Source organism: Caulobacter sp. FWC26, assembly GCF_002742645.2.
Classification (GTDB): domain Bacteria; phylum Pseudomonadota; class Alphaproteobacteria; order Caulobacterales; family Caulobacteraceae; genus Caulobacter.
The window spans coordinates 1-115,343 of sequence record NZ_CP033875.1; the positions used below are offsets into that span (position 1 = coordinate 1).

A 115,343-nucleotide genomic window follows, 5' to 3' on the forward strand; every position below is an offset into this window, starting at 1 on the left:
TTTTTGTGCAAGGCGGTGGACGAATGACCATGAAGGGCGGGGTGGCCAGCCAGGACTTCTCGGCGGCGATCGCGACGGCTTGCGAGCCGGCGGCGAACGTCTGGTCGAAGGTTTGCGTGGCTTTGAAGCGCGAGCTGGGTGATGCGGCCTTCGGGTCGTGGATCGCGCCAGCCATGCTGCGCGAGGCCGCGACCGGCGACGTGGTCCTGGTGACGCCGACGGGCATCGCCCGCGACTGGATCCGCCGCAGCGCGTGGCGTCGTATCGGCGAACTCTGGGCGACTCTTGATGCGACCGGTCGTCGCATCGATCTGAAGTCGCGCCTGGAATTCGAGGCGTCCGCTGGCGCCTATGTCGAAGCCGCCCCCAAAGCCGTCACCGCCGAGCCGATCGAAATCGTTCTGCCTGTCTCCACGGATGCGCCCGCCGTCGTCACGCCCAGCGCCAAGTCGCCGCGCACCCAGGGTCTGCAGGAACGCTTCACCTTCGAGACCTTCGTCCCCGGTCCCGCCAACGAATTCGCCCACGCGGTGGCGCGACGGATCGCCAATTGGGCGGATGGCCACTTCAATCCCGTGCTGTTCCACGGCCCCTACGGCTTCGGCAAGACCCACCTGCTGAACGCCCTGGCCTGGGAAGCCATGCGCAATGCGCCGGAAAAGCGCGTGGTCTACCTGACCGCCGAGCGCTTCCTGTCGACCTTCGTTCGCGCCGTGATGGATCGCCAGACGGCGGCTTTCAAGGAAGAGCTGCGCGCCGCTGACCTTCTGATCATCGACGACGTCCATTTCATCGCGGGTAAGCAGTCGACGCAGGAAGAGCTGTTTCACACCCTGACCGCGCTGGTTGGAGAGGGTGGCCGCGTCGTGTTCTCCGCCGATCGCCCGCCGTCGGCCATGACCGAGATGGACGCCCATCTGCGTTCCCATCTGTCGGCGGGCCTGGTGTGCGGCCTCGAGCCCGCCGATCGCAACCTTCGCCTGGGCATCCTGGAGCGCAAGATCCAGACCCTGTCGACTGCGCACGGCTTCGAGCCGACCATGCGCGCCGAGGTCATGCAGTTCCTCGCCGACCGTTTCACCGACAGCGTCCGCGAGCTGGAAGGCGCGCTGAACACCTTGTCGGCCCGCGCCGGCGAAGGGCTGTCGCGCATGACCCTTGACGAGGTTCAGGCCATTCTGCGCCCGCACCTGCGGTCGGGTGAGAAGCGCATCACCATCGACGACATTCAGAAAGCCACCGCCGAGCATTACGGCATGAAGCAGGCCGACCTGCTCAGCGAGCGCCGCAACCGCGCCGTGGCTCGTCCGCGTCAGGCCGCCATGTGGCTGGCCAAGCAGCTGACCACGCGGTCGCTGCCCGACATCGGCCGCCGCTTCGGCGGTCGTGATCACACCACCGTCCTGCATGCCGTGCGCCGTATCGAGGCCCTGCGCGCCGAGGACAGCGCCCTGAGCCATGATCTTGAGACCCTGACGCGCAAGCTGCGGGGCTGAGGCCCATCGGATGTGAAGCTCTTGAAGAGGGCCGCTCTAAAGGCAGGGCGGCCCTTTTCAATTTCAAGCTGGCAGCGCCCTGCGCAGGGTCAGATTGATCCGGCCGCCGCCAGGAACCAGGCCCGACGAGCCGGGCACGATCCTGTCGACACCGTGGAACGCTAGACGCGCTGGCCCGGATAGGCGGCAGACATCGCCGGAGGCCAAGCGCAGACTACGCGTCGGATCCTTCCGATTGACGCCGCCGATCCGAAACAGGGCCGTATCGCCCAGTGAGATCGACAGCACTGGAAACCGGGGATCTGTCTCGTCGCGATCCTGGTGCATGCCCATGCGCGCGCCATCGCGGTAGAGATTGATCAGGCAAGAGTCCGGCGAGGTCTCCGCATCGCCCAACTGGCTCCAGAGGTCGCGCAGCATCGGGGGCATTTCGGGCCATGGCGCGGCCGAGCCGGGTTGACGGTCGACATAACGATACCCGCGCCTGTCACTGATCCAGCCCAGCGGCCCGAACGCGGTCATGCTCACGCTCATCGGCTTTCCGTAGGCGGTCTCGTAGTTCGAAAAAGGGGCGGCTCTCGCGGCGGCGAAAACCGCCTCGGTGAGGGCGGCCTGCGCCGAAACATCGAGAAGGCCCGGCCAGATGTCGAAGCCAGGCAAGACGGCGAGGGCCTTTAACGTCATGGACAACTCGGGCGCCGTGGCGAACTGGCGGATCCTGCAATTGTTTCACAAGGGAGGCGATCATGCATCACCGCCTTTCCCGCAAGGAGAGGTCGGCCCCGCCGATGCCGATCGTGACCGATTTCTGGACCTGAATCCCAGATTCCCCCTTCCTACGAGGGGTTATGGTCTTGCGTGACGGCGCCCATCCCCCATATCCGGCTGCGAAGCGGGGTTGACGGGCTCGTCAACTTCGCACAACGCATTCCGCCCGTTCGATTTTCGTCGGCGGCGCGGAGGGCGGAACTTGAACCGTAGAGAGTGCGAAGCCACTGGGGACGGAGCGAGAAAAACCGGGGCGCTTCTGAGAAGGCCCTTGTCACCGCCGTCCGCCTAAAGGAGCGACAGGTACGAAGATGAGCAAGATTATCGGTATCGACCTTGGCACCACGAACTCGTGCGTCGCCATCATGGACGGCAAGAACCCGAAGGTGATCGAGAACGCCGAGGGCGCTCGCACGACTCCGTCGGTTGTCGCCTTCCTCGAGGACGGCGAGCGCCTGATCGGCCAGCCCGCCAAGCGCCAGGCCGTCACCAACCCGACCAACACGCTGTTCGCGATCAAGCGCCTGATTGGCCGCACCGCCAGCGATCCGGTGGTCGAGAAGGACAAGGGCATGGTGCCCTACGAGATCGTCAAGGGCCCGACCGGCGACGCCTGGGTCAAGGCTCACGGCAAGGACTACAGCCCGCAGGAAGTCTCGGCGTTCATCCTTCAGAAGATGAAGGAAGCCGCCGAGGCCCACCTCGGCGAGCCGGTGACCAAGGCGGTCATCACGGTTCCGGCCTACTTTAACGACGCCCAGCGTCAGGCCACCAAGGACGCCGGCAAGATCGCGGGCCTGGAAGTCCTGCGGATCATCAACGAGCCGACCGCTGCGGCCCTGGCCTATGGCCTGGACAAGGACAACAACAAGAAGATCGCCGTCTACGACCTGGGCGGCGGCACCTTCGACGTGTCGATCCTGGAAATCGGCGACGGTGTCTTCGAGGTGAAGTCGACCAACGGCGACACCTTCCTGGGCGGTGAGGACTTCGACCTTCGGATCGTCGACTACCTGGCCGACGAGTTCAAGAAGGAGCAGGGCGTCGACCTGCGCAAGGATAAGCTGGCCCTGCAGCGCCTGCGCGAAGAAGCGGAAAAGGCCAAGAAGGAGCTGTCGAGCACGGCTCAGTACGAAGTGAACCTGCCGTTCATCAGCATGAACGCGTCTGGCCCGCTGCACCTGAACATCAAACTGTCGCGCGCCAAGCTGGAAGCCCTGGTCGACGACCTGATCGCCCGCACCATCGGTCCGTGCGAACAGGCCCTCAAGGACGCTGGCCTGAAGAAGAGCGACATCGACGAAGTGATCCTGGTCGGCGGCATGAGCCGCATGCCCAAGGTCCAGCAGGCGGTGCAGGACTTCTTCGGTCGCGAGCCGCACAAGGGCGTGAACCCCGATGAAGTCGTGGCGCTGGGCGCGGCCGTCCAGGCCGGCGTGCTGCAAGGCGACGTCAAGGACGTGCTGCTGCTGGACGTCACCCCGCTGACCCTGGGCATCGAAACCCTGGGCGGCGTGTTCACCCCGCTGATCGAGCGCAACACCACCATCCCGACCAAGCGCTCGCAGACCTTCTCGACCGCTGACGACAACCAGTCGGCCGTGACGATCCGCGTGTTCCAGGGCGAACGCCCGATGGCTCAGGACAATAAGATGCTGGGCCAGTTCGATCTGGTCGGCATTCCGCCGGCGCCGCGCGGCGTGCCGCAGATCGAGGTCACTTTCGACATCGACGCCAACGGCATCGTCCAGGTGCACGCCAAGGACAAGGCGACCAACAAGGAGCACTCGATCCGCATCCAGGCCAACGGCGGCCTCTCGGACAGCGACATCGAGCGCATGGTCAAGGAAGCCGAGGCCAACAAGGCTGCGGACGAGAAGAAGAAGCAGCTGGTCGAGGCCAAGAACCAGGGCGAGGCGATCCTGCACTCGACCGAAAAGGCTCTGGCCGAGCACGGTGACAAGGTCGGCGCGGCTGAAAAGACCGCAATCGAAACCGGCATCGCCGAGCTGAAGACCGCCCTGGAAGGCGAGGACGTCGAGGCCATCCAGGCCAAGACCCAGGCCCTGATCCAGGCCTCGATGAAGCTGGGCGAGGCCATGTACCAGGCCCAGCAGGGCTCGGCCGAGGGCGGTGACGCCAAGGCCGACGACGGCGTCGTCGACGCCGAGTTCGAGGAAGTCGACGACAACAAGCCGGCGGCTTAAGTACGCCATGTGCGCGCCGTGGAACATTCGCTCTAGGATCGTTCCGCGGCCGCGACCTTCTGTCTCCCGGGCCATGTGCGCCTTGCGCCGGCCCGGGGGCTATCCCACTTCTCCTCCTGTAAACGCCACTTTCGTGGGCCTTTTGGGCGCCAGACGCTGACCATGCGCGACTATTACGAAATTCTCGGCGTGACCCGGACCATCGACGAAGCTGGTCTGAAGTCCGCGTTCCGCAAGCTGGCGATGGAACACCACCCGGACCGTAACGGTGGCTGCGAGAACGCGGCCGGGCGGTTCAAGGAAATCAACGAGGCCTATTCGGTCCTCTCCGACCCGCAGAAGCGCGCGGCCTATGACCGCTTCGGTCATGCCGGCGTCAACGGACCGCAGGGCGGTCCCGGCGGGTTTGGCGGCCAGGGTTTCGACGCCAGCGACATTTTCAACGACGTCTTTGGCGACGTTTTCGGCGAGATGTTCGGCGGCGGCCGTCGCCAGTCGAACGGTCCTCAGCGGGGCCAGGATCTGCGCTACGACCTGGAGATCACCCTCGAGCAGGCCTATGCGGGCGCCGAGGTTGAGATCAAGGTGCCGGCCGCCATGACCTGCGAGGTCTGCGAGGGTTCCGGCGCCAAGCCCGGCACCAGCCCGACCGTTTGCGGCACCTGTGGCGGCGCTGGCCGTGTTCGGGCGACGCAAGGCTTCTTCGCGGTCGAGCGCGGTTGCCCGCGCTGCGGCGGCTCGGGCCGTCTGGTGCTGGATCCCTGCTCAAACTGCCATGGCCACGGCCAGGTGCGTCGCGAGCGCATCCTGTCAGTCCGTATCCCGGCCGGCGTCGACGACGGCGCCCGGATCCGTCTGGCCGGCGAAGGCGATGCGGGCGCGCGTGGCGGCCCGCGTGGCGACCTTTACATTTTCCTGTCGGTCGCCCCGCACGAACTGTTCGAGCGTGACGGTCTGGATCTGCTCTGCACCGTGCCGGTGCCGATGACCACGGCGGCCCTCGGCGGGGAGATCGAGGCGCCCTGCCTTCTGGGCGGCGAGTCCTGCGACGGCCAGTGCAAGGTCATGGTCCAGGTGCCGGAAGGCGCCCAGACCGGCAAGACCGTCCGCCTCAAGGGCAAGGGCATGCCGTCGCTGCGCAGCCGTCAGCGCGGCGATCTGGTCGTCGAGCTGTTCGTCGAAACCCCGACCCACCTCTCCGCGCGCCAGAAGGAACTGATGCGCGAGCTGGCCGGTCTGTGCGGCGAGAAGCAGAACCCCAAGTCCGCCAACTTCGTCGGCAAGGCCAAGCGCTTCTGGGAAGAGGTCACGGGGAGCTAGGGCGTCGTCTTTCCGCTTGTTGGGCCGCGCTTTTGTGGAAGCGGCCCAAGCCCCAGATCATCACGACGAGCAACCACGCTGACACGGCCGCCACGCCGCCGCCGCCGAAGATGAGCAGCTTGGCGTCACCGGGCGCGAGTTTCGTCGACGACCGTCCTTCGGGGACTTGGAAGACGAGAGGGATCGTCACTTCACCGGCGCTCGAGCGAAGATCGTCCGGAGGAATCATCCGAAATTTTGGCGCCAAGCGTAGAGCAGCCTGCCCGAACCCTTCTCCCTTGGGGGCTTCAGCGGCGATGCGGCAGTCAGAAAGGCGCCCGTCGGCCTTCACCGTGCACACCATGGTCACCTTGCCCGAGATTTCACGACGAGCAGCGCGAGCGGGATAGAACGCCGCCATATCGTCGCCCGAAGGGATCTCCAACCAATCCGGCTTGTAAGCGCCCATGACGGCCGGTCGGGGCGGAAGCGATTGATGTGTGGCGCTCATGATGTCAACTCAACCTCTGGGCGACGGGTCGTCAAGCGCTCTTCCGCGATGACCGCCCACCGTTCCCTGAATTCCTTAACGCCGCCCCTTAACGGCGCCCGCGACGCTCTGTAGTTTCCTGGGCGATGAACGCTCACGCCACGCCGACCCCTGCCCACGAGATCGACCCCACCGGCGCGACGCCGGTGATGGCGCAGTTCTTCGAGATGAAGGCGCGTCAGCCCGACGCGCTGATCTTCTTCCGAATGGGCGACTTCTACGAGCTGTTCTTCGACGACGCCTACAAGGCCGCCGCCGCGCTGGGGATCAGCCAGACCTTTCGCGGGACGCACAACGGCCAGCCGATCCCGATGGCGGGCGTGCCGCAGCATGCGGCCGAGGCCTATCTTTCCAAGCTGATCCGCCTGGGCTTCAAGGTCGCCGTCTGCGAGCAGATGGAAGACCCGGCCGAGGCCAAGAAGCGCGGCTCCAAGGCGGTGGTTCGCCGCGACATCGTCCGGGTCGTGACGCCGGGCACGCTCACCGAGGACGGTCTTCTCGACGCCCGGGGCGCCAACCGCCTGGCCGCCGTGGCCCTGCGCGCCGGCCAAGCCGCCGTGGCGTCGGTGGAGCTCTCCACCGGCGAGGTCGAGGTCTTCGCTGTGGCCAAGGAAGGCGTTGCGCCGATCCTCGCCGCCCTGGCCCCGTCAGAGACCCTGGTCGCCGACCGCCTGCTGTCTGATGACAGCCTCTCCCAGACCCTGAAGATCTGCGGCGGGCTGGTGCAGCCGATGCCGTCGGCCCTCTCCGAGCCCCAGGCCTCCGAGACCCGGGTGAAACGCCTCTATGGCGTCGAGACTCTGGACGGCTTTGGCGGCCTGTCGCCGGCCGAGATCGGCGCCTTGGGCCTGATCGCCGCGCACCTGGAAATGACTCAGGCAGGTCGCTTGCCGGCGCTGCGTGCGCCGCGCCGCGCGGCCGACGCCGATGTCATGGCTATCGATCCAGCCACACGCTCCAGCCTCGAAATCGACCGCACCCAGAGCGGCGACCGTAACGGCTCGTTGCTGGCGGCCATCGACCGTACGGTGACGGCCGGTGGCGCGCGCCTCCTGGCTTCGCGGTTGGCCCGTCCGCTCCTGGATGTCGCCGCCATCGACCAGCGCCTGGACGCGATCGAGTGGTTCGTCGAGCATCGTCAGCTCCGTCAGCGCTTGCGCGAGGTGCTCAAGGGCGCCGGCGACATGGCGCGCGCGCTCTCGCGTCTGGCCCTGGGTCGCGGGGGGCCGCGGGATCTCGGCTGTATCCGCGATACGTTGAAGGTGGGCGAACGTCTGGCCGGCATGGCGGGCGGCACGCCTGACCCCCTGTCGCCGCCGCCGTTCGAACTGGCGCACGCCTTCGAGGCTTTGACGCCGTCGCTGCATGAGGGCTTGTCGCAGTTCCTCACCACGCTGGAACAGGGTCTCGGGCCCGACCTGCCGGCCTTGGCTCGGGATGGCGGCTTCGTCGCGCCAGGCGTTCGGCCAGAACTGGATCAGGCGCGCGGCCTTCGCGACGACAGTCGCAAGGTCATCGCCGCCCTGGAATCCCAGCTCGCTCTTGAAAGCGGCGTGCCGCTGAAGATCCGTCACAACGGGGTTCTCGGCTATTTCGTCGAGGCCACGGCTGGCAAGGCCGATCCGCTGTTCCAGCCGCCGCTGAACGCCACCTTCATCCACCGCCAGACGCTGGCCAATCAGGTCCGCTTCACCACCGTGGAGCTGGCCGATCTCGACGCGCGCATCGCGCAGGCGGCCGAGCGGGCCCTGGCCATGGAGGTCGCCGCCTTCGAGGATTGGCGTGAACAGGCCCGCTTGCTGGCCGACGCCATCCAGATCGCCTCCGAAGCCTTGGCTCGCCTGGACGTCGCCTCCAGCCTGGCCGAGTGGGCCGAGGATGCCGGCGCCGTGCGCCCCAGCGTCGACAAGTCCCTGGCCTTTGACGCCAGGGCCGCGCGCCATCCCGTCGTAGAGGCCGCCGTCAAACGCGCGGGCGAGCCCTACACACCCAACGATTGCCGCCTCGACGCCTCTGGCGAGACCGGCGCGCGTCTTTCGATCGTCACCGGCCCGAACATGGCCGGTAAGTCGACCTTCCTGCGCCAGAACGCCCTGCTGGCCATCCTGGCCCAGTCCGGTTGTTACGTTCCGGCCGCCAGCTTCCGGCTTGGCGTGGTGGATCGTCTGTTCAGCCGCGTCGGCGCGGGGGACGATCTGGCGCGGGGTCGTTCGACCTTCATGATGGAAATGGTCGAGACTGCGGCGATCCTCACCCAGGCGGGACCGCGCAGCCTGGTGATCCTCGACGAGATCGGCCGCGGCACGGCCACCTATGATGGCCTGGCCATCGCCTGGGCCTGCGCCGAGGCTCTGCATGATGTGAACCGTTGCCGCGCCTTGTTCGCCACCCACTATCATGAGCTGGCGACGCTGGAGGAGCGGATGAGCTTCGTCTCCAATCTCTCCCTGCGCGCCAAGGAGTGGAACGGCGATCTGGTCTTCCTGCACGAGGCTGCGCCCGGGCCCGCCGATCGGTCCTATGGTGTTCAGGTGGCCAAGCTCGCCGGCGTTCCGGCGCCGGTCGTGGTTCGGGCCCGTGAAGTCCTGGACCGTCTCGAAAGCAAGGACCAGTCGCCGGCCAAGCTGGATGACCTGCCCCTGTTCGCCATGAGTCAGGCGGTGGCGCAGGCGCCCGCCAAAGCGGCGCCGAGCCCGGTAGAGACCTCGTTGGCCGACCTCGACATTGACGGCATGAGTCCGCGCGAGGCCCTGGAGACGCTTTATCGTCTTAAGGGTCTGCTCAGGGCCTAGGGTATAACCATATTAACCGCATGCCCCGTCGCCTTCGCCCCACCCGCCTGGAACACGTCGTCGACGGTCACGCCCTTAGGGCGAGGCTTTCGGCCGCTGCTTTGGATTCGATCGGCAACGAGTCCGAACAGCGCGCCCGGGCCATCGAGATTCTCAAGCAGGCGCTGTTTCGCGGCCGGATGATCGCCAAGGAGCGGCTGGAGAACGGCGCCAGCGGCGTCGAGACCAGCCGCCTGCTCAGCGGCGTCACCGACGAGGTGATCACCGCCCTCTACGACTTTACGACGGTGCATGTCTTCCGAGCCCGCAACCCGACCGAGGGCGAGCGCCTGTGCCTGCTGGCCGTTGGCGGCTATGGCCGGGGAACCCTGGCGCCGTTCAGCGACATCGATCTTCTGTTCCTGCGCCCCTACAAGCAGACGCCGCACGCCGAGAGTGTGATCGAATACATGCTCTATGCGCTATGGGACCTGGGCTTCAAGGTCGGCCATGCCTCGCGGACCATCGAGGAGTGCGTGAGGCTTTCGAAGGAAGACTTCACGATCCGCACCTCGATCCTGGAAGCTCGCCGCCTGACAGGCGACGAGCGCCTGGCTGAGGATCTCAAGCGGCGCTTCCGCGACGAGGTCATGAAAAACACCGGCGCCCAGTTCGTGGCCGCCAAGCTCAAGGAGCGCGACGACCGGCAAGCGCGCGCCGGCGCCAGCCGCTACATGGTCGAGCCCAACGTCAAGGAAGGGAAGGGGGGGCTGCGCGACCTCCACACCCTGATGTGGATCGCCGAGTATCTGCACCCGGTCGATCGGCCCGAGGACGTCTTCAAGATGGAGGTGTTTTCGACCCGCGAGACCAAGGCCTTCATCCGCGCCTTCGACTTTCTGCACGCGGTGCGCGCTCACCTGCACTTCACTACCGGGCGGCCCGAGGAGCGGCTGACCTTTGATCTGCAGCCGGAGATCGCGCGGCGCATGGGCTACGGCGACCGCGGCGACGCGCCTGCGGTCGAGCGGTTCATGCGCCGCTACTTCCTGATCGCCAAGGAAGTCGGGACCCTGACCCGCGCCTTCTCGGCCAAGCTGGAGGCCGAGCACTTCAAGAACGAGCCCAAGGGCATCTCACGCTTCCTTCCGGGGGCGCGACCCAAGCGCAAGGCTTTGGATGTCGCGGGCTTCTATGAGGACGGCGGCCGTCTCAATATCGCGGGCCCCGAGATCTTCGAGGCCGATCCCGTCAATCTCATCCGGCTGTTCAAGATCGCCGACGAACGCGATCTTGATCTGCATCCCGACGCCTTCACCGCCGTCACCCGTAGCCTGCCGCTGATCACCTCGAAGGTCCGTCGCGACCCCGAGGCCTGCCGGGCCTTTCTGCATCTGTTGGCGCATGGCAAGCGCAGCTACCGCACCCTCACCCTGATGAACGACGCCGGCGTCCTGGGCCGGTTCATCCCCGAGTTTGGCCGGGTCGTCGCCCAGATGCAGTTCAACATGTACCACTCGTACACGGTGGACGAGCACACCCTGCGCGCGGTGGGCGTGATCGGCGACATCGCGGCGGGGCAACTTGTCGAGGACCACCCCTTGTCAGTCTCGATCATGCCGCTGATCGAGGACCGCGAGTCGCTGTTCCTGGCCATGCTGCTGCACGATACCGGCAAGGGCGGGGTCGGCGGCCAGGAGAAGGCCGGGGCCCGCAGCGCCCGCAGTGCGTGCGAACGGCTGGGCCTGGAACGTAGCAAGGTCGAACTGGTGGCCTGGCTGGTCGAGAACCACCTCGTCATGAGCGACTTCGCTCAGAAGCGGGATGTGTCCGATCCCGGCACTGTCGCCGCCTTCGCCCGGATCGTCGAAAATCCGGAGCGTTTGCGCCTGCTGCTGGTCATCACCGTCGCCGACATTCGGGCCGTTGGGCCGGGCGTCTGGAACGGGTGGAAGGGCCAGCTGCTGCGGGAGCTCTACAACGCGACGGAGGCGGTGTTCCGCGGGGGGCGCGGCAGCGACGCCGCCGCCAATGTCCAGCGGCATCAGGAGAACGCCGCCGAGGCCGCGCGGGCCGCTCTGCTGGAAACCGATCCCGCCGCCAAGGGCTGGGTGGCGGCGATGGAAAACGCCTATTTCAGCGCTTTCTCGCAGGACGACCTGTTCCATCATGCGGAGCTGGCTCGCCGCGCCGCCATTCAGGCAGGGGCTGCGGCCGAAGGCCAGGTGCGAGCCGGCAGCAACGCGGCCGAGGTGGTCGTCGCGGCCAAGGACCGCCGAGGCCTGTTCTCCGACCTGGCCTTGGCCATTTCCTCGCTGGGCGGCAACGTCGTCGGCGCGCGCGTGTTCACCTCTCGCCAGGGTCAGGCCCTCGACGTCTTCTACGTCCAGGACGTCACGGGGGCGCCGTTCGGCTGCGAGAATCCTCGGGCCCTGCGACGCCTGGCCGATGCTCTGGAGGCGGCGGGCAAGGGCGACGCGCTTGCCGTTGAGCCTCGCCGGGGTTCGGAACAGACCCGCGCGGCGGCTTTCGCGATCGCCCCGTCCGTCACCATCGATAACGAGGCGTCGAACGACGCCACCGTCGTCGAAGCCTCGGGGCGCGACCGTCCCGGCCTGCTCCACGCCTTGGCCAAGACCCTGGCCGACAGCGCCCTTTCCATTCAGTCGGCCCATATCGACGGCTATGGCGAGCGGGCGGTCGACGCCTTCTACGTTCAGACGGTCGAGGGCGGCAAAGTCACCGACACGCGAAAGCTGAACGCGCTGAAGGCCGATCTTCTGGCGGCGCTGGAACAGAACGAAGCCGGCGCTCCAGCCGCGCGCCCAGGCCTCAGGCGCGCCCGAGCAAGCGTGGCGCGATAGGGCCCTAAGCGGCTTTCCAGTCGCCCGATTTTCCGCCGGTCTTTTCCAGAAGACGCACGGCTTCGATGATCATGCCCTTCTCGGCGGCCTTGAGCATGTCGTAGATCGTCAGGCAGGCGACCGAGGCCGCCGTCAGGGCCTCCATCTCCACGCCTGTTGGCCCGGTGGTCTTGACCCGGGCGGTGACGTGAAGTCCGCCGTCCGAGGGTTCGACCGCCACCTCGACTTTGGAGAGGGCCAGGGGGTGGCAGAGCGGGATCAGATCGGACGTTTTCTTGGCGGCCATGACGCCGGCCAGTTCCGCCACAGCGCGGACGTCGCCCTTGCGGCCCGAGCCAGATATCGCCAGCGCCAGGGTTTCGGCGCTCATCCGCACGAAGCCCGACGCGACGGCCTCGCGGACGGTCGCGTGTTTCTCGGAAACGTCGACCATGCGGGCGCGCCCCTGGTCGTCCATGTGCGTGAGCTTGCTCAACGTTCCAACAACCTCGGCATCAGCTCGACCATGTTGCAGGGCTTGTGACGGCTGTCCAACTGGGCGGAAATGACCTTGTCCCAGCCGTCCTTCACAGCGCCGTTGCTTCCGGGAAGGCAGAAGACGAAGACGCCGTCGATCAAGCCCGCCGTCGCCCGCGACTGCAGGGTCGAAAGGCCGACCGAGGCGTAGCTGACCAGGTGGAAGACCACCGAAAAGCCGTCGATCTTCTTGTCGAAAAGGGGCTCCAACGCCTCGACGGTGACATCGCGGCCTGTCAGACCGGTCCCGCCGGTGGTCACGATCGCGTCGACTCCCTGGCTGTCGATCCATGATCGAACCTGGGCGCGGATCTGATCGATGTCGTCGCGAACGACCGCGCGACCGCCCAGCTCGTGGCCGGCGGCCTTGACGCGTTCTATGAGAATCTGGCCCGACGTGTCGCTGGCCTCGTCGCGCGTATCGGAAATGGTCAGCACGGCCACGCGCACCGGAGTGAAGGGAAGGTCGGGCTTAATCCCGCCGCCGGGCTTCAGCGCTTCGGACATTCAGGTCTCCTGATCCCACCGTTGCGCATCGGTCCTATCGCGCGCGGTCGGCTCGATCCAGCGGGGACCGTCGGGCCCGTGCTCCTTCTTCCAGAAGGGCGCGCGGCTTTTCAGATAGTCCATCAGGTGGTCACACGCCTCGAAGGCCTCGCGGCGATGGGCGGCGGCGGTAGCCACGAAGACGATCGCCTCGCCCGGGGAAATACGGCCCACGCGGTGCACGATGTGGACGTCCTGCAGGGTGAAGCGCGTGACCGCAGCTTGCGCGATCGCCGAGATCGCGCTGTCGGTGAAGCCCGGATAGGCCTCAAGCTCGAGCGCGGTGGTCGCGCCCTTCTCGGCGCGGGCGAGACCGACGAAGGTCGCCACCGCTCCTGTCTCCTCGCGGTGCGCGCAAAACGCGGTGACCAGCGCGCCCGGCTCGAAGGGCTGATCGGTCAGGGTGATGATCATCCGCCGCTCATCGGGGGCAGAAACGCCACCTCGGCGGCGGCGGCCAGAGCAACGTCGCCCCGGACGATCGTCTTGTCGACGGCGACCTGGACCCCGGCGGCGACAAGCGCTTCTCCCAGGGCGGGATCGGCGCCGGCGAGGCTGGCGCGCAGAGTCGCGAGATCTGGCGCGTCGATTTCACGCTGACGCCAGCCGGCCTGGTCGGCCAGGCGCCCGAACAGGAGAACGCGCGCCACCTCAGCCCCCCGTCGTCGACATGTGCCGCGCCACGGACGGACGCGCGGCGGCGATCTGGAAGTCGTGCCCCTTGGGCTTGCTCGCGAGCGCCGCAAAGATCGCTTCCTTCAGCTCCGCGTCGCTGGCTCCGCTGCGGATCACTGCGCGCAGGTCGCTGGCGTCGTCGCGGCCCAGACAGGTGTGCAGTGTGCCCGTGCAGGTCAGGCGCACCCGGTTGCAGGTGTCGCAGAAGTGGTTGCTGAGGGGGGTGATCAGCCCGAGGCGCCCCCCTGTCTCGGCGATCCGCACGTAGCGCGCCGGGCCGCCCGTGGCGTCGCTGATGTCATTCAAGGTCCAGAAGGATGCGAGGTCGCGGCGAACATCGGCCAGGGACAAAAACTGGTCGGTGCGATCCTGGTCGACCTCGCCCAGCGGCATCGTCTCGATCAGGGTCAGGTCGCAGCCCCGCGCGTGGGCCCAGCGGATCAGGTCGGGGATCTCGCCGGCGTTGTCATGCTTCAGCGCTACGGTATTGATCTTCACTTGGAGCCCAGCCGCCTGGGCGGAATCGATCCCCGCCAGCACTCGGGCCACGTCGCCCCCGCGCGTTAGCGTCCGGAACAGATCCGGCTTCAAGGTGTCGAGCGAGACATTGATGCGTCGCACACCGTGTCGGGCAAGTTCGGCGGCATGGGGCGCGAGTTGGGTTCCGTTCGTCGTCAGGGTCAGTTCGTCCAGGGCGCCCGATCGCAGATGGCGAGACAGGTTTTCCACCAGACCCATGAAGCCTTTGCGCACCAGAGGCTCGCCGCCGGTCAGGCGCAGCTTGCGCACGCCCAGATCGATAAAAGCCGAGGCCAGCCTGTCCAGCTCTTCCAGCGTCAGGACCTCCGCCTTCGGCAGAAAGGTCATGTGCTCGGCCATGCAGTAGACGCAGCGCAGGTCGCACCGGTCGGTCACCGAGACGCGCAGATAGGTGACCGCGCGCCCGAAACCATCGATCAACGACGACGCGGGCGTCCGGGGCGCGGTCGAGACCGCTTGCGCGGGGCTGTCGTCATAGGGCGTCATGTCTGGACGTAAGAATAGGCGCTGTGATCGATGACGCAAAGGGATACGGGCCCATGGGATGCGATCGTCCTGGCCGCCGGACGAGGCCAGCGGTTTGGCGGTGGAAAGCTGACCGCCCCGCTGGACGATAAGCCGCTGGTCGCCGGCGCGTTGTCCACGGCGTTTCGGGCCCCCGTTCGCCGGGTTTTCGTGGCGGTAGGGCCCGACCCTACGCTCCGGGAGACGGTAAGGGCGATCGCGGCGCGTCTGGACGAGACCGAGCGTCTCGTCATGGTTTCGGTTGAAGATTCGACCGCAGGCATGGGGGTGTCGCTCGCGGATGCGGCGCGCGCGGCGTCGGACGACGCCCGTGGGATTTTCGTCTTCCTCGGCGACATGCCCCGGATCGATCCCCGCACGCCCGAGCGCCTAGCCGTCGCTCTCCGTGGCCCGGACGATATCGTCGCGCCGACCTATCTGGGACGTCGGGGTCATCCGGTTCTGTTCGGCGCAGACTGGCTGCCGGCGCTTCGCGCCCTGTCGGGTGACGAAGGGGCGCGGACCCTGATCGCGCGCGCGGGCGCTCGCCTTATCCAGGTCGCCGTCGACGATCCTGGCATCCACCTTGATGTCGATCGGCCTGAAGACCTGCGCGCTCTACAGCGCCCTTGAGATCGAAGCCGTCGTCGTCGTCACTCACTGCGCCGACGGCTCACGGGAGACCACGATCGCCTCGATCTCGGCGATCAAACGCAGAGCTTCGGCGGCGTCGCCGCGCTCCTCTAGCGCCGCCAGCCTTGGGATTAACACTCGAAGCACGCGCCGATACTCATCGCCGACCGCCGCCAGGGCGCGATTGAACGCGGCGATATCCTCCTCGTCCGCCAAGGCGTCACAATCACATTCGGACCTCGACGTCATCGCGTCGGGCTCGCCGCGCGCGTGGGGGCCTCGCTGGAACGCCCAGGACTCCGCCGGAAGCGCCGTGGCTCAGGTCGGACCAAGGATTGGAAACCGATACAGTTACGCTTACCCATTTCATCAAGATGAATGGGCTTTTGATTCCCGTCTAGCGTGTATTTGGCGAACGCTGGTTGCTAAGCCTGCGAACGGACGAAGGGCAGACGCGATGTCGCGGTCTTGTTGAGGGCGAACAAGGCGTTAGCCACCGCCGGAGCGATCACCGGCGTGCCGGGCTCGCCGACCCCGCTGGGCGGATTTCCAGAGGGAACGATATTGGTTTCCACCAACGGCGCCTCATTGATCCGCAGGACACGGTAGCCGTCAAAGTTGGTCTGATCGACCTGTCCGTCGGTCAGGGTCACCTCGCCGAACAGCGCCGCCGACAGGCCGTAGCACGTACCGCCTTCCATCTGGGCCGCGATCTGGTCGGGGGAGATCGCCACGCCGCAGTCGATCGCCGTCACCACGCGGCCGACGCGCGGCGCGCCATTCTCGAGCTTGACCTCGGCGACCTGCGCCACGACAGAGCCGAAGCTCTCGTGAACGGCGACGCCGCGTGTCCATCCCGCCGCCGCCTTGGGGCCGGCCTTCTCCAGCGCCAGGTTCAGGGCGGCGAGGTGACGATCGGCTCCGGCCTTGGTGTAGAGCGCTCGGCGATACTCGACGGGATCTTTGCCGGCCTTGGCGGCCAGTTGGTCGATGGTGTGCTCCATGACGAAGGCGGTGTGGGTCGCTCCCACAGACCGCCACCACAGCACCGGCACGCCGATGTCGGGGAAGGCCACCTGGGCGTCGACCACGGGCGTCGCCTTCAGATAGGGCGAGTCATTGATGCCCTCGAACGCCGTGGAGTCAGGGCCCTTGCCCATCGGCATCGGCGCGCCCTTCATGATCGACTGGGTGACAATGCGATGGCGCCAGGCCGCCGGCAGGCCATCCTTGTCGAGCTTCACTTTGAGCGCGTGCACCACGATGGGCCGGAAATAACCCGACCGCATGTCGTCTTCGCGCGTCCAGACCAGCTTCACCGGACGGCCTTTGCCGATCTTCTTGGCGATATGAACGCACTCGACGGCGTAGTCCGACTGGAAGGTGGCGCGTCGGCCGAACGAGCCACCGGCGAACAGGGTTTCGATCTCCACCGAACCCGGCAGGCAGCCGACCACCTTGGCGACGTTCAACTGATCGAGAGTCTGGCCCTGAGAACCGAAGGTCAGCTTGACCTTGTTGCCGTCGACGGCGGCCACGCAGTTCATCGGCTCCATGGTCGCATGAGCCAGATAGGGGAACTCGTAGTTCAACTCGACGACGTCGGCGCCCTTGGCTGATTCCAGGCCGGCGGCGTCGCCGCGCTGGTCGAAGGGCTCCCACTTCACAGAGGCGTCCTTGCCCGCCAGTACGTCGCGATAACCCTGAAGGATCGCCGCACTGCCGCGCTTCTCAGCCTTTTCCTCGTCCCACTCGACCTTCAGCGCTTCACGGCCCATGCGGGCGGCGTAGGTGTTCTGGGCGACGACGGCGATACCGGTCGGGATCTCGAAGACGTCGACGACGCCTGCGACCTTCTTGGCCTCGGCCGCGTCGAAGCTCTTCACCTTGCCGCCGAACCGGGGCGCGTGAGCGACCACGGCTGTCAGCATGTCCGGCAGGCGGACGTCCTGGGTGTAACGCGCCGTGCCGTCGCTCTTGGCCTGCGAGTCCTTGCGGCGCACGCGATCGGAGCCGATCAGGGTGAACGCCTTGGGGTCCTTGAGCTTGGGATCGGCCGGCGGATTGACCTTGGCGGCGTCGTTGAGCAACTCGCCAAAGGTGGCGGTCTTGCCCGACGTATGGGTCAGGACGCTGTCCTTCACCGTGATTTCGCCGACCGGAACGTTCCAGCGGTTGGCGGCGGCCTGCACAAACATCGCCCGCGCGCCGGCGCCCGCCTTGCGAAGCTGGTCCCAGGAGTTCGAGATCGCCGACGAGCCGCCCGTCAGCTGCGCGCCCATCGTGCCATTCGCATAGAGCTTGGCGTTGGCCGGAGCTTGCTCGACCTTGACCTTGCTCCAGTCCGCGTCCAGCTCCTCGGCGACGATGGCGGCCAGACCGGCGTGATTACCCTGGCCAAATTCGATGTGCTTGGAGATCACCGTGACCGCGCCGTCGGGCGCGATCTTGATGAAGGGACCAAAGGCGCCGACTTCGACCTTCGAGCCGGCGCTCATCAGATCAGCGGGAGAGCAGCCGACCAGCAGCGCGCCGCCCACCAGGGTGGAGGCGACAACCACGTCGCGACGGCTGGGGAGGGCGGCTTTCAGGTTCTTGGGATCGACAGGGGCGTTCATCGGCCGGCTCCCCGGTGCGTCGCGCCCGAGGCGGCGACGATGGCTTCATCGATATCGGCATGCGCCTCGCCCGTCGGCGGGCCGAAGTCGGCGGCGTCCTTGATGGCGGCGCGGATCCGCTGGTAGGCGCCACAGCGACAGATGTTGCCCGCCATGGCCTCGTCGATGTCCTGATCGGTGGGTTTGGGCTTCTGGGCCAGCAGGGCGCAGGCCGACATGATCTGGCCGGACTGGCAGTATCCGCACTGCGGGACGTCGTGACGCACCCAGGCTTGTTGAACCGGATGCTGACCGCCCAAGCCCTCGATGGTGGTGATCTTCGCCGCCCCGACGGCCTCGATCGGCGTCACGCAGGATCGGATCGGTTGTCCGTCCATATGCACCGTGCAGGCGCCGCACTGGGCCACGCCGCAGCCGAATTTGGTTCCGGTCATTCCCAGTTCGTCGCGCAGCACCCACAGCAGCGGCGTTTCGGGTCCTGCTTGCACGGATACCGGCTTGCCGTTGATATCGAGCGTCAAGGCCATGCGTCTTCGCCTCCCAACGAAAGACAGGCGCAAAGCGCCCCAAATAAACCTAACACTGTTCACACATGGCTTGGCCAGAGAGATTTTCAACCGAGGCCCGGACCCATTCGACGACGTTGAAAATCGTCGACGCCGGCGCGGGATGGCGGGGCGCCCGCCGCGAAACCCGCTATGCTTCAGCATCTCAAGGAGTTCGCGTCATGCGCCGTGTCGCCATTGTTCTGGCTCTTGCGTCCGCCACGCTCGCGGGGTGCGCCACTGTCGCGCCGATGGATTCGACCGACGCGCCCATCCGCTACAGCTGCAAGTCAGGCAAGCGTTTCACCGCCGCCTACGCCCTGCACGGCAAACGCGTGGTGGTCTCCGCCGGCGGCGCCACCAAGACCCTCAAGCTGGCGCGATCCGGCTCCGGGGCGCGCTACACCGCCGGCCAGGCCGAGATCTGGAGCAAGGGCGCGGACGCCATGCTCAAGGGTTTTCCGGGCGGTCCTTACGAAGACTGCCGGTCGCAATAAGCTTTCGAGGTTTCGTGTTGGACTCGTTTCCCGCCTTCTTCCCCCTGGCCGGCCGCAAGGTGGTCATCGCCGGCTCTGGCGACGCCGCCGAGGCCAAGGCGCGTCTGTTCGACGGCTCGCCGGCGACCCTGATCCGTCTCGATGGTCACGCCGCCTATCTGCCGGGTTCCTACAGCGGCGCCGCGCTCGCCTTCATCGCCAGCCCCGACGAAGTGTTCGTCCAGGCCGCCGCCAGCGCGGCTCGGGCCGCTCGGGTGCTGGTCAATGTGGTCGACCGGCCCGAGCTCTGCGATTTCAATACACCGGCCGTGATCGATCGCGGCGAGGTGGTGGCGGCCGTGGGGACGGGCGGCGGCGCGCCGGTTCTGGCCACCATGCTGCGCAACGACATCGAGGCCCAGGTGCCCGAGGGCACCGGGCGTGTGGCGGCGCTGCTCGCCAAGTTCCAGAGCGAAGTCCGCAAGACCTTACCGACCTTGCACGAGCGCCGGGCCTTCCTGCGCGATGCGGTGATGGGCGAGGCCGCCGCCGCCGCTCGCGCGGGCGACATGGACCGGGCCGGGCAACTGTTTCGAGAGGCCCTGGCCAAGGGCGGCGCGCGCAAGGGCGTCGTACGGTTCATAGCGGGCAAGGGTCCCGCCGACCTTTTGACCCTCCGCGCGGTGAGGGCTCTGGGAACGGCCGATGTGCTGGTGCTGGACGCCGACGCCGAGCCGGAAATCGTCAAGATGGCGCGGCGCGATGTCGAGCGTCTGGATCCCGAGCGGGCGGATGCGGACCATTTGATCCAGCTGGCCCGCGAAGGACGCCAGATCGTCCGGTTGATCACGCACGCGGTCGATCCGGCGCTGATCCATGCGCTGGCCCAGGCCGAGGTCGCGGTGGAGGTTCTCCCCATCGCGACCTGACCCTCGAATCAGTTGAGCGGCCGACCCTTGGTTTCGGGCAGCAGGAACAGGGTGGTCAGCACGCTGAGCAGGGTGAAGGCCACCGGGTACCAGAGGCCGGCATAGATGTTGCCGACCGCCGCCACGATGGCGAAGGCGAAAAACGGAACGAAGCCGCCGACCCAGCCCGTGCCGATATGGTAGGGCAGGGACAGAGCCGTGTACCGAACGCGGGTGGGGAACAGTTCCACCAGGCATGCGGCCAGCGGCCCGAACAGCGCGGTGGCCGCGATGACGAACACGAACAGCACGGCCAGGATCATCGGCTTGTTCATGCGGCTCGGGTCGGCCTTGGCGGGATAGCCGGCCTCGACCAGAGCGGCCTTGATCCGCGTTTCCACCTCGGTCTTCACCGCCTTGACCTCGGCCTTGCCAAGGCCCGTTGCGCTCTTTGAGGTGATTTCAGCGCTGCCGATCCGCACGGCGGCGACAGCACCCGCCGGCGCGGCTTCGTTGGCGTAGGAGACGCCCGCATTGGCCAGGGTGCTCTTGACGATGTCGCATGAGGTCACGAACGCGGTCTTGCCGACGGGGTCGAACTGCAGGGAACAGTCCTTGGGATCGGCAACGACCACGACGGGCGCCTTGGCGCTGGCTTCGGCCAGGGCCGGGTTCGCCGCCTTCTCCAGAAGGTGGAAACCGGGGAAGTAGAACAGCAGCGCCAGGGTCATGCCGCCCAACATCACCGGCTTGCGACCGATCTTGTCCGACAGCCAGCCGAAGACGACATAGAAGACGGCGCTGATCGCGGTGGCGGTCATCATCAACTCGTTGATGGTCACCGCGTCGACCTTCAGGAACTTCTCCATGAAGGTCTGGACGTAGAAGAAGCTCGTGTACCAGACCGCGCCCTGAGCGCACATCATCGACAGGAACGCCAGGATCACCAGCTTGAGGTTGCCCCACTGGCCGAAGGCTTCGGCGTACGGCGCCTTGGAGGCCTGGCCTTCTTCCTTCATCGCGGCGAAGGCGGGGCTTTCGGTCAGCTTCAAGCGCATCCAGACCGAGATGCCCAGGAGGCCGATCGAGACCGCGAAGGGAATCCGCCAACCCCAGGCGTCGAAGGCGTCGGGGCCGACATACTTGCCCAGGACCCAGCGGGTGGCGAGGATGACCAGAAGCGCGCCGAACAGACCGAAGGCGGCCGAGGTCTGCACCCACGAGGTCGACCAGCCGCGCTTGTCGGCGGGCGAGTGTTCGGCGACATAGATCGCCGCGCCGCCATATTCGCCACCCAGGGCGAAGCCTTGCAGGCAGCGCATGATGATCAGCAGGATCGGGGCGATAATACCGGCCTGCTCATAGGTTGGCAGGAAAGCGATCGCGAAGGTGGCGCCACCCATCATCAGCACGGTCGCCAGGAACGCGCCTTTACGGCCAGCCTGGTCGCCGATCTTGCCGAACACCAGCGCGCCCAAGGGTCGGAAGGCGAAGCCGACGCCAAAGAGCGCGAGGGCGGCGATATAGCCCGCCGTCTCGTTCAGCCCCGCAAAGAAGGTCTTCGAAATGACCTGGGTCAGACTGCCAAAGATGAAGAAGTCGTACCACTCGAAGGCCGTGCCAGCCGACGAGGCCGCGACCACCGTGCGCATCGACGCGCGTTCCTGACTTTCGCCAGCCATCTGTATCCCCCTGTTTTAGCCCTGCTTAGCGTGGTTCAGGGTTTGGGGGAACGGGGTTAGGCGACGGCGTCGTGTCGTGTCGAGACGGCTTGGGACAGCCGCTGGATCTCGTTGACCAGCGCGGTGGGCGAGATCGGTTTGGCCACAACCCCGTTCATGCCCGCAGCGAGATAGGCCGCGCGCTGGTGCGCCATGACGTTGGCGGTCAGCGCGATGATCGGCGCGTGGGCGGCTCCGCCGGGAAGGGCGCGAATAAGCCGGGCGGCTTCAAGGCCGTCCATGCCCGGCATCTGCACGTCCATCAGGATGAGGTCGAAGTCGCCGGTGGACGCGGCCGCGACGCCAGAGGCGCCGTCGTCCGCCACGCTGACGCAGGCGCCCAATTGCTCTAGCAGCCGACGCGCGACGATCTGATTGGTGGGATTGTCCTCCACCACCAGCACCCGGACGCCTTCGAGAAGATCCGAGGGCTCCGACTCCCGGACCAAAGGCGCCGCCACCCCAGGGGCGGCGATGCTCAGCGAGAAGGTCGATCCGACGCCGGGAACCGACTGGAATGACACCTCGCCGCCCAACATGCGCGCCAGCTCGCGGGTGATCGCAAGACCCAGGCCCGAGCCTCCGAAGCGCCGCGTCGTGCTAGCGTCGGCCTGTTTGAAACGCTCGAACAGCCGGTCCTGAGCGTCCAGTGGTACGCCCACGCCGGTGTCGATGACGTCGAAAACCAGGCGCGGCCCATCATCTGTCGCCTTACGACGCCCACGGATCGTGACCGAGCCCTTCAGGGTGAATTTCACCGCATTGCCGACGAGGTTGAAGAGGGCCTGCCGGACGCGCGTGGGATCGGTCTCGATCCAACCCAGATCCTCTGGCAGGTCCAGGATCAACTCCAGGCCCTTGTGCGCGGCCTGGCCGCTGAGCAAGCGGACAACCCCGCAAGCCAGCTCGCGAGGATCAACCGGCTCGCGGCTCAGGTCGAGGCGGCCGGCCTCGATGCGCGAAATGTCGATGACGTCGTCGAGCAGGGTCGACAACATCTGGCCCGCGCCCAAGGCCTCAGCCAGCAGGTCGGCGTTGTCGCCCGGCGGAAGCTCGCGCTTGAGCACATGCATCACGCCCAGGACCCCGTTCATGGGCGTGCGGATCTCGTGGCTCATATTGGCCAGGAACTGCGCCTTGGCCTCGTTGGCGGCCTGAGCGGCGCGCTTGGCCGCGATCAGGGCCAACTCAGCCTTCTTCTTCTCGTCGATGTCGAGGATCAGTCCCACCGCCTTACGCGCGCGACCTTGCGCGTCGCGCCGGACATCATGGAACACCCGCACCCAGTGCGCCTCTCCGTCAGGAGGCAGCAGCCGGACGTCGTGCTGCTGTGGCTCCCGGCGGCCCGCGCTCGGCCGCGTGACGACAGGCTTGTAGAGCTGCTCACGATCGTCTGGATGGATCATCGGCCAGACGGCGGCCTTGACGTCTTCGTACTCGATCTTTCGCCCCATCATGCGATGGAACTCCGGCGAACCCCAGAAGGTGCGGCCTTCGTGGTCGATCTCGTAGACGCCGGCGCGGGCCGCGCCCAGCGCCACCTTCAGGCGCCGTGCGTTGCTTCGCGCTTCGCGTCGCGCCGTGGTCAGCGCCGTGATGTCGTCCATATAGGTGATGACGCCGACGATCTCGCCGGCCACGTCGCGCCAGGGCCGGGCCTCCCAGCGGAAGACCCGCTCCACGCCGTCGGCGTCGTACAGGCGGTCCTCGCGCCGGGTGACGATCTCGCCGGAAAGGGCCCGGGTGACTCGCGCCACGAACCGGTGGCGCGCGCCCTCGGTCAGTTCGGTCAGGGTCTTGCCGATGACCTGGTCCTCGGTGGAGCGGAAGATCTCCAGAAAGCGGGGACTGACCATCCGCAACCGCATGTCGAGGTCATAGACCGCCACGGCGAACGGCGCGTCTTCCACCAGGCGGCGGGCGCGTCGTTCGCTCCAGATCGCCTTGTCCCGGCTTCGCGCGACCTCGGTGATGTTTTGAGAGATCCCTTTCAGGGCGAACAGTTTTCCCGGTCGGGGCTCGGCGCGATAGGTCGCGCGCAAAGTGAACCAGCCGCCGTTGTCGCCGCGCAGACGATACTCCAGCGATCCGCCCTCCCCGGTCGTCACAGCCCTCGCGAAGGCCGCCCGAACCTCTTTGCGCTGACTCTCGGGCAGCCGCGCCAGGAACAGTTCAGCTGTCGAGATGCTCTCGGGCGCGATGCCCAGGAGGGCCAGGGCGTCCGGCGCCCAGTCGATGCGGCCGGTCTCGGGTTCGTAGCTCCAGACCCCGATGCCAGCCTCCTCGGCAAGCAAGGCCTGCGTGCGCCGCGCCGCTTCGAGTTCCGCCCGGGCCTCCACCTCGGCGGTGATGTCGTGCATCACCCCGACCATTTCTCCGTTGGGACCCCGGCGAGAGCGTCCCTGCAGCCATATCCAGCGGCCGTCCTTGCAACGGACCTTGAGTTCATTGACCGCCGAGCCCGTCTCCCGAAGACGCCGGCCGGTGTCGATCAGTTCGGATTGACTGTCGGGGTGGACGAACTTGAGGGTCGGGGCGCCGAGGAGCTCATCCAGCGACCATCCCGTGACGACGGTCCAGGCGTCGTTGACGTTGATGAATCGACCCTCTGGGGACACGACGGTCAACAGCCCGCCGGCGTTGTCGAAGAACCAGCGCGCAGCCTCTGCCTCGCCAAAAGACGAGGCGGCGACGGGGGCGGGCGCGGGAGTTTTCGACGCCTGGGACATCCGATCTCCAGAAAGTTGGGCGGATGTTGGGGCGCAACCGTAAACTTATGGTTTTCGAGAAGTATCGTTGTTCCGTGAACGTGATACCTGGGCGGGTCTTAGGCCTCGGCCCACTGGCGCAGCAGGTTGTGATAGACGCCCGTAAGCGAGAGAATCGCCTCGTCTTCCGGCGCGGCCTGGCGCGAAAGACGCTGGATGGCGACGTCCATGTCCAACAATAGAGTGCGCTTGGCGTCGTCGCGGATCAGGCTCTGGATCCAGAAAAAGCTCGCGATCCTGGCTCCGCGCGTGACCGGCGTGACGTGGTGCAGACTGGTGCTGGGATAGAGGATCGCGTCGCCGGCGCCGAGCTTGACGACGTGATCGCCGTACAGGTCGTTCACCACCAGTTCGCCGCCGTCATAGTCCTCGGGCTCGGCCAGGAAGAGGGTACACGACAGGTCGGTCCGCAGGCGCTGACCCGTAACCGGATCGCGGCGGATGGCGTTGTCGACATGGTCGCGGAAGCCCATGCCCACGCCATACCGGTTGAACATCGGCGACAGGATCACATGCGGCAGGGCGGCCGAGACAAAGAGCGGATTCGCCTCCAGCGCCTGCAGGATGATGGCTCCGACTTGGCGGGCCTCGGCGCTCTCCTGCGGCAACTGCTCGTTGTTCTTGGCCATGGCGGCCTGGAAGCCGGAGGTGACATTGCCGTCAACCCAAGGTCCGGCGTCGAGAATCGCGCGGCACTCGGCGACCTGCGCTTTGGTGAGAACCTCTGGGATCTGCAGCATCATCAGCGACATCCTATTTGCGAACCGTTCCTATCTGGATGGCCGTGTCGATCCTTTGATCCGGATCAGATCATCGCCGTGCCGGAAAGAAAAAGCGCCCCGACCGGACATTGGCCGGACGGGGCGCTGGCGTGAAGTCCTTCGAGGGGAGGTCAGTACTTCACGTTGACGGTGAGGATCGCCTGGCGACCGGGCGCGGGGTCCGCATGGTGCACGCCGTTGGTTCGGGCGATGTAGCGCTCGTCCGTCAGGTTCTGGACATTGAACTGCAGGTCGACCCGGTCGTTGACCGCCCACGAGGCGAAGGCGTCGTAGCGCCAGTAGGACGGGGCGTAGATGCGGTTGGTCCCGCCGCCGGCGCCGCCCTGGTTGCCACCGAAGCTCTTGGAAACATAATAGGCGCCGCCGCCCAGAGCGATCTTGCGGGTCACCTTGTACGTCGTGAAGCTGGAGAAGCTGTGCTTGGGCGTGTTGGCCAGAGGGTCGCCCTGGTTGACGCTGGTATAGGCGCCGCGAACCAGCTCGCTATCCATGTAGGTATAGCCGCCGAACACCTGCCACTTCGGAGTAATGTTGCCCGAGAAGCCGAGCTCGAAGCCCTGCACCTCGACCTCGCCCACCTGGGCGTAGGTGTTGGCGTCGATCTGGATCTGAGCGTTCTTGCGGGTGGTCTTGAACATCGCCGCCGACAGGGCGAGCGTGTCATTGAGAACGTTGGCCTTGGCGCCGGCTTCGAAGCTCTCGCTGTCCTCCGGCTCCAGCTGCACAGTGGCCAGATTGCCCGTGCCCGTGACGGTGTTGCTGTTCTGGTCGCCGGCCGAGATGCCCGGCGGGGTCGAGGCGGTGCCGTAGGACACGTACAGGCTGGACGCGGCCGTCGGCTTGTAGACGAGGCCCAGCTGGTAGTTGGTGAACTCCCAGGACCCGCGGCGCGGCGTGTAGGTCGTCGCGGTAAAGACGCCGTTGGCCTGGGTGGTCGCCACGTCAACGCCGTGGCTCTCGTAGCGGTCGTGGCGCAGGCCCAGGTTCAACAGCACCTTGTCGCTGAACTTGATGGTGTCGAAGCCGTAGACGGCGGTCGTCTTGGCGACGTTGCGGGCGGCCGGCGCACGATTGATGACACCGGTCCAGGCGTCCTTGTCATTGGGCTTGTAGACGAGGGTGCAGTCGCCGGCCCCAAGGCTCGCCAGGGTGTTGGCCGCGATCGTGAAGCCGGTCGGGCAAGCCGCGCCTGAGGTCGTGAAGGTCGAATAAGTGGCGTTGAGGTTTTCCTCGCGGCTCAGCTCAAGGCCGATGTCAAAGCTGTGCTCAAGGCCGAACACCGTCTTCTTGCCGTGCAGGTCGGTGACGGCGGCGACGGTCTCGGTGGGGTTCCAGCGGGTCTTGGTCCCGCGCTTCATCCACCACTGGCCCTGAACGAACTGCGCCGCGCCGCCGTCGCCGGGGTTGGTGACGATGTAGTCGTTCAGCGACTTGGAGTAGCGGACGACCTGGCGCAGGTTGAGCGTTTCGTCGATCCGGTGGTCGATGGCGAAGGTGGCGATGTCCGACTTGGTCTTCTGGTAGTCGCGCGCCGCGACGCCGTAGAAGCTGCGAGGATCCACGTTCAGCACGCCCGAGGCGGTGCGCGGCTGCGTGGTCTTGGTCACCAGCGGAATGCCGTAGTCAGGCGTCTGGTCGCCCTCTAGGTGGTAGTAGCTGGCGGTCAACTGGGTGTCGCCGTTCAGGCCGATCGCCAGCGAGGGGGCGACCCCCCAGCGATCGAAGTCCACCGACTTGCGGCCCGGCGTATCGCCTTGCGTGGCTAGGACGTTGAGTCGAACCGCGACGCTGTCGTTCAGAGCGTGGTTGAGGTCAGCGGTCGCGCGGAGATAGGCGTCCGTGCCGACGCCCACCGAACCGCGTGCAAAGCTGTCGGCTTTCGGGGTCTTCGACGACAGGTTGATGCTGCCGCCGCCCGAACCGCGACCGCTATAGGCGCTGTCCGGACCCTTCACGACCTCGACCTGTTCCAGGTTGAAGATTTCCCGGACCTGGCCGCCGGTGTCGCGGACGCCGTCGACGAAAACGTTGTTGGCCGAGCTTTGGCCCCGGATGAAGGGACGATCGGCCAGCGGCTGTCCGCCTTCGCCAGCGCCGAAGGTGATGCCGGGTGAGGTGCGCAGGATGTCCGCGAGCGAGGTGGCGGCGGTCTGCTCGATGATCTTGGCGGGGATCACGGTCACCGACTTGGGCGTGTCGACCAGCGGCGCGGTGAACTTGCTGGACGAAGGATCGGCGACCCGCTTGGCGTCGATGGTCACGGCCGACACTGAGCGGTCGTCGGCGTTGGCGGTGGTGACGGCGCTGTCCGGGCCCTCGGGGCCGGCGACGGCGGCTTGGGCCAGGCCGAGACCGGCGACACCGGCGACGGCGGCGATGCTCAAGGCGCGACGGGGCCGGCTGACAACGCCGGTGAAGTTCGGGTTACGCATGGTGGTCCTATCCCCAGGGAGCGCCATCCACCGCGCCCCTCCTGAAATTGCGAGGCGTTCTTATCTTTGTTGCAAGAGCGCTGCAATGATAATTATTCGCAATAACAATGATCGCAGACCCGTGACGCGCTCGACGTGGCTTGACGCCAGGGTTCCGGGTGCACCCTATCGCGGCTTGCCGTGAGGAGCCTCGGATGAGAACCGCCACCACTATAGCCTTGCTCGCGCTCGCCATGGCGGGTGGCGCGCAAGCCTCCAGCCTGAAGGCGTGCGCCGTGCCCAAGGACGTCGCGCCCGCGCCGACCGAGATCCCGCCGCCGGACGAGATCTATCCCGACGTGCCGATCGCGGCTTATCTGCTGGCGCTCTACTGGTCGCCCGAGGCCTGCCGCGCTGGGATCCCGGAGTCTGACAAGGCGATCCAGTGCGAGGCCAATCGTTTCGGTTTCACGGTCCACGGGCTTTGGCCCAACGGACCGGACAAGGTGCACCCCCGCTACTGCCGCTCGAGCCCGCCGATGCGGGTGAAGACGGTGAAGGCCAATCTGTGCATGACCCCTTCGCCCTGGCTGCTGCAGCACGAATGGCAGGCGCATGGGACCTGCAACTGGAAGACCCCTGAGGCCTACTTCAAGAAGGCGCGTCAGATCCGTGAGCGGCTGGGCGTCCCGGATCTCGATCCGGGTGCCGACGAGGCCATGACGGCCGGGGAAATCCGGGAGGCCTTCATCCAGCGTAATCGCGGCATGACCCGGGAGGGCCTGAATGTTCGCGTCAAGCAGGGTCGCCTGACCGAGGTCTGGGTCTGCATGGACCTGAAGTACAGGCTGGCGGCCTGCCGGGGCGGCAATGGCGCGCCGGACGCCGCAGTGGTGCGCGTCACGCCCAGGAACTGATCAAAGCGCCTCTGGCGGGCGGATACGGCGGTAGATCGCTTCAGCGAAACCGAAGAGGCCGAACGCCACCAATCCGACGGCGACCATTCCCAGAATCCACGCGCCCGCCGGCTGTTGCTCGACCACCTGGAGCGCGTCGCCCCAGCTCCGGGCCTGGCTCGCGCGCACCTCAAGGCCCGCCACAAGCAAGAACGCGCCAAGCGGCAAGGTGGCCAGGCCTCTCGCCGCATAGCCGACCTTGGCCAGGGGGACGATCCGCGCACAGGTCTCCGCGTCGCAGGACAGGCGCTTGGCGAAGTCCTGCATCAGGCCCTGGGCCACATTGCCGATTCCAAAACCCAAAACGATCAGGCCGGCCGCGATCAGCAGGCGATCGCCCCCCGGCCAGGCCAGGATCGCCTCGGCGTACTGGTGAGCGCTCTGGGTCTCGTCCGCCTCGCCGACATCCTCGAAGACATCCAGCAGCTCCAGCGCCGACCAGGCCAGACCGCCGTAGACCGCGCCGCTCAAGGCCTGACCCGCGCGCACCGCCCAGCCCTTTAGCGTGGTCCCATGGCGATCGGCGTCGAACAGCGCCTGTACGAGGCGCCAGACGGCGAAGCCGATCAGGCCGCTGGCGATGAGCGCGATCAGCACACCCCCCAAGGGCCAAGTCGCCCAGGTCTCCAGAACGCCGCGAGCGCCCTTGGCCTTGGGGGTCAGGTCCAGGGCGGCCAACAAGGCGATCGCACCCAACCCCACATAGACCGCGCCCCGCGCCGCGTAGCCGATGCGCGCCGCCCATTGCAGGCTCGTGGCGAGGTTGAGGCGCACGGCCATAAGTCTCCGGATCGGGGACGAGGCCAAGAGCGTCAAGGCGCGTGAGTTCCCATGACCTCGGCTTCCAATGGCTCGCGGCGGATCATGGCCCTGCTTCTCCCTGCTGCGGGGCGTAACGCCGGGGCGCGCAAGGCGGCTCCAAACGCAAAGCGGGCGGCCCCTTTTCGGAGCCGCCCGCCTGATAGCGTCCGGAATGGGAAGCTGAAGAGGCTTACGCTTCTTCGGCCGCCGCTTCCTTCTTGCTCAGGTCTTCGCCGGTTTCTTGGTCGACGACCTTCATGGACAGCTTGGTCTTGCCGCGGTCGTCGAAGCCCAGGAGCTTCACCTTGACCATTTGGCCTTCCTTCAGCACGTCCGACGGCTTGGCGACGCGTTCGTTGCTGATCTGGCTGACGTGGACGAGACCGTCCTTGGCGCCGAAGAAGTTCACGAAGGCGCCGAAGTCGACGACCTTCACGACCTTGCCGTCGTAGATCTTGCCGACTTCCGCTTCGTCGGTGATCGACTTGATCCAGTCGATCGCGGCCTTGATCTTGGCGCCGTCCGAGGCCGAGACCTTGACCACGCCGTCGTCGTTGATGTCGACCTTGGCGCCGGTGGTGGCGACGATCTCGCGGATCACCTTGCCGCCCGAGCCGATCACTTCACGGATCTTGTCGGTCGGGATGTTGATGGTCTCGATCTTCGGCGCGAAGTCGCCCACGTCGGCGCGCGGCGCGTCCATGGCCTTGTTCATTTCACCGAGGATGTGCGCGCGGCCTTCCTTGGCCTGAGCCAGGGCCTGCTCCATGATCTGCGGCGTGATGCCGGCGATCTTGATGTCCATCTGCAGCGAGGTCAGGCCTTCGCTGGTGCCGGCGACCTTGAAGTCCATGTCGCCCAGGTGATCTTCGTCACCCAGGATGTCCGACAGAACCGCGAAGCCGTCCTTTTCCAGGATCAGGCCCATGGCGATGCCCGAGACCGGACGGACCAGCGGCACGCCGGCGTCCATCATGGCCAGCGACGAACCACAGACCGTGGCCATCGAGGACGAACCGTTCGACTCGGTGATCTCCGAGACCAGGCGGATCGTGTAGGGGAAGTCTTCCTTGCTCGGCAGCATCGGGCGCAGGGCGCGCCACGCCAGCTTGCCGTGACCGATCTCGCGACGGCCCGGCGAACCCATACGGCCGGTCTCACCGACCGAATAGGGCGGGAAGTTGTAGTGCAGCAGGAAGGATTCCTTGTAGGTGCCTTCCAGGGCGTCGATGAACTGCTCGTCGTCGCCGGTGCCCAGGGTGGCGACCACGATCGCCTGGGTCTCGCCGCGGGTGAACAGGGCCGAACCGTGGGTGCGCGGCAGGATGCCGACTTCGCCCAGGATCGGACGCACGGTCTTCACGTCACGGCCGTCGATGCGCAGGCCGGTGTCCAGGATGCCGCGACGCACGACGTCGGCTTCCAGTTCCTTGAAGATCGCGCCCAGCTTCAGCGGGTCGTAGCCGGTCGGGTTCTCGTCCGAGAGGCCGAGGGCCGCGACGGCCTTTTTCTTGGCGGCGCCGACCGCTTCGTAGCGGTCTTGCTTCTTCTGGATCTTGTAGGCGGCGGCGATGTCGGCGCCCACCAGGTCCTTCATCTTCGCCTTGATCGCGTCGGTGTCTTCCGGCTCGAACGCGAAGGGCTCCTTGGCGGCGTGCTCGGCCAGTTCGATGATCGCGTCGATCACGGCCTGCATCTGCTGGTGGGCGAAGTTGACGCCGCCCAGCACGATCTCTTCCGAGAGCTCCTGGATTTCCGATTCAACCATCATCACGGCGTCGGCGGTGCCGGCCACGACGAGGTCCATCTTGCTTTCCTTCATCTCGTCGAGAGTCGGGTTCAGCACGTACTGGTCATTGATCCAGCCGACGCGGGCGGCGCCGATCGGGCCCATGAACGGGGCGCCCGACAGGGTCAGGGCGGCCGAGGCGGCGACCATGCCCAGGATGTCGGGATCGTTCTCGAGGTCGTGCTGCAGCACGGTGACGACGACCTGGACTTCGTTCTTGAAGCCCTTGACGAACAGCGGACGGATCGGACGGTCGATCAGGCGGGAGACCAGGGTCTCCTTTTCCGACGGACGGCCTTCGCGCTTGAAGAAGCCGCCGGGGATCTTGCCGGCCGCGAAGGTCTTTTCCTGATAGTTGACCGTCAGCGGGAAGAAGTCTTGGCCCGGCTTCTGGCTCTTGGCGAACACGGCGGTGGCCAGGACGACGGTTTCGCCCATGGTGGCCAGAACGGCGCCGTCGGCCTGACGGGCGATGCGACCGGTTTCGAGGACAAGCGTCTTGCCGCCCCACTCGATCGTCTTGCGTTTGATATCGAACATTTTTCTTCTTTCGGTTCCCGCGGGCGGATTCCCGTCGGGGCGGACAGGGGCGGACGGCTAACGGAAGCCGGCCCGATGATCCTCATCCAGTGTGACAGGCGGGTTTGAGGACGTGAACCCTCGGACAGAGGAACGACCCGGTTGGAGCGGGCGTCCCACGGAACCTGGCGTACGGCCTGTCTCGGCCGCCGGGTCCCAAATACGCGATCCGCCGCCCTGCCTAGGCGGGGCGGCGGATCTTGATGCCTTAGCGACGCAGACCCAGCTTTTCGATCAGGGACTGATAGCGACCGGCGTCGGACTTCTTCAGGTGGTCGAGAAGCCGGCGACGCTGGGAAACCAGCTTCAGCAGGCCACGACGGCTGTGGTTGTCCTTCTTGTGCGTCTTGAAGTGCTCGGTCAGGTTCGAGATGCGTTCCGAGAGGATCGCGACCTGGACTTCAGCGCTGCCGGTGTCACCCGCGCCGCGGGCGTGTTCGGCGATGAGAGCGGCCTTGCGCTCGAGAGTAATCGACATCGGTAAGTCTCCGCTCAGGTGAGTTGGAAGACCCGCACGGGATTGAGCTTCCCAGCGCGCATCTCGCACAGGGCCACCAACCTGTCGCCGGACATGGCGGAAACGGTGCGATCGCCGGGCGGAAGCTCGGCTTTCAACGTTTCCACCTGACGCGGAAGCAGGACGATGGCGCGTCCCTGTGCAAGCCGGAAGGCGTCTTCATCGGTCACGGCCAACGCCGGGATGTCGTCCAGCGCGGTCTCGACCGGAAGCAATACCTCCGACAGCCGGGCCTCATAGCTCAAATTCTCCAGAGTTTCCAGCGCTATCGCCGAGGCCTCGGAGAAGCCGCCCACCCGCGTGCGCCGCAGGTCGGCCACGTGACCGCAGGTTCCCAGCGCCTTGGCCAGATCCCGGACCACGGCGCGGACATAGGTGCCCTTGCCGCATTCCATCGTGAGCGTCACGTGATCGGCGTCCGGCTGGTCCACGACCTTGAGGTCGAAAATGCTGACCTTGCGGGTCGGCAGCTCGAACTCGACGCCGTCGCGCGCCAGATCATAGGCCCGCTCGCCATCGACCTTGATGGCCGAGAAGTTCGGCGGAACCTGGTCGACCTCGCCGATGAAGGCGGGCAGCGCGGCCTCGACCGCTTCGCGGGTCGGGCGCACGTCGGAGGTCGCGGTGGTCTCGCCTTCGCGATCCAGCGTCGTTGTGTCGCGGCCCCAGGCGATGGTGAAGCGATAGGCCTTGTCGGCGTCCATCAGGAACGGCACGGTCTTGGTCGCTTCGCCCAGCGCTATCGGAAGGATGCCGGTCGCCAGCGGGTCAAGGGTGCCGGCGTGACCGCCCTTCTGGGCGTTGAACGCCCGCCGCACGCGGGAAACGGCGGTGGTCGAGGTCAGGTCGTAGGGCTTGTCCAGGCACAGCCAGCCCGATACGGCGTCGCCCTTCTTGCGGCGAGCCATGCTCAGGCCTCGTCTTCGTCGTCGACCACGTCGGACAGGCGGCGGGTGTCCTGCTGGACGCGCGGATCCAGGAACAGCTTGTCCATATAGGCGGCCGTGCCGAAGCTTTCGTCGTGGATGAACTTCAGGTCCGGCGTGAACTTCATGTCGATGCTGCGGCCCAGACGTCCGCGCAGGAACTTCGAAACCCGGTTCAGGCCCTTGATCACCTCGGTGGTGTCTTCGCCGGTCAGGCCGGCGCCCAGCGGCTCGACGAAGCAAATGGCGTGCTTCAGGTCGGGGCTCATCCGCACTTCCGAAACCGTGACCGAGACGCCGGTCAGGGCTTCGTCGGCCAGTTCCTCTTCGCGGAGGATCTCGACCAGGGCGTGGCGGATCAGTTCGCCGGCGCGAAGCTGGCGTTGCGAAGGGCCGGTCAGGGCGCCCTTCTTGGTATCGGAATGGCGCTTCATGGCGCGGACGTCCTTGCGGCCCGGCCGGCGGATCGAACGCCGGTGCGCGGGGAAAATCGGAAGGCGCGGTGTCTAGGCGCGTAAACGTAAGATGTCCAGTCTAGTCGCCTTCTCCCTCAGCAGCTCCTGGCTTCCCGTATGGCCTCTAGGGCGCTCGCAGCGAGCTTCGCCCCGTCTCGCCAGTCCAAAGACTGCCCTCCCCATTCGAAGAGGATGAAGCGCGGCGGACGCGGATCTGGCACGGACCGCTCGTAGATTTCCCGGTTTTGTTGAAGGAAAATATCTACCGCCGCGCCGATGTCAGACCAGAACTGATCGCCCTGCTTTTCGTCGGGCTCACGCCCGAAGAGATTGGCATACTGTCGCCTGAAAAGCCGATCTGCGACATCTCGAGGCACGCAGTAGATATTCAGGTACTGACCCGAGCCCAGGACGCCCTTGTGTTCGAACTCGAACGCCTCCCACGATACGAAGCACGGGATCCAGATCCGCTTCGTCGCGCTTCGCTCGAATTCATAATAAAGACTTCGAACGAACCGCCGCCCAAGGTCGTCCTTCAAGCCTTCATTGAAGCCCTCGTCGAGCTTGATCTGGACGTCTCGGCGCTCGTGCCAGACTGCGAACCCGCCGACTGACCAGCCGCCCTCGACGACCTCTCCAAAGGATTCGCTCACGACGTCCTTTCCTTGAAGAACGCGATCACCTTGTCGCGCGCCTTCATGCTGCCGCTCGTCGGGACCGAGCGATGCAGGTGCAGGGTCAGCACTGAGTGCGGGGCCATCGGCTGACCCGGGGCGGCGTCCGCGTCCGCGAGCTCCACCACCTCGACCTTTTCGCCGAACTCGGCCTTCAGGCGGGCGATGCGGGCGTCGGGCACCAGCTTGTCGGATGTGAAGCGCATGGCGATCAGCGACAGGTTCTCGTCCTGGAACCGCTTCTTGGCGCAGGCGATCTCGGACGCCGAGCAGTCGAGGCCGCCCCGATCCTTGAACGGCAGCGAGGGCTGGGACAGCACCGGCGCCACCACGGAGGGTTCGGTCATCATCGCGAGGGCGAAGCCGCCGGTGAAACACATGCCGACCGCGCCGACGCCCTTGCCGCCGCAGTCGGCGTGGACCTGGCGGGCCAGGGCGCGCAGCCAGTCGACGATCGGGCTGGAGCGGCCGTCCTTCCAGACCCTGAACTCGCGGCGGACGCAGATGTTCTTAAGGATCTCGCCGATCGCATAGCCGCGCGAGACTTTTTTGCCGGGCTGGCCGAACAGGCTGGGGCAATAGGCGGTCAGGCCAGCATCGGCGAGATCGCGGGCGAAGGCCAGAACCCCCGGATGCAGGCCTGGAACCTCGTGGATCACGATCACGGCCGGACCGGCGCCGATCTTGTAGACCTCGCGCGACCAGCGCCCGTCATCGAAATCGAAACACTCGAAACCCGCCAGCGCCGTGTCGTTCGCCATATCGTCCCCTCCGCTTTGGAGCGAGGCTAGACCGTGGTCGCCCGGCTGGCGAGAGACCTAGTTGGAGACGTCCGGCCTCTGGGGGTTGTCGGTCCAGTCCGACATCGGATCAGGGGTGCGGTTGTCCGGCAGCCGCCATTCGCCGCGATAGGAGAAGTCGAGCGTCCCACACAGGCGCGCCTGGCCTGACGCCTTGGGATCGTCGCCAAGCGCCTGGATGCGCAGGTCGCGCCGCACCGCGATGGGGCTGAAGGACAGCCAAAGCCGCGTGGAGCCTGGGCAGAAGGCGCGCAGATAGATCTTGCCCTGCGCCGCCGAGGCGTCGACCTCGTACAGGGCGGCGTTGGCGTCGACGCTGCTCATCGCCGACAGGCCGCCGGGGCCGAGGTCCTTCGACCGCGCGGCCTTCAACATCGCCTGAGCCGGGACGCCGGTGGCCAGCACCTTCAGCGGCCGGCTGGCGCCCAGCAGGCCGTCCTTGAACAGGATCGTCACGCCCGCGCCCGTCAGCCGCTTGGCGTCCGGCGAAACGGGATCGTACGAGAACATCCGCGTCTCGGCCTTGGCGGCGGAGGACATGGCGCCGATCATCGCCACTGCGACAACCGCGCTCCGGACGATCGATCGACGCATTATTTGGCGCGAAGATTAGCCGCTGAGGCGTCAAAGCCCGACAGCCGCCAGCGATCGCCCTCGCGGCTGAAGGTCAGCAGGCAGGGGCCGTCCTTGCGGGCGGCGCAGACGCGCCCGTCGCCGGTGGGGCGCAGGGCGCCGGCGATCGCCACACGACCCGGGATTGGACGATCCGGCGTGTAGCCGTAGTAGTTGGCGGCCGCGCGGAAGGTCGCCGGCCGGATCAGCGCCTCTCCGGCGGCGTCAGCCAGGGGACCAGCGGCGATGGCCGCCAGGGCCATGGCGCTGTTGCTCTGACCAGCGCGTTGCCGGGCCTCTTCCATCAGTCGGGCCTCGATCTGACCCTTGAGCGCGCGGCGGTCGACATGGGCGTCAAAGGTCGCGCGATCGTTGTCGCGGATGGCGACCAGCAGGTCGTGCACGTCGCCGCCGGCGTCGAGCCGATCGACGGTCGCGCAGGCGCTCAGCGAGGCGGCGATGGCGGTCAGGGCGAGGAGGGTTTTCAGGCGCATGACAAGAGGCGTAGCGCCGGATTGGGGCGATTTCCAGTCTGCGCGTGGCCCAAGAAAAAGGGCGCGAGCCTTTCGACCCGCGCCCTGATTTCCGATCTCGCGACTTCGCCTAGTCGAGCTGGCGCTTGATCTCTTCGACGGTGAAGCACTCGATCACATCGCCGACCTTGATGTCCTGGAAGCCGGCGAACATCATGCCGCACTCCTGACCGACGGGGACTTCGTTGACCTCGTCCTTGAAGCGCTTGAGCGTCTGCAGGGTGCCGAGCTCGAGAACCACGATGTCCTGACGGATGATCCGGACCTTGGCGCCCTTGCGGACCACGCCTTCGGTGACCTTACAGCCGGCGACCTTGCCGACCTTGGAGATGTCGAAGGCCTGCAGGACCTCGGCGTTGCCGAGGAAGGTTTCGCGCTGGATCGGCGCCAGCATGCCCGAGAGCACGCCTTTGATGTCGTCCAGCAGGTCGTAGATGATCGCGTAGTAGCGGATCTCGACCCCTTCGCGTTCGGCCAGGGCTCGCGCCTGCGCCGAGGCGCGGACGTTGAAGCCGATGACCGGCGCGCCGGCGCCCTTGGCCAGCATGACGTCGCTTTCGCTGATTGCGCCGGCGCCCGACAGGATGATCCGCGCGCGGACCTCGTCGGTGGCCATCTTGTCCAGCGAACCGATGATCGCTTCGGCCGAGCCCTGCACGTCGGCCTTGATGACCAGCGGCAGCTCTTTCAGCTTCTTGTCCTGCAGCTTGGCCATCATGTCGGCCATCGAAGCGCCGGCGCCCACCGGGGCCATCGACTTCTCACGCTTCAGGCGGATGCGGTACTCGGTCAGCTCGCGAGCGCGGGCTTCGTTCTCGACCACGGCGAAGGCGTCGCCCGGCGAGGGCACGCCGTCCAGGCCGAGGATCTCGACCGGGGTGGCGGGACCCGCTTCCTGGAGCTGCTCGTTGCGCTCGTTTAGAAGCGCGCGGACCTTGCCCCACTGGCTGCCGGCCACGACGATGTCGCCGCGCTTCAGCGTGCCGCGGTTGACCAGAACCGTCGAGACGGCGCCGCGACCCTTGTCCAGCTTGGCCTCGATCACCACGCCATCGGCGCTGCGGTCAGGGTTGGCCTTCAGGTCCAGCACTTCGGCCTGCAGCAGGATCGCTTCCAGCAGATCGCTGAGGCCGGTGCGGGCCTTGGCCGAGACCTCGATCAGCTGGGTGTCGCCACCCAGGCTTTCGACGACGATCTCGTGCTGCAGCAGCTCGTTGACCACGCGGGTCGGATCCGAGCCCGGCTTGTCCATCTTGTTGACGGCGACGATGATCGGCACCTCGGCGGCCTTGGCGTGTTTGATCGCCTCGATCGTCTGAGGCATCACGCCGTCGTCGCCAGCCACGACCAGCACCACGATGTCGGTGATGTTGGCGCCGCGGGCGCGCATCGACGAGAACGCGGCGTGGCCGGGCGTGTCGAGGAACGTCACGCGCTGGCCGTCCTTCAGGCGAACCTGATAGGCGCCGATGTGCTGGGTGATGCCGCCGGCTTCGCCCGCCGCCACGTCGGTGGAGCGCAGGGCGTCGAGCAGGCTGGTCTTGCCGTGGTCGACGTGACCCATGATCGTCACGACCGGCGGCCGCAGCTCCATGTGATCGTCGTGGTCGTCGGCGCCGATGAAGCCTTCTTCGACGTCGGCTTCCGACACGCGCTTGACGGTGTGGCCGAATTCGGTGGCCACCAGCTCGGCGGTGTCGTTGTCGATGACGTCGTTGATCTTCAGCATCACGCCCTGACGCATCAGGAACTTGATGATGTCGACGCCGCGCACGGCCATCCGGTTGGACAGCTCCTGAACGGTGATGACGTCCGGAATGACGACTTCACGCGCGACGCGGGCCTGTTCGGTCACGCCGCCGCGACGCTTTTCCTTTTCGCGCTCACGGGCCCGGCGGACCGAGGCGAGCGAACGCATCCGGTCGGCGGAATCCCCGTCACCGGCGACAGCCTGGATGGTCAGGCGGCCTTCGCGGCGCTGGGGCGCGCCCTTGACGCGCGACACGGCCTTGTTCGGCGCGGCGCTCTTGCGACGATCGTCATCCTCGTCCGGACGGCGATCCATGGCGCCGCCGCCGGGGCGGGGCGCCGAGCGGGTGGCGCGCTGGATTTCGGGCGTGGCCGGAGCCGCGGCGGGGACGCCGGGGCGCGGACCGCGCGGCGGGCCGCCAGGACCACGCGCGCCGCCGGGCGCCGGGCGCGGCGCCAGGGCCGAGTAGCGGACGGTCTGCTGCGGACGGTCGCCTTGCGGACGATCCCCCTGCGGACGGTCGCCCCGATAGCCGCCGCGATCGCCCTGCGGACGATCACCGTCCGGACGCGGACCGCGCGGACGATCGCCTTCAGGACGGGGAGCCCGTTGGCCGAAATTGGCGTTGGCGTCCGGGCGCGGCGCGCGCTGATTGAACGGGCGGTCGCCTTGCGGGGCCGGGCGATAGGTCGTCGTGCTGGGACGATCGTCGCGACGGTCGCGGCTGGGCTCGTAGGTCCGGGTCTGGCCGGGCGCCGAAGGACGCGAGTCCTGACGCGGGGCGTCCTGGCGCGGCGCCGGCGGGGCGGCCGGAGCCTGCGCCACGGGACGCGGCGCCTGCGGAGCCGCCGGGGGCGGGGTCACCGGCGCGGCGGGCGCGGCCGGAGCCGGAGCGACAGGCGGCGGCGCAGCGGCGGCGCGCTCCGCGGCGGCCTTGGCGGCGGCTTCGCGTTGAGCGGCTTCGGCAGCCGCGCGAGCGCGGGCTTCGGCGGCGGCCTGTTCAGCGGCCTGACGGGCCTGAGCTTCGCGGGCGGCGTCGACGACGCGCTGGCGGGCGCGCAGTTCTTCCTGCGACAGGCCACCAGCCGAACCACCACCGCCGCCTTGCGGCTGCGACGGACGGGGCGCGGGCGTTTCGCCGTGGCGACGCTCAGCCGAGGACGGCGCGGCCAGATTGCCGGCTGCGGGCGCATGAGGGCGCGTCCGCTTGGTTTCCACCACCACCGTCTTGGTCCGGCCGTGGCTGAAGCTCTGCTTCACGACTCCGGCGCTCACCGAGCCCTGGCGGGGCTTCAGGGTCATCGGGGTTCGTCCGCCGGGTCGGCCGTTTTCGTTCTCGTCGCTCATGCGCTCGCTTGTACTTCCGCCGGGCGGTACCCGGCTAAAAAACCGTTCGTTCCATGTGAGAAAGGGGCCCGGACGTACCTCCAAAAGGAAGCCGTTTCCCCGACCCTTCACTCACGAGCCTGGCCGAACACCTGGGCTCACTCAAAGATTCTAGAGCTTTTCCATCACACCGGTGGCCCGGTGGGATGCAAAAGCTCTAGCGCCTGCCAGGGCCGGCGAACCGACCGGGCGGACAGGCCCGCCGTCTTGTCCAGGGTCTCGCCAAAAGACGAAAAACCCTAGTCGCCCTCGCGTTCGTTCGCCGACCATTCGGGAGGCAGAAGCGGGCGGAAGCCAGATAAACGCTCGACATCTAATGTCCAGCGATCGATCCCACGCCCAGCGAGAAGCGCTGTATGTATCACATTCTCCCCGCCCAAGGCCAAACCCAATTCATCTGAATTGAAGGCGCCCAGCACGCGGGGGGTTGCGGAAGCTCTGCGCGCGGCGGCGAAAACCTTGCGGCGACCGTCTTCGGCCCCATCCGAGGCCTCGATCAGCCAGGCGACCTTGCCTGTCGCCACGGCGGCGATCACCTTCTCGAATCCGGAGATAATGCTCCCGGACTTGCGCGCAAGACCCAGGCCGTCGAGGACGCGCCGCGCCAACAGGGCCTCGACCTGGTCCGCAAGATCCGCCGGTGCGGCCAGCTTGGTCTTGGCGGCCCGGGAAAACAGGCCCTTTTTTGCGGCCGTCACGACCGAGGCGCGATCCGCGCCGACCCAAATCCCGCGCCCAGGCAGCTTGCGCGCCAGATCCGGCACCACGGTCCCGTCCGGCCCCGCGACGAAGCGGATCAGACGCGCCTCGTCGGTCGCCTCGCCCAGGACGATGTCCTTGCGCAGGCGATGGGCTTCGGCGTGGGTCTTGGGCGAGGTCGCTTCGGTCATGGTCCCTGTCGAAGGTCTTGGAGCGCGAACGGCCCCGCGGAGGCTTCCGCGAGGCCGTCGAACGTCGCTCCGAACGACTTAGGCTTCTTCTTCGGCGACAGCTTCGCCTTCGACGGTGGCCTCTTCTTCGTACTCCGGCTCCGGCTCGGGCGGGGCCTCGACCCAGCCCATGGCGATGCGGGCGCGCATGATCAGCGCTTCGGCGTCTTCCGGCGACAGGTTGAAGCTTTCCAGGATGCCCGGCTCGCGCACGCGCTCGCCGCCCTTGTTCTCGAACCAGCCGCGCATGTCGTCGGGAACCAGACCGGCGAGGTCTTCCACCGACTTCACATCGCCCTCGCCCAGGGCCACGGCCATGGCCAGGGTCACGCCGTCGATGTTCAGCAGGTCGTCCTCGACGCCCAGAGCCTTGCGTTTGGCGTCCAGCTCGGCGGCTTCCTTCTCAAGGAACTCGCGGGCGCGGGCCTGCAGCTCTTCGGCGGTCTCCTCGTCGAAGCCCTCGATCGAGGCGATCTCGTGCGGCTCGACATAGGCGACGTCTTCCACAGCGGCGAAGCCTTCGGTGACCAGCAGCTGGGCGATGACCTCGTCGACGTCCAGAGCTTCCTGGAACAGGGCGGTGCGCTCGGCGAACTCGCGCTGACGGCGCTCGCTCTCCTGGCTTTCGGTCATGATGTCGATCTGCCAGCCGGTCAGCTGAGAGGCCAGGCGGACGTTCTGGCCGCGACGGCCGATGGCCAGCGACAGCTGTTCGTCCGGCACCACCACTTCGACGCGCTCATCTTCCTCGTCCATGACGACCTTGGAGACTTCGGCCGGGGCCAGGGCGTTGACGATGAAGGTGGCTTCGTCTTCCGACCACTGGATGATGTCGATCTTCTCGCCCTGCAGCTCGGCCACGACCGCCTGCACGCGCGAACCGCGCATGCCGACGCAGGCGCCGACGGGGTCGATCGAGCCGTCGTTCGAGATGACGGCCATCTTGGCGCGCGAGCCCGGGTCGCGAGCGACCGCGCGGATCTCGATGACGCCGTCATAGACTTCCGGCACTTCCTGCGCGAACAGCTTGGCCATGAAGCCGCCGTGGGCGCGGCTCAGCATGATCTGCGGGCCCTTGGTCTCGCGACGAACGTCGTAGATATAGGCGCGGATGCGGTCGCCGACGTTGAAGTTTTCGCGCGGAATCGACTGGTCGCGGCGCATGATGCCTTCGCCACGGCCCAGGTCGACGATGACATTGCCGTACTCGACGCGCTTGACGCTGCCGTTGACGATCTCGCCGACGCGGTCCTTGTACTCGTCATACTGACGCTCGCGCTCGGCCTCGCGGACCTTATGCATGACTACCTGGCGGGCCATCTGGGTCTGCACGCGGCCGATCTCGAACGGCGGCAGGGTCTCTTCGTAGACCTTGCCGATCTCGGCGTCGCGCCAGGTGCGCTTGGCGATCGAGAACGGCATCTTGCCGATCTCGCCTTCCAGGTCGGCGTCGTCGGCCACGACCTCGATCACGCGCTTCTGCGTCGTCTCGCCCGTCTTGGGGTCGATCTTGACGCGGATGTCGTGCTCGGCGCCGTAGCGGGCGCGGGCGGCTTTCTGCAGGGCGTCCTCGATGGCCTCGATGACGACTTCCTTCTCGATGCCCTTTTCCCGGGCGACCGCGTCAGCGATCTGCAGGAGTTCAAGCCGGTTGGCGGCGATGCCGATGGCCATGGTCAGTCCTCTTCACTTTCGGACAGGTCTTCGTTTTCGGATTCGAGGCGGGCGGCCCGTTGCTTGGCCCCCCGCTCCATCAGGGCGTCGGTCATGACGAGCTTGGCGTCGATGACCCACGCGAAGGGGAAGTAGACGGTGACGTCGTCCTCGCCCTCGATGTTCAGGCCAACCTGGTCGTCTTCGACGCCGGCCAGTTCGCCCTTAAAACGCTTGCGGCCTTCGGCCACGCGATCAAGCTCGATACGCGCTTCGAGACCCGCATAGTCGTCGAAATCCTTCAGGCGGGTCAGCGGACGGTCGATGCCGGGGCTGGAGACTTCCAGGGTGTACTCGCCGGCGATGGGATCGGCCGCGTCGAGCACTTCGGAGACGGCGCGCGACAACTTGGCGCAGTCTTCGACGTTCATGTCGCCGCCCGTGCCGTCTTCCAGCAGCGGATGCTCCGCCATGATCTGCAGGCGGCGCTGCTCGGTCCCGCCCATCAGGCGCAGGCGGACAATCTCGTAGCCCAGGCTTTCGGCCACGGGATCGAGCATCTCGATCAGATCACGGTCTTCCTGCGTCTTGCCGCGCACGGTCTCTCAACTCAAGTTCTGGGCCGGCGGCGCTGAGACCGTTTGGCCAAACAAAAAGCGGCAGCCTTTTGGGCCGCCGCTCGAAAGCGCCATCTAGCGCTAACGGACGATGTAGGACGCTTTGTAGGCGAATTGGCCGCCGTTGTCGACTCGTGGCGGGGAAATCTCCGGAGTCGTCTTCCGCGTCGCAGCATTTTGGGCCTATAAGCGCCGCGCGCAGGCCGCTCCCCAAGGGCCGCATCTGATAAAGAGTCAAAATGGACCTGTCCAAGATCGCCGTCGGCGTGAACCCGCCGTACGACCTGAACGCCATCATCGAAATCCCGCAGGGCGGCGAGCCGGTGAAGTACGAGATCGACAAGGAAAGCGGCGCGCTGATGGTCGACCGCTTCCTGCACACGGCGATGTTCTATCCGGCCAACTACGGCTTCATCCCGCACACCCTGGCCGACGACGGCGACCCGGCCGACATCATGGTGGTCGGTCCGACCCCGGTGGTGCCGGGCGCGATCATCCGCTGCCGTCCGATCGGCACCCTGATGATGGTCGACGAGGCCGGTTCGGACGAAAAGATCCTGGCCGTGCCGGTCGACAAGCTGCACCCGTTCTACACGGGCGTGACCAGCTGGCGCGACCTGCCCACCATCCTGACCGAGCAGATCGCCCACTTCTTCCAGCACTACAAGGACCTGGAAAAGGGCAAGTCGACCAAGATCACCGGCTGGGCCGATCCGGACGAGACCGCCGAGATCATCCGCACGGCGATCAAGCGCTACAACGAAAGCTACTGAGTTCAGAAGGGCCGGCCGCAAGCCGGCCCTTTTTCGTGGCGCCTGGCGCCTTTTCCCTTCGAATGGAATCATTCGAAGGGAGAAAAAGGCTCTATTTCAAACATTTAGAGCGTGATTGCCGCCGAAACCGCTCACGCTTTCGGCTATCACGCTCTAAGCGCGGACGAAATCCAGGAACACCGGCGCGCAGTCGCCGAGCTTCTTTTCCTCGTAGCGCGTGGTGACGTGATCGGCCGGGATCGCGTTGCGGTCCGTCGCTGCATCGGCGAAGCGGAAGTTCGGATCGGCCAGCACCCGCTCGGTCGTCCACTCGGCGTAATCGGCCCAGTCGGTGGCGAAGCGCAGCGCCGCGCCAGGCTTCATCACCCGGGCCAGCTTGGCCACGAACTCGGGCTGGATCAGGCGGCGCTTGTTGTGGCGGGCCTTGTGCCAGGGGTCGGGGAACATGATGAACACCCGGTCCAGGCAGGTGTCGGGCAGCCAGTCGACCACGTCGCGAGCGTCGCCCTCGTGGATGCGGACGTTCTTGAGCGCCTGCTCCTCGACGTGCCGGACGGCGCTGGCCACGCCGTTCACGAACGGCTCTGCGCCAATCACCAGCGTCTCGGGGTTCCGCCCCGCCTGGGTGGCCATGTGCTCGCCGCCGCCAAAGCCGATCTCCAGCCAAACGGCTTGGGCGCCCGGCATCAGGTCGAGCGGCTGGAACGGCCCCTGCGGAACGGCGATCTCGGGGAGCAGGGTGTCGAGCAAGGCCTGCTGGCGCGGCTTCACCGGGCGCGACTTCAGTCGGCCGAACGAGCGCAGCGGTCCGTGGGGTTGTTGCGGAGTGGTCATGTCGCGCGTCTTAGAGCTTTGAAGGCGAAAAGAAAACGGGCTCCGACCCGTCAGGATCGGAGCCCGTCTCGAAGACTGAGGCGGATAGCCTAGGCCAGGCCCTTCAGGTCGCCCACGAGATCGGTCTTCTCCCACGAGAAGCCGCCCTCGTTGTCCGGCGTGCGGCCGAAGTGGCCGTAGGCGGCTGTGCGGGCGTAGATCGGGCGGTTGAGCTGCAGGTGCTCGCGGATGGCGCGCGGGGTCGCGCCGCCGATCAGCTGCGGCAGGAGCTTCTCCAGCACGGCCGGGTCCACCTTGCCCGTGCCGTGCAGGTCGACGTGGAACGAGACCGGCTGGGCCACGCCGATGGCGTAGGCGATCTGGATCGTGCAGCGATCGGCGAGACCCGCGGCCACGACGTTCTTGGCGAGATACCGGCAGGCATAGGCCGCCGAGCGGTCGACCTTGGTCGGGTCCTTGCCCGAGAAGGCGCCGCCGCCGTGCGGGGCCGCGCCGCCATAGGTGTCGACGATGATCTTGCGACCGGTCAGGCCGGCGTCGCCGTCCGGACCGCCGATCTCGAAGCGGCCGGTCGGGTTGATCAGCCACTGGGTCTTCTTGGTGATCAGGCCGTCCGGGAAGATCGGCAGGATGTGCGGCTTGATCAGCTCCAGCACGCGCTTGGAGGTCGCGGCCTTGCCGCCGATTTTCTTCTTGTGCTGGTGGGAGACGACGATCGAGACCACGCGCTGTGGGCGGCCGTTTCCGTCATATTCCAGGGTCACCTGGCTCTTAGCGTCCGGCTCCAGCTCCGAGAGCTCGCCGCTGTGGCGCAGTTCGGCCAGACGCTTCAGGATGTTGTGGCTGTACTGCAGCGTGGCCGGCATCAGCTCCGGCGTCTCGGTGCTGGCGTAGCCGAACATGATGCCCTGGTCGCCGGCGCCCTCGTCCTTCTTGTCGGTGGCGTCAACGCCCTGGGCGATATGCGCCGACTGGCCGTGCAGGAAGTTCGAGTATTTCGCCTTCTGCCAGTGGAATCCCTTCTGCTCGTAGCCGATGTCCTTGATCGCGGCGCGAACCTTCGGCTCCAGCGACGCGATGATGTCCTTGGTCAGCTGCTTGTTGGCCTTCTTGTCGCCATCCGGCTTGCCCGCGCGGACCTCGCCCGCCAGCACGACGCGGTTGGTCGTCACCAGCGTTTCGCACGCCACACGCGCCTCGGGGTCAGCCGAGAGGAAGGCGTCGACGACAGTGTCGCTGATCCGGTCGGCGACCTTGTCGGGATGGCCTTCGGAGACGCTCTCGCTGGTGAAGATGTAGGACGAACGGTTCAAGAGACAGCTCCGGCCTTGAAGGGCGCGCAAGGCGAGGCTTGCGCAGTTTGGCGTCAGTTAGACCGGAATCATATAAAGATATGTTTATGCGGACAAGGAGAGCTTGTCTGAAGGCCTCTTCAGTCTTCCACGCCCGCTTCGGCCTCATCGCGGGCCATGGATCGCACCAGCTCCAGAATGCGCCGACGCACCTTCGCGCGGCTGATCTTGGGAAAAAGGGTCGCCAGTTCCAGGCCCTCGGGAGTCTTCAGGAAGTCGTGTGCGAACGGTTGGCCTGTCTCGGCCATGCCGCCGTCGGCCATATCGGCGAGACCCTCGAAAAAGTAGTCGACCGTGGAGTGCAGGCTCTTGGCGATCTCGTAGAGCTTGCTGGCGCTGACACGATTGGCCCCGCGCTCATACTTCTGGATCTGTTGAAAGGTGATGCCCAGGTCCTCGGCCAGTCGTTCCTGGCTCACGCCCAGAATGCGGCGGCGCATGCGGATACGGGCGCCAACATGAAGGTCGACGGGATTGGGGTGGCGCTCGGTGTTCGACGGCTCGCTCATGCCCACGCAGCCCATGAAATCAAGTCGTCAATTCAGCTCAAGTTTCCTCGACGCGCAATAGAGGAAAAGGTTTTACCGGCCAGAGGGCGAGCTGATGCAACCCCCGATATGAGTATAAACACCAGAAGCGCCAGGTCTCCGAAGTCGTCGAAGGGTGTAACGCCGCCTCGTCCGGGTATTTGTGTGTCGATGACACCAGTTTGTCCTAGCCCCAGCACGGCGCCCGGGGTTATTCGACCGTAGGCGTCAATGACAGCGCTGACGCCGGTGGGTGTGGCGCGCAGCATTGGCCGGGCGCTCTCGATCGCGCGGTAGCTGGCCAGGTTCAGGTGCTGCAGGGGGCCCGAGGTGACGCCGAACCAGGCGTCGTTCGACACGTTGATCAGAACCCGAACATTCGGATCGCGCCGCGCGAGCCCTGGAAACAGGCTCTCGTAGCAGATCAGCGGCTGCACCAGCAGATCCGGCGACAGGCTCAGCGGAGCCGGGCGAGGGCCGGTGGTGAAGCTGTCGCTCAGATGCGCCAGGCTCTTGAAGCCGATCGCAGTCAAAAGACGCTCGGCCGGAAGGTACTCGCCGAAGGGAACCAGCCGATGCTTGTCGTAGAGCCCGACCAGCTCCAGGTCGCTGTCGGTGCGTCGCAGCGCGATGAGGCTATTGTAGTAGACCGGACTCTCGAACGCCCCTTCGTAGCGATAGCCGCCGATCAGCAGCAGTTGGCCAGGACGCAGGCTGTCGACGATCGCCTGTCGCACCCAGGTTCCGGGCGCGAGGTAGTCGTTGATAGCCGCCGGCAGCGCGCCTTCCGGCCAGATCACGATGTCGGCGGGCTTGCCGGCATAGGGCTTGGCCGTCAGCGCGACATAGGACTGAACGATCCGCGCGAAGTGGGCCGCGTCCCATTTGGCGTCCTGTTTGATGTCAGCCTGGACGATCCGCACGCCGACGGGAGCACCTTGAACGAGGGGGCGGGACAGGGCGACGGCGCCGTAGCCATAGAGGCCCACCAAGCCGGCGGCGGCCGCGCCCAGCGCGATCCTGCCGGTCCGTCCCTCGCGCCACACCGCCGGGGCGCAGGCCATGGCGACCGTGATCCAGGTGAGGCCATAGGCCCCGACCAGGGCGGCGGCCTGCGAGGGGGCCGAGCCCGCGCGCCAGGTCTCACCGGGCAGGTTCCAGGGAAAGCCGGTGAGGATGTGTCCGCGCGTCCATTCCAGAACGGCGAAGGCGCCGGCGAAGGTCAGGACTCGCCAGACGCTGTCGGGCCGAAGGCGGCGATAGAGCAGGGCCGCCAGACCCCAAAACAGCGCCAGGCCCGCCGCCATCGCCGACACTGCGAACGGCGCCATCCAGCCGTGGCTCGCAGCGTCGACCATGAAGGCTTCGCCGACCCACCAGGTGCCGAGACTAAAGTAGCCTAAACCCGCCAGCCATCCGCGCCAGAACGCCGAGCGCAGCGGCCGTTCGGGGTTGGCGTCGTCCACCAGATGCAGCAGGGCCGCGTAGCCCAGAAGGCCCGGAAGCAGGCCGAACGGCGGATGGGCCAGGGCCGCCGCCAGCCCGGCCGCCAGCGCCAGGAGCGGGCCGCTCCAGGCGCGTTCGCGAAACCGCGTCCAGCCGATCACGAAAGCCCGGCCTCCCCCCGCGCACCGTCGGGCGCCGGCTCGGAGGGCCGAGAGGGGCCGCCGCGTACGCGGACTCGCCGAACGCGACGGGGGTCGGCCTCGACCACCTCGAACTCATAGCCATCAGCGTGGGCAATGACCTCGCCCCGCTGCGGCACCCGGCCGGCCAGGGCGACGACTAGTCCTGCGACCGTGTCGATGTCCTCATCCATGTCGGGCGGCGCCAGGTCGTAGCCCAGCGCCGCTTCCAGTTCCTCAAGCGGCGCGCGGGCGTCGGCTTCGAAGACGCCGCCCGGCCGGGCGACCACCGCCGCCGCCGCCGCGTCGTCGTGCTCGTCGTCGATCTCGCCGACCACCGCCTCGATCAGGTCTTCCATCGAGACCAGGCCATCGGTGCCGCCGAACTCGTCGATGACGAGGGCCATGTGGATACGGCTGGTGCGCATGCGGAGCAGGAGGTCGGCGGCCTTCATCGAAGCAGGCACGTACAACGCGTCACGGCGCAGCTTGTTCAGCACAAGCTCGCCGGGAGGCGGGCGCTTGGCTTCGTCCGCCAGCAGCCGGAACACGTCCTTGACGTGGACCACGCCGACGGGGTCGTCGAGGGTTTCGCGATAGATCGGCATCCGCGAGTGCTCGGCTTCGGCGAACTGGGCCGCCACGGCCTCGAACGGGGTCGACAGCTCGACGGCGACGATGTCGGCGCGCGGGGTCATCACATCGGCGACCCGCAGGCTCTGGAAGGCCTCGGCCTGATCCACCAGGTCGACTGCGGCGGCGGACGCGGCGGTTTCGGGCGGGCGAGGCGGCTCGCCGCCGCCCGTCAGTTGCTTGCGCATACGTCGGAAGAACGCCCGCACGCCCCGGCTTCGGCGGGCGGCGGGCTGTTGACTAGGCTCGTCGCTGGGCATGGCCCTGGTCAGCGTCCCTCTTCTTCCCCAGAAAGAGAATCTGGGCTGGCGTAGGGGTCTGGAACATCCAGACCCGCCAGGATTTCGCGTTCGAGCGCTTCCATGGCTTCCGCCTCGTCGTCGCGCTCGTGATCGTATCCTAGGAGATGAAGCACGCCGTGCGCCACCAGATGTTGCAGATGGTGGGCCAGCGGCTTGCCCTGCTCAACGGCTTCGCGCGCGCAAACGCCATAGGCCAGCGCGATATCGCCGATCTGGCGTTCCGGATTGCCAATGGGGTCTTGAGCTGAGGGGAAGGACAGGACGTTGGTCGGATAGTCCTTCTGGCGGAAGTCGCGGTTCAGGGCCTGGACGCTGTCGTCGTCGGTCAGCAGGATCACGATCCCCTGGCCCTCGATGTCTTCGTGCGCGTCCAGCACCGCCTGGGCGGCGCGCCAGACCAGGGCCTCGGTGCCGGGCTCCGCCGTCGTCCAGGCCTCGTCCTCGATCTCGATATCAACGGTAATGGCCATGCTACCGGGGAGTACTCTGCGCCGCGTCCGCGTCATAGGCCTTGACGATCCGCTCGACGAGCGGGTGGCGCACGACGTCTGAGGCGGTGAAGCGCGACACCGCCACGCCCTCGACGCCTTCGAGGATCGACACCGCATGGGCCAGGCCAGAGTCGCGCGGATTGAGCAGATCCACTTGGGTCGGGTCGCCGGTGACGACCATGCGGGCGCCCTCGCCGATGCGGGTCAGCACCATCTTCATCTGCAGGCGCGAGCAGTTCTGGGCCTCGTCGACGATGACGAACGCATGGGCAAGCGTGCGGCCGCGCATGAACGCGATCGGCGCGACCTCGATCTCCAGCTTCTCGCGACGGCGACGCAGCTGGTCGGCGCCCATGATGTCGGTCAGGGCCTCCCAGACCGGCGCCATATAGGGGTCGACCTTCTCGTTCAGATCGCCGGGCAGGAAGCCCAGCTTCTCGCCGGCCTCGACGGCGGGGCGGGTGACGATCAGGCGGTCGACCTCGCCGCGCATCAGCATGCCCGCGCCATGGGCCACGGCCAGGAAGGTCTTGCCCGTGCCGGCGGGGCCCAGGCCAAAGACCAGCGGATGGCTGGCCATTCGTTCCAGATACTGCGCCTGGCTCTTGGTCTTGGGCGAGACATTGCCCTTACGCACGGCCCGGGGCGAGGCTTGACCACTGGTCTCGTGGGCGCCGCCGATGGCGATCCGTACATCGGCCTCGACCACCTCGTCGCCGGCGTCGGCGCGGGCCGCCAGGGTCTGCAGGGCGCGCTTGGCGCTGGAGCGGCCGCGCGCGTCGCCGGTGATGGTGACCCCGCCGCCCGGCGTCTCGATCAGCACCTTGAAGGCGTCCTCGATCAGGGCGGCGTGGCGGCCGGACGGACCGGAGACGGCGTGGACGGCGTCGTCGGACAGCGGCAGGAACTCAGGCGTACGGCTCAAGCGGTCTCCAGAACGGGTTCGAGCCGGCCCGCCAGGCTCATCTTGGCGGCGCTCTCGATATGGACGGGAACGATCTTCCCGATCAGATGCTCCCCGCCTTCGGCGTGGACGGCCTGCAGATATGGGCTGCGACCGACGATCTGGCCAGGGTGGCGCCCGGCCTTCTCGAACAGCACCGGCAACACCTTGCCAACCTGGCTGGCGTTGAAGGCGCGTTGCTGCTCGTCGAGCAGCTGGTTCAGGCGCTCGAGGCGCTCGGCCTTGACCGCTTCGTCGACCTGGCCGGGCATGGCCGAGGCCGGGGTGCCGGGACGGCGCGAATATTTGAACGAGAAGGCCGAGGCGAACCCGACCTCGCGGACCAGCTCCAGGGTTTTTTCGAAGTCGCCGTCGCGCTCGCCGGGGAAGCCGACGATGAAATCGCCGCTCATGGCGATGTCGGGCCGCGCGGCGCGGATCTTCTCGATCAGCTTCACATAGCTCTCGGCGGTGTGGTCGCGGTTCATGGCCTTGAGGATCTTGTCGCTGCCCGCCTGCACCGGCAGGTGCAGATACGGCATCAGCTCGGGCAGCTCGCCGTGCGCCTCGATCAGGTCATCACCCATGTCGCGCGGGTGGCTGGTCGTGTAGCGGATGCGGTCCAGGCCATCGATCTTGGCCAGTTGGCGGACCAGCTTGGCCAGGGTCTGGCCGTCGCCGTCATAGGCGTTGACGTTCTGGCCCAGCAGAGTGACCTCGCGAACGCCTTGGCCCGCCAGGCGCTTGGCCTCCTCGACGATGTCGTTGACCGGCCGCGACCACTCGCCGCCGCGGGTATAGGGCACCACGCAGAAGGTGCAGAACTTGTCGCAGCCTTCTTGCACGGTCAGGAACGCGGTGACGCCGGTCACGTGGCGCTCGGCCGGCAGGGCGTCGAACTTTTCGTCGGCGGCGAAGTCGGCGGCCAGACGCTCGCCGGTCGCGCGGTGGGCGCGGGCGATCAGCTCGGGCAGTTGGTGATAGGCCTGCGGACCCACGACCAGATCGACCGCCTTCTGACGGTTCATGATCTCCTTGCCCTCGGCCTGGGCGACGCACCCGGCCACGGCGATGGTCATGCGACCGCCGGCCTCGGCCTTCCGGTCCTTCATCTGCTTGATGTAGCCGAGCTCGGAATAGACCTTCTCGGTGGCCTTCTCGCGGATGTGGCAGGTGTTCAGCACCACCAGGTCCGCGCCCTCGGGCTCATCGACCACGCCATAGCCCAGCGGGCGCAGGACATCGGCCATGCGCTCGCTGTCATAGACGTTCATCTGACAGCCGTAGGTCTTGATGAAGAGGCGCTTTTGCGGGGTCTCGCTCATGCGGCGAGGTTATGGGGGCGAGGACGGCGCTGTGCAAGGGCGGCAAGGTCACACTTGCCCCCTCCGCGCTGCGCGCTCCTCCCCCACAGGGGGAAGAAGGCTCACCTTCCGCCCCCTCCAGGGGGCGGACGACCGCGTAGCGGTCAGGGGGGGTAAGTCGCCCGGCTTACTCCTCCAGCGGCATCCCGTAGAGCTCGAGGCGGTGGTCGATCAGCTTGTAGCCGAGCTTCTTGGCGATCGCGTGCTGCAGGGCCTCGATCTCCTCATCGACGAACTCGACGACCTTGCCGGTCTTCATGTCGATCAGGTGGTCGTGGTGATGGTCCGGGCTCTGTTCGTAGCGCGAGCGGCCGTCGCGGAAGTCGTGGCGCTCGATGATGCCGCTTTCCTCGAACAGGCGCACGGTGCGGTAGACCGTGGCGATCGAGATGTGCGGGTCGATGGCGTGAGCGCGGCGGTGCAGCTCCTCGACGTCCGGGTGATCCTCGGCCGACGACAGCACGCGCGCGATGACCCGACGCTGGTCGGTCATGCGCATGCCTTTTTCGATACAGGCCTTTTCGAGTCGATCCACGGCGGAGCCTCCGTCTGAGTCGCCGGCAAGATAGGCGGTAGACCCTTAAGTGTTAAGCGCCCGTCGCATGACCAGCGCGTCCTTGGCCCCATCGGGATGGGGATAATAGCCCTTGCGCAAACCCACCTTGAGGAAGCCGGTGGCCTGGTAAAGCGCGATGGCGGCCAGATTGTCGGCGGCGACTTCCAGGAACATCGCCTCGGCCTCGGCTTCCGCCGCGATCCCGGCGGCCACCTCGACCAGGGCCGCGCCCCAGCCGCGTCGCCGGGCCGAGGGATCGACCGCCACCGTCAGGATCTCGGCCTCGCCGGCGATCGCGCGGCACAGGATGAAGCCCTTGGCCTGCGCCGGCTCGCCCGCCTCGCCGAGGATTGCGAAGGCGCCTGGCGACTTCAGGAGTTCGTCGAACTCCACCGCGGTCCAGGGGCGGTCGAAAGCCTTGTCGTGCAGATCGGCGAGATCGAAGGCGGCTTCGGAGCCGACGGGGCGCAGGTTCATGATCAGCCTAGGCCGCAGGCAGGGTTGCGTAGGGCGCGCGCAGATAAAGCGGCCGAGGCGTGTGGCTGGGCGTGGGCCGCGTGGCCGCCAGACGCGCGATCGCGACGGGATCGGGCGCAGCCGGGGTCAGGACCGTGGCCCCCTTCAGTGTATCCGCCAGCAGCGGCGCCCCCGAGCCGATCAAGGTGGCCGGGCCGCCGGGATGCAGCTCGACAAGACGTGCGGCGGCCTCGCCCAGGCCCAAAGCGTCCGGCGCCATCACCGCCGCGCCGTCCACGAAGGCCTGGATATAGACTTGGTCCATGCGCGCATCGAGCAGGGCGACCGCGAAACCCCTGGTCCCGAAGGCCAGGGTCTCCAGCGTGTTGACCCCGACGCACGGGATCGACAGCGCGGTGGCCAGGCCTTTGGCGAAGGCGAGACCCACGCGTAGCCCGGTGAAAGAGCCGGGGCCGACCGTGACCGCGATCCGCGCCAGGTCGGCGAAGGCGACGCCGGCCTCGGCGGCCGTCTCTCGCGCTATCATCCCGATGCGCTCCTGGTGACCTCGGGTCATCGGTTCCGAGCGCGTCGCCAGCACGCGCTCGCCGTCGACAATGGCGACCGAACTGGCGCCGAGACAGGTGTCGATCGACAGGATCATAGTCAGGCCGCGCCGACCACAGCGCCCTCGGCGGGGCGCCAGATCAGGACGTTGAGCTGGCCCTTGGCCTTCAGGGCGGCCTCCGACGGCAGGCCGGCCTTGGTCCAGCCCGGGACGCCGAAGACGTAAGACACCTGCGGCGCGTCAGGGCGCACGCAGATTGTCATGTTGATCTCCCGGCCTGCGCCAGCCCGGCATTGGTCGAGCGTGAAGCCCAACTCGCCCCACTTGGCCAGGAGCTGTTCGTCCCTGGGACCACGCGCATCGCCCGCCTCGACGCGGACATAGGCGATGTCGCCATCGTCGCTCTTGCCGATCTCGGCCAGCGGCGTGTTGTTCTGTTCGACATTGATAATCGGCAGAGCCGGGCCTTCGCCGGAATGCAGGAAAGCCTGCTCGGCCTTGGCCTTGGGGAAGAGAACCTTCAGCGTCGCCAGGTCGAACGCCACCGAGCTGTTGATCGGGCCGACTCCTTCATTGCTGACCTTGAGCGGACCGCCCGCGTAAGGCGCGATGGCGACGGTGACGGGTCCCTTGGGGGCCTCGTCAGTCTTGGAGGCCTGATCGGTCTTGGCCGGACCGCACGCAGCCAGAAGCGCGATCGGCAGGGCGAGGTAGCTGTGGCGGAAGCTCATGGGGATCCTTCTAGAGCGTGACGCCGAAAGTGGGAACCGGTTTCGGTGCGAGTCACGCTCTAAGTGTTTGATTTAGAGCCTTGTTATCGCGTCAAAACGATTCCGTTTTGACGCGCAAGGCTCTAGCGAAAGTGCGTCCTGCGCACAAAACGCTTGTCGCCCGGACGCGGCTTCACGCCCGGGCGATGGCGATCCCGATCAGAGGATCTTGGCGGCTTCGTCGAAGTCCAGACGCGGGTTACGCGGGAAAAGCCCTTCCGCCGTGCCGTGACCGACCGAGACGATGAAATTGCTCTTGATATTCGTGCCCGCGAAGAACTCGGCGTCCACGCCGGCGTTGTCGAAGCCCGACATCGGGCCAACGTCCAGGCCCAGCGCCCGCGCGGCGATCATGAAGTAGCCGCCCTGCAGCGAGCTGTTGCGCAGAGCGCCCCATTCGCGGGCTTGCATGTCGTTGAACCAGTCCTTGGCTCCGGGCGCGTGCGGGAAGAGCTTGGGCAGGGTTTCGGGGAAGTCGAGGTCGTAGCCGATGATCACCGTGCAGGGCGCCTGCAGGATCTTCGGACCGTTCGAGCCGGACGACAGCTTGGCCAGGCGTGTCTTGGCGTCGGCCGAGGTCACGAAATAGAAGCGAGCCGGGCTCGAGTTGGCGGCCGTCGGACCGAACTTGGTCAGGTCGTAGAGCGCGCGCAGGGTCGCTTCCGGCAGCGGCTCGGGGTTCCAGCCGTTATGGCTACGCGCCTCGGTGAACAGTTGGGCGAGCGTGGCGTCTTCGAGCTTGGCCATGAAAAGTCCTTCCGTAACTGCAGGCGTTACGATGTAGCGCCCCGGAGGAGCGGATCAATCTGGAAAGATCAGAGCGTCTGCTCGACCCGCGTCACTTCGGGGACGTAGTGTTTGAGCATGTTCTCGACGCCGGACTTCAGGGTCGCCGACGAGGATGGGCAGCCTGAGCAGGCGCCGCGCATGTGCAGCCAGACGACGCCCGTCTGCGGCTCGAAGCGCGAGAAGACGATGTCGCCGCCGTCCTGGGCCACCGCCGGGCGGATGCGGGTGTCGAGCAGTTCCTTGATCTCGGCGACGATCTGCGAGGTTTCCTCGTCGTAGTCGCCCTCGTCGTGGCCGCCGCCTTCGGCGTTCTGGTTCAGCAGCAGCGGACGGCCGCTGGTGAAGTGGTCCATGATCGCCGCCAGGATCGGCGCCTTCAGGTGCGGCCACTGGGCGTCCTCGCCCTTGGTCACGGTCAGGAAATCGGGGCCGAAAAACACCCGGGTCACATCGCCGAGGTCGAACAGCGCCTTGGCCAGCGGCGAGGCGTCGCCCTCCTCGGGCGTGCGGAACTCGCGCGCGCCTTCGCCCAGCACTTCGCGGCCGGGCAGGAACTTCAGGACCTCGGGATTGGGCGTGGTTTCGGTCTGAATGAACATGCGTTTCAGATGGACCGCGCGACGTCGTGACGCAAGGGCGCCGACACGGTGCATTTTAAAAGTGACACAGGCGTCATTTTCTGGCGTGATGTCGCAAAACACCGATCCGCGGGAGGATCTCATGAGCGACGGTTCGATCGACCTTAAGGCTGACGCGCGGGCGCGGGCCTATTCCATTCCCCTCGAAGACTACCATGTCGCCGACCCGGCCCTGTTCCAGGCCGACGCGATGTGGCCGTACTTCGAGCGCCTTCGGAAGGAGGCGCCGGTCCACTATTCGAAGGGCGACGAGGAGGTCGGGCCTTACTGGTCGGTGACTCGCTACAACGACATCATGACCGTCGACACGACCCACCAGGTCTTTTCGTCGGACGCGCATCTGGGCGGCATCACGATCCGGAACTTCGACGAGGACTTCGTCCTGCCGATGTTCATCGCCATGGACCAGCCCAAGCACGACATCCAGCGCAAGACGGTCAGCCCGATCGTCTCGCCGCAGAACCTGGGTCGTCTGGAAGGGATCATCCGCGAGCGGGTCTGTCAGATCCTCGACGCCCTGCCGATCAACGAGCCTTTCGACTGGGTCGACAAGGTCTCGATCGAGCTGACCACCCAGATGCTGGCCACCCTGTTCGACTTCCCCTGGGAAGAACGCCGCAAGCTGACGCGCTGGTCTGACATCGCCACCGCCTCGCCCGAGAGCGGCCTGATCGAGAGCGAGGAGGCCCGCCGCGCCGAGTTGCTGGAGTGCCTGGCCTATTTCACCAACCTCTGGAACGAGCGGGTGAACCTGACCGAGCCGGGCAACGACCTGATCTCGATGCTGGCCCACGGCGAAGCCACCCGCGACATGCCGCCGATGGAGTATCTGGGCAATGTCATCCTGCTGATCGTCGGCGGCAATGACACCACCCGCAACTCGCTGACCGGCGGCCTCTACGCGCTCTCGAAGAACCCGCAGGAGGAGGCCAAGCTGCGCGCCGACCCCAGCCTGATCCCGAACATGGTCTCGGAGATCATCCGCTGGCAGACCCCGTTGGCCCACATGCGCCGCACCGCGCTGGAAGACTTCGAGCTGGCCGGCCAGACCATCAAGAAGGGCGACAAGGTCGTGATGTGGTACGTCTCGGGCAACCGTGACGACACGGTCATCGAGGACGCCGACAAGTTCATCATCGATCGCCCGAACGCGCGCCGCCACCTGTCGTTCGGCTTTGGCATCCACCGCTGCGTGGGCAACCGTCTGGCGGAGATGCAGCTGCGGATCGTCTGGGAAGAAATCCTCAAGCGCTTCCCGAAGATCGAGGTGCTGGAAGAGCCCAAGCGGGTCTACTCGACCTTCGTGAAGGGCTACGAGCGCATGATGGTGCGGATCCCCGAGCGCATTTAAAGCTGTGATCCCGGCCAAGCGCGAAGCGCGCCGAGCCGGGACCCAGGGGGAACCGCAGTGCGCTGGCCCCTGGGTCCCGGATAGTCTCTGCGAGGCTTCCGGGATGGCACGAGGTTTATCGATAAGGCCGCCTCTAGGCCCCCCAGAAACCGACCAGCTTCTTGACCTCGGCCAGCGTCGGGGCGGCCGCCTCGCGCGCCTTTTCAGCGCCCTTGGCCAGGATGGCGTCCAGCACCGCCGGATCGCCCAGCAAGCCGCGCATCCGCTCGCCCACTGGCGCCAGGCTCTCGACCGCCAGCTCGGCCAGGGCCGGCTTGAAGGTCCCAAAGCCCTTGCCGGCGTACTCGGCCAGAACCTCAGCCTTGGTCTTGCCGGCCAGGGCCGCGAAGATACCCACCAGGTTGTCGGCCTCGGCGCGGGTCGCCAACTCCTCCACCGTCTCCGGCAGCGGTTCCGGATCGGTGCGGGCCTTCTTGACCTTGGCGGCGATGTCGTCGGCCGTGTCGGTCAGGTTGATGCGCGAATAGTCCGACGGATCCGACTTGCTCATCTTGGCCGAGCCGTCCCGCAGGCTCATGACCCGCGCGCCGGGGCCTTGGATCAGTGGATCGGGCAGCGGGAAGAAGCCTGGCGCATTGAAGTCGTGGTTGAACTTCTGGGCGATGTCGCGGGTCAGCTCCAGGTGCTGCTTCTGGTCCTCGCCGACCGGCACATGGGTAGCCTTGTAGATCAGGATGTCGGCCGCCTGCAGCACCGGATAGGTGTAGAGGCCCACCGAGCTGCGCTCCTTGTGCTTGCCGCTCTTCTCCTTGAACTGGGTCATGCGGTCCAGCCAGCCGAGACGCGCGACGCAGTTGAAGATCCACGAGAGCTCGGCGTGCTCGCGCACCGCCGATTGCGGGAAGATCGTCGCCTTGTCCGGGTCCAGGCCCGAGGCGATGTAGGCCGCGGCGATCTCGCGGGTCTGCTGGGCCAGGGCCGCTGGGTCCTGCCAGACGGTGATGGCGTGCAGGTCGGCCACGAAGATGAATGTGTCGATCTCGTGCTGCAGGCGGGTGAACTTCACCAGTGCGCCCAGATAGTTGCCCAGGTGCAGCGCGCCCGAGGGCTGGACGCCGGAAAGCACGCGGGGCGGGCCCGCATAGGTGACGGGAGCTTGGTCGGTCATGGCTCTAAGCCTTGCTGTCGAATGCGATTGAAATGGCCAGGCGCAGGGGCGCGACGCGTCAAGACGCGCGGATCGAAATCAGCAGGAGCCGCGCCATCGCGGCGTTTGGAGACCGATCGGAGCCATGCTCCGCTGGTTAGCCTCCCCGCCGGCATGGATCAAGCCTTGGCCCGGCGCAGGGCGGCCTTGACCTCGGAGGGCTTGACCCCCCGAACAGGAACAGCAGCGGGGGATAGACCGCCAGGGCGGCCAAGCAGGTCAGGGCCAGGGCGGCCTCCTTGGCCCCGAGGGCGTGGCCGGTCAGGCCCATGGCCCGCAGCGGAGCTTCGATCGCCTCGCGCCAGTGCGCGGCGGCGGCCAGCAGAAGGCCCATGCCCAGGCTCGCCAAAAGGATCCGCGCCAGGCGCGACCACGTCGCGAGGGTCGGATTGTAGTGCCCCTGCCGCCAGAGGCCGAACGCCATCTGGGCGACGTTGATCCAGGAGGCCACGGCGGTGGCGGCGGCGATGCCTTGCACGCCGAACAGGTGGAAGAACAGGAAGCCCAGCGCGATGTTCACCGCCACCGAGATCAGGGCGAAGCGCATCGGGCTCTTGGTGTCGCCGCGGGCGAAGAAGGCGCGCGAATAGAGCTGCTGCAACACGAAGGCGGGTGTGCCCAGGCCGTAGAAGAACAGCGCCGCCGCCGTCTGGCTGGCGTCATAGGCGGTGAACTGGCCGCGCGTGTACAGGCCGTCCGACAGGAACCCGGGCATGGCCACGAGGGCGGCGGCGGCGGGCAGGGTGAAGGCCATGGCCAGGGTCATGGCCTGGTCCATGGCGGTCTGGGCGTCGTCGCCATCGCCGGACTGCACCGCGCGCGAGAGGCGCGGCAGCAGGGCCACGCCAATGGCCACGCCCACCAGGCCCAGCGGCAGCTGATACAGGCGGTCGGCGGTCGCCAGCCAGGTGCGGCCGCCCGGCACGTGGCTGGCCAGGTTGCTGGAGATGAAGATATTGACCTGGGTGGCGCTGGCCGCGAGGGCGCCGGGGATGGCCTTGCCGATCAGCTCGCGCACCTCGGGCGTCAGGCGCGGCAGCCGCCAGTGGACCTTGGCGCCGGACTTGTTGACCCCCCACACCAGCAGCGCCGCCTGAGCCACGCCCGCGACGATCACGCCAACCGATCCCCACTGGGCGGCGCCGACGGCGGTGGTCTGCGGCAGGATGAAGATCAGGGTGGCGATGTTCAGCAGGATCGGCGCGCCCGCCGACAGGATGAAGTGGTCCCGAGCGTTCAGCACGCCCGACAGGTGCGCGACGATCGCCATGCAGGGCAGGTAGGGCATGGTGATCTGAGTCAGAAGCACCGCCAACTTGTACTTCTCGGTGCCCCAGCCGAAGCCGGGGCTGATCAGCATCATCAGCCAGGGCATGGCCAGCTGGCAGATGACGGTGATGAGGATGGTCGAGGCCGCCAGGGTAGCCATGGCGTCGGCGGCCAGGATGTCGGCCTTGTCCTCGCCATCACGCTGCAGAGACTTGGCGTAGGCCGGGACGAAAGCGGCGGCGAAGGCGCCTTCGGCGAAGAAGCGGCGGAAGAGGTTAGGGAAGGCGAGCGCGGTGTTGTAGGCGTCGGCCGCCGGCGTGGCGCTGGCGCCCATCCGGTAAGACACCGCCAGGTCCCGGAAAAAGCCCATGAACCGGCTGACCAGCGTCAGTCCCGAATAGATCACCGAGGACCTGAAAAGACCGCCCTTCTTGGGCGGGGTCTCGGAGGCGGGAGCGGGCGGCGCGGTGTCGGTCACGCCCGGCTTCTGGGCGCTCGACGGAAAGGCGTCAAGGGCTGCTCTGAGCCCATGCCGCCTTCATCGCGTGAGCCCGCTCGCCTGCGTCTAGGCGGCCACGCGCGCGTCCTCGCGCGTGATCCGCAGTTCGCCCATCCGCTGGGCCAGTCGCGTGGCTTCCTGGGCCAGGGAATGGCTGGCGGCGGTGGTTTCCTCGACCATGGCGGCGTTCTGCTGCGTCACCTGGTCCATCTGGTTCATGGTGGCGTTGATCTCGGTGAGACCGCGCGCCTGCTCGGTGGTCGAGGCGGCCATGGCGCCCACCAGATCGTCGATCTCGTCGACCTCTTGAGCGATCGCGCGCAGGGCCTCGCCCGTGCGGCCGACGAACTCGACGCCCTGGCCGACCTCGGTGGTGCTGGCGCTGATCAAGGTCTTGATCTCCTTGGCGGCGTCGGCGGAGCGCTGGGCCAGGGCCCGCACTTCCTGCGCCACCACGGCGAAGCCACGGCCCGCCTCGCCCGCCCGCGCGGCTTCGACCCCGGCGTTTAGCGCGAGGAGGTTCGTCTGGAAGGCGATCTCGTCGATGACGCCAATGATCTGGCCGATCTGGCTGGAGGATTTCTCGATGGCCCCCATCGCCTCGACGGCCTGGCCGACCACGGAGCCCGAAGCGTCGGCGGCGCGACGGGCGCGTTCCACCACTTGGCGGGCGCGGGCCGCGCCCTCGGCGGTCTGGCGCACCGTGCTGGTGATCTGATCCAGCGCCGCCACGGCCTCCTCAAGGCTGGCGGCCTGACGCTCGGTGCGCAGGGCCAGGTCGTCCGCCGCTTCGGAAATCTCCGCCGCGCCCCCGTGAATAGCCCTGGTCGCGTCGATCGAAGCGGCGATCACGCCCGACAGCTTCTCGACGGCGGCGTTGAAGTCGACCCGCAGCGCCTCGTAGCCGGCTGGGAACGGGCGCTCGATCCGGTGGCTGAGGTCGCCATTGGACATGTGGCCAAGCGCTTGCGCCAGGCTCTCGACAACAGCTTTTTGCGTGGCCTCGGCTTCCGCCCGGCGGCGTTCGCTTTCGCGGCGCTCGATCTCGAGCGCGTCGCGCACATCGGCGGCCTCCAACTCCTTTCGGCGGGCCTCCACCGTGTCGTGGAAGCTGCGCAGCGCGTCGCTCATCTGGCCGATCTCGTCCTGGCTTCGTTTCTTCGGCAGGACCACGTCGAGGTCTCCGGCGGCCAGCCGGCGCAGGCAATGTGTAATCTCAGTGAGCGGCGCCACCAGGCCCCGGCGGGCGACGAGCATCAAGAGCGCCGCCAAGGCGGCCGCCAACACGAGAAGCCCCGCCATGACCGCCTGGCCCAGCAGCCCCAGCGACTTGGCGGCGTCCGCGTCGTACGAGGCCGCAGCCTCGATCTCGGTCGAGGCGGCCTCCATCTTGTCCTCGAGCGCCGAGAACTGCTGACCAAAGCCGGCGAGCTTGGCGTTTGCGCCGGCGGGGTCGACATCAGCGGCGGCGACGATTTCCTCGGCGGCGGCGATATAGGCGCTGAGCGGCGCCTCGACGGCCTGCAGGGCGCTCTTGGTCCGGGGGTTCTCGGCCAGTTTGCCGCTCTCGGCGATATCATCCCGGAAGGCCTGGGTATGTTCGGCCAGGTCCGCTCGCACGGCCTTGAGGTCGACGCCAAGCGCAGGGTCGCTGGACATGATCGCGCCCATGACGTCCGCGCGCAGCGCGTCGTGCATCATGTCTGCGTGCATGTGCAGGCGAAGGATCCTGGCGGAGGCTTCCGCACGGGTCAGGGCGGAGTCCAGGCTCAAGGCCACCCACAAGCCCGCGCCGGCCGTGGCGGCGCAAAGCAGCGCCGCGCCGCCGGCCGCGCCCATGACCTTCTGACCTAAGGACGCCATGCCGTCATCTCCCGGAAGTCCAAATCGGGGCAATGATGACGGGCGACCCTTCTAACGAGCCTTAACCGGAGTGTTCTCGCCTCAGTGGCATAACGTCGCAGACAGGTATCACTGTTATGCTGGCGTCCTGCGCTCGGCGCGCCACCGCTAGCGCGGGATCTCGGCGGTCTTCACCAGCGCCACCTGACGGTAAACGGCGGCGATCTCGAAGTAGCGCCCGAAGGTGGCGTGAAACTGGTCGACGGCCTGCTTCACGCCCGGTCCGCCGATCTCGCTGACGTCGTGCCAGTAGTCGTCCAGCACCATCATGCCGCCGACGCTGAGCAGGCTGGCGCAGAAGCACAGGTCGATCAGCACGGCCAGGGCCGTATGGCTGCCGTCGACATAGATCAGGTCGAACTGCTCGCCCCGCTCCAGCATTTGCGGCAGGACATAGGTCGAGAAGCCCTTATGCGTCGTCAGGCTCCTGAAACCGCACTTGTCCATGTTGCGGCGAAAGCGCGGCTCGACCGCGTGATACTTTTCTTCTGGGTTCAGCGCCTCGTCGAACCAGGGATCGATCACCGTGACGGCCAGGCGATCGGGGAGCAGCCAGTCCATGAAGGCCAGGTTGCGGCCCTCATAGGCGCCGATCTCCATGTAGCGGATGGCCTCGCCCGCCGGGCGCTTGGCCGCGAAGTCGCGCAGCAGCGGCGTCACGAACGGAATGTTGTTGCTGGCCCAGGTCGAGGTGAACTCGAAGCCCTTGTCGGCGGCGTGGGCGTTGAAGGCCCCGACCACGGCGTGATCACGCGGACCGCCCAGCATGGTCTTGGCCAGGTTCGGCGCCAGGCGCGGATTGACCTTGGTCAGCGAGCGCAGCTTCGAGAGGCCGCCGCGATGGGTGACCGTCTCGGCGTCGAAGTGCATGTCGGCGGTCATGGTCCCGGCTCCTCCATCGGTTGCGGGGAGACTAGGACCAAGGTCTTAAGGAAGGGTCAGGCCGTGACGATCTGTCCGTCGCGCACCATGACGGGCCAGGGCGTCAGGCGGGCGCTGGTCGGACAGGGCCCGGCTACGCAGCCGCCGTCCTCGATACGGAACAGGGCCGCGTGGCCGGCGCACAGGATCAGGTCGTTGTCGCGGGTCAGGTAGCGCCCCGCAAAACCGGCCAGGGGCCAGCCGGCATGCGGACAGCTGTCGACGTAGCCGACGAGGGTCTCGCCCTTGCGCACCACGAAGCCGGCGAACATCGCGTCGCCCTCGCGCCAGCGAAAGCCCTTCGACCCGGGCGAGGGGACCTCGTCCAGGTCGCAGAGCAAGGTTCCCGCTGGCGGGCGGGCGGGATTGTCGTCAGCGTCCCGCAAGGGCTCAGAGCGCGCCGACGGCCACGCGCCAGGGGCGGACTTCGACGCTTTCGAACACCCCGGCGGCGGTGAAGGGGTCGTTGTCAGCCTGGGCCTGGGCGGCGGCCAGATCTTCGGCTTCGACGATCAGCAGCGAGCCGATCGGATTGCCATCGTCGCCCAGCAGCGCGCCGGCTAGCTTCAGGCCCGTCGACTGGTTCAGATAGTCGAGGTGGGTGGGACGTGTGGCCAGCCGGGTTTCCAGCGCGCCGGGCTTGTCCTTGCAGATGATGGCGAAGAGGGCCATGCGGGCGGTCCTTTTGATCAGGTTTCGGGTTTGAGAGGGCGCGACAGCAGGCCGGCTATGGCCGCGTCGACCGCGACCTCGCCCGCCAGGATGGCCGCGACGGCCTCGCAGATCGGCGCCTCGACGCCGACCTTGCGGGCCAGGGCGCGCACGGCGGGGGCCGAGGCCACGCCTTCGGCGACCGAGACCTTGCCCGCCAGCGCCTGTTCCAGGGTCAGGCCCTGGCCGAGCGCAAGGCCGACGCTCATGTTGCGCGACTGCGGGCTGGAGCAGGTGAGGACCAGGTCGCCCAGGCCGCAAAGGCCGGCCAGGGTCTCCGGGCGCGCGCCCAGCGCCACGGCCAGGCGCGTCAGCTCCGCGAAGCCGCGGGTGATCACCGTGGCGTGGGCGTTGCGGCCCAAGCCCTTGCCCTCGACGATGCCGCAGGCGATGGCCAGCACGTTCTTCACCGCCCCGCCGGCCTCAGCCCCGATCAGGTCGCTCGCCGTATAGGGACGGAAGGTCGGGATGGCGATCGCCTCGGCGATGGCGCGGCCCAGGGTCTCGTCTTCGCACGCCAGGGTGACGGCGGCGGGCAGGTTGCGGGCCACCTCGCCGGCGAAGCTGGGACCCGACAGCACGGCGATCGGCGCGCCCGGCAGGGCTTCGGCCGCCACGTCGGTCATCAGCTTCAGCGAGCCCTGCTCGACGCCCTTGGAGCACAGGACGACCGGCGCGGTAGCCTTGCGATGCGGAGCGAAGGCGGTCAGGGCCGCGCGCAGGTGTTGGGCGGGGGCGACCGCCAGGATCAGGTCGCAGTCGGCCAGGTCCGCAAGGTCGGCGACCGCCTTGATCCCCGGCTCCAGCGCTATGCCAGGCAGGAAGACGGCGTTCTCGTGAGCCGTGTTGACGGAGGCGACGACTTCCGGCTCGCGCGCCTGCAGCGTCACCGCAAGGCCGGCCCGGGCCGCCACCTGAGCCAGGGCCGTGCCCCAGGCGCCGGCGCCGATCACGCCGACCGTCTCAAAGGTCGTGGGCTTGAACGTCATGCCTTGGCTCCCTTGCGTCCGTAGGCGTTGGCGGGATTGGCCAGGGCCGCGGCTTCGTCCAGCGGCCAGCGCGGACGGGCGACGGCGTCCAGATCGTCGGACATGCCGAGCGCCAGTCGCTCGGCCCCCGCCAGGGCGATCATCGCGGCGTTGTCGGTGCAGTAGGCCAGCGGCGGGGCGGCGAACGAGAAGCCGTTCTTCTCGCAGTCGGCCAGCAGCGCCGCCCGCACCGCGCCGTTAGCCGCCACGCCGCCGGCGACGACGAAGCGCAGATCGTCCTGGCCGTGACTGTCCTTATAGAGCTTCATCGCCCGATCGACCCGCTCCGACAGCTGGCGGGCGATGGCGGCCTGGACGCCGGCGGCCAGATCGCGGCGCTCGTCGTCGGTGGTCAGGGTCTCGGCGATCCGCGCCGCCGCCGTCTTCAATCCCGAGAAGGAAAAGTCGCAGTCCTTGCGGCCGAGCAGGGCGCGCGGCAGGACGTAGCGCGCCGGATCGCCGCCCAAGGCCAGTTTCTCCAGCGCCGGTCCGCCCGGATAGGGCAGGCCCAGGCTCTTGGCGATCTTGTCGAAGGCCTCGCCCGCCGCGTCGTCGATGGTGGTGCCGAGGCGGCGACACGCGCCGACGCCCGATACTTCCAAAAGCTGACAATGGCCGCCGGAGACCAGCAATAGCAGGAACGGATAGGCGATATCGGCGCCGAGGCGGGCTGAGACGGCGTGGCCTTCCAGGTGATTCACCGCCACCAGCGGCACGCCGCGCGCCAAAGCCACGGCCTTGCCGAAGGCGAGGCCCACCATGACGCCGCCCACCAGACCCGGCCCCGCCGTCGCGGCGACGCCATCAAGAGCCTCGAACCCGACGCCCGCCGCGCGGACGGCCTCGGCGGCGATGGCGTCGATAGACTCCACGTGCGCCCGGGCGGCGATCTCCGGAACCACGCCGCCGAACGGGGCGTGCTTCTCGAACTGGGTGCCGATCACTGACGACAGCACCGTCACCGTGCCATCCGCCGCGCGGCGCACGACCGAGGCCGCGGTTTCGTCGCAGCTGGTCTCGAGGCCGAGGATGAGAAGGTCGGATTGCTTAGGGGATGTCATCAGGTTGCGGGCTTTCCGCCGCTCCTGTAGCAGCGAAGAACAGAATTCGTCTCCGCAGGTAACGTTCAGACCGTGTCCCGGCAACCTCCCATCCGCATCGGCGCCCGCGGCTCTAAGCTGTCCCTGGCCCAATCGGGCCTCATGCAGGCGCGGATCGCCCAGGCGCTCGGCGTCCCGGCCGGGGCGAGCCGGGAAGAGATCGAGGCGGCCGCCCCGCTGATCCCGATCGTCACCAGCGGCGACCGCATCCAGGACCGCCGCCTGATGGAGATCGGCGGCAAGGGCCTCTTCACCAAGGAGATCGAGGAGGCCCTGCTGGACGGCCGCATCGACTGCGCGGTCCATTCGCTGAAGGACATGCCGGCCGAACTGCCGCCGGGTCTGGTCCTGGCCGCGACGCCGGAGCGCGAAGATCCGCGCGACGCCTTCATCAGCCATATCTGCGAGCGCCTGGAAGACCTGCCCAAGGGCGCGCGCCTGGGGACCGCCAGCTTGCGCCGCCAGGCCCAGGCCCTGCATGTGCGGCCCGATCTTGAGATCGTGATGCTGCGCGGCAATGTCGACACGCGCCTGGCCAAGCTGGAGCGCGGCGAGGCCGACGCGATCCTTTTGGCCCAGTCGGGCCTGAACCGCCTGGGCCTTGGCCATCTGACCAAGAGCTGGCTTGACCCGGACGCCTGCCCGCCCGCGCCGGGCCAGGGCGCCCTCGTCATCGAGACCCGCGCCGAGGATGTGGGCGCGCCGTGGCTGGACGCCGTCCGTTGCCGCCAGACCACGATCGCCGTCGCTGCCGAGCGCGGCGCGCTGCTGGCGCTGGAAGGCTCGTGCCGCACCGCCATCGGAGCCCGCGCGATCCTCGACGGCGCACGCCTTTCGATGATCGTCGAGGCCCTGACCCCCGACGGCGCCCAGCGTTTCCGGCGCGAAGCCCAGATCGTCCTGACCGGCGCCGACGATGTCGGCGAAGCCCGCGCCTTCGGTCTGACGCTGGGGGCGGAGGTCCGTGCGGCCGGCGGCGACGCTATCGTCCTGCCGGAATAGACGCTTGAGCTCGGGCGCGCCGGTCTGGATCACCCGCGCCCAGCCCGGCGCCGCAGCGACGGCTGAGCGCGTCGCCGCGCTGGGCTTTTCGCCGATCGTCGACCCGCTGCTGGAGATTGCCCCGATCGCGGCGACGATCGACCTGTCCGGCGTGACCGCCCTGGCCTTCACCAGCGCCAATGGGGTCGAGGGCTTCGTCCGGTGCTCCGCACGGCGCGACTTGCCGGTCTTCACGGTGGGCGCGGCCACGGCCAAGGCCGCCCGGGACGCCGGTTTCTCCGCGACTCAAAGCGCGGACGGCGATGTCGGGTCGCTGGAACGTCTGATCGCTGAGGCCAGGCCCGGGCCGGTGCTGTGGGCGGGCGCCGAGGCGCCGGCCGGCGATCTTGTCGGCGGCTTGCGGGCGCGGGGTCTCGAGGCGCGGAGCATAGCGGTCTATGCGACGGTGGAGCGGGCGCCGACGAGGGCCACTCTGAGGTTGCTCGACGCGCCGTTGACGGTGCTGGTCCATTCACCCCGAGCGGCGCGCGCCTTGGCCCGGATTCTGGAGGGAGGACCGCCCTGCCCGGGCCTCCGGCTGCTCTGCCTCTCACCAGCCGTGGCCGCGCCGCTGGCGGTGGTCGCTGAACCCGGTTCTGTGGCGTTCGCGCCGCGCCCGGAGGAATCCGCGCTGCTCGACCTGCTGGGAGCTTGAGCGCGACGTTGCGCGACGCGACGGGGTGGGGCACGAATGGGCCATGAACGCCGATGTCGATCCTGCTGAAATCGCCGCGCCCAGCGATCCGGCGCTCTACGCCCGCCGCAGGGTGATGGGGCCGGGCGTCTGGGCCTGGCTCTTCCTCTGCCTGGTCTGTGTCGCTTTGGGCGCCGGCGTGGCGTGGTTCGGACCGTCGCTGTTCTCGCCGCGACCCCAGGCGGGTGAGAGCGCGGTCTCGGCCACCCCCAGCCCGCAACCGATCGCCGAGCGTGTGGCGTCCGGCTCGGCCCTTCCTCTGGAAGGCGGCGCGGCGTCGTCCCCTGCTTCGACCCTGCCGGACGAGCGGCTCGCCGCGCGAATCACCGCGCTGGAAGCCAGCCAGAAGACTGTCGCCGACGCGGCCATCGCCGCCCTGGCGGTCGCGACCCTGGCCGAGGCGGCGGAAACCTCGCGTCCGTTCGGGCCAGAGCTTCTGGGGCTGGAACGGGTTCTGCCCGGCTCTCCGGATCTTCGCGCCCTGGAGCCGTTGTCGCGCACCGGCGCGCCGACCCGCGCGGGCCTCGCGACCCAGTTCGGCAACCTCGCCGGCCGGGCCGCCAGCGCCTCGCGCAATCCCGGCGTCGACGCCGATCTCTTCTCACGGGTCCGCTACGCTCTCTCCAGCATCGTTTCGATCCGTCACGTAGGGTCGACCAAAGGATCCACGCCCGACGCTCTCCTGGCCCGCGCCCAGGCGCTGCTGGATGAAGGTGATGTTGAAGGCGCGGTCGCCGCGCTCGACCCGCTCAACGACTCGGCCCGCGAGGTGCTGGCGCCTTGGTTCGTCGCCGCCAATCGTCGGATCGAGATCGACCGTCACGTGTCGGCCGTACGCGCCGACGCCCTGGCCGAGCTGTCGCGGGTCTCGCGCGCCGCCGCCCCGGTCGCGCCATGACCCGGGTCGCCATCGCCTTCTTCCTGGTCGCCGTCGTCGCGGTCGGCGCCCTGGCCCTGGCCGGCGAGCCGGGCCGAGCTTCCCTGGAATGGATGGGCTGGCGGGTCGAGATGACGGCCGCCGCCGCCGCCCTGCTGACACTCTTTTCGGCCTTGATGTTCACCCTGCTCTGGCGCGGGATCATCTGGATTGTCGAGGCGCCGCGCCGCGCCGCCCGCGCCCGCGCCGAGGCCAAGCGGAAGCAGGCGATCGAGGCGCTGTCGCGCGGCTTCCTCGCCGTCGCGGCCGGGGATGGCTCTGAGGCCCGCCGCTTGGCGCAGAAGTCGTCCGAACTGGCCGAGGACGCGCCGGCCCTGGTCCGTGTGCTGGCCGCTCAGGCGGCTGAGATCGCCGGCGACCGCGGCGGCGCCAAGAGCGCCTACAACGCCATGCTCGGCTTTCCCGAGATGCGCCTGGCCGGGTTGCGGGGTCTGATGTTGGCCGCCCAGGCCGATGGCGATCGACAGGCGGCGATCCGTCACGCCGAGACCGCTTACGGCCTGGCGCGGACCGCGCGCTGGGCCTGGCGGGCGCTGCTGGAGGCCCGCCTGGAGGCGGGCGACTGGGCCGCCGCCCTGGAGCTGGTCCAGGGCGCGCTGGAGCGCAAGATCGTCTCGCCGGTCGTGGCCGAGCGCAGCCGCGCGGCCTTGCTGGCCGCCTCGGCCGCCAGCCTGGTCGACTCGCCCGATCCGAAGGCCCGGGCCCAGGCGCTCGACTTCGCGACCCAGGCGGCCAAGCTCAAGCCCGACTTCGCGCCCGGCGTGGTGATGGCCGCGCGCCTGCTGGCCGAGGACGGCAAGACGTCGAAGGCCGCCGGCCTGATCGAGACGGCCTGGAAGGCCGAGCCTCATCCGGCCCTGTGGCTGGCCTATCGTGACCTGAAGACCAACGAACTGCCCAAGGCCCGCGCCCAGCGTCTGGCCGGCCTGGCCGCGCTGAAGCCCGAGGCGCGGGAAAGCCGCCTGCTGCGGGTCGAAAGCGCGCTGATCGGCGGTGACCCGGTCGCCGCCCGCGCCGCCGCCCGCCTGTTGGACGAGTCTGCGCCGACGGCGCGTTTCGCCGGCCTGATGGCGCGCGTCGCCGCCGCCAACGGTCAGGCCGACGAGGCCCGCGCCTGGATCGCGCGCGGCGTCGACGCGCCGCAGGAGCCCGACTGGTCTGACCTGGACCCCGAAGGCCTCGCGTTCGCCTATCAACGCGACGACTGGGCGCGACTCGCCGTCAGCTACGCCGAGACCGGCCAGCTGATCCATCCGCGTCACGAGCGGCGCGAGCGGACCATGAACGACTTGCCCGAGCTGCCCTCGGCCTATGCGGAAGCGACGCCTTTCATCCGCGCGGCCGAGACCGGCGGCGCCCTGCTGCCCATTCCCGACGACCCCGGCGTGTTCGACGCGCCGCCGATTCCGGAGCCTCCGGAAAGCGGTCCGGCGCCCCGTCGCAATTCTGGTGCAAGACGACGCTTGCCGAGCGGCTCGCGCGCCGCTAAATAGGCGCTCCCTTCGCTTCGGAGCGCCCGCTTCGAAGCCCGTGGGCCGCCTTAGCTCAGCCGGTAGAGCGGCGCATTCGTAATGCGTAGGTCAGGTGTTCGAGTCACCTAGGCGGCACCACTTTTTCTTCTCCCTTCCTTCAAATCGGAACTTCGCCTGAGCGCGGGCCGTTCGGCTCTCGAAGGAGACTCGCATGGCTGATCGCGTCGATGATGAAACCGCCTTCGAGGAGTTGATGGCGTTCCTCGACAATCCGCCCGAGCCCGGCGGCGCCGAGGACGCGCGGTTTGGCGAGCGGCTGAGGCAGGTGATCGCCGCGTCCGTGCCGCTGAGCGAGGATGAGGACCCCGAGGACGCGCCGACCCTGGCTCTGGACGCCGATCTCAGGTCACGGCTCGAGGCTCTCGCCCACAAGCGCGCGGGGGGAAATTACTTCGGGGAGCATCCCGACGGTATCGGGCCGACCCTGGGCATGGATCTGAGCAAGTCCTGACCGGCTCGGTCGCGAGGGCCAGAGGCTCAGCGCCGCCGACGCCGGGTGGCGCCGCCGGTCAGGCCGCCCAAGAGGCCGCGCATCAGTTCGCGCCCGGCCTGTGACGCCACCGTCCGCACCAGGGTGACGGCGAACGCCTCGACCATGGTCTGGCGGCCGGAGGCGCGGGGGCGGCTTTCGCGCGCGTCCCGCGCGGCCTCCCGCTCGCGGATCTTGGCTTCGGCGGCTTCGCGCTGGTCGGCTTCCGCGGCCTCGCGGGCGTCCTGGGCCTCGCGCTGCGCCTGTTGGGCGCGGCCCTGCAGGATCTCGTAGGCCGAATCGCGGTCCTCGGCGGTGTCGTAGACGCCGGCGACCGGGCTTTGCGCCTGCAACGCCGCGCGCTCCTGCGGCGTCAGCGGGCCAAGGCGCGATGCGGGCGGGCGGATCAGGGTCTTCTGGACGACGCGCGGGGCGCCCTTCTCGTCCAGAGTCGAGACGAGGGCCTCGCCGACGCCCAGCGCCTGGATGGTCTCGGCGGTGTCGAAGCTTGGATTGACCCGGAAGGACTGGGCGGCGGCCTTGAGGCCCTTCTGGTCGGCGGGGGTGTAGGCGCGCAGGGCGTGCTGGACGCGCGCGCCCAACTGGCCCAGCACCGCGTCAGGGATATCCGCAGGGTTTTGGGTGACGAAGTAGACGCCCACCCCCTTCGAGCGGATCAGGCGGACCACTTGCTCGATCTTTTCCAGAAGCGGCTTGGGCGCGTCGTTGAACAGCAGGTGCGCCTCGTCGAAGAAGAAGACGAGCCTGGGCTTCTCGGGATCGCCGACCTCGGGAAGCACCTCGAACAGCTCCGACAGCAGCCAGAGCAGGAAGGTCGAGTAGAGCTTGGGCGACTGGATCAGCCGGTCCGCCGCCAGCAGGTTCACATAGCCGCGCCCGGCCGCGTCGGTGCGCATCAGGTCCGACAGGTCCAGCGCCGGCTCGCCGAAGAAGTGCTCGGCGCCTTGCGTTTGCAGGGTCAGCAGCTTGCGCTGGATGGCGCCCACCGTGGCGGGGGCGACATTGCCGTACTGCGTGCCGATGTCGTCGGCGTTGTCGGCGACATATTTCAGCGCCGCCTGGAGATCTTTCAGGTCCAGAAGCAGAAGGCCGTCCTTGTCGGCGACATGGAAGGCGATGGTCAGCACCCCTTCCTGCACGTCGTTCAGCTCCAGCAGACGGGCCAGCAGAAGCGGCCCCATCTCCGAGATGGTGGTGCGGATCGGGTGGCCCTTCTGGCCGAACAGGTCCCAGAACATGACCGGCGGCGCGGCGGGGGTCAGGACCAGGTCCATCGACTGGGCGCGCGCCAGCATCTTCTCGTTGGGCGCGCCGGGCATGGCCACGCCCGACAGGTCGCCCTTCACGTCGGCCGCGAACACCGGAACGCCGGCGTCGGAGAAGGCCTGGGCCAGAACCTGCAACGTGACGGTCTTGCCCGTCCCCGTCGCGCCGGCCACGACGCCGTGCCGGTTCGAACGGTCGAGCCGCTGCGTCACCGGGCCTTCGCCCAGTCCGACGAGGATCTCGTTTTCGCCGATCGACAGCGTCATGGGCAAACTCCTTACATCTATGCGCGTTCGACCCTAAACGGGGCCTTGCGCCGCGCCAATCGGGCCGGGCAAAGTCGATCGCGTATCTGGAGAAATTTTACAAATGCCGGCTCCCGCCCCGCCGTCGGTCACGACGCGCAACGCCGTGGTCTTCCTGGCCGTCATCGCCGGCGCGGCGACGTTGAAGTGGATGCAGGACATCCTGACGCCCCTGGCCCTGGCGCTGTTCCTGGCGGTGATGATCGACAGCTTCGCGCGGGTCCTGACCGATCGGACGCCCCGTTTCCCAAGGCGGTTGGCCCTGCCCACGGCGGTGGTGCTTTCGCTGCTGCTGTTCGGCGTCTCCATCTGGATCGTCGTCGACAACGGCAAGGAGTTCTTCGACCACTCCACGCAGTACATCGACAGCCTCAACGCCATCATCGCCAAGTTCACGCCGACCGTGGCGCGCCTGGCGCCGGGCCTGGAGCTCTCGGTCGCGCCGACGATCGGCGACCTGGTCAAGCAATGGAACCCGCAACGCTATTTCGGCGACGTGGCCCAGTCGTTCAACAGCTTCGCCACCAGCGCGGTGCTGGTGCTGATCTATCTCGGCTTCATCCTGGCGTCGCGACGCGGCTTCGCCCGCAAGATCGTGGCGCTGTTCCCGAACCATGCCGAGCGGGACACGAACATGAAAATGTTCGAGCGCATCCGCGACGGCGTCGAGCAGTACCTGTGGATCCAGACCGTCACGGGGCTGATGATCGCCGCCGCCGCCTTCGTGGTGATGATGCTGGTGGGCCTGGACAACGCCTTCTTCTGGGCCTTTCTGATCTTCCTGGCGGCCTATATTCCGATCCTCGGCGGCGCGATCGGCTGCTTCCTGCCGCCGATCTTCGCGCTGATCCAGTTCCCGGACAGCCTGTGGCCGGCGATCATCCTGTTCGCGGCGCTGCAAGGCATCTTCTTCGTGGTGGGCAACGTCGTCCTTCCCCGGATGCAGGGCGACAGCCTGAACATGGACCCTACGGTCGTGCTGCTGTCGCTGGCGGTCTGGGGCGCGCTCTGGGGTGTGCCGGGCATGTTCCTGTCGACGCCTCTGACAGTGGCCGCAATGGTCATCCTCGCGCAGTTCGAAGGCTCGCGCTGGATCGCGATCCTGCTCTCTGAGGATGGCGATCCTCAGGGGATTCCTGAGTCCTCGGCCGAGGCGCCGCCCGCGAAGCGAAAGAAATGAGCCGCCCCCTTAAACCCGCGGCGTCAGCCCCTATCTCTAGTCTGTCCGGCTCCCCCCACCCGGACAAAACCCCGACGAGAGCCGGCCTCGCCGCTCGTGTCGTCGCGGAGGACGCCCGCCTTCCCCTGAGCGGGCCTGCGCCGCCGGCTTCCCCCCAGCCGGCGGCGTTTCCGTTTTCGCGGCGCTTCCCGGAAATGGCACAATTTGTTTTCGATTACCGACGTAACGGTTGAAGTGAAGCCCAAAAGGGCTAGGTTGCGGCCAAAAATTCGCGAGGGAATCCCATGGTCGGTGCAAGAATTGACCTCAAGTCCGCTGACGCTCCGATCAGTCCGCTGGTGACCGCCTTCGCCAAGGCGCTGGGCAAGACGCTCGAGGAACTCTCGCCGGCCGCGCTCGATTTCGCCGCCCAGGCGCAGGACGACTGGTCGGCCGAGGAACTGCCCGGACTGGACGTCGCCGACGTGGCCGGCGCCCTCGCCGATTTCTGGCGCTTTGGCGAAAGCGCCAAGGACGTGGCCGAACCGGCCATCCGCATCCGTCGCGCCGACGGCGGCCAGACCCCCTCCGACCTGCTGGAGATCGTGCAGATCGACCGGCCGTTCCTGGTCGACAGCATCATGGGCGAGGTGACCGAGGCGGGCTTCTCGGTCCGCGCCATGTTCCACCCGGTCTCCGACCTCGGCGGCGTGCGCCGCTCAATGATCCAGATCTGGCTGGCTCCGGTGGGCGAAGATCGCGAGGACGCCCTGGTACAAGCCGTTCGCGACGTGCTCGGCGACGTCGCCATGGCCGTTCAGGATTTCGAGGCGATGCGCGGCCTGATGCGCCGCACCATCGAGGAGTTGAAGAGCGCGTCCGCGCCGGTTTCCGGCGACGAGAAGACCGAGGACATGGCGTTCCTCGACTGGCTGGAGCGTGACCACTTCGTCTTCCTGGGCGCGCGGATTTACGAGTATCCCCGGACCGCCGACGGCGGCTACGCGGCCGAAGAGCCGCTTTATCAGCCGGAAGGCAGCCTCGGCGTTCTGCGCGATCAGGGCCGTACGGTTCTGCGTCGCAGCAGCGAGCCGGCGATCCTCTCGGCCCAGATCCGCACGCACATCGACATCGGCGAGCCGATCGTGGTGGCCAAGTCGAACCTGCGCTCGCGCGTGCATCGGCGGGGTTACATGGACTATGTCGGCGTCCGCCGTTACGGCGCCGACGGTAAGCCCTCGGGCGAGGTCCGTTTCGTGGGTCTGTTCACGGCCGAGGCCTATGAGACGCCCGCCAACGCCGTTCCGCTGATCCGCCGCAAGGTGGGTCACGTGCTCTCGCGCGCCGGCAAGGATCCGGACAGCCATAACGGCAAGCGCCTGCGCAACATCCTCGAGACCTGGCCGCGCGACGAGCTGTTCCAGACCGAGGAAGACCAGCTGCTGGCGATGGCGCTGGGCGTCCTGCACCTGTACGACCGGCCCCGGGTGAAGCTGTTCGCGCGGCGTGACCCGTTCGATCGCTTCATCTCGGTGCTAATGTTCGTGCCGCGCGACCGCTACGACTCCGGAGTCCGCGCACGGGCGGGTCAGATCCTGGCCGAAGCGTTCCGGGGCCGGGTTTCGGCCTACTATCCGAGCTTCTCCGACGCGCCCCTGGCGCGAGTGCATTACATTCTGGGCGTGACGCCGGGCGACCACGCCGAGCCGGACATGGCCGCCGTCGAGGCCGCCATCACCGAGACCGCCCGCACCTGGGACGACCGCTTCGAGGCTGTCATCCGCGAGGGCCAGGCCGGCCGCGTGGCCCAACTGCTGAGCCGCTACGCCGGCGCGTTCCCGCCCGGCTATCGCGACCAGTACGACGCCGCCGAGGCCCTGGCCGACATCCAGGTCATCGACGACCTGCGCGAGGGCGAGGCTGTTCGCGTGCGCGCCTTCCGCCGGGAGGAAGACAGCCCGGTCACCTTCCGCTTCAAGCTCTACCGCCCCGGGGCGGCCGCGCCGCTGGCGGACGTGCTGCCCATCCTCGAGCACATGGGTCTGAAAGCCCTGATCGAGGAAGGCTTCAAGGTTGCTCCGAGCGGCCAGCCCGTCTGGGTGCACGAATTCGTCCTGCGCGATGAAGAGGGCGAACACCTGGTCTTCGCCGACGTCAAGCAGGCCTTCGAGGCGGCCTTCGTCGCGATCTGGACCGGGCGCGCCGAAAGCGACGGCTTCAACCGCCTGGTGCTGGAACTGGGCATTGGCTGGCGCGAGGCGGCGCTGATCCGCGCCCTGGCGCGCTACCGCCAGCAGTCCGGCCTGGACCCCAGCCAAGGTGTTCAGGAGCAGGCCCTGTCGGACCATCCGGGCGTCGCGCGCCTGATCCTGGATCTGTTCCAGACCAAGTTCGATCCGGCCATCCGCGTTGATCTGAAGACCCGCCAGGAACAGGCCAAGGCCGTCGAGGCCAAGATCGTCGAGGCGCTGCAGGCCGTCGAAAGTCTGGACGCCGACCGCGTGCTGCGCCGCCTGGCCGCACTGGTGGGCGCGATCCAGCGCACCAACTTCTACCAGCCCGCCGCCGACGGCGAGCCCAAGCCCTATATCAGCTTCAAGATCGCCTCGCGCGAGCTGGAAGACCTGCCGGCGCCCAAGCCTTATCGCGAGATCTATGTCTCGGCGCCGCACGTCGAGGGCGTCCACCTGCGTTTCGGTCCGGTCGCTCGCGGTGGTTTGCGCTGGTCGGATCGCCGCGACGACTTCCGCACCGAGGTGCTGGGTCTGGTGAAGGCGCAGCAGGTCAAGAACGCGGTCATCGTGCCGGTCGGCTCCAAGGGCGGCTTCTATCCGAAGCAACTGCCGCGCGGTGGTGATCGCGACGCGATCCAGGCCGAGGCGATCCGCGCCTACAAGACCTTCCTGTCGGGTCTGCTGGACCTGACCGACAATATCGACGCGGATAACCAGGTCGTCCCGCCGCCGTCGGTCGTCGCTCATGACGCGCAGGACCCCTATCTCGTGGTCGCCGCCGACAAGGGCACCGCCACCTTCTCCGACATCGCCAACGGCGTGGCCGAGAGCTACGGCTTCTGGCTGGGCGACGCCTTCGCCTCGGGCGGTTCGGTCGGCTACGACCACAAGGTCATGGGCATCACCGCCCGCGGCGCCTGGGAAGCGGTCAAGCGCCACTTCCGCGAGCTGGGCAAGGATATCCAGACCGAGCCCTTCACTGCGGTCGGCGTCGGCGACATGTCGGGCGACGTGTTCGGCAACGGCATGCTGCTGTCCAAGCAGACCAAGCTCTTGGCCGCCTTCGACCACCGTCACATCTTCCTCGACCCCAACCCCGATCCCGCCGTCTCGTGGGCCGAGCGCGACCGGATGTTCAAGCTGCCGCGCTCGTCGTGGGAGGACTACGACAAGTCGAAGATCTCGGCCGGCGGGGGTGTCTTCGCCCGCAGCCTGAAGAGCATTCCGCTGTCGGCCGAGGTCCGCGCCATGCTGGAGATCAAGGCCGAGGCCGTCTCTCCCGCCGAGCTGATGACCGCCATTCTGAAGTCGAAGGCCGAGCTGCTCTATCTCGGCGGCATCGGCACCTATGTGAAGGCCAAGGGCGAGACCAACGCCGACGCCGGCGACAAGGCCAATGACGCCATCCGCATCAACGGCTCGGACCTGCGGGTGAAGGTGGTCGGCGAGGGCGCGAACCTGGGCCTGACCCAGGCCGGCCGGATCGAGTTCGCCCAAGCCGGCGGCCACATCAACACCGACGCCATTGACAACTCGGCCGGCGTCGACAGCTCCGACCACGAGGTCAACATCAAGATCCTGACCGGGATCCTGGAGCGCAGCGGCCAGCTGGATCGCGACAGCCGCAACACGCTGCTGGCCTCGATGACCGACGACGTCGCCCATCACGTGCTCGAGCACAACTACGACCAGACCCTGGCCCTGACCCTGCTGGAAAGCGACGCGGTCAGCGAGGTCGACGCCCAGATCCGCTACATGGTGGACCTTGAGCAGCGCGGGCGCCTCGATCGCCGCGTCGAGGGCCTGCCGACCAACACCGCCCTGCTGGAGCGCAAAGCGGCTGGCAAGGGTCTGACCCGGCCCGAACTGGCGGTCGTTCTGGCCTACGGCAAGCTCGACCTCTTCGACGAAATCGTCGCCAGCCAGTCGCCCGACGACCCGTGGTTCGAGGCCACCCTGCGCGGCTACTTCCCCAAGGCGCTGAATCAATACGCCGACGCCATGCAGAAGCACCGGCTCAAGCGCGAGATCATCGCCACGGTGGTCGGCAACCAGATGGTCAACATGTGCGGCCCGACCTTCGTCAGCCGCCTGAAGGCCGCCGCCGGGGCCGACATCAACGCCGTGGTGGTGGGCTTCACCGCCGCCCGCGAAATCCTCGGGATCGACGGCCTGTGGGACCAGGTCAACGGCCTGGACAACAAGGCCTCGGCCGAGGGCCAGACCGCGCTCTACAAGGCCCTGGCCTACGCCCTGCGCAGCCTGACCTTCTGGCTGGCGCGCCGCGCCCAGCGCGACGCGGCCAGCGTCCGGGCCCTGGTCGACGCCTATGGCCCCTCGGTCGCCGCGCTGAAGGCGCTGGCCCCGGCGATCCTGTCGCCGTTCGAGCAGAAGGCCGTGTCCAAGCGGGTAAAGGCCTATGTCGCCGACGGCGCCCCCGAGTCCCTGGCCCAGGCGGTCGCGGCCCTCCAGCCGTTGACGACCGCCGCCGATCTCGTCGATCTGGCCAACGCCTCCAGCTGGAGCGTCGAGAACGTGGCGCGGCTCTATCATCAGGTCGGCGCGGCGTTCGGCTTCGACCGTCTGCGCGGCGCGGCCGGCTCGTTCGTGGGCGGCGACGCCTTCGAGCGTCTGGCGGTCCGTCGGCTGATCGAGGACATGCTGACCGAGCAGACCTCGATCACCCAGCAGGTCCTGAAGTTCGCCGCCAACGCCCAGGCTGGCGAGGACGAGGGCGCGGCCAAGGCGGCCATCTCGTCGTGGGCAGCCCTGCGCGGCGATCGTCCCCGCGCCGTCAAGCGCACGATCGAGGACATCGAACAGGCCGGCGGCGGCTGGACCTTCGCCAAGCTGACGATCGCCAACGCCGCCCTGCGCGAACTGTCGAGCGCGGCCTAAGGCTGGGGTTCTGCGCCTTCTCCGTCCTGGACGGGGGAGGCGGACAGGGCCTGACAGGATCTTCCCGCGTTGCGGTTGTCGGCCGACGCGGAACAAGGCAGGGTTCTCCCGAGGGGGAGCTCATGACCAAGGACCGCATCGTACTGCTCGATTCCTTGCGGGGTCTCGGCGTTCTCGGGATTTTGCTGTGCAACGCGCCGGACTTCGCCGTGCCGCCGGGGGTCGCCGAGGCGGTGAAGTCCTGGCCGCACGGCACAGGCCCGGAGACGCTCGGCGTCTGGTTCGTCACCCAATGGTTGTTCCAGCGAAAGTTCGTGACGCTGTTCTCGATGCTGTTCGGCGTGTCGATCTTCCTGGTCGGCGGCGAACGGGCCGACAAGGAACGCGGCGCGACGCTGCGCAAGCGCCTGTCCTGGATGGTCCTGTTCGGCGTGCTGCACGGCTTCGCCATCTGGTACGGCGACGTGCTGCTCAGCTACGCCCTGGCCGGCTTCGCGGTGATGTTCGCGCGGTCCTGGAGTCCCAAGCGGCTGCTGTGGACCGGCGTCAGCATCTGGGTGGTGTTCTCGCTGCTGATGACCGCCGGGGCCGTGGCGATGATGCTGGCCCCGCCCAGCGCCGAGCTGGGCGCCGGCGAAAGCGCTCAGATCGCCAAGGCCGGTCTGGCCGAGATCCAGTACAGCGGGACCTTCCTGCAGTCGCTGGTCCAGAACGCCAAGGACCGCCTGACCCTGCTGCCCAACGAGCCGATCATCTTCATGATGACCGCCAGCCTGATGATGATCGGCCTGGCGTGCTTCAAGCTGGGGCTGTTCACCGGCGAGGCGCGGACACGGACCTATGTGATCCTGCTGGTCATCGGCCTGCTGGCCCTGGCCGGGGTCGGGTTCGTGTTCTTTCAGTTCATCGTCCGGGGACTTCCGCGTCCGATGAGCATGGTGGGCCTGACCGTCCAGATGGCCACCGCGCCGCTGACCACCCTGGCCTATGTCAGCCTGATGGTCTTCGCCTCGCGCTCGAAAGGATTCTGGAGCGCGATCCCGAAGGCCCTGGCGCCGGTGGGGCAGATGGCCTTCACCAACTATCTGGCTCAGTCGCTGATCATGACCGCCATCTTCTATGGCGGACGCGGTCTGAACCTGCATGGCGAGATCGACCGGCCGGGGCTGGCGGCCATCACCGTCGGAATCTGGATCGTCCAGATTCTGTGGTCGCGCTGGTGGATGGACCGTTTTGAGATGGGGCCGCTGGAATGGCTGTGGCGGCGCCTGTATCGCGGCCCGACGCCGCTGCGGCGACCCAAGCTAGAGGCAGCGGCCTAGCGCTCCGGCGAAATAGCCCTGCACCGCCTGGAAGAGGTCCGGGCGGTAACGGGCGCGGGGATCATTGGCGCGGTTGTCGTCGAAGGCGTGGGTGGCGTCGGCATGGAAGACGCGATCCACGCTGAGGCCGTCGGCCGTCAGCCGGTCCAGCGCCTTGGCCGGGGCCTTCCAGCCAACGACCTGATCCTTGCCGGCCAGGACTGACCAGACCGGCGGCGCGCCTTCGCCCCAGCCGCGCGAGGCGGTCAGCGAGCCATAGCCGGCATAGGGATAGACCAGCAGCGTCCCCTTGACCCTTTCGCGAAGCTTGGCGGGGTCGGCGTCGACCAGGGTCGTTCCCCGGGCGGCGCTTTTGCCCACGGCGTAGCTGTCCATGATCGTCCAGCCGCCGTGGCTCCAGCCCGCCAGGAAGACGCGACTGGCGTCGGCCCAGCCTTGCGTTTCCAGCCAGGTCAGCATGGCGAAGATGTCGGCTGCGCGCCTGAGGCCGTGCAGCGCCACGCCGGTGCAGACGAACAGCTTGGCGTCGAGCGTCGACATGCCGCGCGGCTTGAGCGAGTCGACGACGACCGCCGCCCAGCCGGCCTGCACGGCGACGCGGGCATAGTCCTCCAGGAACGGCGTCTTGCCGCCGCAGCCGTGCAGGATCAGCGCCACCGGGAAGGGGCCGGGCCCCGCAGGCTTGAACACCCGCGAGTGCTTGGCGACCTTTTCCCCCCAGGCGGCGCTGTCCATCAGTCCCTCATCGGATCGTCTAGAGCGAAATGCGCGATCCATGAATCGCACATCTCGCTCTAGCTTTCTGTTTTCGCATCGTTTTTACGGAAAACCGGTTCCCACTTTTCCGCACGCTGCTCTAGTGGCGGAACACTCGCACGCCGGTGAAGGCCATTGTAAGGCCCAGCTTGTCGGCGGCCTCGATGACCTCCGGATCGCGCATCGAGCCGCCCGGCTGGATGATCGCCGTGGCCCCCGCTTCCGCCGCCTGGATGAGACCGTCCGCGAACGGGAAGAAGGCTTCCGAGGCGCAGGCGCAGCCCTTCAGGTCCAGGCCGAAATCGGCCGCGCGCAACGCCGCGATGCGGGCCGAGTCCTTACGGTTCATCTGACCGGCCCCAACCCCCAGGGTCTGGCCCGCGCGGGCGTAGACGATGGCGTTGGACTTCACGTGCTTGCCCACCGTGAAGGCGAACAGCATGTCGCGGATTTCTTCCTCGGTCGGCTCGCGCTTCGTGACGATCTTCAGGTCGCTGGCCTTGATCCGCGCGTCGTCACGCGATTGCACCAGGAAGCCGCCGGCCACGCTCTTGAAGGTGTCGCCGGTGGACAGCGGGTCGGGCAGGCCGCCGGTGACCAGGAGCCGCAGGTTTTTCTTGGCGGCGAAGACGGCCACGGCGTCGTCGTCGGCCTCGGGAGCGATCACCACCTCGGTGAAGATCTCTACCATGGCTTCGGCCGCCTCGCGGGTCAGGCGCGAGTTGACCGCCACGATGCCCCCGAAGGCCGAGGTCGGGTCGCAGGCCAGGGCCCGCTCATAGGCCTCGCGCTGAGTGGCGCCGACCGCCACGCCGCAGGGATTGGCGTGCTTGATGATCGCCACGGCCGGGCCCTGGGCCGGGTCGAACTCGGCGATCAGCTCGAAGGCCGCGTCGGTGTCGTTGATATTGTTGTAGCTCAGTTCCTTGCCCTGCAACTGGGTGGCCGTGGCCACGCCCGGACGCGGGTTGGGGAAGGTATAGAAGGCCGCCTTCTGGTGCGGGTTCTCGCCATAGCGCATGGTCTGACGAAGCTCGCCGGCGATGCTCTTGCGAGCCGGGAAGTCCTGGCCGAGCGCAGCTGCGAACCAGGCCGAGATGGCGGCGTCATAGGCCGCCGTGCGGGCATAGGCGCGGGCCGCCAGGGTCTGGCGCAGGGCGAGCGTCGTCCCGCCGGCCTTGAGGGCCTGCAGCACCTCGGCGAGGTCGGTCGGATCGGTGCAGACGGCGACATAGCCATGGTTCTTGGCCGCCGAGCGGATCATGGCCGGGCCGCCGATGTCGATGTTCTCGACGCACTCGGCGTAGGAGCCGCCCTTGGCGACGGTCGCCTCGAACGGATAGAGGTTCACATACAGGATATCGATGCCGCCGATGCCGTGGTCGGCCATGGCTTGCGCGTGTTCGGGCGCGTCACGGACGCCGAGAAGCCCGCCATGCACCACGGGGTGCAGGGTCTTTACGCGGCCGTCCATCATCTCGGGGAAGCCGGTCAGGTCCGAGACGTCCTTGACCGGGATGCCGGCTGCGGCGATCGCGGCCTTGGTGCCGCCGGTCGAGACCAGCTCGACGCCGGCGGCGCGCAGGGTCTGGGCGGCTTCGACCAGGCCGGTCTTGTCGGAGACCGACAGCAGGGCCCGCTTGGGGGCGACGAGATCGGGGGCGGACGGATAGTCGGGGGCGGCGGGCACGGCGGACTCCTCTGGTGTGGTTCAGAAAGGGAGCCCAGGCGCGCGGCGGCTTGCGAGCAGCAAAAGTGGACGCCGGTTTTGCGTCCGCTCGCAAGCTCTCAAGAGACGCGCCTTTCTAATGAAAGGCGCGCGGTCCGCGCTCCCCGATGGTTCCCCATCACTAGCGCCAGTCACGCGAACGCGGCGGAAAATACGGGGGCGGGCGGCGGAGTCAATTGCGGCGGCCGGTCGCCAGGCTTTCCGGCGCCAAGGGATCCGCAGGCGCGCCTATTTCACCACAACCCCCACGCCCCGCGCGCGGGGATCGGGCTCGGGAAGGGGGGTTCGGCCCAACACCTGGATCGCCTCGACATCGCCGCTGAAGCTCTCGGTCCAGCTGTAGCCGCGCGCCTCCAGCGCCGCCTTCAGGGCGGTCGAGGGCGGGCCCGAGCGTTCGTAGAAGATCACGTTCTCAGGCAAGAGCTGGTGGTGATAGCGCGGCGCGGCCTGGGCGGCCTTCAGGCTAAGACCGTGGTCATAGACATTGGCCAGCACCTGAAAGACCCAGGCGAAGATTCGCGAGCCGCCCGGCGTGCCGATCACCATGGCCACACGGCCGTCCTTGGTCAGGATGGTCGGCGTCATCGAGGAGAGGGGCCGCTTGCCGGGCGCGATGGCGTTGGCCGACCCACCGACCACGCCGAACATGTTGGGCGTCCCCGGCTTGACCGAGAAGTCGTCCATCTCGTTGTTGAGGATAAATCCCGCGCCCTCGACCACCACGCCCGAGCCGAACGAGCCGTTCAGGGTGTAGGTGTTGGAGACCGCGTTCCCCCACTTGTCGACGATCGAATAGTGGGTGGTCTGGGGTTTCTCGAGGCCCGGCTGGACGGCCTTGGTCGGCGACGGCTTGTCGGGATCGACCTCCTTGGCGCGCCGCGCCACATAGGCCGGATCGATCAGGTTCGACACCGGAACCTTCACGAAATCCGGATCGCCCAGATACTCGGCGCGGTCGGCATAGACGCGCTTTTCGATCTCGGCCAGCAGGTGGACGTACTGCGGATCGTTCAGGGGCACGCCCTGGAAGCGCGGCGCCAGGTCCTGCTTCATCAGGAGCAGCTGCATCAGGGCGATGCCGCCCGAGCTGGGCGGCGGCGCGGTGATCACGTCATAGCCGCGCCACCGAGCGACCAGCGGCGCGCGCCAGACCGCCTTGTAATCCGCAAGGTCGGCCTTGGTGATCAGTCCCTTGACCGGTCCCCGGGCCATCTGAGCGACGATTAGGTCGGCGGTCGCGCCCGTATAGAAGGCCTTGTCGCCGCCCCGCGCGATGTGCTCCAGGGTGGCGGCCAGTTCTGGCTGCTTGAACACGGTTCCGGCCTTGTGCGGCGGGAAATAGGCCCGGAAGTTGGACTGGGGCAGCTCCAGAGGGCGTTCGCGGAGCAGCACATCCGCCAGATGCGGGTTTACGACGAAGCCCTCGCGCGCATAGCGGATGGCCGGCGCCAGAACCCGCGCCCAGGGCAGCTTGCCGAACCGCTGATGGGCCATGGCCATGCCCCGCACCGTGCCGGGCACGCCCGCCGCCAGGCCGCCATACAGTGACAGCCCCTCGACCGGCTCGCCGTCCGCGCCCAGATACATGTCGGCCTTCGCCGCCGCCGGCGCGGTCTCGCGGTAGTCGAGGAAGTAGGGCTTGCCGTCCATATAGACGGTCATGAACCCGCCGCCGCCCAGATTGCCGGCCTCGGGATAGGTCACGGCCAGGGCGAAGCCGGTGGCCACCGCAGCATCGACGGCGTTGCCGCCGGCCCTGAGCACCTCCTCCGCCGCCAGCGCGCCATACTGGTCCGGGGAGGCCACGGCGCCGGCCTCCAGAGCCCGGACCGCCGCCGCAGCGGACCTGGGCTTGGCTTCGACGCTGGGCGAGACCAAAAGAAGCGCCGCCGAAAAGGCGGCGGCGAGGTGAGCAAACAGGCGCAAGGCGGCCTCCACGACGTCGTCCGCCCACGCTAACCGATTGGCGGGCGCGGACAACGGTCATGAAGAAGGCGAACGGTGGCGGGGCGCCTGGACGGGCTGGCCTCAGTTCGGCGCTGCGGCTTCGAAGCTGACGCCCTCCAGGATCACGTTGTCGTCGATGCGCCAGACCTTGAGCTTATGGCGGCCGGCGGCGACATCGGCGAACGTGTGGTCCAGCGTCACGCCATTGTCGATCACGGCCTTGTACCAGGCCTTCTGCCCCGGCGTGACGGCCCCGCCCCCGGTCGCGGACAAATGCGCGGTCAGGATCCGGACCTCACCGTCGTCAAGAGAAACGCCCAGTCGGACAGCTTCGCCGCCCTGGGTGTCCAGCGTTGGGGCGATCCGCACCGCCACCCGCGCCGGACCGGCGCTTGCGGCGGAGACGTCGAAGCCGAGCCACATCTTGTCCTGAACGCCGGTGGCGGGACGCCCCTGCGGCCAGGCGATCACCGCCTTGTTGCGACCAAGGTCAGTGATCGTCTTCCAAGCCAATCCCGCCCCCTGTGAGGCGCTGGCGTAAGCCGTCGCCGGGATCGCATAATCGCGTCGAACCGCCGCCGGGCGCGCGAAGACCACCTTGGCCGCCAGCTTCTCCGGCGGCGTGTCGGCGGCGACCCGGACGACGCTGGGCATGGTCTGTTCGGTGGGGTCGTTCCAGATGACGTAGTTCATGTGGACCTGGTTCATCATCCCGGCCCACTTGCCGCCACCCAGCGCGTGATATTGCGCGGTCAGCTCCGCGTCGCGCCGGAAGGTCGCTTCGACGATATCGGCGAAATAGTTGGCGCGCGCATCGTTGCGGGCGGCCAGCCGACGGTTCCACGCCGTGGCGTAGTACATCTCATAGAGGTTGGAGAGCGCCAGAACCGGATGCTCGACCAGTTGGAAGTAGGCGTCCTGCTGGTCGGGACGAACCCTCGTCTTGGTGTCCTCGACGGCGCGGACAAGCGCCCGCCAGGCCTCGACCAGGGCTCCGAACTCGCCGCCGTCCAGCACCGCGCCAGCGCCTTCGCCGAGCCGGAAGGTGTCCGGATCGATCAGTTCGGGCTTACGGCGGGCGGCGTAGGTTCCGTAGGTCGCCAGGATCCGCCCGATCTCCGGACCAAGTTCGGGACCGAAGGTTTCGCCGGCCCAGCGACGGGGGAAGGTCTCGAGCGCTTCGGGCGTCATCGCCTCCGGATTCCACGCCATGCGCATGAAGAACGACAGCGGATATTCCATCGGCTTGATGTCGCCGACATTGACGATCCAGAGGTTTTTGGCCCCGCGCTGATAGGCCAGATCCATCTGCTGCCAGACCTTGGCGACCTGGTTGGTGTTGATCCACTTGTAGTTCCGGGGCGCCCCGACATAGTCGAAGTGGTAGTAGACGCCGTAGCCGCCGGCGCGATCCAGGCGGTCCTTGCCCGCCACCGGCAGCCGGCGGATCTGGCCCCAGTTGTCATCGGCGAACAGCAGGGTCACGTCGTCGGGCACGCGCATGCCGTGGTCGTAGTAGTCGAGCACTTCCTTATAGAGCGCCCAGACCTGCGGGGTTTTCTCCGGCGGCTTGCCGGTGACGTCGGCGATGATCGCGCGCTGGTCGCGGACGATCGTTTCGAGCAGTTCGGTGGCCGCCCCCTCGGCCATCGGTTCGTCGCCGTCGCCGCGCATGCCGACGGTGATCAGGCTCTCGTAACCGACGCCATCGCCCTTGGACATCATCCGCTCGACGCCGCCGCGCCAGAACGTCCGCAGGTTTTCGGCGTTGGTGGCGTAGTCCCAGCGGCCGCCGGTGACGCCCTTGTCCTTGTTGCGGTGCCATTCGTCCTGCGCCCGGGTCATGGGCTCGTGGTGGGAGCTGCCCATCACCACGCCCATCGCGTCGGCGAGCACCTTGTTGTCCGGATCGTCGTCATTGAACGCCTTGGGCGCCCACATGGCGGGCCAGAGGTAGTTGGCCTTCAGCCTCAGCATCAGTTCGAAGACGTGCGCATAGGCCTTGGCGTTGATCCCGCCGAACTTGGCTTTCGCCCAGCCGCTGAACGCCGGGTCCTCATCATTGATGAAGAAGCCGCGATACTTGACGCGCGGATGATCGGCGCGCGCGCCGGCGCCCAGATACAGCGCCGAACGCTGCGTGACCGGCACGTCGGCCCACCAGACCCAGGGCGACACGCCCATCCGCTCCGACAGGTCATAGGCCCCGAAGACGGCGCCCCGCCGGTCGGAGCCGACGATGACGAGGGCGCGCTGGATCGCAGGGGTCGGCCGCTCGACGACCACCTGGCGGTAGCCCTCCCACTGTCCCGCCAAATCCTGGAGCTGGAGCTTGCCGCTTTGCACCAGCGCGTCGATCGTCGGGCTCTTGCCCAGTTGGCCCAGAATGATCGTCGGCCCTCGCGCATCGGCTAGCGTCGCCAGCGCGGCCGCAGGCCGTCTGCTGACCCGCCCAAGGTCCTCGCGCAGGCTCGCAGCCGCATGGCGCACCGCCGGGTCAGCCTCAGCGTCGACATACACATCGGCGGGGACGCCGCCCTCGATCAGCGTGAAGCCGCCCGAACGCTTGGTGGCGCAGACATCGACGGGCGCGACGCAGGCCATGGCCGCCGAGGCGACCATCGTCACAATCAGCGTCAGGGCGAGGCCGGCCGCGTGGCGGGTCTGGACCCAGGAAAGGCGACGCCATGCCCGCCACGGACCGCTGACGCGGCCGGCCGTCTCAAACCCAATCACCACGCGCTTCTCCCCGGCATCCTGGTTTCGGGCAGGGTCGAGGACCCGTCCAGGCCCTTGGGCTGGACGCATGGGGACCGACGACATGACCGCACCAGATTGTAAACTGGTCAGGCCACAGGTCAGCACAGCCGAGATGTTACCGCAATCATTTCCGCTCGCGCCCCAGGCGGAATCTTACATTATCCATCAATAACAGAGCCTTGTCCGCCCCGACCGGAACGTCCTGGTTGGTCAGATGAGTTCGCGCTCAGAAGTCGACGGCGACGCCTTTTTTCTCCCAGTCGCCGAAGCGCGTGGGCTCGGGGCCGTCGCGGCCGCCCTCTTCCGGCGGCAGGGCCAAGGCCGCCTCGGCGGCGCGGCGGGCGGCGGCTTCCTCCAGCGCGCGGCGGGCGGCGGGGGTCAGGGCCTTTCCGGGGGCGGCGCCGGGAACCTCGGGCGCGGGGTCCGTCGGAGGGGTGGGGGTGTCGGTCATGGCGGCTCCTTGTCCGTCGATATAGAGCGATCCTGGCCGTCGGCAATCATCGCCGTCCATAGCGCTGGGCGACAATAGACTTGCGTCCGGGCGCGTCCCGAGGCACGGCGAGGCGGTGACTCAAGAACTCAACGACGGCCTCCCCGCCCGGGAAGCCGCGCTTACCCTGATCGACGCGGCCCTGTCGCGTCGCGGCGGCCTCGACGAAGCCGCGTCGGCCAACGGTTTCCGTTTCCTGGAGCCGCGCGAGCGCGCGTTCGCGCGGGCGCTGGCCATGGCCGTGCTGCGCCACCTTGGCCCCATCGACCGCGCCCTGACGGCTCGCCTGCAGAAGGCGCCGCCCGATCGGGTGATGCACCTGCTGCGCCTGGGCGCGGCGCAGGCCTTCTATCTTGAAGTGCCCGCCTTCGCCGCCGTAGCCACCTCGGTGGAGCTGGCCGGCGCCAACAAGACGAGCCGGCCGTTCAAGGGCCTGGTCAACGCCGTGCTGCGCGGCCTGCTGCGCGATGCGCCGCCGACGGATGATCCCAGTGTCCTGGCGCCGCCGTGGCTGTACGCGCGCTGGGTGTCGGCGTTCGGCGAGGCCACCGCCCGCCAGATCGCCGGCCAGATCGCCCTGGAGCCCGCCACCGACCTGTCGGCCAAGCCCGGCGCCGATCTGGCCCCGCTCATCGAGGCGCTGGAGGCCGAGGCCCTGTCCGGCGGCACCCTGCGCCTGCGCCGCAAGGGCGATGTGGCCGCCTGGCCGGGTTTCGAGGACGGGACCTGGTGGGTGCAGGACGCCGCCGCCGCCGTGCCCGCCCGCCTGCTGGACGTCCAGCCGGGCCAGAGCGTGCTCGACCTCTGCGCCGCGCCCGGCGGCAAGACCCTGCAACTGGCCGCCGCCGGCGCGCAGGTCGTGGCCCTGGACCGCTCGGCTGCGCGCCTCAAGCGCCTGTCGGAGAACCTGGCCCGCACCGGCCTGTCGGCCGAAATCGTCGTCGCTGACGCGGCCGTCTGGGATGATGCGCGGACCTTCGACGCCATCCTGCTGGACGCGCCCTGCAGCGCCACCGGCACCTTCCGCCGCCATCCTGACGTGCTGTGGGCCGCGCGGCCGGGCGACGTGGCCAGCCTGGCCAATGTCCAGGCCCGCATTCTCGACGCGGCCGCCGGCCGCCTCAAGCCCGGCGGCCGCCTCGTCTACTGCGTCTGTTCGCTGGAGCCCGAAGAGGGCGAGGCCCAGGTCGAGGCGTTCCTGGCCCGCCGCAAGGACGTCGTGCTGGAGCCGATCACCGCCGCCGAGGCGCCGTTGGCCGGTTTCCCGGAGGCCAGCCTGACCCCGCGCGGGACCCTGCGCCTGCTGCCGCATCACCGCGCCGACGGCCAGGACGGCTTCTTCGCCGCGCGGTTTCGCAAAGTGACGGCGTAAGCTGTCATCCCGGCGAAAGCCGGGATCCAGCCAAGCAGAGATGACAGACCGGCGCGACGCGGTTAAGCCAGGGCCATGACCGCGCCGATCATCGCCCCCTCCATCCTTGCCTCCGACTTCGCCAAGCTGGGCGAGGAAGTCGCCGCCATCGAGGCGGCCGGCGCCGACTGGGTGCATGTCGACGTGATGGACGGCCACTTCGTGCCCAACATCACGCTGGGTCCCGACATCGTCAAAGCCATCCGGCCGCACGCCAAGATCCCGTTCGACGTGCACCTGATGATCAGCCCGGCCGATCCGTATCTGGAGGCCTTCCGCGCCGCCGGGGCCGACATCATCAGCATCCACCCCGAGGCCGGCCCGCACCTGCACCGCTCGTTGAAGCGGATCCGCGAGCTGGGGGCCAAGGCGGGCGTGGTGTTCAATCCGTCGACGGGCATCGACCACGTCGAGTGGATCCTCGAGGACGTCGACCTCCTGCTGGTCATGTCGGTGAACCCGGGCTTTGGCGGCCAGAGCTTCATTCCGGGCCAGCTGCGCAAGGTCGAGGCCCTGCGCAAGCTGGTCGACAAGGCCGGCCTGCCCATCATCATCGAGGTCGACGGCGGCGTGACGCCGGTCACCGCCCCGCAATGCGTGGCCGCCGGGGCCACGGCCCTCGTCGCCGGCTCGGCGGTGTTCAAGGGCGGTCCCGCCGCCTATGCGGACAACATCCGCGCGCTCAAGGGCGGCTGACGGATCGCGATGGCCGGCAAGCCCCCCGTCCTCGGCCTGGCTCTCCCCGCGCTTCCGCGGGGCGGCGTGCTGTGGAAGGCGATCCGCGCCGAGACCGCCCGCCACGTCGAACGCGAGTGGTTCGGCTCGGGCCCCCACAGGCTGAAGCTCTCCCTGCCCCGGCCCGAGGGCCTGGCCGCCCGTCCGCACGATCCCCGCCCGGTCGATCCGGCCCGTGGCCAGAAGATCCTGTCCGGCGTCCTGGCCCTGGACGGCGGCCTGCTGCGCCTGGGCCCGGACGGCGACCCGTTCGACACCGCCAGCCCCTCGCGCCGCTTCGCCGTCAGCCTGCACCGCTTCGACTGGCTGCCCGACCTCGTCGCGGCCGGCCCCGACGGCGCGCGCCGGGCCCTGCGGCTGATCGACGACTGGCGGCGGGTGTTCGGCAAGTGGAACGCCTTCTCCTGGAGCGCCGAGTGCCTGGAGCGGCGGGTCCATCACCTGGCCTGCGCCGCCAAGACCCTGGCCGCCGAGGCCAGCGACGCCGAGGTCGCCGATCTGGTCTTTGACCTGGCCCGCCAGGGCCGGCACCTGCTGGAGATCAAGCGCAGCCCCGAACGCGCCCTCGAGCGCGCCGCCGCCGCAGGCCTCGCCGGCTGCGTCCTGGCCGGCAAGCCGGGCGAGCAGCTGATCGACGGCGCGTTGAAGGGCCTGGCCCAGCACCTGGACGCCATGGTGCTGGGCGACGGCGGCCACGCCACCCGCAGCCCCGAGGCGGGGGTCGAGCTGTTGTTCGACCTGCTGACCCTCGACGACGCCCTGGGTCAGCGCGGCCGGCCCAGCCCCGAGGCCCTGTCGCGGGCCATCGATCGGCTGTCCAGCGCCGCGCGCTTCTTCACCCTCGGCGACGGGCACCTGGCGGCCTTCCACGGCGGCGAGTCCATCGGCCCGGCCCGTATCGCCGCCGCCCTGGCTCATGACGACGCCGGCCCCCGCGCCCTGAACGCCGCCCCGCACAGCGGCTATCACAAGATGATCGGCGGCAGCATCGAGGTCATCGCCGACTGCGGCCCGCCCCCGGTCGGCCCCTTTAGCGTCAACGCCTGCGCCCAGCCGGCGGCGCTGGAGATCGTGTGCGCCAAGGACCGCCTGATCACCAGCTGCGGCTGGAGCCCCGAGGCCGCCGGCGCCCACGCCTTTCGCCTGTCGGACGCGGCCTCCACCGTCTGCGTCGGCGACGGTTCGGCCGGCCGGCCGCTGTCGGGCTTCCGCGCCAAGGCCCTGGGGGCCTGGCTGGTCGACGGCGCGGCCAAGGTCGAAGCCAAGCGCCACGACGACGTCGGGGGCGTGTGGCTGGACATCCTCCATGACGGCTGGCGACATCTGGGCCTGACCCACGCCCGCCGCCTGTTCCTCGACGCGGTCCATGACGAGCTGCGCGGCGAGGACAGCCTCTCGCCCGTGGCCCTCGACCCCAAGGCCGCCGAAGGCCCGCGCCGCTACCTGCCCTTCGCCGTCCGCTTCCACCTGCACCCCGAGGCCCGCGCCTCGATCGCCCGTGACGGCAAGAGCGTGCTGATCCGGGGACCCGGCAATATCGGCTGGTGGCTGCGCAACGACGCCGTCGACGTCGAGATCGCCCCCAGCGCTCACTTCGACCACGGCCTAGCCCGCAAGGCCGGCCAGATCGTGCTGAAAAGCCAAGTCCGCCCCGAGGTCGGGGCCAAGATCCGCTGGAAACTGACGCGGGCCGAGGGGTGAGCGTGACGCCGAAAGTGGAAGCCGGTTTCGGCGCAAGTCACGCTCTGGGGCAGTAAGCCGCCGTGGGCTTTTCCCGCCGCCCGCCGATCGACCCCGGCCGCGCCCATGCGCCGCCGGACTACACGGCCGACGAGATCGACGAGGTCCTGACCGCCCTGCGCGCCGAGGCGCCGGAGGCCCTGGCTCTGGTCGAACAGGAAGCCTGCACGCCGGGCAGCGTGGCCATGAGCGACCACGACGACGCCTATGACCGCCTGCTGACCGTGCTCTTCGAGCGCGGGTTCGTGCACACCCACATCGAGATAGCGATGGTGTTCCGGGCGGTTAGGGCGAGGGCGGGGGGCTAGCGGACAAGGCCAGGCGCTTAACGTGATCCCTCTCTCTTTGAGAGAGGGAGGGGCCCGCCGCGAAGCGGTGGGAGGGTGAGAGGTTTCACCGCCCTACAGAAAAACCAGGATTCCTTCCGTTGAGCGCGACCTTGCACCCGCTCAAGCTCTGGCCATGGATAGGATCGCCACCGCCCGTCGCCTTCGCCGAAGCCAGACTCTGGCCGAGAAGACGCTGTGGACCCTCGTCCGCAACCGCCGCCTCGGTGGCTTTCGCTTCCTGCGCCAGCATCCGATCGACCGCTACTTCGCGGACTTCGTTTGCGAGTCCGCCAAGGTGATTGTGGAGCTCGACGGCCCCGCTCATGAGGGGCGCGAGGACTATGATGACCGCCGCACCGAGACTCTGGCGCTCTTCGGCTATCTCGTGCTGCGCTTTCGGAATGAGCGGGTGCTGGCGGACCCCGGCGGGACGGCGGACGAGATCCTGTCGGTGTTGCGTTCGGGCAGGCTGTAGCCTCTCACCCTCCCATCCCGACGCGCGTCGGGATGGGCCCCTCCCTCTCTCCAGAGAGAGGGATTGTGAATCGCCGCCCCCTAGCCCGCCCCATGCCCCGCCAGGCTGAACACCCGCGCGGTCTCCGGATCGGCCGGCTTGCCCAGCAGGCGGTCGGCCACGTATTCGCCCACCATCGGGCCGTGCTTGAAACCGTGGCCGCCGCCGCCGAAGACCAGCCAGACATTGTCGTAGTCGGGGTGGCGGTCGATGACGAAGTGGCTGTTTGCGGTGTTGTCGACCTGGCAGACGCGGGCCTCCATGACGGGGGCGTCGCGCATATCCGGAAAGCGGCGGGCCATGTAGTCGCGGCCCTTTTTCAGCAGATAGTCGGTCGGCAGGCGCTCGGCGGCGTCCGGGTCCTGGGTGACGCGGCCGCCGGCGTCGGGCGAGTATTTCAGGCCCCGCTCCAGGCTGCCGAAGCCGTAGCCGCCCAGGATGTGGTCGTGCCAGGCCGGCTGGTTCGGCCACGAGAAGCGGTCATCCCCCGCCGGCGGGCCGAAATAGAAGTATTCGCTGCGCCAGACCGACACGCGCGGCTTGGCCAGCTCTGGAAAGAGCTTCCCCGCCCACGGTCCGCAGGCGAAGACGAAATGGCCGGCGGCGAGGCTCTCGCCGCCGTCGAGGGCCAGGTGGGTCAGGCGCCGGCCCTCGGCGCGGCCGGGAACCGCGCGGGCGTAGCGGAAGGCCCCGCCCTTGCGGGCGAAGACGTCCATGGTGGCCAGCACCGCCTCGCGCGCCTTGATCACCGCGGCGCTGGCGGCGGTCTCGACGAAGGCGAATTCGACGTCGTCAAAGGCCATCTGCGGATAGCGGCGGCGCAGCGCCTCGCGGTCGGCCACCTCATAGGGCAGGTTCAGGCGCTCGAAGATCGCCTTCTGGGCGGTCATGCCCGGGGTCCAGCGCTGGGCCAGTTCCAGGCGCGCGTTGGGAAACAGGAGCTGACGGCCGAAATCGGCCTCGCGCGCCTTCCACATCGCCAGGGCCTGCATCGACCAGGCCGAATAGAAGCCCTGGTCGCCATAGCCGGCGCGGATCGAGCGGGTCTCGCCCGAGGACGAGGCGCGAGGACTGGCCGGGCCGTATTGGTCGAGCGCCAGCACCGACAGGCCCCGCTCGCGCAGGGACAGCGCCGTGAACGCCCCGAACACCCCGGCCCCGACCACCGCCACGTCGGGCGCGCCGGCTTTGGGCTTGGGCGTCGGCCTTGCGGTTGGCTGGGCTCGAGCCCCCGTCGCCCCCGCCAGCCCGGCCGCCGTCAGATTCAGAAACCCCCGCCGATCGATCATGTCCCGCCCCGTCTTCCGATGTTCCGGTATCGCCGCACAGCGCCCCGCTGCGGAGCGAAAAGCGCCGCGCGAGGAAAGCCCGGCGCCGAATGCGCGACGATTGGGCGCCTTGCCCCCTCTCCCATGGGGAGAGGGCGGGGGAGAGGGGGTACGGCCTCGACCGGAGCGCCGGCAGGGCGGCGGCTTTGAAACCCCTCACCCGACCGCTTCGCGGCCACCCTCTCCCTCCGGGAGAGGAGATTCGGAGGCCGTGAACGCTCGGAATTGGCGATGCGGAAGCCAATGAAATCAGAGCCTTGCCACTTTTACGCGCCAACTTATCCCCGGCCGGAGAACTCGCCCCATACTGATCTCACCTCGTCGCGAGGAAAGGGCGCATGGCCAGCGACCATTTGCGGCGGCGGGGGGCGGTCGAGCGGGGACAGGTTCGAGGGGGTTACTCGGACGGTCCGGGGACCTGATGCTGGTCAGGCCCGCCCGCCGTCGGCGTGGTCGAGGGAAAGGGTTCGTCCCTCTTCGATCACCGGGCGCTGCCGGAAACGGAAGCGCCCGGGTCCCGACAAGGCCTGAACAGGGCCACCTTCCCGGGACGCTGGCGGATAACGGCTGCGCGGAGCGTCGGCTTCGTCGAAACGGTAACAACACAACAGAACTCCGGACGAATGTCCGGCGCTCCGCGTCCCTTTCCAGACCTTCAGCGAGGGATCGCGTGAAGCGGATGAAACGCGCGCGCGAAACCTTCTTCCCCCTCCGGGGGAGGAGCGCCGAAGGCGCGGAGGGGGCCAGTCAGGGAAAGGGCCCGCCGACGCCGAAGGCCCCCACCTGACCGCTTCGCGGTCGTCCGCCCCCGGAGGGGGCGGAAGGATCCGCACCCTCAGAACGCCGCGCTGACGATCGTCCCATCCGGCAGCAGGGCGGCGCGCTTTAGGCCGCTGGAGACGAACGGCATGGCGATGGCGCCGTCGCGATCCACGGCGATCAGTCCGCCATGACCGCCAAGCTCGGCGACGCTGTCGATGGCGGCCTTGGCGGCGACGTCCAGCGGCTGGCCGCCGAAGCGGACGCGGTGGGCGATCTGGGCGGCGACGGCGGCGCGGATGAAGTATTCGCCCTGGCCGGTGCAGGAGACGGCGGCGTGGCCGTCGGCCCAGGCTCCGGCGCCGATGATGGGGCTGTCGCCCACCCGGCCGGGCCGTTTGCCGAACACCCCGGCGGTGGAGGTGGCGGCCGCCAGGCGTCCCTGGGCGTCGCGGACCACGCAGCCGACCGTGCCGGTGGGCAGCGCATCGGGCGGGTGATTGTCCTCGAAGGCGCCGGCGCGGGTGAACCAGGTCTCGGGGTCCTCGACCGTTTCCAGGCCCTGCTCGCGCGCGAAGTCGATGGCGCCCTGGCCGGCCAGCATGACGTGCGGGGTGTCCTCCATCACCGCGCGGGCGGCCAGGATCGGGCTCTTGAAGCCTTGCAGGGCGGCGACCGAACCGGCGCGCAGGGTGGGGCCGTCCATCAGGCTGGCGTCGAGCTCGTATTCGCCGTCGGCGTTGGGCGAGGCGCCCTTGCCGGCGATGTAGAGGCCGCTGGCCTCGAGACCGACCACGGTCTCGACCGCGACGTCGAGTGCGCCGGCGCCGGCGGCCAGACGGTCGCGGGCGGCTTCGACAAGGCCGCGCATATGGGCGATCTCGACGCCGTAGTCGTGGCCGCGCTTGGCCCCGGCGCCGCCGTGCAGGGCGAGGCTAAAACGTTTGTTTGACATTCTGCTTCCTTGGCTCGGCGTCCCGCGCTAGCGTCCGGCCTCTTAGCTAAGAAATGTGGGAGAGGCGATCATGAAGGCGGTGCTCAGCAAGGAAGTCGGCGGTCCCGAGACCCTGGTGCTGGAAGAGCTGCCCGATCCCGTCGCCGGCGCGGGCCAGGTGCTGATCGACGTGAAGGCCTGCGGGGTCAACTATCCCGACGTCCTGATCATCGAGGATAAGTACCAGTTCAAGCCGACGCGCCCGTTCGCGCCGGGCGGCGAGGTGTCGGGCGTGATCTCGGCGGTCGGCGAAGGCGTGACCCGCTTCAAGGTCGGCGACCGCGTGCTGGCCTCGACCGGCTGGGGCGGCTACGCCGAGAAGCTGGCCCTGGAAGAGGGCCGCTGCACCCCTATCCCCGACAACATGCCCTTCGACGAGGCCGCCGCCTTCGTCCTGACCTACGGCACCTCGTACTACGCCCTGAAGGATCGCGGCGTGCTGAAGGCCGGCGAGACCCTGCTCGTGCTGGGCGCGGCGGGGGGCGTTGGTCTGGCCGCGGTCGAGCTGGGCAAGGCCATGGGCGCCAAGGTGATCGCCGCGGCCTCCAGCCAGGAGAAGGTCGATCTGGCCATCAAGCACGGGGCCGACAGCGGCGTCGTCTATCCGCGCGGCCCGTTCGACAAGGACGGCCAGAAGGAACTGGCCAATCTGATCAAGGGCGCCTGCGGTCCGGACGGCTGGGACGTGGCCTATGACGCGGTCGGCGGCGACTATTCGGAGGCCACGATCCGCGCGGCGGGCTGGAACGGCCGCTTCCTGGTGATCGGCTTCCCGTCGGGCATTCCGAAAATCCCGCTGAACCTCACGCTCCTGAAGTCGTGCGACATTGTCGGCGTGTTCTGGGGCGCGGCGGTGGCGCGCGACCCCAAGGGCCACGCCCAGAACCTCAAGGAACTGATGGACCTCTACGCCGCCGGCAAGATTCGTCCGTACGTCTCCGAGCGCTTCCCGCTGGCCCGCGCCGGCGAGGCGATCGCGCACCTGTCCAGCCGCAAGGCGATGGGCAAGGTGGTCATCACCGTCGACTAACGGCGGCGCCACGGCGTGGTTAAAGCGCGCTAAGCATCCTTCTTAGCGAAGGAAACAGGCTCTCTCCGCAGAATGTCTCCAAGACGAGGAGACTCTGCGGAGATGTTTGTTCCCCAGGAGCAGAGCGGCTTCAACGAGGCCGCCCCGGCCGCGCCGCGCCGTCCCTACCGGCTTGCGCGCCGTCCCGAAGAGCGCGTGCGGGTGCTCGGCGGGACCGTGGACCTGGTGCGTCCGGAGGAGGTCTTCCACTTCGTCTCCGGCAAGCTGGAGGCGGGCCAGAGCGCCATCGTCGCCAACCACAACCTGCACAGCCTCTACCTGATCGGCCAAGACCCCCGGATCGGCGAGTTCTACAAGGCCGCCGACCTGATCGAGGTCGACTCGACGCCGCTGATCTTCTGGGCGCGTCTGGTCGGCCGCGCCAGCCGGCGCTTTCACCGTTGCACCTATCTGGACTGGCGCGACGCGTTCTGGGCCCTGGCTGTCCGGAAGAATTGGAAGGTCTTCTTCGTCGGCGGCGCGCCCGGCGTCGGCGAAAAGGCTGTCGAGCGCATCCGCCAGGACTGGCCGAACGCCCGCATCGAGACGCATCACGGCTATTTCGACGCCGCCTCGGGTTCGGCCGAGAACGAGGCCGTGCTCGCCAGGATCCGCGACTATGCGCCGGACATCGTGCTGGTCGGCATGGGCATGCCGCGCCAGGAAATCTGGACGCTGGAGAACCACAAGGCCTACGGCCCGGCGGCGACCTTCACCGTTGGCGGGGCCTTCGACTACGAGGCCGGCGTCCAGAAGGCCGCGCCGCGCTGGATGGGCCCGCTGGGCCTGGAATGGCTGTTCCGCCTGACGGCCGATCCGAAGCGGCTGTTCTTCCGCTACTGCGTCGAGCCGTGGTCGCTGATCGGTCCGGCCGTCGGCGATGTGGCCCGGGCGCTGTCGCAGCGCGGCGAGACGTCGTCGCGGGCGAGGGACAAGGCGCGCTGGGAGCAGATCCGCGGCCGCAACGAGGTCGCGCCCTAGCCGACCGGCCGGATTTCAGCCCCGAAAACCGCGCCCCGTCGCGGAAGGCCTCTAGCCAATCCCTAACCGCTCCGCGAATATGATCATTGATCACTGACCCAGGAGAGGTCGGGGAACGCGGAGGAAGAATTCGATGGTCGGACGTCTGGACGGCAAGGTCGCCGTGATCACCGGGGGCTGCTCGGGGATCGGCCTTGGAACGGTCGAGCTTTTCGTCGCCGAGGGCGCTTGCGTCGTCGCCGCCGACCTGCAGGACGAAAAGGGGCGCATGCTGGAGCAGCGCTTCCCTGACAAGGTCCGCTTCTCGCGCTGCGACGTCACCTCGGATGACGATCTGGCCAAGACCATGGCCCTGGCCGAAGACAGCTTCGGCGGCCTCGACATCCTGTTCAACAACGCCGGCCATGGCGGCACCCCGGCCAGCGTGCCGGAACTGACCGCCGAGGCCTGGGACAAGACCTTCGCGCTCTTGGTGCGGGGTCCCGCCATGGGCATGAAGCACGCCCTGCCGCTGATGCTGAAGCGCGGCGGCGGCTCGATCATCAACACCGCCTCGATCGCGGGTCTGCAGGCCGGCTTCGGACCTCTGGCCTATTCGTCGGCGAAGGCGGCCGTGATCCACATGAGCCGCTGCGCCGCAGCCGAACTCTCCCCGCAGAAGATCCGCGTCAACGCCATCTGCCCAGGCCTGATCGCCACCTCGATCTTCGGCGCCTCGATGGGCCTGCCGCGCGAAGTGGCCGACCAGATGGCCGCGCAGATCGCCTCGATCGGTCCGAAAATCCAACCGATCCCGAAGTCGGGCCTGCCCGAGGACATCGCGGCGGCGGCCCTCTACCTCGCCAGCGACGACTCGCGGTTCGTGACCGGCACGCACATCGTGGTCGACGGCGGCATCACCGTGGGTCCGCGCAGCGCCTGGGACGTCAACACGCCGTCACCCATCCTGGCGGCCATGGGCATCACGCCCGAGCAGGCCGAGCAGATGCGCGCCCAGCTGCTGGCCGCCGGCGGGGCGGGGTGACGCTCACCCCGAACCTGCGCGGCGCGCTGTGGATGCTGGCCTCTGCGGTCGGCTTCACGGCGATGACGACCCTGATCAAGTTCCTGGGGCCCGGCTATCCGGCGGCCCTGCAAACCTTCTACCGGCAACTGGCCGGCGTCCTCGTGCTGCTGCCGTTGATCGCTCGCGACTGGCGCGGGGCGTTCCGCACGACGCGCCCCGGCATCCTGATCTTCCGCTCCAGCGCCGGCGTGCTGGCCCTGATCATGGGCTTCTACGCCTACCAGAAGCTGCCCCTCGCCGACGCCAATGCGCTGTCGTTCACGCGGACGCTGTGGTTGGTGCCCCTGGCGGGTCTGGTTCTCCGCGAACCCATCGGGCCGTTGCGGATCAGCGCGGCGCTGGTGGGTTTTGTCGGCGTGCTGATCATGCTGCGCCCCGGAGCGGGTGGTGTGCAGGCCTGGATCGGCTGGCCGCAGGTCTGCGCCCTGGCGTCGGCGTTTCTCTTCGCCCTGACGATCACCGGCATGAAGGTGATGACCCGCGACCACAGCCCGTTCGTGCTCCTGGTCTACGCCGCCGTGTTGGGCCTGATCTTCGCGATCCCGCCCGCGCTGTTCGTCTGGCGCTGGCCGACCTGGCCGGACCTTGGACTGCTGGCCGCGATGGGCGTCATCGGCACGCTTACGCAGGGCGCCTATATCAAGGGAATGCAAGCGGGCGAGGCCGCCGTCATGGCGCCGATCGACTACACCCGGTTGGTGTTCGCGGTCGCCGCAGGCCTGTTGCTCTTCCACGAGGTTCCGCGACCGGCGACGATTATCGGCGCCGCCATCGTGGTCGGGTCGACCCTGTTCATTTCGTGGCGCGAACACCAACTGGCCAAACGCTCGGTCGAGCCGTCCCTGCAGACTCCCGACTAATGGACAGGGATGTCGGCAAGGCGGCCCGCGTTCTTTCGTCCTTCCGCGAAACCCGGTAGCCATGAGCGGCTTCTGGTAGGGATATCGCATGCAAACCGTTCTGGTGACCGGCGGCGCGGGCTATGTCGGCTCGCACTGCTGTCTGGCGCTCGCCGAGGCCGGCTTTCGTCCCGTCGTGTTCGACGACCTCTCGAACGGCCATCGTGAACATGTCCGGTGGGGACCGCTGGAAGTCGGCGATATTCGTGACGCGAGGCGGTTGGACGCGGTGTTCGCGGCCCATGCGCCGGTGGCGGTGCTGCACTTCGCCGCCCGCATCGAGGTGGGCGAGTCGGTGAAGTCGCCGGGCGCCTTCTTCGACACCAATGTCGGGGGCGCCATCACCCTGATCGAGGCGGCGCGGCGGGCCGGCGTGAACGCGCTGGTGTTTTCGTCGACCTGCGCGACCTTCGGCGACCCGGTCCGCCTGCCGATGAACGAGGACCATCCCCAGGCGCCGCTCAACCCCTATGGCCGCAGCAAGCTGATGGTCGAGCAGGCGCTGGCCGACTACGATCGCTATGCCGGCTTCCGCAGCGCGGTCATGCGGTACTTCAACGCGGCGGGCGCCGACCCGGAAGGCCGGATCGGGGAATGGCACGAGCCGGAAACCCACGCCTTGCCGCTGGCGATCCAGGTCGCTCTGGGCCAGAGGTCTCACTTCACGATCTTCGGTGACGACTATGACACGCGCGACGGCACGGCGGTGCGCGACTACGTGCATGTGCTGGATCTGGCCGACGCCCATGTGGCGGCGTTGCGGCGACTGCTTGCGGGCGGCTCGTCGGAGGCGTTCAACCTGGGCACGGGGACCGGGACTACGGTTCGTGAACTGATCAACGCGGTGGGCCGTGCGAGCGGTGAGTCCTTGAACGTTGAGATCGCCCCGCGCCGCGCCGGGGACGCGCCGGTCCTGGTCGGCGACAACGCCAAGGCTCGGGCCTTGCTGGGATGGACGCCGGTCCGGAATCTGGACGCGATCGTTTCCAGCGCCTGGCGATGGCATCGGGCTCAGGCCGCCAAGACCGCGCCATAGGTTTGCGCCGCCCTCAACCCCAGAAAGGGTTTATTCGTAACTCGTGCGGTAACACTGATTTCTAGTGACCCTTTGGGGGGTGTTGTGTGCTGAAGTTTCTGACCTGCCTGACAACGCAGCACGACTTGCGACTCGTGCTGGTCGCTGGCGCTGTCTGTCTCGCAGGTTGCTTTACGACGTTCCGGCTCTATTCGCGGATGCGCGGCGCGCGGGGCGTCGTGCGGTCCGCCTGGCTGGCGCTGACAGGCCTCGTCGCCGGGTCGAGCGTCTGGGCTACCCACTTCATCGCCATGGTGGCGTTCACGCCCGGTCTCAAGACCGGCTACAGCCCCACGGGAACCTTGCTGTCTCTGATGATCGCCGCGCTCTTCATGGCCGGCGGCTTCGCGGTGGCCTCGGCGCAGCGCACGACGACCAACGACCTTGCCGGCGGGGTTCTGATCGGGCTCGGCGTCGCGTCGATGCACTATACGGGCATGTCGGCCTTCGTTACGCAGGGCCAACTGGTCTGGGAGCACGCCACCGTCGGCCTCTCGACGTTGCTGGGCGTGGCCGGCGCGACGGCCGCCCTGATCCTGGCCGGCTCCGCGCGTACGATCCGGCGCCAGGCGATCGGCGGCGGCCTGCTCTGTCTCGGCATCGTTTCCCTGCACTTCACGGGCATGTCCGCGATCACCATCGTGCCCGACATGGCGGTCTCGGTTCCCGATCAACTGCTGTCCGGTGGTATCCTGACCCTGGCCGTCGGTTCGATCACCAGCATGATCATCCTGGGCGGACTGGGCGCCGTGGCGATCGAATCCCAAACCTCGCGCTCGGCGCTTGAACGCATTCGCCGTCTGGCCAACGCGGCCTACGAGGGCTTGGTGGTCGTGCAGTCGGGCCGGATCAACGACGCCAACGCCGCTTTCTGCGAGCTGGCTGGCGCCCCGCTCTCGGACCTCGTCGGTCGCCCGCTGTTCGGCGCGATCCTGACGTTCGACGAGGCGTCGCCGAACCGGGAGGATGTGCGCCGCGAGGGCTTTTTGCAGCCCGTCGCCGGCGGTCGCGAGATCCCGGTCGAGGTGTTTTCGCGCCTGATGGACGACGGCGCTCGGGTCGAAACCTCGGGCCTCACCGTCCTGGCCGTCCGCGATCTGCGGGAACGGCGGGCGGCCGAGGAAAAAATTCGCTATCTGGCCGAGCACGACGGCCTCACCGGGCTCCTCAACCGTAATTCACTGCAGATGCGCCTGGCCGCGGCCATCGACCGCGTCGAGGCCTCGGGCGAAAGTCTCGCGGTCATCTGCATCGACCTGGACCACTTCAAGGAAGCCAACGACCAGCACGGCCATCTGGCCGGTGACGCCCTCTTGGTCGAAACCGCCCGGCGCCTGCAGTCGACGGTCCCGGCGCCGTCCTTCGCGGCGCGCCTTGGCGGAGACGAGTTCATCGTCGTCCAGGTGGCCGGCGGCGACCAGCCCGCTGCGGCGGCCGAACTGGCCGGCCGCCTGATCGAAACGCTCGGCGCGCCCGTGGCGCACGAGGGCCAGGAGCTGGCCCTGGGTTCAAGCCTTGGCGTCAGCCTCTACCCGGACGATGGCCGGACCGTCGAAGCCCTCATGGCCAATGCCGACATGGCCCTGTACCGGGCCAAGGAAAGCGGCCGGGGCGCCTATCGCTTCTTCAAGCGGGAGATGGACGACACCATTCGCGAGCGGCGCAATCTGGCCCGCGACCTGCGCCAGGGCATCGCCGACAACGAATTGCTGGTTCACTATCAGCCGCTGGCCCGCGCTGCGGATGGCGAAGTGTGCGGCTTCGAGGCCCTCGTCCGCTGGAAGCACCCGACCCGGGGCATGATCCCGCCGCTCGAATTCATTCCCGTGGCCGAAGAGAACGGCCTGATCGGGGCGCTCGGCGACTGGGTTCTTCGTCAGGCCTGCGCGGACGCCGCCGCCTGGGAAAAGCCGCTCCGGATCGCGGTCAACCTGTCGCCGCTGCAGTTGCACAATCCCGCGTTGCCCAGCCTGGTGCACGAGGTGCTGATCACCACGGGCCTTTCACCGTCCCGCCTGGAGCTGGAGATCACCGAAAGCGCGCTCTTCAAGGATTACCAGCGCGCGCTCGACAATCTTCGGCGACTCAAGGCCCTGGGCGTGCGGATCGCGATGGACGACTTTGGCACCGGCTTCTCGTCGCTCTCGACGCTGCAATCGTTCCCGTTCGACAAGATCAAGATCGACAAGAGCTTCGTCGAGAACATCCACCGGCACGACCGGGCCACGGTCATCGTCCGCGCCGTCCTCGGCCTGGGTCGCAGCCTCGAGATCCCGGTCGTAGCCGAGGGCGTCGAGACCGAGGAGCAGATCCTCTTCCTGCGCGGAGAAGACTGCGCGGAGCTGCAGGGCTATGCGATCGGGCGCCCAACGCCCGTCGACGGTCTGGCCGAATGGACCAGCGCTAACCGGTCCATGGCGACCGATCCCCCACGCAAGGCCAAACGCTCCGCCTAGACCGTTGATGGGGTTTTGCGCGCCCGGCGTCGACGCTTGATTTTGGAGCGATGGAGAGACCGCACGCCCGCCGGACACGAGGCCGGGCGAGCGCGCGGTCGCCGCCTCAGAAACTCCGGCCGATCGTGAGACCGAAGGTGCGCGGCTGGGAGAGTGTGACCGGGACGGGCGCGGAGGGCACATAAGCGTTGGCGAAGGTCGCCGCCGAGACGTCGCCGCGCACGTCGAACAGGTTGCGGATGTAGGGACTGAAGCGCCACCCGCTGGCCAGGGTCACGTCGATGCTGGCGTCGACCGTCTGGTAGGCCTTGAGGCGATAGAGCGGGATAGAGGGGCTGCCGACATAGCCAGCCTGCCGGTTCCCCACGTGCCGAAGAGCGAGCGTGAAATCGGCTGTGGCTCCGCCCCCCAGTTCAGCGCGGTAGTCGAGCAGGGCCGCCAGGCTCAGACGCGGTGAGAGCGGCAGGCGGGCGCCGACATACCCAACCCCCAGGGCTGGGGCGACCGTGGTCAGCTTGGCGTCGGTATAGGCGCCCGACAGGGTCATGCCGACCCCTGTCCGGCTGCGCCATGACAGGGCGAACTCGGAGCCGCGAACGCGCGCGTCGCCGCCGTTCACATACTGGTTCACGCCGTTGACGTTGACCACCAGCTGGATCTTGCTCCAGTCGATCTGATAGCCGGTCACGGAGATCAGCCCGCGACCGTCGCCGAAGCTCTGCTTGATCCCCACTTCGTAGTTCCAGAGCTGGTCGGATCCGAAGCTGGCGTTCCCCGATCCCGAACCGAACACGATGTTGGGCCCGCCCGGTCGATAGCCGCTGGCCGCACGCGTATAGACCGTCGTCGCCGACGTCGGGCGGTAGCGCAGGTTGAAAAGCCACGTGGTCGTGCTCTCGTCCGAGCTCGCCTGGCTGGTGATCACCCCGAACGGGTTGGTGGGATTGTTGCCCAGCCCCCAGGCGCGCTGGACGTAGTCGAGCTTGTTCCAGCTCTGACGCACGCCAATCGTCGCGTCGACCGTCCGCGAGAAATAGACCGTGGCGTCGCCAAACAGGGCAAGCTCGCGTTGGACGCTGGGAATATCGAAGCTGCCGATCGGAACGCCGAACAGATAGCCGTCGCTGCTCGCGGCGTTGGTCAGGCCGACCTGCTGGCGGGTCTTCTCACGCGAATAGAAGCCCCCGACCACCCATTCGAGACGCTTGTTGTCGATGGAGGCCAGCCGCAGCTCTTGGGTGAAGCGCCGCGTGCGAACGTCGGTGGTCAGGCGGAACGGATTGCTGCCAGCCACCGGGCCGAACAGGGCGGTGACGATCGCGCCATAGGTGATGCTCTCGTCGGATATCGCCTTGAGCCGGTTGTCCTGCCAGGCGGTGACCGTGGTCAACTTGGCCTTGCCCAGGTCGAGGTCGCCCACGCCGGAGACCAACGCCAGCGACGCGCGGCCGCTTTCGGGCGTGGCGTTGGATTGGTTGTAGGCTTCCCCAGTCGGACGGCCGGTCGACGGATTCTGGAACTCGACGGCTGCCCCGTCTGTCTTGACGCGCTGTCCGAAGGCATTGAATCGCAGGCGAAGACGCGGCGTCAGCTCCCCACTCAGAGACAGGCGACCGCCCAGCACCTTCGAGCGGCCAAGATTGTCGCGGCCGTGCGTCGGGTCGTCGACGAAGCCTCCGTTATCCTCGTAGACGCCGACGGCGCGCAAAGCAAAGTCGTCGCCGAGCGGAAGGTTGGCCATCGCGCGTCCGGCCCAACTGCCCGCGCCATGCTCGGTATGGCCGCCTTCCGCCTCGACGCGTCCGCCGGGTGCGGCGGCGTCTGGCGCGGCGGTGATGTATTTCAGTGTGCCGCCCAGGGCGTTGGCCCCGTAGAGGGTGCCCTGTGGTCCGTTGAGCACCTCGATGCGGTCGAGGTCGAACAGTCCGATATTAAGCGCTTGCGCGCCTTGGCCGAACTGCGTGCTCGAGCCGATCGGTACGTCGTCGACATAGAGGCCGATCGCGCTGCTCTGCTGAGAGCCTCCGGTGGTGACGCCGCGAATGACGACCCGGTTGGTGCCGGGCGACGTGCTCTGAAAGCTGACACCCGGGGTGAAGGCGGCGAAGTCGGCGAGGTTGCGGGCCTTGAGCTTTTCGAGCGTGCCGCCATCGACCGCGCCGACCTGACCTGCGACGTCGACAAGTCGTTCTGCCCGCCGGCTGGCGGTCACCACGATCTCGTCGACCTGAACCTGCGCGCCGGCGTCGCTAGCCTGAACGGTTGACCGCTCCTGCGCCCATGCCGCCGCGGCGTTTGTCAGACAAGCGCTGGCCAGCAGCAGGCCCATCAGGGTGTTCCGACGCATTTTATCCTCCCCATTTCATGTTATAATATTGTTTTATATAGATAATTATTGTTTCGCGTTGCGCGGGCGCGCTCATCGGCGGCATTGGTAGTGCTCTGCCTGGTCGGGATCGCCGCGACCGTCCCAGCGGGCGACGGCGGGGTAGCGACAGACCGGCCGCGCGGAGATCTTGCGCCCGGCGGGCAGTTCCATCGCCGCCGCGAGCGGCGAGCCGCTAAACCGGGTTCCGAGCACCTGGGACGGCGCCTGTCCGGCTTCACGCCAAAGTTCCAGCGCGCCCAGCATGTCGAGATGATGAGGCCCGACGCCGCCGGCGCAGTGGCCAAGACCGGGGACCATGAACAGCGCCAGCGTCTCCTCAGCCGCGCGGCGTCCCATGCGTCGCGCGACCGCGTCGCGCCAACGAATGCTGCCCAGCGGATTGACGCCGGCGTCGGCCCAGCCGTGATAGAGGATCAGGCGCCCGCCCCGCTGCCGGAACGGGGAGAGATCCGCCGGCGGCGCGTCCACGCCGTTCGCGCGGAAGGTCGCGCGAACCTTGGGCGTATCGCGAACCAGATCGAAATTGGCGATGCGCCATGCGGGATCGCGCAACATCATCCCGCCGATGGCGCCTTGCAGGAAGTAGCGATGGCGCGCGTTGGGTCCCACGATCCAGGCGGCCCAGCCGTCCGGCGTCGCCTCGGCGCTCGTCGGCGTTCCAGCCAAGCCCGGTGGTCCCCGATAGATCGCGCGCGCCGCCTTCAGCTTGGCCGGCGTCAGGCATCCGCTGGACTGTCCCGGTCGACACGCCAGGGCGCGCGGCTCGAAGCGGCAGCGGCGTGGGTCGGCGATGATCCCATCCGACTGGCCGTCCTTGGCGTCGCAAGCGGCCAGCCTGGTCTTTCCAAGCAGCTCAAGGTCGGCCTCGTCGAGCATCGCGCCCGGACGCGCCAACTGTTGCTGCGTCCAGGCCGCCGCCAGAAGCAGGCCGCTATAGTCGGCCGGCGGCGCGCCGGCGATGACGCCGTCATAGTCGGCGGGAAAGCGTGTAGCCGCCGCCAGGGCCTCACGCCCGCCGCTGGAACAGCCGTGGAAGTAGGTCAGCCTCGCCGCCGCTCCATAGTAGGTCGCCAGGATCGTCTTGGCCGCGGCGGTCGAGGCGTGGTCGGCGCGCCAGGCGAAGTCCGTCACCGCCGTGTCGCGCGCAAACCATGTCGGATCAGCCGCATCGTGGCCCATGTCGTTGCCGACAGCGGCGTAGCCCCGGGCGACGGCGGCCCGCATGGTCAGCATGGGGTCGGACAGACTGCCGCCAAAGCCGCCGTTGCCGGCCGCCAGCAACTTGCCGTTCCAGCCGTTGTCCATGGGCAGCCACAGCTCGGCGCGGATGGTCGACCCGGCGACAGGTGACAAGGTCATCGCCACGCGACACAGCCTGCGCGGGAGGGGCAGCTTTGATGGGAAGGCCAGACCGGTGTCGAAACCGTCTTCGGGTTTAACCGGACGCGCCGAGGTGATCCGCCCGTTCGCGATCGCCGCCTGGGCCAGCGCCGCGCAGCGCGCTTCGTCGGCGGGCTGACCAGCCGGGCCGGCCAGAGCCAACAGGCCAAGGCCGAGAAAGCCGCTCAGCGCGTCCACGCTCAGCTGTCCTGCCCACAGGCGGCGGCAGGCGCGCCGCCGACGATCATCCGTCGCACGAAGGGAATGGAGTGGGCGAGCGAGGCGTTCACGGCGCCGCTGTGATCGAGTCCCTCGTAGACGCGGTGCTCGACGCGCGAGCCGGCCTTGCAGAGCTGCGCCGCGAGCTCGCCCTGGCGGGCGGGCTCGACATCGATATCGAGCTCGCCCGTACCCATGAAGATCGGGGTGGGAATGGCGTAACGCGGGAACGCGACAAGGTCCATTCGCTGGGCGAGCATCCCCAGCGCCGTCGGGGCCAGGACATTGCCCCAGTTGAGCCCCGCGCTCAGCACATCGCCGCCTAGCGCGTCCATGCAGCGGCTGTTGGCCAGGGCCAGCAGCGGCAGCGCCTTGGAACTGAGCAGTTGGTCGGCCGGAACCGACCGGTCGGCGGCCATGAACGACAGCGCCAGGTAAAGGGCGTAGGCGGAGGTGGCGTCCACCTCGGCCGAGCTCGCGCCGGAAGCCTGGGGCGCGCGCGGATAGACGGCGGCCGCGCCGGTGGCCACCGTCGCGACCACATTGAGATCCGGCGCATATTCAGGCGCCAGGCCCGCCGCAGCGATCACCGCGCCGCCGCCTTGCGACTGCCCCACCAGAACGATCTTGTTCGCCAGCTCGCGACGCTCTCGAACGACGGCCCGAGCCGCGTCCAGAACCGAATAGGCCTCGGGGCGCGTAGCGAGGTAGGGGTGGGGTCCTGGCGTGCCCAGGCCCTGATAGTCAGTGGCGACCACTGCGAAGCCCTGTCGCAGCCAGGCGGAGAGGTAGCTGACGTCGCGCCAGGACCGTCCCGCCCAGGACGGCGCGCAGATATCGGCGACGCCAACGGTGCCGTGCGCCCAGGCGACGACCGGCCAGCCGCCTTCGGGTGGTTGGCCTTCCGGCAGGAACAGGGCCCCCGATACGGCCAAGGCAGTCTTGCCGTCCAAGCCGTCGGTCGAACTGTAGAGAATGCGTTGGCCAGAGCCCGCGCCTGGCAAGATCAGCGCGGGCTCCAGCGGCTCGGCGCGCAACAGCGCGCCGGCGCGGGCGGGGAGAGGATTCGCCCACGTATAGAATGACGACACCCGGCCATCGCTGGGATCGGCCCACGCGATCGACGGGCTGATGACGGCCAGCGCCATGGTCATCCCTAAAAGACGTCGTTTCACCTGTTGGTCTCCCCCTCGACAGCGCCGGGCGGCGCCCGCGCCGTTCGACGCGGCCGACGCCGGCGTTTCAGCCGCGACGGGATCGCACGCGGCCCGGCCGACTTTTCTTGTTGGTTTAGATTTCATCTAAAATAGAATTATTGTCAATCAACGCTGTCGACTCTCCCCGTGATGGCCACGGGCCCGCGCCATGGGGCGCTAGCGCGGGGAGAGAATCTGCCCGAGGCGATCGGGCGTTTGGGGCAGACGGCGCAGGCGCGGGTACCTGGGGCCGCCGTGATAAGCGAGCCTGACCACGCGGTCCCGATCATCGGCCCTGACGCCCAGAACGATGGCTGGCGCGCCTGGCTTGGCGGCGGTGAGGATCGCGGCCTTCAAGGTTTCGGGGGCGTAGGGCTTGCCGTTGACCTTGACGATGCGGCTGCCGGCGATCACGCCCGCGCGGAACAGCGGGCCGTCCCACAGAACCTCCTTGACCGCGCCGTCCCAGCCGATCTCAGCCCCCAGCGAGAAGGTCAGCAGGCTGGTCTCTGCATCCTTCTCATAGGCGGCGACATAGGCCGACGGTTGGGCTTCGAAGACCAGGCGCCAGCCGGCGCGCGTCAGGCCATCCAGGGGGGCGCGATCGTGGCCGTCCAGGCGGGCGTTGATGAACGCGGCCCAGTCGTAGGGCGTGACCGCGTTCAAGGCGCTGAAGACGTCCTCGACCTCGTAGGTCGAGACCGTCATGTCACCGTCGTCCACCCCGAAGAACGCCCGGGCGAAGTCGTCCAGCGACTTGGCGCCGTGGGTGCGTTCGCGGATCAGCGTGTCGACGTCCAGCCAGAGCAGCTGGCCTTCCTCGTAGTAGTCGAGCGATCGCAGCCAGCTGGTGGAGCCCGTGCCGCCGGCCGAATTCATGATGTAGGCGTTCGTCGTGTCGCGCAGACTGCGCCAGCCGCGCCCCGGCGTCGCCTCGGCGTTGGCCGCGATCAGGGCCAGCCGCTGGCGCATCTGCTCGGAAGAATACAGGCCCGAACGCGTCGCCAGCGTATCGCCGTAGTACTCGGTCAGCCCCTCATAGACCCACAACAGGCTGTTGCGCATCGGCGTCGTGTAGTCAGGCGTCCATAGATCCGCCGGGCGGCGGTGCTTGCCGTTCCAGGCGTGGACATATTCGTGGGCCAGGATGTCCCGTCCGGTGAAGGCGGTGTCCCAGGCGGTGAAGTAGCCGGCCGAGCTGTAGCCATTCTCGCTGGATCTCTGGTGCTCGGCGCCCAGGTAGCCGACGGTGGGGTTCAGGCTGAGCAGGAAGTCGTAGTGGTCGAAATTCCGCGCGCCGCCGAACAGCTTGTCCGCCTGCTGCACGAGCCGGCGATGGATGTCGATCTGCGTCGGCGTCGCCTTCAGGTCCTTGGGCGAGTCCGCAAACACGGTCAGTCGGACGGGCCGCGTCGCGCCGGGATCGAGATCGAAGGCGGCCTTGTGACGTCCGGCGTAAACCGGGGAATCCATCAAGGTCTCGAAGCTGGTGGGCGCGAAACGCGTCGTCGCCCCGTTGGTCTCGGCTCCATCCAGCGCGGTGGCCAGGCTCCAGCCGGTCGGGATGGTCAGGGTTGGCCGGACCATGATCCGACCCACCTCGTAGCCGGCGGGATACAGCGCGACGGCGGTCCATTTCAGTAGCACGAGGTTTGGGGTGACGGCGATCCGAACGGGTCCGCCGGGCTGGGCGGTGGGTTGTTCCAGTCGAAGGGTGAGGGACCGGACGCCGACCGGGACATCAATGTGGAAAGCGGTCATCTCGACCGGATCGCGCCGCCACGCCAGCCGCCGGCCGTCGTCGGTCGTGACGGTGAAGCCGCTCATCAGCACGATCTGGGCGCTGGGCGAGTGCTCTCCCGGGATCCACTTGGGAAGCGACAGAACCAGCGGGCCGGGCGAGACGGGAAGGGTCTCGGTGACCCTAAAGACCTTCCGTGTCGTGTCGCTGACGTCGACCTTGAGGTCGATCACGCCGGGGTAGTCCGCCGCCCGGGCGATCGGAATCGGTGGGGTCGGAGGGGCCGCCTTGGGGGCGGCCAGCGCCGCCGGGGAGGTCGCCAGCGCCAGGCACGCGGCCAATGCCAGCTTGGACGTCATGCGAGATCTCCTGGCGGGGGTCGCCGAGGCGGTCGCGTGGCGACCGCCTCGGCATGAGGTCATGCGGGTTGTGGTCTCAAAGGCCGCCGGCGCCGCCGAACTTGTGGGTCAGCTGCAGGTAGTAGCTGCGTCCCGTCGCGGAGAACCATGAGGTGTCGTAGTACGGATATCCCGAATAGGTCGGGTCGCGCGGCGGGTCCTTGTCCAACAGATTGTCGATGGCCAGGCTGAGGCGCGTGCGGTCGTTGATCTCGTACTGAACCGTGGCGTTGACCAGGTATGTCGCCTTGGTCCAGCCGTCCTCGTTGTAGTTGGCGATGCGGTCCAGGCGTTGGCCGTGCAGGCCGATGCTCAGGTCGTCGAGGGTCCAGTTGATCGCCGCGCTGCTCTTGGTGCGCGGGATGACGTAACCGCTGTCGAAGGCCAGCTGGTTCTTGATGGGATCGCCCGGATATTGGCGGCTGGTATGGTTGTGCACCCAGGTGTGCGCCAGGCTGAAATTGAACGTGCCGAAGCTGCTCGTCGGCCAGCGATAGTGGGCCGCGACGTCGACGCCGGTCGTCCGCTCGGTGGCGACGTTGATCGGATTGATGGTCACGGTGCTGATCGCGCCCGGATTGATCGTGGCGGTCAGCGGGTTGCGCTTCACGCGCGCCAGGGCGTCGACGCAGGTCGGCGAGGCGGCGCTGACGGGCGTGCCGGCCGAGGTCTTGCCGATCCGGCAGTCGGCCTCCTGTCGCAGAACGCTGTCCAGGCTCATGTCGAGCACCGCGTTGTCCAGCTCTACCCGGAAGTAGTCGACCGAGATGTCGAAGTTGCGAACGGGTGACCAGACGGCCCCGTAGTTGAGCGACTTCGACGTTTCGGGCTTCAGCTTGGCGTTGCCGAGGCGAACCTTGACCAGTCCCTCGTCGGCATAGCTGCAGTCGCCGATGTCCTCGCCCGGCTCCTCGATCCGACAACGGTAGTAGTCGGTGCCGGACGGGTGGCTGATACCCTCCTTGGCGAAGACATAGTGCAGGTCCGGCGCGCGGAAGCCGGTGCCGTAAGCGGCGCGCAGCAACACGGTCTTCAGCGGCCGCCACTCCAGGCCGCCGTTGTAGGTGAACTTGTCGATCGTGTTGCCGCCGTACTTGTAGCCGTCGTAGCGACCGGCGGTGGACAGCTCGAGGCTCCGCAGCAGCGGAACCCGGAACTCGTAGCCCACGCCCCAGCGATCGCGCGAGCCTGAACCGTCGGCGTCGCGCAGGCCGTAGTAGTAGTTGACGGTCGCCAGCGGATCGAGACCCAGCCGGTAGGACTGGTGGCCGTACTCGGCGACTGCGGCGAAGCCGACGGGGCCGGCCGGCAGGCGGAAGAGGTCGGCCTTGTTGACCTGGAACGACACGCCCTGCTGGCGCGCGATCGGTCGGTAGGTGGTGCGCGCCGTGATCGACTCGAACTCGGACGGGGTCAGGGGCGTATAGAGGCGCGTCGGATTGGCGTTGAAGATGGCGTAGCCGCTATCGGCGTCAACGCCCCGTTGCGGACCCAGGAAGAAGGCGGTGGCCTTGGAGGTGACCACCTTGGGCCAGCTGATCGAGGACTTGTACTGGCTGAAATTATAGAAGGCCTCGTAGTCCCAGCCGCCGCCCAGAGCGCCCTTGACGCCCGGCGTAATGCTGAAGGTGCGCGAGACGTTCTTGATGAAGCCCTTGTTCAGTCCGCCCATTTCCTCCGGCGTGAAGTTGCGGTGCCAAAGGTCGAGCCCGCCGCTGAACTGGTTGTAGAAGATGCCGTCTTCGCTGCCGTTGGCGTCCTGGTACTCCCAGTTCAGGACGTCCTGGAACTGCCGGGTGCGGCTGTAGCCGGCCGAGATGTCGGCGAAGAAGGCCAGGGTGTCGCGCGGCGCGTAGTTCAGCGAGGCCACGACGTTGGCGCTCTTGCGCTCGCTGACGATCGTGCCGTAGCCGATCGAGCTGAAGCTGCCGCAGTAGTAGCCGGGGCCGTAGTCGTCGAGGGCGGGGTCATAGGCGCCCCAGCCGGGGCGGCTGGCGTATTCGACCGATCCGCCGTTGAGCTTCGACAGGGCCTTGCAGGTGTTGGCGCCCGGATCGACATAGACCTCTTCCGAAGGGTCCATGCGCAGGAAGTCGCGCCGCGCGATGGCCGTGCGGCGGCTCGGGCTGTCCTTGGTGCTGTCCTGGATGTCGCGGTCATACGCCCAGATCGGACGCTGGTTGACGAACTCGCCGCCGATCACCAGGTCGAAGTCGCCCTTGGAGTAGCCGCTGGAGACGTTCACGCGCTGGCTGGCGCCGCCCCCCCGCTCGTAGCCGCCGAGAGTCACGTCGACCGTCGTCCCGTCGACCTTCTTCTTGAGGTTGAAGTTGACCACGCCCGAGATGGCGTCGGAGCCGTAGACGGCCGAGGCGCTGCCGCTAAGGACCTCGATCCGGTCGATCATGCCCAGCGGGATCGACGAGGTGTCGGTGAAGGCGCTCTTGCCGTTATAGGGCAGCGGAAAGTCCGCGATGCGGCGGCCATTGACCAGCACCAGCGTGTGATTGGGCCCCAGGCCGCGCAGGTCCACCTGTTGGGCCCCCGGCGTCCAGTCCATGCCGCTTGACGATTGTTGGGTCTGGGTCTCGCCGCCGTTCTGGGTCAAGGCGCGCATGACGTCCGGAACGCTGTTGAAGCCGGCGGCCTTGATGCTGTCGCTGGTGATCACGGTCACCGGCGCGGGGCCTTCCGTCGCGATGCGGGGGATGCGGGAGCCGGTGATCACCAGTGCTTCGACCGTGTCATCGCCCGTGGTCGCCGTGGTCTGGGCGCCGGCCTGGCCGACGATCATGAGCCCGGCCACCCCCGCCAGAGCGCTGGCGCGAAGAAGGTGCGTCTTCATCGATATCCCCCTTTTTTGTTGCGCCGACAGCCCTCGCCTGAAGCCAGAACCTCGGCGCTGTTCCGAGATTGGGTCCATTTTGGGTTGCGACTTTCTCAGATTGAAAGTCGGAAAATACATTTTGTCAAAAATAATGGACATATTGCATCTGGCGTGCAGCAATTTGGTTTCGCGCCGTCGGGCTGAGCAATTTGACTTTTCCGGGCGTCGAAACGTGATGGTTCGCACCGTGAAACACGGAGCGCGGCTAGGCTGGTCTGAACGGAGGACGCCAGATGGTTCGATTTGCGGCGGCGGTGGCCATGGCGGCGTTGCTGGTGGGCGTCTCCAGTGCGAGCGCGGCCACGCCTGCGGGACCGGACGCCGTCGGACCGGGCTACGAGTACTACCGCATCGGCGACGTGAACGCCCCGACGCCCGGCAAGACGGGCCCGCTGCTGGGCCTGTTCGGCGGCGGGGACTGGCCGATTGACGCCTTCCGGATCTTCGTCAAGCAGTCAGGCGGCGGCCACATCGTCGTGCTGCGCGCGCGCGGCGGCCGCGAACTGCAGGACGAGATCTACAACGACGTGGGCGGCGTGGTGTCTGTCGAGACCCTGGTGATCCACGACGAGGACGCCGGCGAGGATCCGAAGCTGCTGGCGATCATTGCTCGGGCCGACGGCATCTTCTTTGGCGGCGGCGACCAGAGCAACTATGTCCGCGCCTGGAAGGGCACGGCCCTGAACAAGGCCCTGGACGCCCACGTCAAGGCCGGCAAGCCGATCGGCGGCACCAGCGCGGGGTTGGCGGTGCTGGGCGGCTATGTCTACGGATGTCTGGACTCGATCAGCCTGACCTCGCCGGACGCCTTGAAGAATCCGACTGGCCCCAGCGTCACGCTGGTGCGCGATTTCCTGCACCTGCCGTACCTGTCCAAGGTCATCACGGACACCCACTTCGACAAGCGCGACCGTCAGGGGCGGCTTGTCACCTTCGTCGGACGACTGATCCAGGAAGAGAACGACACCGCCATCACCGGTCTGGGCGTGGACGAGGCCGGCGCGATGTTGATCGATGGGCAGGGGATCGGTCGCTACTACGGCCCCGGTCATGCCTGGCTGGTGCGGCCGCTGAAGAAGCCCGCGACCATCATCGCCGGCCAGCCTCTGACCTATGGGCCGTTCCCGATCGTCGGACTGGGACCGGACAGCACGCTCGATTTCAAGACCTTCCAGGTCACCAAGCCCGACTTCACGATCACCGCGCGGGTGGACAAGGGAACCCTGATCCGCAGTGATCGATAGCCCGGCCGCTCTTCAGACCAAGATGATGATGACGCTCCCAACCCTTCTCCGCCTGACTCTTCTCGCGCTCTGCGGCCTAGCCGTCTCGACGCCGACCCTGGCCGCGCCGGCGGGCGAGGCCAAATGGTCGCTCGCCGTGCATGGCGGCGCCGGGGTCCTCGAACGCGGGGAACTGACGCCCGAGAAGGACAAGGCGTTCCGCGCGGGTCTGGACGCGGCGCTCGATGCGGGCGCGCGGATCCTGAAGGCCGGCGGCTCCAGTCTGGACGCCGTCGAGGCCGCCGTTCGAGTTCTGGAGGACAACCCCCTGTTCAACGCCGGCAAGGGCGCGGTCTTCACGGCCGAGGGGCGTAACGAGTTGGATGCGGCGATCATGGACGGCGCGACCCTGAAGGCCGGCGCGGTGGCCGGCGTCACGCGCACGCGCAATCCGATCAGCCTGGCGCGCGCGGTCATGGAGAAGTCGCCTCACGTCCTGCTGGCGCGCGAAGGCGCGGACCAGTTCTCCAAAGAGATGGGCCTGGAACAGGCGCCGCCCGCGTATTTCTACACCGAGGAGCGTTGGAAACAGTTGCTGGCCTGGCGGAAGGATCACCGCGCCATGCTGGATCCCACCCACCTCTTCGGCACGGTCGGGGCGGTGGCTCTCGATCAGAAGGGCCATGTCGCAGCCGCCACCTCGACGGGCGGCATGACTGGCAAGCGCTGGGCTCGGATCGGCGACAGCCCGATCATCGGCGCGGGAACCTACGCGCGCGACGGGGTCTGCGCCGTCTCGGCCACCGGCTCGGGCGAGTACTTCATCCGGGAGAGCGCTGCGCGCCAGGTTTGCGATCGTCTGGCCTGGAAGGGCGAGACCGTTCAACAGGCCGCAGACGGCACGATGGCGGCGATTACCAAGATCGGCGGCGACGGCGGCCTGATCGCGATCGACGGTGAAGGACGCGCGGCGTTCGGCATGAACGATCTAGGCATGTATCGTGGCGCGATTTCCTCGGCGGCGCCGACGCCGCGCACGGCGATCTACGCCGACGAGCCTTCACCGCGTTGATCCGAAGCGCCGAGCAGGGGGACAGAAGGCGTGACGAAATCAGATGACCGAGCGCTGAGCGATCTGGATCGCCGTCTGCTGGCGATGCTGCGCGAGGACTCGCGCCAGCCCGTGACCAAGCTGGCCGGCGACCTCGGTCTGTCGCGCGCCAATGTCTATGCCCGGCTGAGCCGGCTGGAGGAGCTCGGGGTCATCGGCGGCTACACCGTGCGGCTTGGCGAGTCCTACGACCGACGGCTTATCCGCGCCCAGGTGATGATCAAGGCCCAGCTGAAGCACGCCAAGACCATTGAGGAGTCGCTGGCGGCCATCGCCGAGCTCTCGGCGCTTCACGCGATCAGCGGCGAGTACGACCTGATCGCGGTGGTCGAGGCCGAGACCGTCGGCGAACTCAATACGCTGATCGATCGGATCGGAGAGATCGAGGGCATCGAGCGAACGACGTCGTCGATCCTGCTGGCGACGAAAGTGCTGCGATAAGCGCTCTTGGCGGGCGTTTCTCTCGCGTGGCCCGGACAAGTCGGCGGTTTCCGGGGAGCAAGCCGGCCTAATCTGCCGTGTGAGCTTGAGCGGAGAAACAGGGTGAGCCTCCAGCGGATCCATACTGGGCCCGGATTTCTGGGCGTCGAGGCCGACGCGGGGCGTGGCGAGGCGTGGCCGCGCGCTCATGTCATGCTGCGGGTGGCGCGGCGCGACATGGCGCGAACCGAGCTTGCGCTCTCCCAGATCGACGGCGTC

Annotated in this window: 95 protein-coding genes, 1 tRNA gene and 3 pseudogenes (1 of these 99 running past the window's edge); 36 read left to right on the forward strand and 63 right to left on the reverse strand. The window is 67.9% G+C overall.

Annotated elements, in window-relative coordinates:
• Positions 1–23: 23 nt before the first annotated feature.
• Positions 24–1,496: a chromosomal replication initiator protein DnaA gene (dnaA, locus tag CSW63_RS01655; RefSeq protein WP_062097456.1), complete on the forward strand. Its 1,473-nt coding sequence runs from the start codon at positions 24–26 to the stop codon at positions 1,494–1,496.
• A gap of 63 nt (positions 1,497–1,559) precedes the next feature.
• Here the strand turns inward: dnaA and CSW63_RS01660 are convergent, their stop codons facing one another.
• On the reverse strand, positions 1,560–2,180 hold the full coding sequence (locus CSW63_RS01660) for an alpha-ketoglutarate-dependent dioxygenase AlkB (protein WP_062097459.1): 621 nt from the start codon (positions 2,178–2,180) through the stop codon (positions 1,560–1,562).
• 395 nt (positions 2,181–2,575) lie between these two features.
• Between CSW63_RS01660 and dnaK the strand changes: the two genes are divergently transcribed.
• Both dnaK and dnaJ read left to right on the forward strand, forming a co-directional pair.
• On the forward strand, positions 2,576–4,471 hold the full coding sequence (dnaK, locus tag CSW63_RS01665; protein WP_062097461.1) for a molecular chaperone DnaK: 1,896 nt from the start codon (positions 2,576–2,578) through the stop codon (positions 4,469–4,471).
• 162 nt (positions 4,472–4,633) lie between these two features.
• The gene (gene dnaJ / locus CSW63_RS01670; RefSeq protein WP_062097463.1) at positions 4,634–5,791 is read left to right on the forward strand and encodes a molecular chaperone DnaJ; all 1,158 of its coding nucleotides are present in this window, start codon (positions 4,634–4,636) and stop codon (positions 5,789–5,791) included.
• Here the strand turns inward: dnaJ and CSW63_RS01675 are convergent.
• Positions 5,778–6,281 carry a TonB family protein gene (locus CSW63_RS01675; protein WP_062097465.1) on the reverse strand — a complete coding sequence of 168 codons (504 nt, stop codon included), beginning with the start codon at positions 6,279–6,281 and terminating at the stop codon, positions 5,778–5,780. The genes dnaJ and CSW63_RS01675 overlap by 14 nt on opposite strands.
• 125 nt (positions 6,282–6,406) lie before the next feature.
• Here CSW63_RS01675 and mutS point away from each other — a divergent pair, with 125 nt between their 5' ends.
• On the forward strand, positions 6,407–9,112 hold the full coding sequence (mutS, locus tag CSW63_RS01680; RefSeq protein WP_062097467.1) for a DNA mismatch repair protein MutS: 2,706 nt from the start codon (positions 6,407–6,409) through the stop codon (positions 9,110–9,112).
• A 20-nt stretch (positions 9,113–9,132) separates the two neighbouring features.
• A complete protein-coding gene (locus CSW63_RS01685; RefSeq protein ID WP_099502927.1) occupies positions 9,133–11,955 on the forward strand; it encodes a [protein-PII] uridylyltransferase in 2,823 nt (940 codons plus the stop codon).
• A 4-nt stretch (positions 11,956–11,959) separates the two neighbouring features.
• Here the strand turns inward: CSW63_RS01685 and moaC are convergent, their stop codons facing one another.
• Genes moaC through moaA form a run of 5 tightly spaced genes read right to left on the reverse strand, consistent with a single transcriptional unit; the run spans position 11,960 to position 14,718 of the window.
• Positions 11,960–12,430 carry a cyclic pyranopterin monophosphate synthase MoaC gene (moaC, locus tag CSW63_RS01690; protein WP_062097471.1) on the reverse strand — a complete coding sequence of 157 codons (471 nt, stop codon included), beginning with the start codon at positions 12,428–12,430 and terminating at the stop codon, positions 11,960–11,962.
• Positions 12,427–12,978 carry a molybdenum cofactor biosynthesis protein B gene (gene moaB / locus CSW63_RS01695; RefSeq protein WP_062097473.1) on the reverse strand — a complete coding sequence of 184 codons (552 nt, stop codon included), beginning with the start codon at positions 12,976–12,978 and terminating at the stop codon, positions 12,427–12,429. Before moaB ends, moaC begins: the two co-directional genes overlap by 4 nt.
• Positions 12,979–13,431, reverse strand: a complete 453-nt coding sequence (locus CSW63_RS01700) for a molybdenum cofactor biosynthesis protein MoaE (RefSeq protein ID WP_062097475.1) — start codon at positions 13,429–13,431, stop codon at positions 12,979–12,981.
• Positions 13,428–13,667 (reverse strand): MoaD/ThiS family protein, encoded by a 240-nt coding sequence (locus CSW63_RS01705; protein WP_062097477.1) that lies wholly within the window; start codon positions 13,665–13,667, stop codon positions 13,428–13,430. The genes CSW63_RS01700 and CSW63_RS01705 overlap by 4 nt, the downstream gene beginning before the upstream one ends.
• A 1-nt stretch (position 13,668) precedes the next feature.
• Positions 13,669–14,718, reverse strand: a complete 1,050-nt coding sequence (moaA, locus tag CSW63_RS01710) for a GTP 3',8-cyclase MoaA (RefSeq protein ID WP_062097479.1) — start codon at positions 14,716–14,718, stop codon at positions 13,669–13,671.
• A 30-nt stretch (positions 14,719–14,748) separates the two neighbouring features.
• Here moaA and CSW63_RS01715 point away from each other — a divergent pair, with 30 nt between their 5' ends.
• Entirely contained in the window at positions 14,749–15,369 is a 621-nt protein-coding gene (locus CSW63_RS01715) for an NTP transferase domain-containing protein (RefSeq protein ID WP_062097481.1), read from the forward strand.
• A gap of 24 nt (positions 15,370–15,393) precedes the next feature.
• Here the strand turns inward: CSW63_RS01715 and CSW63_RS01720 are convergent, their stop codons facing one another.
• The 3 genes from CSW63_RS01720 to CSW63_RS01730 all read right to left on the reverse strand — a co-directional run bounded on the left by CSW63_RS01720 (position 15,394) and on the right by CSW63_RS01730 (position 18,514).
• Complete coding sequence (locus tag CSW63_RS01720; protein ID WP_246842038.1) at positions 15,394–15,585, reverse strand: hypothetical protein; 192 nt, start codon at positions 15,583–15,585, stop codon at positions 15,394–15,396.
• A 209-nt stretch (positions 15,586–15,794) separates the two neighbouring features.
• Positions 15,795–17,987, reverse strand: coding sequence for a xanthine dehydrogenase family protein molybdopterin-binding subunit (locus CSW63_RS01725; RefSeq protein ID WP_062097485.1), 2,193 nt, complete (start codon positions 17,985–17,987; stop codon positions 15,795–15,797).
• Positions 17,984–18,514 carry a (2Fe-2S)-binding protein gene (locus CSW63_RS01730; RefSeq protein WP_062097487.1) on the reverse strand — a complete coding sequence of 177 codons (531 nt, stop codon included), beginning with the start codon at positions 18,512–18,514 and terminating at the stop codon, positions 17,984–17,986. Before CSW63_RS01730 ends, CSW63_RS01725 begins: the two co-directional genes overlap by 4 nt.
• 200 nt (positions 18,515–18,714) lie before the next feature.
• On the opposite strand from CSW63_RS01730, the gene CSW63_RS01735 reads away from it, so the two are divergent.
• Both CSW63_RS01735 and CSW63_RS01740 read left to right on the forward strand, forming a co-directional pair.
• Entirely contained in the window at positions 18,715–19,029 is a 315-nt protein-coding gene (locus CSW63_RS01735) for an MliC family protein (RefSeq protein ID WP_062097489.1), read from the forward strand.
• A gap of 17 nt (positions 19,030–19,046) precedes the next feature.
• Positions 19,047–19,937 carry an NAD(P)-dependent oxidoreductase gene (locus CSW63_RS01740; RefSeq protein ID WP_062097491.1) on the forward strand — a complete coding sequence of 297 codons (891 nt, stop codon included), beginning with the start codon at positions 19,047–19,049 and terminating at the stop codon, positions 19,935–19,937.
• Between the two features lie 8 nt (positions 19,938–19,945).
• On the opposite strand, the gene CSW63_RS01745 is transcribed toward CSW63_RS01740, so the two are convergent.
• The 4 genes from CSW63_RS01745 to CSW63_RS01760 all read right to left on the reverse strand — a co-directional run bounded on the left by CSW63_RS01745 (position 19,946) and on the right by CSW63_RS01760 (position 27,619).
• A complete protein-coding gene (locus tag CSW63_RS01745) occupies positions 19,946–21,598 on the reverse strand; it encodes an MFS transporter (protein WP_062097493.1) in 1,653 nt (550 codons plus the stop codon).
• A gap of 56 nt (positions 21,599–21,654) precedes the next feature.
• A complete protein-coding gene (locus CSW63_RS01750) occupies positions 21,655–24,366 on the reverse strand; it encodes a PAS domain S-box protein (protein ID WP_062097495.1) in 2,712 nt (903 codons plus the stop codon).
• Positions 24,367–24,464: 98 nt separating this feature from the next.
• Complete coding sequence (locus tag CSW63_RS01755; RefSeq protein ID WP_062097591.1) at positions 24,465–25,148, reverse strand: Fe2+-dependent dioxygenase; 684 nt, start codon at positions 25,146–25,148, stop codon at positions 24,465–24,467.
• 149 nt (positions 25,149–25,297) lie between these two features.
• Complete coding sequence (locus CSW63_RS01760; protein WP_062097497.1) at positions 25,298–27,619, reverse strand: TonB-dependent siderophore receptor; 2,322 nt, start codon at positions 27,617–27,619, stop codon at positions 25,298–25,300.
• A 194-nt stretch (positions 27,620–27,813) separates the two neighbouring features.
• Here CSW63_RS01760 and CSW63_RS01765 point away from each other — a divergent pair, with 194 nt between their 5' ends.
• Positions 27,814–28,515 carry a ribonuclease T2 gene (locus CSW63_RS01765; RefSeq protein WP_062097499.1) on the forward strand — a complete coding sequence of 234 codons (702 nt, stop codon included), beginning with the start codon at positions 27,814–27,816 and terminating at the stop codon, positions 28,513–28,515.
• Here the strand turns inward: CSW63_RS01765 and CSW63_RS01770 are convergent, their stop codons facing one another.
• From CSW63_RS01770 to rimP, 13 genes are all read right to left on the reverse strand, one after another.
• Complete coding sequence (locus tag CSW63_RS01770; RefSeq protein WP_082749603.1) at positions 28,516–29,334, reverse strand: DUF1206 domain-containing protein; 819 nt, start codon at positions 29,332–29,334, stop codon at positions 28,516–28,518.
• 211 nt (positions 29,335–29,545) lie between these two features.
• Positions 29,546–31,684: a polyribonucleotide nucleotidyltransferase gene (gene pnp, locus CSW63_RS01775; protein WP_062097501.1), complete on the reverse strand. Its 2,139-nt coding sequence runs from the start codon at positions 31,682–31,684 to the stop codon at positions 29,546–29,548.
• Positions 31,685–31,931: 247 nt separating this feature from the next.
• Positions 31,932–32,201 (reverse strand): 30S ribosomal protein S15, encoded by a 270-nt coding sequence (gene rpsO / locus CSW63_RS01780; RefSeq protein WP_004618114.1) that lies wholly within the window; start codon positions 32,199–32,201, stop codon positions 31,932–31,934.
• 14 nt (positions 32,202–32,215) lie between these two features.
• Positions 32,216–33,148: a tRNA pseudouridine(55) synthase TruB gene (gene truB / locus CSW63_RS01785; RefSeq protein WP_062097502.1), complete on the reverse strand. Its 933-nt coding sequence runs from the start codon at positions 33,146–33,148 to the stop codon at positions 32,216–32,218.
• 2 nt (positions 33,149–33,150) lie between these two features.
• Positions 33,151–33,600, reverse strand: coding sequence for a 30S ribosome-binding factor RbfA (gene rbfA, locus CSW63_RS01790; protein ID WP_062097504.1), 450 nt, complete (start codon positions 33,598–33,600; stop codon positions 33,151–33,153).
• 116 nt (positions 33,601–33,716) lie between these two features.
• A complete protein-coding gene (locus CSW63_RS01795) occupies positions 33,717–34,274 on the reverse strand; it encodes a hypothetical protein (RefSeq protein ID WP_062097506.1) in 558 nt (185 codons plus the stop codon).
• Positions 34,271–35,056 (reverse strand): dienelactone hydrolase family protein, encoded by a 786-nt coding sequence (locus CSW63_RS01800; protein ID WP_062097508.1) that lies wholly within the window; start codon positions 35,054–35,056, stop codon positions 34,271–34,273. Before CSW63_RS01800 ends, CSW63_RS01795 begins: the two co-directional genes overlap by 4 nt.
• A 57-nt stretch (positions 35,057–35,113) precedes the next feature.
• The gene (locus CSW63_RS01805) at positions 35,114–35,689 is read right to left on the reverse strand and encodes a hypothetical protein (RefSeq protein WP_062097511.1); all 576 of its coding nucleotides are present in this window, start codon (positions 35,687–35,689) and stop codon (positions 35,114–35,116) included.
• Entirely contained in the window at positions 35,689–36,201 is a 513-nt protein-coding gene (locus tag CSW63_RS01810; RefSeq protein ID WP_062097514.1) for a DUF2939 domain-containing protein, read from the reverse strand. Before CSW63_RS01810 ends, CSW63_RS01805 begins: the two co-directional genes overlap by 1 nt.
• Before the next feature lie 109 nt (positions 36,202–36,310).
• Positions 36,311–39,337, reverse strand: coding sequence for a translation initiation factor IF-2 (infB, locus tag CSW63_RS01815; protein WP_168193584.1), 3,027 nt, complete (start codon positions 39,335–39,337; stop codon positions 36,311–36,313).
• A gap of 278 nt (positions 39,338–39,615) precedes the next feature.
• Positions 39,616–40,266: an RNA-binding protein gene (locus tag CSW63_RS01820; RefSeq protein WP_062097516.1), complete on the reverse strand. Its 651-nt coding sequence runs from the start codon at positions 40,264–40,266 to the stop codon at positions 39,616–39,618.
• 78 nt (positions 40,267–40,344) lie between these two features.
• Entirely contained in the window at positions 40,345–41,979 is a 1,635-nt protein-coding gene (gene nusA, locus CSW63_RS01825; RefSeq protein WP_062097518.1) for a transcription termination factor NusA, read from the reverse strand.
• A 2-nt stretch (positions 41,980–41,981) separates the two neighbouring features.
• Complete coding sequence (rimP, locus tag CSW63_RS01830) at positions 41,982–42,557, reverse strand: ribosome maturation factor RimP (RefSeq protein ID WP_062097520.1); 576 nt, start codon at positions 42,555–42,557, stop codon at positions 41,982–41,984.
• A gap of 257 nt (positions 42,558–42,814) precedes the next feature.
• On the opposite strand from rimP, the gene ppa reads away from it, so the two are divergent.
• The gene (gene ppa, locus CSW63_RS01835) at positions 42,815–43,348 is read left to right on the forward strand and encodes an inorganic diphosphatase (RefSeq protein WP_062097522.1); all 534 of its coding nucleotides are present in this window, start codon (positions 42,815–42,817) and stop codon (positions 43,346–43,348) included.
• Positions 43,349–43,501: 153 nt separating this feature from the next.
• Here the strand turns inward: ppa and trmB are convergent, their stop codons facing one another.
• The 14 genes from trmB to CSW63_RS01905 form a co-directional block, all read right to left on the reverse strand.
• On the reverse strand, positions 43,502–44,182 hold the full coding sequence (gene trmB, locus CSW63_RS01840) for a tRNA (guanosine(46)-N7)-methyltransferase TrmB (RefSeq protein WP_062097525.1): 681 nt from the start codon (positions 44,180–44,182) through the stop codon (positions 43,502–43,504).
• An 89-nt stretch (positions 44,183–44,271) separates the two neighbouring features.
• Positions 44,272–45,495, reverse strand: coding sequence for a methionine adenosyltransferase (metK, locus tag CSW63_RS01845; RefSeq protein ID WP_062097526.1), 1,224 nt, complete (start codon positions 45,493–45,495; stop codon positions 44,272–44,274).
• A 119-nt stretch (positions 45,496–45,614) separates the two neighbouring features.
• Positions 45,615–46,049 carry a helix-turn-helix domain-containing protein gene (locus tag CSW63_RS01850; protein ID WP_168193725.1) on the reverse strand — a complete coding sequence of 145 codons (435 nt, stop codon included), beginning with the start codon at positions 46,047–46,049 and terminating at the stop codon, positions 45,615–45,617.
• A 26-nt stretch (positions 46,050–46,075) separates the two neighbouring features.
• Positions 46,076–47,668, reverse strand: coding sequence for an apolipoprotein N-acyltransferase (gene lnt, locus CSW63_RS01855; protein ID WP_062097528.1), 1,593 nt, complete (start codon positions 47,666–47,668; stop codon positions 46,076–46,078).
• A complete protein-coding gene (locus tag CSW63_RS01860) occupies positions 47,665–48,579 on the reverse strand; it encodes a hemolysin family protein (RefSeq protein ID WP_062097530.1) in 915 nt (304 codons plus the stop codon). Before CSW63_RS01860 ends, lnt begins: the two co-directional genes overlap by 4 nt.
• Positions 48,580–48,587: 8 nt before the next feature.
• Entirely contained in the window at positions 48,588–49,073 is a 486-nt protein-coding gene (ybeY, locus tag CSW63_RS01865) for an rRNA maturation RNase YbeY (protein ID WP_168193726.1), read from the reverse strand.
• A gap of 19 nt (positions 49,074–49,092) precedes the next feature.
• On the reverse strand, positions 49,093–50,037 hold the full coding sequence (locus tag CSW63_RS01870) for a PhoH family protein (RefSeq protein ID WP_062097534.1): 945 nt from the start codon (positions 50,035–50,037) through the stop codon (positions 49,093–49,095).
• The gene (gene miaB, locus CSW63_RS01875) at positions 50,034–51,380 is read right to left on the reverse strand and encodes a tRNA (N6-isopentenyl adenosine(37)-C2)-methylthiotransferase MiaB (RefSeq protein WP_062097536.1); all 1,347 of its coding nucleotides are present in this window, start codon (positions 51,378–51,380) and stop codon (positions 50,034–50,036) included. The genes CSW63_RS01870 and miaB overlap by 4 nt, the downstream gene beginning before the upstream one ends.
• A gap of 166 nt (positions 51,381–51,546) precedes the next feature.
• Positions 51,547–51,954, reverse strand: coding sequence for a Fur family transcriptional regulator (locus tag CSW63_RS01880; protein WP_010917946.1), 408 nt, complete (start codon positions 51,952–51,954; stop codon positions 51,547–51,549).
• A gap of 45 nt (positions 51,955–51,999) precedes the next feature.
• A complete protein-coding gene (rimI, locus tag CSW63_RS01885; protein ID WP_062097538.1) occupies positions 52,000–52,452 on the reverse strand; it encodes a ribosomal protein S18-alanine N-acetyltransferase in 453 nt (150 codons plus the stop codon).
• A gap of 7 nt (positions 52,453–52,459) precedes the next feature.
• A complete protein-coding gene (gene tsaB / locus CSW63_RS01890; protein WP_062097541.1) occupies positions 52,460–53,095 on the reverse strand; it encodes a tRNA (adenosine(37)-N6)-threonylcarbamoyltransferase complex dimerization subunit type 1 TsaB in 636 nt (211 codons plus the stop codon).
• Positions 53,096–53,097: 2 nt separating this feature from the next.
• Positions 53,098–53,730 carry a DUF1131 family protein gene (locus tag CSW63_RS01895; protein ID WP_062097543.1) on the reverse strand — a complete coding sequence of 211 codons (633 nt, stop codon included), beginning with the start codon at positions 53,728–53,730 and terminating at the stop codon, positions 53,098–53,100.
• Positions 53,731–53,928: 198 nt separating this feature from the next.
• Positions 53,929–54,516, reverse strand: a complete 588-nt coding sequence (locus tag CSW63_RS01900; protein WP_062097545.1) for a malonic semialdehyde reductase — start codon at positions 54,514–54,516, stop codon at positions 53,929–53,931.
• A 68-nt stretch (positions 54,517–54,584) separates the two neighbouring features.
• Positions 54,585–55,157, reverse strand: a complete 573-nt coding sequence (locus tag CSW63_RS01905) for a NifU family protein (RefSeq protein WP_062097598.1) — start codon at positions 55,155–55,157, stop codon at positions 54,585–54,587.
• 121 nt (positions 55,158–55,278) lie between these two features.
• Between CSW63_RS01905 and CSW63_RS01910 the strand changes: the two genes are divergently transcribed.
• The gene (locus tag CSW63_RS01910; RefSeq protein ID WP_082749605.1) at positions 55,279–56,547 is read left to right on the forward strand and encodes a cytochrome P450; all 1,269 of its coding nucleotides are present in this window, start codon (positions 55,279–55,281) and stop codon (positions 56,545–56,547) included.
• A gap of 133 nt (positions 56,548–56,680) precedes the next feature.
• Here CSW63_RS01910 and trpS read toward each other — a convergent pair whose 3' ends face one another.
• The 8 genes and pseudogenes from trpS to tsaD all read right to left on the reverse strand — a co-directional run bounded on the left by trpS (position 56,681) and on the right by tsaD (position 65,145).
• Entirely contained in the window at positions 56,681–57,715 is a 1,035-nt protein-coding gene (gene trpS / locus CSW63_RS01915; RefSeq protein WP_062097549.1) for a tryptophan--tRNA ligase, read from the reverse strand.
• A 158-nt stretch (positions 57,716–57,873) separates the two neighbouring features.
• Positions 57,874–59,501 (reverse strand): annotated as a pseudogene (gene murJ / locus CSW63_RS01920) (murein biosynthesis integral membrane protein MurJ).
• A gap of 87 nt (positions 59,502–59,588) precedes the next feature.
• Positions 59,589–61,385, reverse strand: coding sequence for a methyl-accepting chemotaxis protein (locus CSW63_RS01925; RefSeq protein ID WP_062097553.1), 1,797 nt, complete (start codon positions 61,383–61,385; stop codon positions 59,589–59,591).
• A 147-nt stretch (positions 61,386–61,532) separates the two neighbouring features.
• Positions 61,533–62,306: a class I SAM-dependent methyltransferase gene (locus CSW63_RS01930; RefSeq protein WP_062097554.1), complete on the reverse strand. Its 774-nt coding sequence runs from the start codon at positions 62,304–62,306 to the stop codon at positions 61,533–61,535.
• A 56-nt stretch (positions 62,307–62,362) separates the two neighbouring features.
• The gene (locus tag CSW63_RS01935; RefSeq protein WP_062097556.1) at positions 62,363–62,731 is read right to left on the reverse strand and encodes a Rieske (2Fe-2S) protein; all 369 of its coding nucleotides are present in this window, start codon (positions 62,729–62,731) and stop codon (positions 62,363–62,365) included.
• A gap of 4 nt (positions 62,732–62,735) precedes the next feature.
• Entirely contained in the window at positions 62,736–63,017 is a 282-nt protein-coding gene (locus CSW63_RS01940) for a YciI family protein (protein ID WP_062097558.1), read from the reverse strand.
• A gap of 17 nt (positions 63,018–63,034) precedes the next feature.
• Entirely contained in the window at positions 63,035–64,045 is a 1,011-nt protein-coding gene (locus CSW63_RS01945; protein WP_062097560.1) for an NAD(P)H-dependent glycerol-3-phosphate dehydrogenase, read from the reverse strand.
• On the reverse strand, positions 64,042–65,145 hold the full coding sequence (gene tsaD / locus CSW63_RS01950; protein ID WP_062097563.1) for a tRNA (adenosine(37)-N6)-threonylcarbamoyltransferase complex transferase subunit TsaD: 1,104 nt from the start codon (positions 65,143–65,145) through the stop codon (positions 64,042–64,044). The genes CSW63_RS01945 and tsaD overlap by 4 nt, the downstream gene beginning before the upstream one ends.
• Positions 65,146–65,217: 72 nt before the next feature.
• Between tsaD and hemC the strand changes: the two genes are divergently transcribed.
• The 6 genes from hemC (at position 65,218) to CSW63_RS01980 (ending at position 69,839) form a co-directional block, all read left to right on the forward strand.
• Positions 65,218–66,186, forward strand: a complete 969-nt coding sequence (gene hemC, locus CSW63_RS01955) for a hydroxymethylbilane synthase (protein WP_062097565.1) — start codon at positions 65,218–65,220, stop codon at positions 66,184–66,186.
• A gap of 4 nt (positions 66,187–66,190) precedes the next feature.
• Complete coding sequence (locus tag CSW63_RS01960; protein ID WP_062097567.1) at positions 66,191–66,880, forward strand: uroporphyrinogen-III synthase; 690 nt, start codon at positions 66,191–66,193, stop codon at positions 66,878–66,880.
• Positions 66,881–66,923: 43 nt separating this feature from the next.
• Positions 66,924–67,817, forward strand: coding sequence for a COG4223 family protein (locus tag CSW63_RS01965; protein WP_082749606.1), 894 nt, complete (start codon positions 66,924–66,926; stop codon positions 67,815–67,817).
• Positions 67,814–69,349 carry a heme biosynthesis protein HemY gene (locus CSW63_RS01970; protein ID WP_062097570.1) on the forward strand — a complete coding sequence of 512 codons (1,536 nt, stop codon included), beginning with the start codon at positions 67,814–67,816 and terminating at the stop codon, positions 69,347–69,349. The genes CSW63_RS01965 and CSW63_RS01970 overlap by 4 nt, the downstream gene beginning before the upstream one ends.
• A gap of 41 nt (positions 69,350–69,390) precedes the next feature.
• A tRNA-Thr gene (locus tag CSW63_RS01975) sits at positions 69,391–69,466 on the forward strand.
• Between the two features lie 73 nt (positions 69,467–69,539).
• Positions 69,540–69,839, forward strand: coding sequence for a hypothetical protein (locus tag CSW63_RS01980; protein ID WP_082749607.1), 300 nt, complete (start codon positions 69,540–69,542; stop codon positions 69,837–69,839).
• A 26-nt stretch (positions 69,840–69,865) separates the two neighbouring features.
• On the opposite strand, the gene CSW63_RS01985 is transcribed toward CSW63_RS01980, so the two are convergent.
• Positions 69,866–71,410 (reverse strand): helicase HerA-like C-terminal domain-containing protein, encoded by a 1,545-nt coding sequence (locus CSW63_RS01985; RefSeq protein ID WP_082749608.1) that lies wholly within the window; start codon positions 71,408–71,410, stop codon positions 69,866–69,868.
• Between the two features lie 103 nt (positions 71,411–71,513).
• Between CSW63_RS01985 and CSW63_RS01990 the strand changes: the two genes are divergently transcribed.
• The 3 genes from CSW63_RS01990 to CSW63_RS02000 all read left to right on the forward strand — a co-directional run bounded on the left by CSW63_RS01990 (position 71,514) and on the right by CSW63_RS02000 (position 79,062).
• Positions 71,514–72,629, forward strand: a complete 1,116-nt coding sequence (locus tag CSW63_RS01990; protein ID WP_062097574.1) for an AI-2E family transporter — start codon at positions 71,514–71,516, stop codon at positions 72,627–72,629.
• A gap of 284 nt (positions 72,630–72,913) precedes the next feature.
• The gene (locus CSW63_RS01995; RefSeq protein WP_062097576.1) at positions 72,914–77,740 is read left to right on the forward strand and encodes an NAD-glutamate dehydrogenase; all 4,827 of its coding nucleotides are present in this window, start codon (positions 72,914–72,916) and stop codon (positions 77,738–77,740) included.
• 122 nt (positions 77,741–77,862) lie between these two features.
• Complete coding sequence (locus CSW63_RS02000) at positions 77,863–79,062, forward strand: DUF418 domain-containing protein (RefSeq protein ID WP_062097577.1); 1,200 nt, start codon at positions 77,863–77,865, stop codon at positions 79,060–79,062.
• Here the strand turns inward: CSW63_RS02000 and CSW63_RS02005 are convergent.
• From CSW63_RS02005 to CSW63_RS02025, 5 genes are all read right to left on the reverse strand, one after another.
• On the reverse strand, positions 79,045–79,797 hold the full coding sequence (locus CSW63_RS02005) for a dienelactone hydrolase family protein (protein ID WP_062097578.1): 753 nt from the start codon (positions 79,795–79,797) through the stop codon (positions 79,045–79,047). The two genes, CSW63_RS02000 and CSW63_RS02005, sit on opposite strands and share 18 nt — an antisense overlap.
• 121 nt (positions 79,798–79,918) lie before the next feature.
• Positions 79,919–81,508 carry a bifunctional phosphoribosylaminoimidazolecarboxamide formyltransferase/IMP cyclohydrolase gene (purH, locus tag CSW63_RS02010; protein ID WP_062097579.1) on the reverse strand — a complete coding sequence of 530 codons (1,590 nt, stop codon included), beginning with the start codon at positions 81,506–81,508 and terminating at the stop codon, positions 79,919–79,921.
• Positions 81,509–81,775: 267 nt separating this feature from the next.
• Complete coding sequence (gene ggt / locus CSW63_RS02015; RefSeq protein ID WP_062097602.1) at positions 81,776–83,473, reverse strand: gamma-glutamyltransferase; 1,698 nt, start codon at positions 83,471–83,473, stop codon at positions 81,776–81,778.
• A 102-nt stretch (positions 83,474–83,575) separates the two neighbouring features.
• Positions 83,576–86,233 (reverse strand): glycosyl hydrolase 115 family protein, encoded by a 2,658-nt coding sequence (locus CSW63_RS02020; RefSeq protein ID WP_246842039.1) that lies wholly within the window; start codon positions 86,231–86,233, stop codon positions 83,576–83,578.
• Between the two features lie 247 nt (positions 86,234–86,480).
• Entirely contained in the window at positions 86,481–86,705 is a 225-nt protein-coding gene (locus tag CSW63_RS02025; protein ID WP_099502918.1) for a DUF1674 domain-containing protein, read from the reverse strand.
• 115 nt (positions 86,706–86,820) lie between these two features.
• Here CSW63_RS02025 and CSW63_RS02030 point away from each other — a divergent pair, with 115 nt between their 5' ends.
• From CSW63_RS02030 to CSW63_RS02050, 5 genes are all read left to right on the forward strand, one after another.
• Positions 86,821–88,116, forward strand: a complete 1,296-nt coding sequence (locus CSW63_RS02030) for an RsmB/NOP family class I SAM-dependent RNA methyltransferase (RefSeq protein WP_062098000.1) — start codon at positions 86,821–86,823, stop codon at positions 88,114–88,116.
• A gap of 75 nt (positions 88,117–88,191) precedes the next feature.
• Positions 88,192–88,851 carry a ribulose-phosphate 3-epimerase gene (gene rpe, locus CSW63_RS02035; RefSeq protein ID WP_062098002.1) on the forward strand — a complete coding sequence of 220 codons (660 nt, stop codon included), beginning with the start codon at positions 88,192–88,194 and terminating at the stop codon, positions 88,849–88,851.
• Positions 88,852–88,860: 9 nt separating this feature from the next.
• A complete protein-coding gene (locus CSW63_RS02040) occupies positions 88,861–90,591 on the forward strand; it encodes a heparinase II/III family protein (RefSeq protein WP_062098005.1) in 1,731 nt (576 codons plus the stop codon).
• 62 nt (positions 90,592–90,653) lie between these two features.
• Entirely contained in the window at positions 90,654–90,938 is a 285-nt protein-coding gene (locus CSW63_RS02045) for a hypothetical protein (RefSeq protein ID WP_062098007.1), read from the forward strand.
• A 154-nt stretch (positions 90,939–91,092) separates the two neighbouring features.
• Positions 91,093–91,434 carry an endonuclease domain-containing protein gene (locus tag CSW63_RS02050; protein WP_099502916.1) on the forward strand — a complete coding sequence of 114 codons (342 nt, stop codon included), beginning with the start codon at positions 91,093–91,095 and terminating at the stop codon, positions 91,432–91,434.
• Between the two features lie 80 nt (positions 91,435–91,514).
• Here CSW63_RS02050 and CSW63_RS02055 read toward each other — a convergent pair whose 3' ends face one another.
• Positions 91,515–92,762, reverse strand: coding sequence for an FAD-binding oxidoreductase (locus tag CSW63_RS02055; protein WP_062099582.1), 1,248 nt, complete (start codon positions 92,760–92,762; stop codon positions 91,515–91,517).
• A gap of 346 nt (positions 92,763–93,108) precedes the next feature.
• On the opposite strand from CSW63_RS02055, the pseudogene CSW63_RS02065 reads away from it, so the two are divergent.
• Positions 93,109–93,322 (forward strand): annotated as a pseudogene (locus tag CSW63_RS02065) (hypothetical protein); the annotation flags it as partial.
• Here the strand turns inward: CSW63_RS02065 and CSW63_RS24050 are convergent.
• Positions 93,314–93,490: pseudogene (locus CSW63_RS24050) on the reverse strand (hypothetical protein); the annotation flags it as partial. The pseudogenes CSW63_RS02065 and CSW63_RS24050 sit on opposite strands and share 9 nt — an antisense overlap.
• Before the next feature lie 146 nt (positions 93,491–93,636).
• Positions 93,637–94,515 (reverse strand): isoaspartyl peptidase/L-asparaginase family protein, encoded by an 879-nt coding sequence (locus CSW63_RS02070; protein WP_062099459.1) that lies wholly within the window; start codon positions 94,513–94,515, stop codon positions 93,637–93,639.
• 70 nt (positions 94,516–94,585) lie between these two features.
• Between CSW63_RS02070 and CSW63_RS02075 the strand changes: the two genes are divergently transcribed.
• The 6 genes from CSW63_RS02075 to CSW63_RS02100 all read left to right on the forward strand — a co-directional run bounded on the left by CSW63_RS02075 (position 94,586) and on the right by CSW63_RS02100 (position 102,100).
• Positions 94,586–95,584, forward strand: a complete 999-nt coding sequence (locus CSW63_RS02075) for an NADPH:quinone oxidoreductase family protein (protein ID WP_062099458.1) — start codon at positions 94,586–94,588, stop codon at positions 95,582–95,584.
• 102 nt (positions 95,585–95,686) lie between these two features.
• Entirely contained in the window at positions 95,687–96,604 is a 918-nt protein-coding gene (locus CSW63_RS02080) for a WecB/TagA/CpsF family glycosyltransferase (RefSeq protein ID WP_062099457.1), read from the forward strand.
• 133 nt (positions 96,605–96,737) lie between these two features.
• Positions 96,738–97,628 carry an SDR family NAD(P)-dependent oxidoreductase gene (locus CSW63_RS02085; RefSeq protein ID WP_062099456.1) on the forward strand — a complete coding sequence of 297 codons (891 nt, stop codon included), beginning with the start codon at positions 96,738–96,740 and terminating at the stop codon, positions 97,626–97,628.
• Positions 97,625–98,530, forward strand: coding sequence for a DMT family transporter (locus tag CSW63_RS02090; RefSeq protein ID WP_099502914.1), 906 nt, complete (start codon positions 97,625–97,627; stop codon positions 98,528–98,530). Before CSW63_RS02085 ends, CSW63_RS02090 begins: the two co-directional genes overlap by 4 nt.
• Positions 98,531–98,618: 88 nt before the next feature.
• Complete coding sequence (gene galE, locus CSW63_RS02095; RefSeq protein WP_062099454.1) at positions 98,619–99,605, forward strand: UDP-glucose 4-epimerase GalE; 987 nt, start codon at positions 98,619–98,621, stop codon at positions 99,603–99,605.
• 86 nt (positions 99,606–99,691) lie between these two features.
• Positions 99,692–102,100: a bifunctional diguanylate cyclase/phosphodiesterase gene (locus CSW63_RS02100; RefSeq protein WP_099502912.1), complete on the forward strand. Its 2,409-nt coding sequence runs from the start codon at positions 99,692–99,694 to the stop codon at positions 102,098–102,100.
• 106 nt (positions 102,101–102,206) lie between these two features.
• On the opposite strand, the gene CSW63_RS02105 is transcribed toward CSW63_RS02100, so the two are convergent.
• The 5 genes from CSW63_RS02105 to CSW63_RS02125 form a co-directional block, all read right to left on the reverse strand.
• Positions 102,207–104,447, reverse strand: coding sequence for a TonB-dependent receptor (locus tag CSW63_RS02105; RefSeq protein WP_062099452.1), 2,241 nt, complete (start codon positions 104,445–104,447; stop codon positions 102,207–102,209).
• A 72-nt stretch (positions 104,448–104,519) separates the two neighbouring features.
• The gene (locus CSW63_RS02110; protein WP_062099451.1) at positions 104,520–106,067 is read right to left on the reverse strand and encodes a tannase/feruloyl esterase family alpha/beta hydrolase; all 1,548 of its coding nucleotides are present in this window, start codon (positions 106,065–106,067) and stop codon (positions 104,520–104,522) included.
• 2 nt (positions 106,068–106,069) lie between these two features.
• Positions 106,070–107,263, reverse strand: a complete 1,194-nt coding sequence (locus CSW63_RS02115) for a lipase family protein (protein WP_168193585.1) — start codon at positions 107,261–107,263, stop codon at positions 106,070–106,072.
• Between the two features lie 198 nt (positions 107,264–107,461).
• Entirely contained in the window at positions 107,462–109,384 is a 1,923-nt protein-coding gene (locus CSW63_RS02120; RefSeq protein WP_062099449.1) for a M61 family metallopeptidase, read from the reverse strand.
• A gap of 76 nt (positions 109,385–109,460) precedes the next feature.
• Positions 109,461–112,268 (reverse strand): TonB-dependent siderophore receptor, encoded by a 2,808-nt coding sequence (locus tag CSW63_RS02125; protein ID WP_062099448.1) that lies wholly within the window; start codon positions 112,266–112,268, stop codon positions 109,461–109,463.
• Positions 112,269–112,543: 275 nt separating this feature from the next.
• Here CSW63_RS02125 and CSW63_RS02130 point away from each other — a divergent pair, with 275 nt between their 5' ends.
• The 4 genes from CSW63_RS02130 to CSW63_RS02145 all read left to right on the forward strand — a co-directional run.
• Positions 112,544–113,554, forward strand: coding sequence for a cyanophycinase (locus tag CSW63_RS02130; protein WP_062099447.1), 1,011 nt, complete (start codon positions 112,544–112,546; stop codon positions 113,552–113,554).
• Positions 113,555–113,582: 28 nt separating this feature from the next.
• Positions 113,583–114,605, forward strand: a complete 1,023-nt coding sequence (locus CSW63_RS02135) for an isoaspartyl peptidase/L-asparaginase family protein (protein ID WP_062099464.1) — start codon at positions 113,583–113,585, stop codon at positions 114,603–114,605.
• Between the two features lie 30 nt (positions 114,606–114,635).
• A complete protein-coding gene (locus tag CSW63_RS02140) occupies positions 114,636–115,085 on the forward strand; it encodes an Lrp/AsnC family transcriptional regulator (protein ID WP_082749734.1) in 450 nt (149 codons plus the stop codon).
• A 102-nt stretch (positions 115,086–115,187) separates the two neighbouring features.
• Positions 115,188–115,343 carry the 5' end (the start) of an Lrp/AsnC ligand binding domain-containing protein gene (locus CSW63_RS02145; RefSeq protein WP_062099446.1) on the forward strand. 180 nt of this gene lie beyond the right edge of the window, so only the first 156 of its 336 coding nucleotides appear in the window; the start codon lies at positions 115,188–115,190; its stop codon lies off the right edge, out of view.

Coding starts and splice junctions, on each gene's coding strand:
- dnaA (WP_062097456.1), top strand. CDS start 24: ATGACCATGAAGGGCGGGGTGGCCAGCCAGGACTTCTCGGCGGCGATC.
- CSW63_RS01660 (WP_062097459.1), bottom strand. CDS start 2,180: ATGACGTTAAAGGCCCTCGCCGTCTTGCCTGGCTTCGACATCTGGCCG.
- dnaK (WP_062097461.1), top strand. CDS start 2,576: ATGAGCAAGATTATCGGTATCGACCTTGGCACCACGAACTCGTGCGTC.
- dnaJ (WP_062097463.1), top strand. CDS start 4,634: ATGCGCGACTATTACGAAATTCTCGGCGTGACCCGGACCATCGACGAA.
- CSW63_RS01675 (WP_062097465.1), bottom strand. CDS start 6,281: ATGAGCGCCACACATCAATCGCTTCCGCCCCGACCGGCCGTCATGGGC.
- mutS (WP_062097467.1), top strand. CDS start 6,407: ATGAACGCTCACGCCACGCCGACCCCTGCCCACGAGATCGACCCCACC.
- CSW63_RS01685 (WP_099502927.1), top strand. CDS start 9,133: ATGCCCCGTCGCCTTCGCCCCACCCGCCTGGAACACGTCGTCGACGGT.
- moaB (WP_062097473.1), bottom strand. CDS start 12,978: ATGTCCGAAGCGCTGAAGCCCGGCGGCGGGATTAAGCCCGACCTTCCC.
- CSW63_RS01700 (WP_062097475.1), bottom strand. CDS start 13,431: ATGATCATCACCCTGACCGATCAGCCCTTCGAGCCGGGCGCGCTGGTC.
- moaA (WP_062097479.1), bottom strand. CDS start 14,718: ATGACGCCCTATGACGACAGCCCCGCGCAAGCGGTCTCGACCGCGCCC.
- CSW63_RS01715 (WP_062097481.1), top strand. CDS start 14,749: ATGACGCAAAGGGATACGGGCCCATGGGATGCGATCGTCCTGGCCGCC.
- CSW63_RS01725 (WP_062097485.1), bottom strand. CDS start 17,987: ATGAACGCCCCTGTCGATCCCAAGAACCTGAAAGCCGCCCTCCCCAGC.
- CSW63_RS01730 (WP_062097487.1), bottom strand. CDS start 18,514: ATGGCCTTGACGCTCGATATCAACGGCAAGCCGGTATCCGTGCAAGCA.
- CSW63_RS01735 (WP_062097489.1), top strand. CDS start 18,715: ATGCGCCGTGTCGCCATTGTTCTGGCTCTTGCGTCCGCCACGCTCGCG.
- CSW63_RS01745 (WP_062097493.1), bottom strand. CDS start 21,598: ATGGCTGGCGAAAGTCAGGAACGCGCGTCGATGCGCACGGTGGTCGCG.
- CSW63_RS01750 (WP_062097495.1), bottom strand. CDS start 24,366: ATGTCCCAGGCGTCGAAAACTCCCGCGCCCGCCCCCGTCGCCGCCTCG.
- CSW63_RS01755 (WP_062097591.1), bottom strand. CDS start 25,148: ATGATGCTGCAGATCCCAGAGGTTCTCACCAAAGCGCAGGTCGCCGAG.
- CSW63_RS01760 (WP_062097497.1), bottom strand. CDS start 27,619: ATGCGTAACCCGAACTTCACCGGCGTTGTCAGCCGGCCCCGTCGCGCC.
- CSW63_RS01765 (WP_062097499.1), top strand. CDS start 27,814: ATGAGAACCGCCACCACTATAGCCTTGCTCGCGCTCGCCATGGCGGGT.
- CSW63_RS01770 (WP_082749603.1), bottom strand. CDS start 29,334: ATGGCCGTGCGCCTCAACCTCGCCACGAGCCTGCAATGGGCGGCGCGC.
- pnp (WP_062097501.1), bottom strand. CDS start 31,684: ATGTTCGATATCAAACGCAAGACGATCGAGTGGGGCGGCAAGACGCTT.
- rpsO (WP_004618114.1), bottom strand. CDS start 32,201: ATGTCGATTACTCTCGAGCGCAAGGCCGCTCTCATCGCCGAACACGCC.
- truB (WP_062097502.1), bottom strand. CDS start 33,148: ATGGCTCGCCGCAAGAAGGGCGACGCCGTATCGGGCTGGCTGTGCCTG.
- rbfA (WP_062097504.1), bottom strand. CDS start 33,600: ATGAAGCGCCATTCCGATACCAAGAAGGGCGCCCTGACCGGCCCTTCG.
- CSW63_RS01800 (WP_062097508.1), bottom strand. CDS start 35,056: ATGGCGAACGACACGGCGCTGGCGGGTTTCGAGTGTTTCGATTTCGAT.
- CSW63_RS01805 (WP_062097511.1), bottom strand. CDS start 35,689: ATGCGTCGATCGATCGTCCGGAGCGCGGTTGTCGCAGTGGCGATGATC.
- CSW63_RS01810 (WP_062097514.1), bottom strand. CDS start 36,201: ATGCGCCTGAAAACCCTCCTCGCCCTGACCGCCATCGCCGCCTCGCTG.
- infB (WP_168193584.1), bottom strand. CDS start 39,337: ATGAGCGACGAGAACGAAAACGGCCGACCCGGCGGACGAACCCCGATG.
- CSW63_RS01820 (WP_062097516.1), bottom strand. CDS start 40,266: ATGACCGAAGCGACCTCGCCCAAGACCCACGCCGAAGCCCATCGCCTG.
- nusA (WP_062097518.1), bottom strand. CDS start 41,979: ATGGCCATCGGCATCGCCGCCAACCGGCTTGAACTCCTGCAGATCGCT.
- ppa (WP_062097522.1), top strand. CDS start 42,815: ATGGACCTGTCCAAGATCGCCGTCGGCGTGAACCCGCCGTACGACCTG.
- trmB (WP_062097525.1), bottom strand. CDS start 44,182: ATGACCACTCCGCAACAACCCCACGGACCGCTGCGCTCGTTCGGCCGA.
- CSW63_RS01860 (WP_062097530.1), bottom strand. CDS start 48,579: ATGCCCAGCGACGAGCCTAGTCAACAGCCCGCCGCCCGCCGAAGCCGG.
- miaB (WP_062097536.1), bottom strand. CDS start 51,380: ATGAGCGAGACCCCGCAAAAGCGCCTCTTCATCAAGACCTACGGCTGT.
- rimI (WP_062097538.1), bottom strand. CDS start 52,452: ATGAACCTGCGCCCCGTCGGCTCCGAAGCCGCCTTCGATCTCGCCGAT.
- tsaB (WP_062097541.1), bottom strand. CDS start 53,095: ATGATCCTGTCGATCGACACCTGTCTCGGCGCCAGTTCGGTCGCCATT.
- CSW63_RS01895 (WP_062097543.1), bottom strand. CDS start 53,730: ATGAGCTTCCGCCACAGCTACCTCGCCCTGCCGATCGCGCTTCTGGCT.
- CSW63_RS01900 (WP_062097545.1), bottom strand. CDS start 54,516: ATGGCCAAGCTCGAAGACGCCACGCTCGCCCAACTGTTCACCGAGGCG.
- CSW63_RS01905 (WP_062097598.1), bottom strand. CDS start 55,157: ATGTTCATTCAGACCGAAACCACGCCCAATCCCGAGGTCCTGAAGTTC.
- CSW63_RS01910 (WP_082749605.1), top strand. CDS start 55,279: ATGAGCGACGGTTCGATCGACCTTAAGGCTGACGCGCGGGCGCGGGCC.
- trpS (WP_062097549.1), bottom strand. CDS start 57,715: ATGACCGACCAAGCTCCCGTCACCTATGCGGGCCCGCCCCGCGTGCTT.
- CSW63_RS01925 (WP_062097553.1), bottom strand. CDS start 61,385: ATGGCGTCCTTAGGTCAGAAGGTCATGGGCGCGGCCGGCGGCGCGGCG.
- CSW63_RS01930 (WP_062097554.1), bottom strand. CDS start 62,306: ATGACCGCCGACATGCACTTCGACGCCGAGACGGTCACCCATCGCGGC.
- CSW63_RS01940 (WP_062097558.1), bottom strand. CDS start 63,017: ATGGCCCTCTTCGCCATCATCTGCAAGGACAAGCCCGGCGCGCTGGAA.
- CSW63_RS01945 (WP_062097560.1), bottom strand. CDS start 64,045: ATGACGTTCAAGCCCACGACCTTTGAGACGGTCGGCGTGATCGGCGCC.
- tsaD (WP_062097563.1), bottom strand. CDS start 65,145: ATGACATCCCCTAAGCAATCCGACCTTCTCATCCTCGGCCTCGAGACC.
- CSW63_RS01965 (WP_082749606.1), top strand. CDS start 66,924: ATGAACGCCGATGTCGATCCTGCTGAAATCGCCGCGCCCAGCGATCCG.
- CSW63_RS01970 (WP_062097570.1), top strand. CDS start 67,814: ATGACCCGGGTCGCCATCGCCTTCTTCCTGGTCGCCGTCGTCGCGGTC.
- CSW63_RS01980 (WP_082749607.1), top strand. CDS start 69,540: ATGGCTGATCGCGTCGATGATGAAACCGCCTTCGAGGAGTTGATGGCG.
- CSW63_RS01985 (WP_082749608.1), bottom strand. CDS start 71,410: ATGACGCTGTCGATCGGCGAAAACGAGATCCTCGTCGGACTGGGCGAA.
- CSW63_RS01990 (WP_062097574.1), top strand. CDS start 71,514: ATGCCGGCTCCCGCCCCGCCGTCGGTCACGACGCGCAACGCCGTGGTC.
- CSW63_RS01995 (WP_062097576.1), top strand. CDS start 72,914: ATGGTCGGTGCAAGAATTGACCTCAAGTCCGCTGACGCTCCGATCAGT.
- CSW63_RS02000 (WP_062097577.1), top strand. CDS start 77,863: ATGACCAAGGACCGCATCGTACTGCTCGATTCCTTGCGGGGTCTCGGC.
- CSW63_RS02005 (WP_062097578.1), bottom strand. CDS start 79,797: ATGGACAGCGCCGCCTGGGGGGAAAAGGTCGCCAAGCACTCGCGGGTG.
- CSW63_RS02025 (WP_099502918.1), bottom strand. CDS start 86,705: ATGACCGACACCCCCACCCCTCCGACGGACCCCGCGCCCGAGGTTCCC.
- rpe (WP_062098002.1), top strand. CDS start 88,192: ATGACCGCGCCGATCATCGCCCCCTCCATCCTTGCCTCCGACTTCGCC.
- CSW63_RS02040 (WP_062098005.1), top strand. CDS start 88,861: ATGGCCGGCAAGCCCCCCGTCCTCGGCCTGGCTCTCCCCGCGCTTCCG.
- CSW63_RS02050 (WP_099502916.1), top strand. CDS start 91,093: ATGGATAGGATCGCCACCGCCCGTCGCCTTCGCCGAAGCCAGACTCTG.
- CSW63_RS02055 (WP_062099582.1), bottom strand. CDS start 92,762: ATGATCGATCGGCGGGGGTTTCTGAATCTGACGGCGGCCGGGCTGGCG.
- CSW63_RS02070 (WP_062099459.1), bottom strand. CDS start 94,515: ATGTCAAACAAACGTTTTAGCCTCGCCCTGCACGGCGGCGCCGGGGCC.
- CSW63_RS02075 (WP_062099458.1), top strand. CDS start 94,586: ATGAAGGCGGTGCTCAGCAAGGAAGTCGGCGGTCCCGAGACCCTGGTG.
- CSW63_RS02080 (WP_062099457.1), top strand. CDS start 95,687: ATGTTTGTTCCCCAGGAGCAGAGCGGCTTCAACGAGGCCGCCCCGGCC.
- CSW63_RS02085 (WP_062099456.1), top strand. CDS start 96,738: ATGGTCGGACGTCTGGACGGCAAGGTCGCCGTGATCACCGGGGGCTGC.
- galE (WP_062099454.1), top strand. CDS start 98,619: ATGCAAACCGTTCTGGTGACCGGCGGCGCGGGCTATGTCGGCTCGCAC.
- CSW63_RS02105 (WP_062099452.1), bottom strand. CDS start 104,447: ATGCGTCGGAACACCCTGATGGGCCTGCTGCTGGCCAGCGCTTGTCTG.
- CSW63_RS02120 (WP_062099449.1), bottom strand. CDS start 109,384: ATGACGTCCAAGCTGGCATTGGCCGCGTGCCTGGCGCTGGCGACCTCC.
- CSW63_RS02125 (WP_062099448.1), bottom strand. CDS start 112,268: ATGAAGACGCACCTTCTTCGCGCCAGCGCTCTGGCGGGGGTGGCCGGG.
- CSW63_RS02130 (WP_062099447.1), top strand. CDS start 112,544: ATGGTTCGATTTGCGGCGGCGGTGGCCATGGCGGCGTTGCTGGTGGGC.
- CSW63_RS02135 (WP_062099464.1), top strand. CDS start 113,583: ATGACGCTCCCAACCCTTCTCCGCCTGACTCTTCTCGCGCTCTGCGGC.